General features: G+C 34.5%; 126 protein-coding genes, 4 tRNA genes, 1 other RNA gene and 2 pseudogenes. 85 read left to right on the forward strand and 48 right to left on the reverse strand.

The genetic code is table 11. The annotated features are described in order from the left end of the window. Nucleotides 1–65 precede the first annotated feature (65 nt). From AAGU07_RS10000 to AAGU07_RS10070, 15 genes and pseudogenes are all read left to right on the forward strand, one after another. A pseudogene (locus tag AAGU07_RS10000) lies at nt 66–1,379 on the forward strand (tetrahydromethanopterin S-methyltransferase subunit A). Between the two features lie 20 nt (nt 1,380–1,399). Beyond that, nucleotides 1,400–2,878, forward strand: coding sequence for a condensation domain-containing protein (locus AAGU07_RS10005; RefSeq protein WP_342458948.1), 1,479 nt, complete (start codon nt 1,400–1,402; stop codon nt 2,876–2,878). A 38-nt stretch (nt 2,879–2,916) separates the two neighbouring features. Next, entirely contained in the window at nt 2,917–3,651 is a 735-nt protein-coding gene (locus tag AAGU07_RS10010; protein WP_342458949.1) for an alpha/beta hydrolase, read from the forward strand. 5 nt (nt 3,652–3,656) lie between these two features. Then, entirely contained in the window at nt 3,657–5,123 is a 1,467-nt protein-coding gene (locus tag AAGU07_RS10015; protein ID WP_342458950.1) for a condensation domain-containing protein, read from the forward strand. Nucleotides 5,124–5,157: 34 nt separating this feature from the next. Then, nucleotides 5,158–5,904, forward strand: coding sequence for an alpha/beta hydrolase (locus AAGU07_RS10020; protein WP_342458951.1), 747 nt, complete (start codon nt 5,158–5,160; stop codon nt 5,902–5,904). Nucleotides 5,905–5,922: 18 nt separating this feature from the next. Next, nucleotides 5,923–6,687 carry an alpha/beta hydrolase gene (locus tag AAGU07_RS10025; protein ID WP_342458952.1) on the forward strand — a complete coding sequence of 255 codons (765 nt, stop codon included), beginning with the start codon at nt 5,923–5,925 and terminating at the stop codon, nt 6,685–6,687. Nucleotides 6,688–6,709: 22 nt separating this feature from the next. Then, entirely contained in the window at nt 6,710–7,381 is a 672-nt protein-coding gene (locus tag AAGU07_RS10030) for a DUF2284 domain-containing protein (protein ID WP_342458953.1), read from the forward strand. A gap of 103 nt (nt 7,382–7,484) precedes the next feature. Then, nucleotides 7,485–8,120, forward strand: a complete 636-nt coding sequence (locus AAGU07_RS10035; RefSeq protein WP_342458954.1) for a DUF2284 domain-containing protein — start codon at nt 7,485–7,487, stop codon at nt 8,118–8,120. Between the two features lie 127 nt (nt 8,121–8,247). Beyond that, complete coding sequence (locus tag AAGU07_RS10040; RefSeq protein ID WP_342458955.1) at nt 8,248–9,099, forward strand: MoxR family ATPase; 852 nt, start codon at nt 8,248–8,250, stop codon at nt 9,097–9,099. Nucleotides 9,100–9,124: 25 nt separating this feature from the next. After that, nucleotides 9,125–10,327, forward strand: coding sequence for a VWA domain-containing protein (locus AAGU07_RS10045; RefSeq protein ID WP_342458956.1), 1,203 nt, complete (start codon nt 9,125–9,127; stop codon nt 10,325–10,327). A 38-nt stretch (nt 10,328–10,365) separates the two neighbouring features. Next, entirely contained in the window at nt 10,366–10,557 is a 192-nt protein-coding gene (locus AAGU07_RS10050) for a hypothetical protein (protein ID WP_342458957.1), read from the forward strand. Further along, nucleotides 10,554–10,712 (forward strand): hypothetical protein, encoded by a 159-nt coding sequence (locus AAGU07_RS10055; protein ID WP_342458958.1) that lies wholly within the window; start codon nt 10,554–10,556, stop codon nt 10,710–10,712. The genes AAGU07_RS10050 and AAGU07_RS10055 overlap by 4 nt, the downstream gene beginning before the upstream one ends. A gap of 86 nt (nt 10,713–10,798) precedes the next feature. Continuing rightward, nucleotides 10,799–11,434, forward strand: a complete 636-nt coding sequence (locus AAGU07_RS10060; protein WP_342458959.1) for a DUF2284 domain-containing protein — start codon at nt 10,799–10,801, stop codon at nt 11,432–11,434. 318 nt (nt 11,435–11,752) lie between these two features. Then, nucleotides 11,753–12,013, forward strand: coding sequence for a hypothetical protein (locus AAGU07_RS10065; protein WP_342458960.1), 261 nt, complete (start codon nt 11,753–11,755; stop codon nt 12,011–12,013). Nucleotides 12,014–12,063: 50 nt separating this feature from the next. Then, on the forward strand, nt 12,064–12,561 hold the full coding sequence (locus AAGU07_RS10070) for an N-acetyltransferase family protein (protein WP_342458961.1): 498 nt from the start codon (nt 12,064–12,066) through the stop codon (nt 12,559–12,561). Between the two features lie 47 nt (nt 12,562–12,608). Here the strand turns inward: AAGU07_RS10070 and AAGU07_RS10075 are convergent, their stop codons facing one another. The 5 genes from AAGU07_RS10075 to AAGU07_RS10095 form a co-directional block, all read right to left on the reverse strand. Next, nucleotides 12,609–13,529 carry a M28 family peptidase gene (locus tag AAGU07_RS10075; protein ID WP_342458962.1) on the reverse strand — a complete coding sequence of 307 codons (921 nt, stop codon included), beginning with the start codon at nt 13,527–13,529 and terminating at the stop codon, nt 12,609–12,611. 526 nt (nt 13,530–14,055) lie between these two features. After that, nucleotides 14,056–14,130, reverse strand: a tRNA-Arg gene (locus AAGU07_RS10080). 252 nt (nt 14,131–14,382) lie between these two features. Further along, nucleotides 14,383–14,456: transfer RNA gene (locus tag AAGU07_RS10085), tRNA-Arg, on the reverse strand. A gap of 116 nt (nt 14,457–14,572) precedes the next feature. Further along, nucleotides 14,573–15,298 carry a proteasome assembly chaperone family protein gene (locus tag AAGU07_RS10090; protein WP_342458963.1) on the reverse strand — a complete coding sequence of 242 codons (726 nt, stop codon included), beginning with the start codon at nt 15,296–15,298 and terminating at the stop codon, nt 14,573–14,575. Further along, the gene (locus AAGU07_RS10095) at nt 15,299–15,751 is read right to left on the reverse strand and encodes a PepSY domain-containing protein (RefSeq protein WP_342458964.1); all 453 of its coding nucleotides are present in this window, start codon (nt 15,749–15,751) and stop codon (nt 15,299–15,301) included. Nucleotides 15,752–16,088: 337 nt separating this feature from the next. Between AAGU07_RS10095 and frhA the strand changes: the two genes are divergently transcribed. The 6 genes from frhA (at nt 16,089) to AAGU07_RS10125 (ending at nt 20,821) form a co-directional block, all read left to right on the forward strand. Then, the gene (gene frhA, locus AAGU07_RS10100) at nt 16,089–17,312 is read left to right on the forward strand and encodes a coenzyme F420 hydrogenase subunit alpha (protein ID WP_342458965.1); all 1,224 of its coding nucleotides are present in this window, start codon (nt 16,089–16,091) and stop codon (nt 17,310–17,312) included. A 10-nt stretch (nt 17,313–17,322) separates the two neighbouring features. Continuing rightward, entirely contained in the window at nt 17,323–17,793 is a 471-nt protein-coding gene (frhD, locus tag AAGU07_RS10105; RefSeq protein ID WP_342458966.1) for a coenzyme F420-reducing hydrogenase, FrhD protein, read from the forward strand. A 3-nt stretch (nt 17,794–17,796) separates the two neighbouring features. Beyond that, nucleotides 17,797–18,615: a coenzyme F420 hydrogenase subunit gamma gene (gene frhG / locus AAGU07_RS10110; RefSeq protein WP_342458967.1), complete on the forward strand. Its 819-nt coding sequence runs from the start codon at nt 17,797–17,799 to the stop codon at nt 18,613–18,615. A gap of 12 nt (nt 18,616–18,627) precedes the next feature. Next, nucleotides 18,628–19,512 carry a coenzyme F420 hydrogenase subunit beta gene (frhB, locus tag AAGU07_RS10115; RefSeq protein ID WP_342458968.1) on the forward strand — a complete coding sequence of 295 codons (885 nt, stop codon included), beginning with the start codon at nt 18,628–18,630 and terminating at the stop codon, nt 19,510–19,512. A gap of 91 nt (nt 19,513–19,603) precedes the next feature. Further along, nucleotides 19,604–19,975 carry a tetratricopeptide repeat protein gene (locus AAGU07_RS10120; RefSeq protein WP_342458969.1) on the forward strand — a complete coding sequence of 124 codons (372 nt, stop codon included), beginning with the start codon at nt 19,604–19,606 and terminating at the stop codon, nt 19,973–19,975. A gap of 30 nt (nt 19,976–20,005) precedes the next feature. After that, nucleotides 20,006–20,821 carry a hypothetical protein gene (locus AAGU07_RS10125; protein WP_342458970.1) on the forward strand — a complete coding sequence of 272 codons (816 nt, stop codon included), beginning with the start codon at nt 20,006–20,008 and terminating at the stop codon, nt 20,819–20,821. On the opposite strand, the gene map is transcribed toward AAGU07_RS10125, so the two are convergent. Beyond that, nucleotides 20,811–21,716, reverse strand: a complete 906-nt coding sequence (gene map, locus AAGU07_RS10130) for a type II methionyl aminopeptidase (protein WP_342458971.1) — start codon at nt 21,714–21,716, stop codon at nt 20,811–20,813. The genes AAGU07_RS10125 and map overlap by 11 nt on opposite strands. A 1,027-nt stretch (nt 21,717–22,743) precedes the next feature. Between map and AAGU07_RS10135 the strand changes: the two genes are divergently transcribed. The 6 genes from AAGU07_RS10135 (at nt 22,744) to AAGU07_RS10160 (ending at nt 25,992) form a co-directional block, all read left to right on the forward strand. After that, nucleotides 22,744–23,181, forward strand: coding sequence for a hypothetical protein (locus AAGU07_RS10135; protein ID WP_342458972.1), 438 nt, complete (start codon nt 22,744–22,746; stop codon nt 23,179–23,181). A 3-nt stretch (nt 23,182–23,184) separates the two neighbouring features. Beyond that, the gene (locus AAGU07_RS10140) at nt 23,185–23,700 is read left to right on the forward strand and encodes a hypothetical protein (protein ID WP_342458973.1); all 516 of its coding nucleotides are present in this window, start codon (nt 23,185–23,187) and stop codon (nt 23,698–23,700) included. A gap of 31 nt (nt 23,701–23,731) precedes the next feature. After that, nucleotides 23,732–24,067 carry a DUF1622 domain-containing protein gene (locus AAGU07_RS10145; protein WP_342458974.1) on the forward strand — a complete coding sequence of 112 codons (336 nt, stop codon included), beginning with the start codon at nt 23,732–23,734 and terminating at the stop codon, nt 24,065–24,067. Between the two features lie 269 nt (nt 24,068–24,336). Further along, nucleotides 24,337–24,411 (forward strand) — tRNA-Met (locus AAGU07_RS10150). Between the two features lie 182 nt (nt 24,412–24,593). Beyond that, nucleotides 24,594–24,892, forward strand: an RNA gene (rnpB, locus tag AAGU07_RS10155) — RNase P RNA component. 413 nt (nt 24,893–25,305) lie between these two features. Next, nucleotides 25,306–25,992, forward strand: coding sequence for a GAP family protein (locus AAGU07_RS10160; RefSeq protein WP_342458975.1), 687 nt, complete (start codon nt 25,306–25,308; stop codon nt 25,990–25,992). Here the strand turns inward: AAGU07_RS10160 and AAGU07_RS10165 are convergent. Together AAGU07_RS10165 and AAGU07_RS10170 are read right to left on the reverse strand one after the other, a co-directional pair. Further along, complete coding sequence (locus AAGU07_RS10165) at nt 25,989–26,357, reverse strand: carboxymuconolactone decarboxylase family protein (RefSeq protein WP_342458976.1); 369 nt, start codon at nt 26,355–26,357, stop codon at nt 25,989–25,991. The genes AAGU07_RS10160 and AAGU07_RS10165 overlap by 4 nt on opposite strands. Nucleotides 26,358–26,744: 387 nt before the next feature. Further along, nucleotides 26,745–27,014: a DUF2769 domain-containing protein gene (locus AAGU07_RS10170; protein ID WP_342458977.1), complete on the reverse strand. Its 270-nt coding sequence runs from the start codon at nt 27,012–27,014 to the stop codon at nt 26,745–26,747. Nucleotides 27,015–27,192: 178 nt separating this feature from the next. Between AAGU07_RS10170 and AAGU07_RS10175 the strand changes: the two genes are divergently transcribed. After that, the gene (locus AAGU07_RS10175) at nt 27,193–28,155 is read left to right on the forward strand and encodes a TIGR03557 family F420-dependent LLM class oxidoreductase (protein WP_342458978.1); all 963 of its coding nucleotides are present in this window, start codon (nt 27,193–27,195) and stop codon (nt 28,153–28,155) included. Nucleotides 28,156–28,196: 41 nt separating this feature from the next. On the opposite strand, the gene dnaJ is transcribed toward AAGU07_RS10175, so the two are convergent. From dnaJ to grpE, 3 genes are all read right to left on the reverse strand, one after another. Beyond that, nucleotides 28,197–29,339 (reverse strand): molecular chaperone DnaJ, encoded by a 1,143-nt coding sequence (dnaJ, locus tag AAGU07_RS10180; protein WP_342458979.1) that lies wholly within the window; start codon nt 29,337–29,339, stop codon nt 28,197–28,199. Nucleotides 29,340–29,618: 279 nt separating this feature from the next. Continuing rightward, on the reverse strand, nt 29,619–31,496 hold the full coding sequence (dnaK, locus tag AAGU07_RS10185) for a molecular chaperone DnaK (RefSeq protein WP_342458980.1): 1,878 nt from the start codon (nt 31,494–31,496) through the stop codon (nt 29,619–29,621). A 66-nt stretch (nt 31,497–31,562) separates the two neighbouring features. After that, nucleotides 31,563–32,078, reverse strand: a complete 516-nt coding sequence (grpE, locus tag AAGU07_RS10190) for a nucleotide exchange factor GrpE (protein ID WP_048081734.1) — start codon at nt 32,076–32,078, stop codon at nt 31,563–31,565. Nucleotides 32,079–32,421: 343 nt separating this feature from the next. Between grpE and AAGU07_RS10195 the strand changes: the two genes are divergently transcribed. After that, a complete protein-coding gene (locus tag AAGU07_RS10195; RefSeq protein WP_069584301.1) occupies nt 32,422–32,898 on the forward strand; it encodes an ArsR family transcriptional regulator in 477 nt (158 codons plus the stop codon). 213 nt (nt 32,899–33,111) lie between these two features. Here AAGU07_RS10195 and AAGU07_RS10200 read toward each other — a convergent pair whose 3' ends face one another. Both AAGU07_RS10200 and hypF read right to left on the reverse strand, forming a co-directional pair. Next, nucleotides 33,112–33,960, reverse strand: coding sequence for a peptidoglycan-binding domain-containing protein (locus AAGU07_RS10200; protein WP_342458981.1), 849 nt, complete (start codon nt 33,958–33,960; stop codon nt 33,112–33,114). Nucleotides 33,961–34,814: 854 nt separating this feature from the next. Continuing rightward, entirely contained in the window at nt 34,815–37,124 is a 2,310-nt protein-coding gene (gene hypF / locus AAGU07_RS10205; RefSeq protein ID WP_342458982.1) for a carbamoyltransferase HypF, read from the reverse strand. Nucleotides 37,125–37,260: 136 nt separating this feature from the next. On the opposite strand from hypF, the gene larB reads away from it, so the two are divergent. From larB to AAGU07_RS10220, 3 genes are all read left to right on the forward strand, one after another. Beyond that, nucleotides 37,261–38,019, forward strand: coding sequence for a nickel pincer cofactor biosynthesis protein LarB (gene larB, locus AAGU07_RS10210; RefSeq protein WP_342458983.1), 759 nt, complete (start codon nt 37,261–37,263; stop codon nt 38,017–38,019). A 535-nt stretch (nt 38,020–38,554) separates the two neighbouring features. Continuing rightward, complete coding sequence (locus AAGU07_RS10215; RefSeq protein WP_342458984.1) at nt 38,555–39,073, forward strand: nitroreductase family protein; 519 nt, start codon at nt 38,555–38,557, stop codon at nt 39,071–39,073. Between the two features lie 217 nt (nt 39,074–39,290). Then, nucleotides 39,291–40,835 (forward strand): oligosaccharide flippase family protein, encoded by a 1,545-nt coding sequence (locus AAGU07_RS10220; protein WP_342458985.1) that lies wholly within the window; start codon nt 39,291–39,293, stop codon nt 40,833–40,835. 11 nt (nt 40,836–40,846) lie between these two features. On the opposite strand, the gene AAGU07_RS10225 is transcribed toward AAGU07_RS10220, so the two are convergent. The 7 genes from AAGU07_RS10225 to AAGU07_RS10255 all read right to left on the reverse strand — a co-directional run bounded on the left by AAGU07_RS10225 (nt 40,847) and on the right by AAGU07_RS10255 (nt 47,079). Next, on the reverse strand, nt 40,847–41,548 hold the full coding sequence (locus AAGU07_RS10225; protein WP_342458986.1) for a 4Fe-4S double cluster binding domain-containing protein: 702 nt from the start codon (nt 41,546–41,548) through the stop codon (nt 40,847–40,849). A 12-nt stretch (nt 41,549–41,560) separates the two neighbouring features. Further along, entirely contained in the window at nt 41,561–42,025 is a 465-nt protein-coding gene (locus AAGU07_RS10230; RefSeq protein ID WP_342458987.1) for a GNAT family N-acetyltransferase, read from the reverse strand. A gap of 113 nt (nt 42,026–42,138) precedes the next feature. Further along, nucleotides 42,139–42,861 (reverse strand): epoxyqueuosine reductase, encoded by a 723-nt coding sequence (locus tag AAGU07_RS10235; RefSeq protein WP_342458988.1) that lies wholly within the window; start codon nt 42,859–42,861, stop codon nt 42,139–42,141. Between the two features lie 12 nt (nt 42,862–42,873). Continuing rightward, entirely contained in the window at nt 42,874–44,076 is a 1,203-nt protein-coding gene (locus tag AAGU07_RS10240) for an aspartate aminotransferase family protein (RefSeq protein ID WP_342458989.1), read from the reverse strand. 75 nt (nt 44,077–44,151) lie between these two features. Beyond that, complete coding sequence (locus AAGU07_RS10245) at nt 44,152–45,957, reverse strand: DNA-directed DNA polymerase (protein WP_342458990.1); 1,806 nt, start codon at nt 45,955–45,957, stop codon at nt 44,152–44,154. A gap of 323 nt (nt 45,958–46,280) precedes the next feature. Then, entirely contained in the window at nt 46,281–46,613 is a 333-nt protein-coding gene (locus AAGU07_RS10250; protein ID WP_342458991.1) for a DUF2769 domain-containing protein, read from the reverse strand. Nucleotides 46,614–46,785: 172 nt separating this feature from the next. Continuing rightward, on the reverse strand, nt 46,786–47,079 hold the full coding sequence (locus tag AAGU07_RS10255; RefSeq protein ID WP_069584289.1) for a DUF2769 domain-containing protein: 294 nt from the start codon (nt 47,077–47,079) through the stop codon (nt 46,786–46,788). Nucleotides 47,080–47,298: 219 nt separating this feature from the next. On the opposite strand from AAGU07_RS10255, the gene AAGU07_RS10260 reads away from it, so the two are divergent. From AAGU07_RS10260 to AAGU07_RS10290, 7 genes are all read left to right on the forward strand, one after another. Continuing rightward, the gene (locus tag AAGU07_RS10260) at nt 47,299–47,907 is read left to right on the forward strand and encodes a GNAT family N-acetyltransferase (RefSeq protein ID WP_342458992.1); all 609 of its coding nucleotides are present in this window, start codon (nt 47,299–47,301) and stop codon (nt 47,905–47,907) included. A gap of 180 nt (nt 47,908–48,087) precedes the next feature. Next, nucleotides 48,088–48,393: a PadR family transcriptional regulator gene (locus AAGU07_RS10265; protein ID WP_342458993.1), complete on the forward strand. Its 306-nt coding sequence runs from the start codon at nt 48,088–48,090 to the stop codon at nt 48,391–48,393. A 21-nt stretch (nt 48,394–48,414) separates the two neighbouring features. Further along, complete coding sequence (locus tag AAGU07_RS10270; protein ID WP_342458994.1) at nt 48,415–49,017, forward strand: DUF1700 domain-containing protein; 603 nt, start codon at nt 48,415–48,417, stop codon at nt 49,015–49,017. Nucleotides 49,018–49,031: 14 nt separating this feature from the next. Continuing rightward, the gene (locus AAGU07_RS10275) at nt 49,032–49,346 is read left to right on the forward strand and encodes a winged helix-turn-helix domain-containing protein (protein WP_069584285.1); all 315 of its coding nucleotides are present in this window, start codon (nt 49,032–49,034) and stop codon (nt 49,344–49,346) included. 685 nt (nt 49,347–50,031) lie between these two features. Beyond that, on the forward strand, nt 50,032–50,961 hold the full coding sequence (locus AAGU07_RS10280) for an ABC transporter permease (protein ID WP_342458995.1): 930 nt from the start codon (nt 50,032–50,034) through the stop codon (nt 50,959–50,961). Between the two features lie 114 nt (nt 50,962–51,075). Further along, on the forward strand, nt 51,076–51,747 hold the full coding sequence (locus tag AAGU07_RS10285; RefSeq protein ID WP_342458996.1) for an ABC transporter ATP-binding protein: 672 nt from the start codon (nt 51,076–51,078) through the stop codon (nt 51,745–51,747). Between the two features lie 171 nt (nt 51,748–51,918). Then, nucleotides 51,919–52,782, forward strand: a complete 864-nt coding sequence (locus AAGU07_RS10290; RefSeq protein WP_342458997.1) for an undecaprenyl-diphosphate phosphatase — start codon at nt 51,919–51,921, stop codon at nt 52,780–52,782. Between the two features lie 95 nt (nt 52,783–52,877). On the opposite strand, the gene AAGU07_RS10295 is transcribed toward AAGU07_RS10290, so the two are convergent. From AAGU07_RS10295 to AAGU07_RS10305, 3 genes are all read right to left on the reverse strand, one after another. Further along, nucleotides 52,878–53,342, reverse strand: a complete 465-nt coding sequence (locus AAGU07_RS10295) for a GNAT family N-acetyltransferase (RefSeq protein WP_342458998.1) — start codon at nt 53,340–53,342, stop codon at nt 52,878–52,880. 190 nt (nt 53,343–53,532) lie between these two features. Next, nucleotides 53,533–53,970, reverse strand: coding sequence for a nucleoside deaminase (locus tag AAGU07_RS10300; protein ID WP_342458999.1), 438 nt, complete (start codon nt 53,968–53,970; stop codon nt 53,533–53,535). 251 nt (nt 53,971–54,221) lie between these two features. Then, nucleotides 54,222–54,875 (reverse strand): HD domain-containing protein, encoded by a 654-nt coding sequence (locus AAGU07_RS10305; protein WP_342459000.1) that lies wholly within the window; start codon nt 54,873–54,875, stop codon nt 54,222–54,224. A 329-nt stretch (nt 54,876–55,204) separates the two neighbouring features. On the opposite strand from AAGU07_RS10305, the gene AAGU07_RS10310 reads away from it, so the two are divergent. Continuing rightward, nucleotides 55,205–55,597, forward strand: coding sequence for a hypothetical protein (locus AAGU07_RS10310; RefSeq protein ID WP_342459001.1), 393 nt, complete (start codon nt 55,205–55,207; stop codon nt 55,595–55,597). Nucleotides 55,598–55,898: 301 nt separating this feature from the next. On the opposite strand, the gene AAGU07_RS10315 is transcribed toward AAGU07_RS10310, so the two are convergent. The 4 genes from AAGU07_RS10315 to AAGU07_RS10330 all read right to left on the reverse strand — a co-directional run bounded on the left by AAGU07_RS10315 (nt 55,899) and on the right by AAGU07_RS10330 (nt 58,957). Beyond that, nucleotides 55,899–56,396 (reverse strand): 3-isopropylmalate dehydratase small subunit, encoded by a 498-nt coding sequence (locus AAGU07_RS10315; protein WP_069584278.1) that lies wholly within the window; start codon nt 56,394–56,396, stop codon nt 55,899–55,901. Nucleotides 56,397–56,410: 14 nt separating this feature from the next. After that, on the reverse strand, nt 56,411–57,667 hold the full coding sequence (hacA, locus tag AAGU07_RS10320) for a homoaconitase large subunit (protein WP_342459002.1): 1,257 nt from the start codon (nt 57,665–57,667) through the stop codon (nt 56,411–56,413). 26 nt (nt 57,668–57,693) lie between these two features. Then, a complete protein-coding gene (locus tag AAGU07_RS10325) occupies nt 57,694–58,461 on the reverse strand; it encodes a class I SAM-dependent methyltransferase (RefSeq protein ID WP_342459003.1) in 768 nt (255 codons plus the stop codon). Between the two features lie 70 nt (nt 58,462–58,531). Beyond that, nucleotides 58,532–58,957: a MarR family transcriptional regulator gene (locus AAGU07_RS10330; RefSeq protein ID WP_342459004.1), complete on the reverse strand. Its 426-nt coding sequence runs from the start codon at nt 58,955–58,957 to the stop codon at nt 58,532–58,534. A 493-nt stretch (nt 58,958–59,450) separates the two neighbouring features. Between AAGU07_RS10330 and AAGU07_RS10335 the strand changes: the two genes are divergently transcribed. Then, nucleotides 59,451–60,347 carry a hypothetical protein gene (locus AAGU07_RS10335; protein ID WP_342459005.1) on the forward strand — a complete coding sequence of 299 codons (897 nt, stop codon included), beginning with the start codon at nt 59,451–59,453 and terminating at the stop codon, nt 60,345–60,347. A gap of 39 nt (nt 60,348–60,386) precedes the next feature. Here the strand turns inward: AAGU07_RS10335 and AAGU07_RS10340 are convergent, their stop codons facing one another. The 5 genes from AAGU07_RS10340 to AAGU07_RS10360 all read right to left on the reverse strand — a co-directional run bounded on the left by AAGU07_RS10340 (nt 60,387) and on the right by AAGU07_RS10360 (nt 65,939). After that, nucleotides 60,387–61,067, reverse strand: coding sequence for a DUF4332 domain-containing protein (locus AAGU07_RS10340; protein WP_342459006.1), 681 nt, complete (start codon nt 61,065–61,067; stop codon nt 60,387–60,389). Between the two features lie 47 nt (nt 61,068–61,114). Then, complete coding sequence (locus AAGU07_RS10345; protein ID WP_342459007.1) at nt 61,115–62,272, reverse strand: aldo/keto reductase; 1,158 nt, start codon at nt 62,270–62,272, stop codon at nt 61,115–61,117. A gap of 173 nt (nt 62,273–62,445) precedes the next feature. Then, nucleotides 62,446–63,579: an aldo/keto reductase gene (locus AAGU07_RS10350; RefSeq protein ID WP_342459008.1), complete on the reverse strand. Its 1,134-nt coding sequence runs from the start codon at nt 63,577–63,579 to the stop codon at nt 62,446–62,448. A 126-nt stretch (nt 63,580–63,705) separates the two neighbouring features. After that, on the reverse strand, nt 63,706–64,209 hold the full coding sequence (locus AAGU07_RS10355; protein ID WP_342459009.1) for a phage minor head protein: 504 nt from the start codon (nt 64,207–64,209) through the stop codon (nt 63,706–63,708). A gap of 113 nt (nt 64,210–64,322) precedes the next feature. Continuing rightward, complete coding sequence (locus AAGU07_RS10360; protein WP_342459010.1) at nt 64,323–65,939, reverse strand: ATP-binding protein; 1,617 nt, start codon at nt 65,937–65,939, stop codon at nt 64,323–64,325. A gap of 321 nt (nt 65,940–66,260) precedes the next feature. On the opposite strand from AAGU07_RS10360, the gene AAGU07_RS10365 reads away from it, so the two are divergent. Next, nucleotides 66,261–67,004, forward strand: coding sequence for an alpha/beta fold hydrolase (locus AAGU07_RS10365; protein ID WP_342459011.1), 744 nt, complete (start codon nt 66,261–66,263; stop codon nt 67,002–67,004). A 155-nt stretch (nt 67,005–67,159) separates the two neighbouring features. After that, a complete protein-coding gene (locus AAGU07_RS10370; protein WP_342459012.1) occupies nt 67,160–68,254 on the forward strand; it encodes a hypothetical protein in 1,095 nt (364 codons plus the stop codon). Nucleotides 68,255–68,275: 21 nt separating this feature from the next. Here the strand turns inward: AAGU07_RS10370 and AAGU07_RS10375 are convergent, their stop codons facing one another. Both AAGU07_RS10375 and AAGU07_RS10380 read right to left on the reverse strand, forming a co-directional pair. Further along, nucleotides 68,276–68,890 (reverse strand): LysE family translocator, encoded by a 615-nt coding sequence (locus tag AAGU07_RS10375; RefSeq protein WP_342459013.1) that lies wholly within the window; start codon nt 68,888–68,890, stop codon nt 68,276–68,278. A 46-nt stretch (nt 68,891–68,936) separates the two neighbouring features. Further along, on the reverse strand, nt 68,937–69,317 hold the full coding sequence (locus AAGU07_RS10380; protein WP_342459014.1) for a YkvA family protein: 381 nt from the start codon (nt 69,315–69,317) through the stop codon (nt 68,937–68,939). Between the two features lie 195 nt (nt 69,318–69,512). Between AAGU07_RS10380 and AAGU07_RS10385 the strand changes: the two genes are divergently transcribed. The 3 genes from AAGU07_RS10385 to AAGU07_RS10395 all read left to right on the forward strand — a co-directional run bounded on the left by AAGU07_RS10385 (nt 69,513) and on the right by AAGU07_RS10395 (nt 71,414). After that, nucleotides 69,513–69,728 carry a hypothetical protein gene (locus AAGU07_RS10385; protein WP_342459015.1) on the forward strand — a complete coding sequence of 72 codons (216 nt, stop codon included), beginning with the start codon at nt 69,513–69,515 and terminating at the stop codon, nt 69,726–69,728. 193 nt (nt 69,729–69,921) lie between these two features. Next, complete coding sequence (locus AAGU07_RS10390; RefSeq protein ID WP_342459016.1) at nt 69,922–70,563, forward strand: TetR/AcrR family transcriptional regulator; 642 nt, start codon at nt 69,922–69,924, stop codon at nt 70,561–70,563. A 50-nt stretch (nt 70,564–70,613) separates the two neighbouring features. Continuing rightward, complete coding sequence (locus tag AAGU07_RS10395) at nt 70,614–71,414, forward strand: alpha/beta hydrolase (RefSeq protein WP_342459017.1); 801 nt, start codon at nt 70,614–70,616, stop codon at nt 71,412–71,414. 42 nt (nt 71,415–71,456) lie between these two features. On the opposite strand, the gene AAGU07_RS10400 is transcribed toward AAGU07_RS10395, so the two are convergent. Continuing rightward, the gene (locus AAGU07_RS10400; protein ID WP_342459018.1) at nt 71,457–72,326 is read right to left on the reverse strand and encodes a sulfurtransferase; all 870 of its coding nucleotides are present in this window, start codon (nt 72,324–72,326) and stop codon (nt 71,457–71,459) included. Nucleotides 72,327–72,629: 303 nt separating this feature from the next. Between AAGU07_RS10400 and AAGU07_RS10405 the strand changes: the two genes are divergently transcribed. The 12 genes from AAGU07_RS10405 to AAGU07_RS10460 all read left to right on the forward strand — a co-directional run bounded on the left by AAGU07_RS10405 (nt 72,630) and on the right by AAGU07_RS10460 (nt 80,704). Continuing rightward, the gene (locus AAGU07_RS10405) at nt 72,630–73,409 is read left to right on the forward strand and encodes an alpha/beta hydrolase (protein ID WP_342459019.1); all 780 of its coding nucleotides are present in this window, start codon (nt 72,630–72,632) and stop codon (nt 73,407–73,409) included. Between the two features lie 70 nt (nt 73,410–73,479). Further along, nucleotides 73,480–74,259, forward strand: a complete 780-nt coding sequence (locus AAGU07_RS10410) for an alpha/beta hydrolase (protein WP_342459020.1) — start codon at nt 73,480–73,482, stop codon at nt 74,257–74,259. Between the two features lie 70 nt (nt 74,260–74,329). Beyond that, a complete protein-coding gene (locus AAGU07_RS10415) occupies nt 74,330–75,112 on the forward strand; it encodes an alpha/beta hydrolase (protein WP_342459021.1) in 783 nt (260 codons plus the stop codon). Nucleotides 75,113–75,237: 125 nt separating this feature from the next. Continuing rightward, nucleotides 75,238–75,525, forward strand: a complete 288-nt coding sequence (locus tag AAGU07_RS10420) for a hypothetical protein (protein WP_342459022.1) — start codon at nt 75,238–75,240, stop codon at nt 75,523–75,525. A gap of 236 nt (nt 75,526–75,761) precedes the next feature. Further along, nucleotides 75,762–76,085 (forward strand): PadR family transcriptional regulator, encoded by a 324-nt coding sequence (locus AAGU07_RS10425; RefSeq protein ID WP_342459023.1) that lies wholly within the window; start codon nt 75,762–75,764, stop codon nt 76,083–76,085. Nucleotide 76,086: 1 nt separating this feature from the next. Next, a complete protein-coding gene (locus tag AAGU07_RS10430; protein ID WP_342459024.1) occupies nt 76,087–76,611 on the forward strand; it encodes a DUF2812 domain-containing protein in 525 nt (174 codons plus the stop codon). Between the two features lie 45 nt (nt 76,612–76,656). Beyond that, nucleotides 76,657–77,394 (forward strand): hypothetical protein, encoded by a 738-nt coding sequence (locus AAGU07_RS10435; protein WP_342459025.1) that lies wholly within the window; start codon nt 76,657–76,659, stop codon nt 77,392–77,394. Beyond that, the gene (locus AAGU07_RS10440) at nt 77,391–77,945 is read left to right on the forward strand and encodes a flavodoxin domain-containing protein (RefSeq protein ID WP_342459026.1); all 555 of its coding nucleotides are present in this window, start codon (nt 77,391–77,393) and stop codon (nt 77,943–77,945) included. Before AAGU07_RS10435 ends, AAGU07_RS10440 begins: the two co-directional genes overlap by 4 nt. 48 nt (nt 77,946–77,993) lie before the next feature. After that, nucleotides 77,994–78,812 (forward strand): EFR1 family ferrodoxin, encoded by an 819-nt coding sequence (locus tag AAGU07_RS10445; protein ID WP_342459027.1) that lies wholly within the window; start codon nt 77,994–77,996, stop codon nt 78,810–78,812. Between the two features lie 174 nt (nt 78,813–78,986). After that, nucleotides 78,987–79,499, forward strand: coding sequence for an MBL fold metallo-hydrolase (locus AAGU07_RS10450; RefSeq protein ID WP_342459028.1), 513 nt, complete (start codon nt 78,987–78,989; stop codon nt 79,497–79,499). 87 nt (nt 79,500–79,586) lie between these two features. Beyond that, on the forward strand, nt 79,587–80,108 hold the full coding sequence (locus AAGU07_RS10455) for a DUF2812 domain-containing protein (protein WP_342459029.1): 522 nt from the start codon (nt 79,587–79,589) through the stop codon (nt 80,106–80,108). A 65-nt stretch (nt 80,109–80,173) separates the two neighbouring features. Continuing rightward, the gene (locus AAGU07_RS10460; RefSeq protein ID WP_342459030.1) at nt 80,174–80,704 is read left to right on the forward strand and encodes a DUF2812 domain-containing protein; all 531 of its coding nucleotides are present in this window, start codon (nt 80,174–80,176) and stop codon (nt 80,702–80,704) included. 12 nt (nt 80,705–80,716) lie between these two features. Here AAGU07_RS10460 and AAGU07_RS10465 read toward each other — a convergent pair whose 3' ends face one another. The 5 genes from AAGU07_RS10465 to AAGU07_RS10485 form a co-directional block, all read right to left on the reverse strand. Next, entirely contained in the window at nt 80,717–81,502 is a 786-nt protein-coding gene (locus AAGU07_RS10465) for an ABC transporter permease (RefSeq protein ID WP_342459031.1), read from the reverse strand. Next, on the reverse strand, nt 81,503–82,435 hold the full coding sequence (locus tag AAGU07_RS10470) for an ABC transporter ATP-binding protein (protein ID WP_342459032.1): 933 nt from the start codon (nt 82,433–82,435) through the stop codon (nt 81,503–81,505). It lies immediately after the preceding gene. A gap of 15 nt (nt 82,436–82,450) precedes the next feature. Then, complete coding sequence (locus AAGU07_RS10475) at nt 82,451–83,059, reverse strand: TetR/AcrR family transcriptional regulator (RefSeq protein ID WP_342459033.1); 609 nt, start codon at nt 83,057–83,059, stop codon at nt 82,451–82,453. Between the two features lie 121 nt (nt 83,060–83,180). Further along, a complete protein-coding gene (locus AAGU07_RS10480; RefSeq protein ID WP_342459034.1) occupies nt 83,181–84,158 on the reverse strand; it encodes a hypothetical protein in 978 nt (325 codons plus the stop codon). A 232-nt stretch (nt 84,159–84,390) separates the two neighbouring features. Beyond that, on the reverse strand, nt 84,391–85,773 hold the full coding sequence (locus AAGU07_RS10485; protein WP_342459035.1) for an MFS transporter: 1,383 nt from the start codon (nt 85,771–85,773) through the stop codon (nt 84,391–84,393). Between the two features lie 296 nt (nt 85,774–86,069). On the opposite strand from AAGU07_RS10485, the gene AAGU07_RS10490 reads away from it, so the two are divergent. From AAGU07_RS10490 to AAGU07_RS10585, 20 genes are all read left to right on the forward strand, one after another. After that, nucleotides 86,070–86,546: an NAD(P)H-dependent oxidoreductase gene (locus tag AAGU07_RS10490; protein ID WP_342459036.1), complete on the forward strand. Its 477-nt coding sequence runs from the start codon at nt 86,070–86,072 to the stop codon at nt 86,544–86,546. 15 nt (nt 86,547–86,561) lie between these two features. Further along, nucleotides 86,562–87,032, forward strand: a complete 471-nt coding sequence (locus tag AAGU07_RS10495; protein ID WP_342459037.1) for a flavodoxin domain-containing protein — start codon at nt 86,562–86,564, stop codon at nt 87,030–87,032. 21 nt (nt 87,033–87,053) lie between these two features. Beyond that, entirely contained in the window at nt 87,054–87,908 is an 855-nt protein-coding gene (locus AAGU07_RS10500; protein WP_342459038.1) for an EFR1 family ferrodoxin, read from the forward strand. A 15-nt stretch (nt 87,909–87,923) separates the two neighbouring features. After that, nucleotides 87,924–88,775: an EFR1 family ferrodoxin gene (locus AAGU07_RS10505; RefSeq protein ID WP_342459039.1), complete on the forward strand. Its 852-nt coding sequence runs from the start codon at nt 87,924–87,926 to the stop codon at nt 88,773–88,775. Nucleotides 88,776–88,909: 134 nt separating this feature from the next. Further along, nucleotides 88,910–89,191, forward strand: a complete 282-nt coding sequence (locus AAGU07_RS10510) for a winged helix-turn-helix domain-containing protein (RefSeq protein ID WP_069584245.1) — start codon at nt 88,910–88,912, stop codon at nt 89,189–89,191. 27 nt (nt 89,192–89,218) lie between these two features. Continuing rightward, a complete protein-coding gene (locus AAGU07_RS10515; RefSeq protein ID WP_342459040.1) occupies nt 89,219–89,551 on the forward strand; it encodes a hypothetical protein in 333 nt (110 codons plus the stop codon). A gap of 271 nt (nt 89,552–89,822) precedes the next feature. After that, nucleotides 89,823–90,782: a hypothetical protein gene (locus AAGU07_RS10520; RefSeq protein ID WP_342459041.1), complete on the forward strand. Its 960-nt coding sequence runs from the start codon at nt 89,823–89,825 to the stop codon at nt 90,780–90,782. Between the two features lie 80 nt (nt 90,783–90,862). Beyond that, on the forward strand, nt 90,863–91,375 hold the full coding sequence (locus AAGU07_RS10525) for a flavodoxin family protein (protein WP_342459042.1): 513 nt from the start codon (nt 90,863–90,865) through the stop codon (nt 91,373–91,375). A 603-nt stretch (nt 91,376–91,978) separates the two neighbouring features. Continuing rightward, a complete protein-coding gene (locus AAGU07_RS10530) occupies nt 91,979–92,656 on the forward strand; it encodes an MBL fold metallo-hydrolase (RefSeq protein WP_342459043.1) in 678 nt (225 codons plus the stop codon). 98 nt (nt 92,657–92,754) lie between these two features. Then, nucleotides 92,755–93,402, forward strand: coding sequence for an isochorismatase family cysteine hydrolase (locus AAGU07_RS10535; protein WP_342459044.1), 648 nt, complete (start codon nt 92,755–92,757; stop codon nt 93,400–93,402). 111 nt (nt 93,403–93,513) lie between these two features. Next, nucleotides 93,514–94,134 (forward strand): nucleotidyltransferase domain-containing protein, encoded by a 621-nt coding sequence (locus AAGU07_RS10540; protein ID WP_342459045.1) that lies wholly within the window; start codon nt 93,514–93,516, stop codon nt 94,132–94,134. Next, nucleotides 94,086–94,313: an aminoglycoside adenylyltransferase domain-containing protein gene (locus tag AAGU07_RS10545; protein ID WP_342459046.1), complete on the forward strand. Its 228-nt coding sequence runs from the start codon at nt 94,086–94,088 to the stop codon at nt 94,311–94,313. Before AAGU07_RS10540 ends, AAGU07_RS10545 begins: the two co-directional genes overlap by 49 nt. Nucleotides 94,314–94,665: 352 nt before the next feature. After that, nucleotides 94,666–95,580, forward strand: coding sequence for an ABC transporter ATP-binding protein (locus AAGU07_RS10550; RefSeq protein WP_342459047.1), 915 nt, complete (start codon nt 94,666–94,668; stop codon nt 95,578–95,580). Beyond that, a complete protein-coding gene (locus tag AAGU07_RS10555; RefSeq protein ID WP_342459048.1) occupies nt 95,577–96,317 on the forward strand; it encodes an ABC transporter permease in 741 nt (246 codons plus the stop codon). Before AAGU07_RS10550 ends, AAGU07_RS10555 begins: the two co-directional genes overlap by 4 nt. A 123-nt stretch (nt 96,318–96,440) precedes the next feature. After that, nucleotides 96,441–96,722: a winged helix-turn-helix domain-containing protein gene (locus AAGU07_RS10560; RefSeq protein ID WP_342459049.1), complete on the forward strand. Its 282-nt coding sequence runs from the start codon at nt 96,441–96,443 to the stop codon at nt 96,720–96,722. A gap of 28 nt (nt 96,723–96,750) precedes the next feature. Then, nucleotides 96,751–97,050 (forward strand): hypothetical protein, encoded by a 300-nt coding sequence (locus tag AAGU07_RS10565; protein WP_342459050.1) that lies wholly within the window; start codon nt 96,751–96,753, stop codon nt 97,048–97,050. A gap of 608 nt (nt 97,051–97,658) precedes the next feature. Continuing rightward, entirely contained in the window at nt 97,659–98,831 is a 1,173-nt protein-coding gene (locus AAGU07_RS10570) for an ABC transporter permease (protein ID WP_342459051.1), read from the forward strand. Beyond that, nucleotides 98,824–99,501: an ABC transporter ATP-binding protein gene (locus AAGU07_RS10575; protein ID WP_342459052.1), complete on the forward strand. Its 678-nt coding sequence runs from the start codon at nt 98,824–98,826 to the stop codon at nt 99,499–99,501. Before AAGU07_RS10570 ends, AAGU07_RS10575 begins: the two co-directional genes overlap by 8 nt. A gap of 99 nt (nt 99,502–99,600) precedes the next feature. After that, entirely contained in the window at nt 99,601–99,891 is a 291-nt protein-coding gene (locus AAGU07_RS10580; RefSeq protein WP_342459053.1) for a Dabb family protein, read from the forward strand. A 15-nt stretch (nt 99,892–99,906) separates the two neighbouring features. Next, complete coding sequence (locus AAGU07_RS10585; protein WP_342459054.1) at nt 99,907–100,224, forward strand: TIGR04076 family protein; 318 nt, start codon at nt 99,907–99,909, stop codon at nt 100,222–100,224. A gap of 30 nt (nt 100,225–100,254) precedes the next feature. Here the strand turns inward: AAGU07_RS10585 and AAGU07_RS10590 are convergent, their stop codons facing one another. Then, nucleotides 100,255–100,731 carry a hypothetical protein gene (locus AAGU07_RS10590; protein WP_342459055.1) on the reverse strand — a complete coding sequence of 159 codons (477 nt, stop codon included), beginning with the start codon at nt 100,729–100,731 and terminating at the stop codon, nt 100,255–100,257. A gap of 9 nt (nt 100,732–100,740) precedes the next feature. Next, entirely contained in the window at nt 100,741–101,571 is an 831-nt protein-coding gene (locus AAGU07_RS10595) for a TrmB family transcriptional regulator (protein WP_342459056.1), read from the reverse strand. Between the two features lie 166 nt (nt 101,572–101,737). Between AAGU07_RS10595 and AAGU07_RS10600 the strand changes: the two genes are divergently transcribed. The 5 genes and pseudogenes from AAGU07_RS10600 (at nt 101,738) to AAGU07_RS10620 (ending at nt 107,416) form a co-directional block, all read left to right on the forward strand. Next, complete coding sequence (locus AAGU07_RS10600) at nt 101,738–102,889, forward strand: ABC transporter permease (protein ID WP_342459057.1); 1,152 nt, start codon at nt 101,738–101,740, stop codon at nt 102,887–102,889. Nucleotides 102,890–103,995: 1,106 nt separating this feature from the next. Next, on the forward strand, nt 103,996–105,342 hold the full coding sequence (locus tag AAGU07_RS10605) for a radical SAM protein (protein WP_342459058.1): 1,347 nt from the start codon (nt 103,996–103,998) through the stop codon (nt 105,340–105,342). A gap of 100 nt (nt 105,343–105,442) precedes the next feature. Continuing rightward, on the forward strand, nt 105,443–105,952 hold the full coding sequence (locus tag AAGU07_RS10610; protein WP_342459059.1) for an isoprenylcysteine carboxylmethyltransferase family protein: 510 nt from the start codon (nt 105,443–105,445) through the stop codon (nt 105,950–105,952). 76 nt (nt 105,953–106,028) lie between these two features. Then, nucleotides 106,029–106,585: pseudogene (locus AAGU07_RS10615) on the forward strand (DUF998 domain-containing protein). A gap of 75 nt (nt 106,586–106,660) precedes the next feature. Then, nucleotides 106,661–107,416: a class I SAM-dependent methyltransferase gene (locus AAGU07_RS10620; protein WP_342459060.1), complete on the forward strand. Its 756-nt coding sequence runs from the start codon at nt 106,661–106,663 to the stop codon at nt 107,414–107,416. A gap of 57 nt (nt 107,417–107,473) precedes the next feature. Here the strand turns inward: AAGU07_RS10620 and AAGU07_RS10625 are convergent. From AAGU07_RS10625 to AAGU07_RS10650, 6 genes are all read right to left on the reverse strand, one after another. Then, nucleotides 107,474–107,545: transfer RNA gene (locus tag AAGU07_RS10625), tRNA-Gln, on the reverse strand. A gap of 348 nt (nt 107,546–107,893) precedes the next feature. After that, nucleotides 107,894–108,181 (reverse strand): hypothetical protein, encoded by a 288-nt coding sequence (locus tag AAGU07_RS10630; RefSeq protein ID WP_342459061.1) that lies wholly within the window; start codon nt 108,179–108,181, stop codon nt 107,894–107,896. A 15-nt stretch (nt 108,182–108,196) separates the two neighbouring features. Then, nucleotides 108,197–108,481, reverse strand: coding sequence for a winged helix-turn-helix domain-containing protein (locus AAGU07_RS10635; RefSeq protein WP_048082256.1), 285 nt, complete (start codon nt 108,479–108,481; stop codon nt 108,197–108,199). Nucleotides 108,482–108,515: 34 nt separating this feature from the next. After that, a complete protein-coding gene (locus tag AAGU07_RS10640; RefSeq protein WP_342459062.1) occupies nt 108,516–108,824 on the reverse strand; it encodes a hypothetical protein in 309 nt (102 codons plus the stop codon). A 280-nt stretch (nt 108,825–109,104) separates the two neighbouring features. Then, nucleotides 109,105–109,773, reverse strand: a complete 669-nt coding sequence (locus AAGU07_RS10645) for an ABC transporter ATP-binding protein (RefSeq protein ID WP_342459063.1) — start codon at nt 109,771–109,773, stop codon at nt 109,105–109,107. Beyond that, nucleotides 109,766–110,830: an FtsX-like permease family protein gene (locus tag AAGU07_RS10650; protein WP_342459064.1), complete on the reverse strand. Its 1,065-nt coding sequence runs from the start codon at nt 110,828–110,830 to the stop codon at nt 109,766–109,768. Before AAGU07_RS10650 ends, AAGU07_RS10645 begins: the two co-directional genes overlap by 8 nt. A 491-nt stretch (nt 110,831–111,321) precedes the next feature. On the opposite strand from AAGU07_RS10650, the gene AAGU07_RS10655 reads away from it, so the two are divergent. Together AAGU07_RS10655 and AAGU07_RS10660 are read left to right on the forward strand one after the other, a co-directional pair. Beyond that, nucleotides 111,322–112,002, forward strand: a complete 681-nt coding sequence (locus AAGU07_RS10655; RefSeq protein WP_342459065.1) for a hypothetical protein — start codon at nt 111,322–111,324, stop codon at nt 112,000–112,002. Between the two features lie 156 nt (nt 112,003–112,158). Beyond that, nucleotides 112,159–112,989 (forward strand): isocitrate lyase/PEP mutase family protein, encoded by an 831-nt coding sequence (locus tag AAGU07_RS10660; RefSeq protein WP_342459066.1) that lies wholly within the window; start codon nt 112,159–112,161, stop codon nt 112,987–112,989. Nucleotides 112,990–113,311 lie beyond the last annotated feature (322 nt).

Below are 113,311 nucleotides of genomic sequence, written 5' to 3' on the forward strand. Positions count from 1 at the left end.
AGGTAAAAAAAGTTTAGAAACAGCCGATGGAATTAGTATTTTCCATCTAAAGGAGGTTAAATTGTATGTCAAATAAAAAAGCGCCAGCAGAAAACTGGCCTGTAATGTCTGGTGAATATATAACTGGTGATCCTGAAAGTGCTGTAGCAGTAGTCACTCTAGGATCACACCTGGAAGATATGCCTGTTGCAGCAGGAGCTGCTATATCCGGACCTTTGCACACTGAAAATTTAGGTATTGAAAAGGTCATTGCAAATACTGTTTCCAATCCTAACATAAGGTTCCTTGTGGTTTGCGGTACTGAAGTTCAGGGACATGTCACTGGCCAAACTATCCAAGCTCTACATGAAAATGGTGTAGATAAAGATATGAAAGTAGTTGGATCACAGGGAGCCATACCAATCCTTGATAATATGACTGAAGAAGGGATCCAGAGATTTAGAGATCAGCTGGAAATAGTTAACCTGGTAGATGTGGAGGATCCTGCAACCATTCATTCAAAAATTGAGGGCTGTTTGGTTAACGATGCGGGGGCATATGAAGAAGAAAGTTCAGTTATTCCATTACTCGGAAAACGTAAAGACTCAAATGTAATAATTGAAGATGCACAGGTAGTTGAATGTGCTGAATAGCGGAGAAATTTTATGCCAACAGTAAAAATAAAAGATATAAACATGTATTATGAGATTCAAGGCGAAGGTAAACCGTTAATTTTTATACAGGGTCTTGGAACAGAAATCTCTTCTGCAGGCTTGTTTACAGCAGAACTTGCTAAAAAATACAGGGTAATCACATTTGATAATCGTGGCACTGGAAGGACCGACAAACCTGACGACGATTATTCTATTGAAATGATGGCTGAAGACACAATTGGGCTCATGAATAAACTTGGAATAAAAAGAGCCCATTTTATGGGCGGTTCTATGGGAGCATGTATACTGCAGGTAATCGGTGCAAAACACCCTGAGCGAGTAAAGAGCATGATATTATATTTAGCTACTCCTCGGTTCTCTGACACATTGAAAAACGCAATGGCGCCTTTTTTAAAGCCGCGAAAAGTGGAAGAAGAGGAAAATAATCAAATGCATCCTCTATTTATGCAAAAATATCCTCCAACTAAATGGTCTTTATCAAGACAGCTTGAGGCCAACATGGAATTCGACGGCAGAAATTTACTTGGCCAAATTAAAGCACCTACTCTTATCATTAATGCTACAAAAGACCAGTTTATCCCGATGGAATCTACTGAAGAACTAGCAGAAGGAATACCTCATGCAAAAGTGGTTCTTGTAGATGAAGATCATTTATTTCCCATGACAAAAATGGATTTATTAATTAAACCTGCGGTTGCGTTTTTGGAATTTTTGGAAGCTAATTAAGATTTAAATGAGGAAATATCATGCCAACAATAGGTAACGGTAAAAACAAGGGCGTGAACGTGAATGGGCACAATTATGCTATAGATACTTTTGAATATATACGTAAACTCTCAAATCTAGAACGAATGTATTTATGGAGTCCTTACAGCGATGTATCAATGGTAACAAGGATCAAGGGGAATATTTCAGAAGAAAAACTGCGCAGTGCATTGAATATAGTTTTGCAGATGCATCCACTTGCTGGTGCAAAGATCGTGTTTGATGATGATTATAACGCATGGTTTTCAACTGATAATGTCCTTAAACCATTCTTTAAAACCGTAAAAATGACTTCTGATACACAATGGCTCGAAGAGCTCCAGCGTGAAATTAGAATACCTTTTAATCCAGAAACGGGCCCTATGATCCGGTTTGTATTAATACATTCTGAAACAGTATCAGATCTAGTAGTTATATGCAATCACAGTATCTGCGATGGAATGTCACTTGTATATTTAATTCGTGATCTGCTTGACATTTATACAAATCCAGAACAAGAAATTAAAGTAATCGAGCCGGTAGATATTAAGGATTTCCTTCCAAAAGGAGGGTTTTCGCTGCAGTCGGTCATGATGAAACTTGTTATGGGCAATGCAAACAGAAAGTGGGAGAAAAATCCTTATTATTTTGACCATGAGGATGCGGTCGCTGTACAGGAAGCATATTGGGAAAAATATGTCTTCAATACAGTTCTTCTTGAACTTGAGCCTTCTGAAACGAAATCTCTTTTAAAACAGTGTAGAAATAAAGGTGTTTCAATTGGTTCTGCAGTAATAGCAGCGTTTATAGTAGCCCATGAAGATATTGCCGGCCAATTCGTTAAAAACCAGAAGCAGTTATGGGTCCCCTTTGACATGCGGAGACACGCGACTACCTCAGTCGATGATGTTTTTGGTCTTTGTATTGGGGCGCCTCGGTTTTCATATACTTACAATGCAAAAAAACCGTTCTGGGAGAATGCAGCAGTTTTACATAAAGAAATCCATAAAAAAGTTGCAAAATTAGACTCTCACACCATGGAAACTCCAGATTCTCATCCTACATTTATGGATGCATTGTCTTCGTTTGCACTTCTTAAAGAAGTTGTTCCTGAAGCATATACTAAAACAGAGAATTTGAAGAGGTATTTCCAGGATGAAAATAATATTACTTTCTCCTTTGCAAAAAGGTCCAGAAGCATGGTTCCAGGCACAATTCCTTCAAATTTAGGGCCACTTGACATACCTGAAACCTATGGCGACCTTCAAATTGATGAAATGATATTTTTCCCTGTAATAAGTGATTCTGTCCCTCTAAATCTTGGAGGGGTTAGTATTGGTGATAAAATGGTATTCTCTCTTAGCTATCCTGAGCCAAGGGATAGGGGAAATAACATGACTGGTGAAATGATTCAGATTCGTAATAGGGCTCTGGAATATCTGGGTTTTCCAGATAAAGCAAGCAAAAAAGCTATTGGCTAATTATGTATGAATAAAATGATGAATAAGGGGATTAAATCATGTCAATTGTAAAAGTAAATGATATAGATATGTATTATGAAATTCATGGCGAAGGTGAACCGTTAGTATTAATTGCAGGTTTGGGTATGGATATAAGCATGTGGGGCACTGCACATGAAATATACAAGAAATATAAGGTTATCATGTTTGATAACCGTGGAGTTGGTAGAACTGATAAACCAGAGGAGCCATATTCTATTGAGTTAATGGCTGATGATACAGTTGGCCTTATGAATAAACTTGGAATAAAACGTGCTCATATTATGGGCGTATCTATGGGGGGTTGTATTGCCCAAACAATTGCCATAAAATATCCTGAGCGGGTAAATGGTTTGATGTTACATGTTACTTACCCTAAATCGCCCCATTATGATCCTCAAGTTGCAGTTATGTTTGAGCAACTGCGTGCTATGGTAAAACAACCCGGATTTCTGGATAATTTGGGTAAGTATCCACCGACTGTTGATTCATTTATCCGACAATTCGATGCAATACTTGAATTTGATTGTTTAAAACAATTAAATAAGATTAGAGCGCCTACAATTATAATAAATGGTAAAAATGATGTTTCTAATCCGATTAAAAATGGTGAAGAGCTCGAATCAGGAATAAAAGATTCTAAATTGATCCTAGTTAATGGTGACCATCTGGTTTTGGGTACAAATCCAGAACTAGTGGTTGCTCCTGTTCTTGAATTCCTGAAAGAAGTTGATGCTAAATCTGTAGGGGAGTAAACTTCATGTCAAAAGCAAAATTAGATAACCTGGATAACGGATCAGATGTTACAAATATCTCAAAATACACTCGTAAAATCTCTAATCTTGAAAGGGTCTTTTTATGGCACCCTAACTGCAATGTATCCATGGTTACAAGGATCAAAGGAAATGTTTCGCAGGAAAGGCTTCGCAGTGCACTGAATATGGTTAAACAGATGCATCCGCTTATTGGTGCAAAGATAGTGTTTGACGATGATTATAATGCGTGGTTTTCAACTGATAATGTCCCACAACATAAAGTTAAGGTTGTTACTAGGGTTTCAGATATGCAGTGGTTCAGAGAACTGCAAAAAGAGGTTCAAACACCATTTGATCTGGAGGTTGGTCCGTTAGTCAAATTTATATTAGTGCATTCTGAGGACGTGTCTGATCTTGTAGTAATATGTAATCACAGTATTTGTGATGGAATGGCGCTTGTGTATCTGGTCCGTGACTTGCTTAACTGCTACATGAATCTTGAACATGAAATCAAAACATTATTTCCCCCTTATAATGATGAATTTCTTCCAGATAAAGGGGGCTTTTCATTATCATCAGTTTTAGCAAGACTAATCATGTATCAGGTAAACAGGAAATGGAAAAAGCATCCCTATTATTTTACACACGAGGACTATGTTGAACTTCAAACTGCATACTGGGAAAAGAATCAGTATGGGGCTGTTCTCCTTGAACTTGATTCAGCTGAAACAAAAATACTTTCAAAGCAGTGTAAAAAGAATGGTGTTTCAATTGGATCTGCGGTAACAGCAGCATTCATAGCAGCATATGAAGATGTTTTAGGCCCTTTTACAAGTAACCAAAAGCAGATATCAGTTCCATTTGACCTTCGTAGACATGCAGTTACTCCTATTGGGGATGTATTTTGTTTTTGCGTAGGATCACCTCGATTCTCATATAATTACGAATCAAAGAAGTCATTTTGGGAGAACGTAGTAGTTTTACATAACGAAATCCACGAAAGAGTTAAAAAATTGGACTCTTCTGGCCTTAAAGCTCCGGACTTGCACCCCACACTCATGGATGCATTTTCCTGTTTTGTGCCTTTAAAAAAAGTTGTTCCAGAGGCATATACAAAAACAGAGAATCTTAAACAATTTTCACAGGACACGAAGAATATAGCCTTTGAAGTTGCAGACAAATCGGAGCACATGAATCCTGGCATAATTCCTTCAAATTTAGGACGGCTTGATATACCTGAAACTTACGGCGACCTTCAAATTGACCGCATGGTATTTCTCCCTGCAATAAGTGATATTGTTCCCTTAATTTTGGGAGGGATCAGTATCGGTGGCAGGATGGTCTTTTCCATGACTTATCCTGAGCCGAAGGGTAGAAACCTGAGGATGGCAGATGAAATGATTCAAATTCGTAACAGGGCTTTAAAGTATCTTGGTTTTCTGGATAAGGCAAATGAAAATGCAATTGTATAATGATATGGTATAAATTTAATAGGGGTTTTAAAACATGCCAAATGTAAAAGTGAATGGTATAAATATGTATTATGAGGTACACGGCAATGGAGAACCTTTATTGATAATTTGGGGAATGGGTGGAGAGATCTCTACTTTTGTTGATTACATGGATAATCTGGATGAAGATTATAAATTAATCTTCTTTGACAACAGGGGCACAGGTAGGACAGATAAACCGGATGAACAATATTCTTTTGAAATGATGGCCAAAGACGCTGTTGGTCTTCTAGATAAACTTAATATTGAAAATGCTCACGTTCTGGGGATTTCTATGGGGTCACGTATCGCGCTTGTAATGGCTGCAAAATATCCTGGACGGGTTAAAAGTTTGATATTGAATGTTGCTGCCGCGAGATCCACCTGCGATGATCCTCAAGCAGCGCATTCATATGAACGGCTGTATACTGCAATGACTCAACCGGGATTTTTAGAAATAATGGGAGGGTATCCTCCAACTGTTGAATCATTTATCCGACAGTTTGAGGCTCTTAAGAATTTTGATGGGCGAGAATTATTAGATAAAATCAATGTACCTACTCTCCTAGTAAACAGTACAAAAGACGATTCTACGCCAGTAAAATTCGCTGAAGAACTTTTTGAGGGTATATCAGATTCAAAATTAGTTCTAGTCGAGGAAGACCATTTATTTATACGGACAAAGCCGGATCTACTAATTGAACCAGTTCTTGAATTTCTTGAGGAATTAGGTAATAAAAGCGCTACTCGGGATGTTTCATAAATTATATGGGGGAATATTATGCCAACTGTAAAAGTAAATGATATAAACATGTATTACAAGGTATGCGGCGAGGGAGAGCCACTGGTAATTCTTCAAGAAGCAGGTATTGAAATTAGTTCCATGTACAATGTTTTAGATGCATTTGCTAAAAATTATCAGGTCATAGCTTTGGATAATCGCGGTGTTGGTAGGACAGATATGCCAGACGAGCCTTATTCCATTGAAATGATGGCTGAAGATACAATTGGTCTTATGGATGAAATTGGTATAAAGAGTGCTCATTTTCTTGGAATGTCTATGGGTGCACGCATCGCGCTTGTAATAGCCGCAAAATACCCTGAAAGGGCTAAAAGTTTAATCTTAAATGTGGCAGCTGTAGGTTTCCCTGATACATTTAAGTCTATTTTAGAAGTATCTTTGGAAAACACCGATTTAAGGGAAAAACTGCTTCAAAAAACAGGGATAGTATTTATACAGAAGTATCCTCCCAATCCTGAATCATTTCTCAGACAATTGAAAGCTATGGCTGATTTCGATGGCAAGGTCTATTTGGATCAAATTAACGCGTCTACACTTGTAATAAATGGTACAAAGGATCATCTGGTGCCTATGGCATTAACTGAAGAACTTAAACTGGGAATTAGGGATGTAAAACTTATTCTTGTTGATGAAGGGCATTATTTTGCAGCATTGAAACCAGAATTACTCATTAAATATTCATTAGAGTTCCTGAAAGAAGTTGGAACAAAAACAGTTTTAAAACAGAATATTAAGATTGTGTGAAAACTACGATGGGATGTACTAGATGGAAAAAATTGAAAATTATAAATTTTTAGAAAAAGCAGCTACAGAGAGGGGATTTGCTGATGCAAAAGTTATTTCCATGGATAAAGTGGTAATTGAGGATAGATTACGCCTTCAGTGCATGGTCAGCTGTTTTCAATGCGGAAAAAATTTGAAATGCCCGCCATATGCGCCGAGCATAGGTGAATTCAGAAAAATGCTAAATGAATACTGTTTTGCTATGGTCATTAAATTTAAGCCCCCCGAGATATCAGATGAGATAATAGTGAAATATGGTCTAAAGGACATAGAAAATGATAAAGTTTCATTAATACAGGAATTAGAAACTCAATCAATAAATGCTGTAAGAAATCAGGATATGAATAAAACTGCGATGATGCGTTCTGATTTCTCTGGACCCTATAAAAATGCTTTAATGTCCACGCTGGAGCTTGAAAAAGCTGCATTCAAACAGGGATATACCCTTGCCACAACATTCTTTTATGGAGCTTGTTATCTTTGTGAAACATGCAATGTGAAAAAGGGCATATGCTTAAATCCGGAGATATCACGTTTTTCAGCAGAAGTTGCAGGTATTAACATCGTTAAAACAGCAGCAAATGCTGGAATGGGATTTAAATTTCCGATTAAAGAAGATGAACTGGGGGGACTAGTCATTTTATTTATAGATTAAGCTTCAAGTGTGCAGCCGGATGAAAGCTGAATTAAAAGATGATAATTAAGATGTAAACCGTTTAGATTTCCATGTTTAGATGATTTGGATTGGAGAGGATATTATGCAGAAAATTGACAGTTACAAAACTTTAGAAGAAGCGGCTTTGGAAATGGGGTACCCTGAAGTAAAGGTTATTCCTGCAGATGATATTGTAGTTGAAGATAGGGTACGCTTGAAATGTATAGTTGGTTGTCCTCACTACGGCAAAGGTTTGAGATGCCCACCATACACACCCAGTATAAACGAGTTTAGGAAGATACTAAATGATTACAGTTTTGCCATGCTTATTAAGCTTAAACAGCCTAAAATATCCAATGAACTAAAATCAAAATATAATCTAAATAATCTGGAAGAGCTAGATAGACTGCAGGATCGGTATGATGATGTAAATAAAATATCGGCGAGATTATGGTCAGATTTCGCAGTTCATTATAAAAATGCTTTAATGGACCTGCTGGAACTTGAAAAAGCAGCTTTTAGTATGGGATATACCTTTGCTACCCTATTTTTTGCTGGGAGATGTATGCTCTGTGAAAAATGTGATGTAGAAACTGGTATGTGTCGTAACCCGGTGATAGCGCGTTTTTCTGCTGAAGCTATGGGCATAAATCTACTAAAAACAGCAGAAAATGCTGTAATGGAATTAAATTTTGACTCAAGTGATTCAACTGGAATGGCGTTACTACTAATAGATTGATAATAAAAAAACTTAAGTTGAAATATTTATAACTTCATTGAAACAATTTTAGAAGATATTGATTGAACTTTAATAAGATGAATATAAGTTTAAATGCAAATAAAATAATGAAAAATGTGTGATTATTATGCAGGAAATTAAGTTAGATACAAATTATATAGAAAACGTTTTAGCTCAAAATAACTACATTCCTGATGATAATATAGTTACTGTGGTGTTTTTAGCGCTATCACTTAAAAAACCTATATTAATTGAAGGACCACCAGGCACTGGTAAAACTGAACTTTCTAAAGCGATTTCAAGAGCGTTTGAAAGGGATTTTTTCAGAGTACAGTGTTATGAAGGCATAACTTTTGAACAGATCGTTGGGGAATGGAACTATCAAAAACAGCTTTTACATCTGGAAATGTCCAAGAAAATAGAAACAGAAGGAGATGTATTTAGTGAAGAGTTCTTCATAAAAAGGCCGCTTTTATCTGCTTTTATGAATGAAAAGTCTTCAGTTATACTTATAGATGAAATCGATAAAGCAGATGAAGAAGTAGAAAGTTTCCTGCTTCAAGCACTTGGAGAAAAGCAAATAACTGTTAATGATCTGGGAACTTTTGACCTTAAAAATGACTTACTTGTTATAATGACTTCAAATTCCCAGAGACAACTACTTGACGAGACAAAGGACCGCTGTTTATACTTATATATTGATTACCCCACATTTGAAAGAGAAGTGGAAATAGTTAAGTCACATGTCCCTAATGCTTCTTTAGGTTTAATCAAAAGCGTTGTAAGGGCTATGCAGAAAGTGAGGAAACTTAATCTAATTAAAGCTCCATCAATTAGGGCAACTGTAGACTGGATTAATAGTTTACTTGTATTTGGTAAAGATGATTTAGACGATGATTCGTTTAAAAAAACTATTAATGTTGTCATAAAGAATGAAGATGATAAGAATAAAGTGCTAGAATCGTTTAAATTGGATTAAATTACTTTACTCGTCTGTTGGTAATATGTTAAAAGAAATAGCTAAATTTTCAGGAAAACTCAGGGAAAGCGGGATCCCTGCAAGTATTAGAAGTACAGAAATAGCCTGTCAAGCAGTTCCTTTAATTAAAGAAAATGATGGGGATTTAAAGGAAGCTTTAGCATGTATTTATCTTAAAGACCAGCGGCAGAGAAAAAAATTTAATGAAGTGTATGGTTCTTTTTTTGAAGGAAAGGGAGAAAATACAGAGGATCAGTCTACAAAAAAACAATCTAAGAGTGCAAATCGCATGATAAAACCTTCGGTGAGTACTACCTCTTCGCCAGCAGGTACCAATTCGGTTCCTGGTTTAAATAGTATGTATCAAGCTTGGGATCACAGAATGAATCATATAAATGATTCTATAATGGACAAAATAAAGATAGAATATATCGAAAATACCCTTGGGGGCAGCAGTGACGATGGTTCTATAAATGACAAATCTGGTTTACTTAAAAGTAACATAATGACTTTAAATTCCCTTCAGCCTGAACTGATAGATTTGTGCCAGAAACTTGGTAGAAAAATTGCTACAAAAAGAGCACGAAGATATAAGCAATCTAAGAAGCAAAAACCAGATATTAGAAGGACTATCCGGAAGAATTTAAAGCATGGTGGAACTCTCCTTGAACTTGTAAAAAGTAAACCTAAATTAAAGAAACAGAATCATTATTTTCTAAATGATGTGAGCGTTTCATGCGATTGGATCAGTATCTGGTTTTTTTGCATGGTTTATGCGGCTCAAAATTCATTTACCCGAGCAAGGGCATTTGAATTTGATAACAAAACTGCAGAGGTAACTTCTGCCCTCTACGAACTCAACGTAGTCGATGCATTTGTTAAAGTTTTAAAAATCAGGCATGAAAATGCAATGATTCAGGGTAAATCCAATATGTATACTGCATTTGAAGGTTTCCTTGATCAGGCGAATTTAAATAGTAAATCATACGTCATGATTTTAAGCGACTGCAGGGATTGGGCAGGGCCAAAAGATAATAATAGGCCGTTAAGTGCAGATCTTATCGAACAAATGTCTAGACTTGCTAAAAGAGTTTTAATATTAAACCCTGAACCTAAAAATAAATGGAATGTAGCAGACAGTCGTGTTTCCTATTATGAAAAGGCAGGGGCTGAAGTTTTTGAGGTCAGTGACTTAGAACAGCTTGCTAATTTAATAAGTGAGATTTAATTATATTAATCTTCTAATTTTAAATTTATGGTGAAACAATGAATTCATTAAAAAGCATTTTGGAAAATAAAGAAATTAATGAAAAACGTCTGGAAAAAGAAGCACCTGATCTTTATAATGGTTTTATGGACATGGCAAATCATTATTATAAAGAAGGATCTTTGAATATAAAGTATAAATGGTTAATGAGCGTTACAGCAGCAATAGCTACTAATGTGTGCATTGCATGATTATTTCTGTAAATAATGCTATTTCTGCAGGGGCTACAAGGGAAGAAGTTATAGAAGCAGCAGCTATAGGTGTGAAGTTTGGAGGAGCATCAGCATATACTATTGTTCGAAATAATCTTTTAAATTGTTTAGATGAAATAGAAAAGAGCCAGTAAATAATTAACTAAATTTTCTTAAAAGGGAATGAAATAAATTGGAAAGTAGTAAATTACTAATATTTAATTTTAGTTAGGAGATATTGATGTCATTTGATGAAGAAATAGAAAAATTTGATTTTCTGGAAAAAATGGCTCTAAAAATGGGCGCTATTGATACAAAAGTTATAACTATAGACAACGTTTGTGTAGAAAATAGAGTGACGCTTAAATGCAGGATAGGGTGCATTAGTTATGGACAAAAATTGACCTGCCCTCCATATGTCCCATCGGTAGATGAATTCAGGAAAATTTTAAGTGAATACAGTTATGCACTGCTTATAAAGTTTAAATCCCCAGCAAAAGCTGATGATAATTTAAAATGTTCAATGTATAGAAGCTTGCTTGATCCAGATACTCCCAAAGATATGAAAGAGAAAGCTGATGCATTTTGGAATGACCATGCAGTATACAGTAAAGAAATACATGGGATCATGCTTGAACTTGAAAAAGCAGCATTTAACAGTGGTTACACATTTGCACTTGCATTTACAAATGGTCCATGCAGATTATGCAATACATGCAACACAAAAGAGGGAATATGCACTCATCCAAGCAGAGTCAGAATACCTGAACACGCAGTGGGTATCAATATGAAAAAAACAGCTAAAGATGCAGGTATGGAAATTCAATTCCCGTTTTCAGGGCATCCTGAACTTATGACTATACTATTAATAGACTGAACTTGCTAATTACTTCCATTATTTTTTTGGTTATGGTACTTTAACCAAACTTTTATAAATGTAAAAATCAAATTATACTCAATATTTAGTGAATTTTAAAGCTTAAAAACGATGTAAATCTTGAAATAAGTGTAAAAATGGTTTTTATAATAAGATGTTTATTATGTTTCTATTTATTAAATCAAGCAAAGAATAATGTTTAATTCAATATTTTAAAAATTTTAATTTGATTAGGGGAATATGCAGCGATTTAAATCTTTTTAAGTTTATTTTTCAAATGTTTACAGTTAAAATTATTAGATAACTGCAGGTGATATGATGATAAAATATTTAGCTCAAGAAGAAGGACCTACCACTTACCAATTAATTTTTAAAGATACTGAAATCTCAGGAAAGACATATAAAATACTAGAAAAGCATTTAAAGAAATATGATGAAAACTTAGTATTAACACACGTGCCTGTTGCAGATGAAGTGGTAATTATTGTAAATAAAAAATGCGAAACTGATGAATGCCGTGAGGCGGAAGCAGAACGGTTTATTAAATATTATGCTGGGATTTCAAGAAAACTTAAATAAATAGTCACAAATTACTTGTAATTTAATTAGTGAAGGATTAAGTGTATTCTATGGAATTTCAAATCGAAAAAATGAAACATGAAGACTGGGAACAGGTTTCAAAAATATATGATGAAGGTATTAAAACTGGAAATGCTACCTTTGAAACAGATGTACCTTCATGGGAATCCTGGATTTCAAAGCATTTGCTATGCTGTAATATCGTCGCGCGCAGGGGAAATAAAATTTTAGGTTGGGCAGCGGTATCACCAACTTCAAGCAGAAATATTTATTCTGGAGTAACTGAAGTCAGCATCTATGTAGGTAAAGAATGTAAAAGAACTGGTGTAGGTTTAGCTCTTCTTAAAGAATTAATAGAATTATCTGAGAATAACGGTATTTGGACTTTACAAGCGGGAATATTTCCAGAAAACAAGGCAAGTATAAATCTGCATAAGAAATGTGGATTTAAAATAGTAGGCATCCGTGAAAAGATAGGAAAAATGGATGATATCTGGCGTGATGTTGTTTTGATGGAGAGGCGCAGTAATAAAGTAGGTATAACATAGTTTGATAATTTAGATGATTGGAATTCTTATTTTCACCTGTTTAACGATTATACTGTTAAATTTAGTATAGTCATCGTCACGGTTTGACCTATTTTATTCATATCTTTTGAGTTGAGCTTGTCAAAGGTATTGGCACTGCTCCACGGGGCAACTTCAAATGGCTGGCTCATTACCTGTAAAACAGGTACCTTATCACTGTTATAATAAAAGGGGTAAGTATCGCTGGGGTATGTGGTAGTTCCAGTAACAGCAGAGTATCCTAATTGTTTAGCGTTTTGTTTCATAATGTTTATGAGTTTAGGGTCTCCATTAACAGGCTTCGGCTGGTTGCTGTGTCCAATTAAAGATACTTGTTGGCCGGCACCAACACAGTTAAGGTCGATCATTGCTTCACAGTTTTTAACAATCTCGGGATGAGTTTTTACGAAAGCATCGGATCCCTTAAACCACATTTCTTCCCCTCCAAACCCAACAATGAGAATGGTTTGTTTTGGCCTGTAACCTGTAGATAATGTTCTGGCCATTTCGGTCTGTATTCCCATAGCAGCGGCATCATCTGTGGCCCCTTCACAGAAACCTGGAGAATCGATATGTGAACCTACAATGATGTATTTTTCAGGACTTTCTGACCCTTTAATTTCTCCAATAACATTGTATGTATATTTTCCGTTGCCTAGATCTACTTTCTCTTTATATGCATTGATTCCATTGTTTTTAAATTCAGTTTCCATGTTATCTGCAGCTTTTAGTTCAGCTTCGTTACCTCCATATCGAGGGCCTAAACTGCAGATTGTTTTAGAGAAAGCCAGTGCATTTTGTGAATTAAATTCTTTGGCTTTGGCCAGTGGATCGGTTACAGTTGGTTGAAATTGATCAATGGTACTGGATGAATTAAACATGAATGCACCTGCAAGTACCACTGCGCATAATGCTATTCCTGCAATTAAAAATATGCTTTTATTCTTCATAAAAATTCCCTATCGCATTTGATTAATTATTTAAAATAGTGATAATCATTTGATTATGATTTAAACTAAATTAGGAAGTTTAAAAGAGTTAGAATCACAATATCTTAGATTAGTCATTGATCTGGTACTGTCAACTTTTGAGTTAATTTCCTGCATATAGTTTCTTTATTTAAACTTAATAATAAACTTTATTAGAATAGTAATAATTAGAATGTTATTGGTTGATTAATCTTTATGGGGTAATGGGTGTAAAAGGAGTTATTAATTATTTGGAATGTTTTTAAGGCTTTTTTGGCAATAAAATGAGTAGTTTGTTTTTGGGATTTTAATCTTCCGAGCGATTAGCGAGGCAAACTCGATTGGTTTTGAAATCTTATTGAATTTAATAAAAAGGATTTAAAATAGAATTTATTGGAATTTAAATCAGAATTAAAATAGAATTCGCATTGATTTTGGTTTTCCGGAGCGAAAAACATAGTTTTTCGTGAGGATTTTTTGTTTAAACTTTTTCTAGGAAAAAGTTTAGCGGACCCGCCGGGATTTGAACCCGGGACCCTCAGATTAGGAGTCTGATGCCCTGTCCTGGCTAGGCTACGGGCCCACGTGTATTCAGAATTAGTTTGTTGTATCCGATTTATAAAGTTTATATTTTGAGTTAGTTCGCTTTTGGGATTTCGATCTTCCGAGCGATTAGCGAGGCGATTTCAATTGGTTTTGAAATCTTATTGAATTTGATAAAAAGGATTTTTTAATGCTTTATTTAAAATTGAATTTAATATGATTTTGGTTTTCCGCAGCAAAAAACTTGTTTTTTGCGAGGATTTTAGATTAATCTTTTTTTGAAAAAGATTAGCGGACCCGCCGGGATTTGAACCCGGGACCTTCGGATTAGAAGTCCGACGCCCTATCCAACTAGGCTACGGGCCCTTATGATACTGTTCAAAGTTGGTAATTACTAGATTGTAGGTTCTGCTATATAAAATAAACTGTTACATGTAACTATTTTTATAATAATTACACGCAACCACCAATCCAGCTTAGTTTTACATGTACGCTGGTGATTCTGTTTCGCCTTGCCCTTGTACAGTTTGAGCTAGCTCTTTAAGTCTATTTTCTATTTCTTCTGCTTCTTTTATAAGGGGCTCTGCATTGATGTTCGTGCCTAACATTTTGTTTAAAATGTTTGTAACATCGGCAGCAGCCCTTGGGTCTGGATATGGGCTTGTTATTTCTGCAAATAAACAGGATCCGGGTATGCCTTTCATCATGCTCCTCGTAAGTAAAGTACCTGATAAACCGCTTATATTTCCGAATGGTAAAATAGGCAGGTCTAATTTTCCAAGGCGTTCCAGGGCTTCATCTGAGTTTGCAGCACCTGCAGCTCCCTGGCTTTTTTCCCTTACAACTATGCTGTTAAATGTAATTATTTCCTTACTATTATTTCGTTCCATCCAGTCAACTATGCCGTTTGTCATGTCGAAAGCGACATTTTGAGGGATGATGAAATCTGAAAGGAATAAAACAATTCCTTCTGTAGAGTATATCCTAAATGGATGGATTGCTTTACCTTTATACAGTACTGCAAGAGGAGGGAAATATTTGGAGTCAATATATCCTATTTCCTCCATTTTAAGCTCTTCAACTAAAAGCCATCCTAGTATATTTCCTATAAGGCCTAATTCAGGTGATCCTTCTAAGACTATTGCATCTTCAACATTTTTAGAAATTATTTTACAACATTCATATTCGGTCTCAACCATATCAACCATCTACGGTGCACCTCCTGCACCTCCAACGTTTTTACCTGTTTTAGCGTTTATCCAGATTTCTCCGGCTTGTTTACCGTTGTACATGATTGGAACAATGTAGACTTTTTCACCGTCCATTGTTGTAAGCTTAGGAGTACCTGCGGTTGCTCCATCCTGTTCTATATAATTATTTTGAACAATTGATTTAGCTTCGCTTGCTGATATTTTCACACTACTACCTCCATTTGAACTTGAAGTTTGGGTTCCTGTAGAAGTTGTACCACTCTGGGTTTGAGTTTGGGTTTGACTTCCATCAGACGGGGTAGTTGTGCCCTGATCTGAAGATTGCTGGTTGTCCTGTGAAGTAGTAGGCTGCCATAAGCCTGTAGTAGTTGTAGTAACCTGATAAGTAGCCGCTGCGACACCTATAAGTAATACAATAACAACGGATAAAAGAATCTTTGTGTTAACCATTAGTTCACCTCTTCATAGAATTGCACTGATCTCTAAATTGGAGTTATTACTTAAATAATGTTTACTAATATAAATCTTTGACTTATTATAGTTTTAGTGTTCCCGATTATAGTTAGAAAAAAGCTTATAAGTGCGTTAATGAAGTGTTTTTAAAAAATTAAAGATGTTTTCGTTGTTTTTATATTTTTATAATGTTAAGCTTATTAATCGGAGATTGTTAATTAGTCCTTTATGTTATATATATTTTTCATTTTTTTTTTCAAAGAAAAGCTTATTATTATAGATAATAAATTGAAATAGTGATATTCGTATATTTTAAAAACAAGAGGTGATACATTTGAGCGAAAAGATTGTTATATCGCCAACATCACGACAGGAAGGACATGCCGAACTGGTAATGGAAGTCGATGATGAAGGAATAGTAACTAAGGGGCGATACTTCAGTATTACTCCAGTCAGAGGACTAGAAAAGATAGTAACAGGCAAAGCTCCAGAAACCGCACCAGTAATCGTGCAGAGGATCTGTGGTGTCTGCCCTATACCTCACACTTTAGCATCAGTAGAAGCTATGGATGATTCATTAGGTATAGAACCACCAAAAGCAGGTAAACAGTTAAGAGAATTAACTTTAGCGGCTCATCACATAAACAGTCACGCTATACACCATTTCTTAATAGCACCTGATTTTGTTCCAGAAAATTTAATGGCAGCAGCCATAAACTCAGTTTCTGAAGTAAGGAAAGTTTCACAATATGTAGTTGATATGGTTGCTGGGGAAGGTATACACCCATCAGATATTCGAATTGGTGGAATGGCAAGTAACATTTCTGAAATTGCAAGGAAAAGGTTATACACAAGATTAAAAGCACTCCAGCCAGTACTGGATGAACACGTAGATCTTATTGTAGGTTTAGTAGCGGATAAAGACTTACCAAAAGGATTAGGTGTTCACGACCAGCCAACACTTGCTACCGATGTCCTTTACGGTAACAGAGACAAATTTGATCTTGACAGATTTACCGAAATAATGCCTGAAAGATGGTATAAGGACCCAGAAATAGGTAAAAGAGCTTGTTCAACTGTCCCTCTCTATGACGGTGTAAACATAGAAGTAGGTCCAAGAGCAAGAGCTGTTGAATACGGCGGATTCTCCGGAAAAGGTACCGTAGCTCAACATATAGCTCGAGCAATGGAAATGAAAAGGGCTCTCTCAAAAGCAATAGCCATACTGGACGAATTAGACACATCTGCCCCTGCAAACGTTGGTAACTTCGATGTTAGAGGTACAGGTAAACTCGGAATTGGTGCAATAGAAGGCCCAAGAGGAATGGACGTTCACATGGCTCAAGTAGGCGAAAACGGTAAAACTGAATTCTACAGCGCTTTAGTCCCAACAACATGGAACATTCCAACCATGGGGCCTGCAACCGAAGGATTCCACCATGAATTTGGGCCACATGTAATAAGAGGATACGACCCTTGTCTTTCTTGTGCTACTCACATGATAGTATTAGACGACGAAGATAAGAGCGTCATTAGAAACGAAATGGTCAGATTATAAGGGAATAAAAATGCCATACGATGCGGAGATTTTAGTTGTTGGCTGTGGAAATGTCCTTTTTCAAGATGACGGATTTGGACCTGCAGTAATAGAGGCCTTACAGGAATATTTCAAGGATCATGAGCTTCCAGAGAACACAATGTTAGTAGATGCAGGAACCAGCGCACCACACTACATATTTTCTCTTCCACACAAATCATGGAAGAAACTTATAGTAGTAGATGTGGTAGAATCTAATGCTGAACCTGGATCAGTGCGGAGATTTGAGGTAACAGAACTTCCGAGAGGACGATACGACGATGCCCATTCATGGTCGGTAGAAGAGCCTTTACATGAGTTGAGTAAAAAATGCGAAGTTTTTGTAATTGGATGCCAGCCAGAGTCTATCTCTGCTCCAGATGTTATAATGGGCTTAACTAAAAGTGTGGAGGAAGCTATTCCCAAGGCCATGGAAATCATTTTAAAGGAAATAGGGGTTTAGCATATGTTAGCCCGAATTAAGAGATTTTTAGGAATGGAAGCTAAGCCAAAGGACGAAGAAAAAGCGCCAACGGAAGAAAAAAAAGTAGCTTCAGAAGAGGAGGTTGAAAAAGTGGCTGAAGAGAAACCTAAACCAAGAATTGGATACATCCACTTAAGCGGATGTACCGGAGATGTAATGTCGTTGAGTGAAAACTACGACATTTTAGCACCGTTACTTACTGAAATGGTAGATATAGTATACGGACAAACACTGGTAGACCGATGGGACATACCAGAAATGGACATAGCATTAATAGAAGGATCTGTATGTCTTCAAGATGAACACAGCTTACACGAACTAAAAGAAGTTCGTGAAAAAGCAGGATTAGTAGTAGCTTTTGGTTCATGTGCTGCAACAGGATGTTTCACCAGATATTCAAGGGGTGGACAGCAAGCACAGCCAGCTCACGAATCATTCGTGCCAGTAGCTGATGTTGTAAAAGTTGATTTAGCAATCCCAGGATGCCCACCATCACCAGAAATCATCGCTAAAACAGTTGTTGCTGTAATTAACGGTGATATGGATTACTTACAACCAATGATGGATCTTGTTGGCTACACTGAAGCATGTGGATGCGACTTACAACTTAAAGTGGTAAACCAAGCTTTATGTATAGCATGTGGAACATGTGCAATGTCATGTCCAACTCGTGCAGTAAGTATGACCAATGGAAGACCAGAAGTTAATAGTGACAGATGTGTCAAGTGCGGTGTCTGTTACATCCAGTGCCCAAGAAGCTGGTGGCCAATGGAAAGAATTAAAAAGGATACTGGATTATAGGAGGCTAAAAAAATGGTATTAGGAACATATAAAGAAGCACTCTCTGCAAGATCAACTGATAAACAAATCCAGAAAATTGCACAGGATGGAGGAATTGTATCAGCTCTTTTATCCTTTGCTCTTGATGAAAAAATTATAGATGGTGCAGTTGTAGCCGGGCCTGGAAAAGATATGTGGAAACCAGAACCACAAGTTGCATTAACATCTGATGAATTGTTAGCAGCAGCAGGTACCAAATACACATTCTCTCCAAACGTCTGGATGCTTAAAAAAGCTGTAAGACAATATGGTCTTGAAAAAGTTGGTACTGTAGCAATTCCATGTCAGACCATGGGTATAAGGAAAATGCAGTCATATCCATTTGGTGTAAGATTTGTCGCAGACAAAATTGCATTACTTTTAGGTATATACTGTATGGAAAACTTCCCATTTGCATCTCTCCAGACATTCATCTCAGAGAAAATGGGAGTTAGCCCAGAGCTAGTCGAAAAAATGGACATAGGTAAAGGTAAATTCTGGATATACACAGCAGACGAAGAATTAAGCATCCCACTCAAAGAAACACACGGATACGAACAGAGCGGATGTAAAGTTTGTCTTGACTACGTTGCAGAATTAGCTGACCTTTCAACAGGTTCAGTAGGTTCTCCAGACGGCTGGTCAACAGTACTTACCCGTACTGACGCTGGTGAAAACGTATTTAAACTTGCCGTTGACGCAGGTTTAATCGAAACCAAACCTATGGCTGATGTAAAACCAGGTCTCGGTCTCTTAGAAAAGCTTGCAAAAGACAAAAAAACCAAGAATCAAAAAACAATTGATGAAAGGATCGCAATGGGATTACCTGTCCCATTCAAAGCAAGCACAGAAAAAGAAGACCCACTTGCAAACTACTAAGTTTGAAAATGTAGGAACTAGTTCCTACTAACTTTTTATTTTATTTTTTTAAATTATATTCCAACGATTATAACTATGTTATGTGATTAAAATGGACATAATTACACTTTTAGGGGCAATGTGCCTTGCTTATGGTGGTATGTTAATCCTGTACTACAGGTTACGTACAACCGAAAAACGAAAAAAATTATCTCAGCTTATGTTGAATGGAATAAAAAGCATGCGCCGTGGTAATTTAGATAAAGCGTTAATATATTTTGATAAGGCTTATGAATATACCATTGAAACAAATAACATGGAAGAAATGGCGGATGCACTTTATAATATAGGTATAATATACAAAGAAAAAGGGGAAATGGACAGCGCAGTAGAATACCTGAACAGCGCACAAAGTGTATATGATGAACTACAGGATAAAGATGGTAGTAAAAAAGTAACAGCCGTCACACAATCAATCCGATAAAATGATATTAGTTTTAATGGAGTTCCGATAATGGAATCCTTAAATTTAACTCCTGCTGAATCTCTGATTATTGTATCTCCTAAAGCCAGTGGAGATAAGATGATAAAATTCACATTGATGGATCTACTCTTAAAAAAGAGCCTTAAATTAGATATAATCGAGAAATTCAATTTTTTAAAAGGTTCCTATAGTAGTATAATTATTAGTGAAGGTGAATCCTGCCAGTGGCCTTTTAAACCACATGAAGAGATATTAATAGAGCTGATTTTAGAACATCATGAGTTGAAGCTCGATGAATTTGTAAATACATTACATAAAAAAATTGGTTCACCTATAGAATATAAAAATAGATATGTAAGAGATCCTCTCATTGATAAAGGCTACTTTAAAATGCAAAAGAAGATGTTAATGTCTCTTGCTCCTTATAATATGTATTCCTTAACTGATAATGGACTTAAAGTGAAGTATAAAATAAATAAATTACTTAATGATGCAGAAAATCTTAAAAAATGGATGAAAGAAGATTTAGGGCGGGCAAAAGCTTATCTATCTGTTTTGGGGTCGCATATACTTTTAACAGATGTTGATATAAAAGATATTAAAAAATTCAATAGAATATTGTCTTACATAAATCCTGAACCAAATACCTGTGAATATTACAGTTATTATCTTTATACGGTACCTTTTGACTATTTAGATGATTATGGTAATCTTAAAAGCTTTGATTTTTTAGATATATCTTTACTTGATCATTTCAACTCTTTCAGTGACTTAACTGATAAAGACACATCGGTTAGTGGAAGAAGAATAGAAAGAAGACTGAAAAATAGGGAGGTTATTCCGTAATTACGGTGCAACCATCACTTTCAACAATAACAGTGTGTTCGGACTGTGCAACAACTGCATTGCTTTTTTCTCTAAGTACATGATATGGATAGACTGCTCTTGATGAAATCAGCATTCTCATTGCTGCATTTAAATGATGCTCGCTGAAGTGGCTTGTAAGCCATCTTCCTGAAAATGGTAAACTTCTATATTCTTCTTTTATAATTTTTAAAGCTCTTCTTGCGTGAAGCAGCCTCATGGGTCTGTCTCTTAAGAATTTGAATATGTATGTTTCGTTCATATCTGTAACTCTTCCAATACCGTCGGTTGCAAATGGTTCTATGGCTAGAACATCTCCTTCTTCTAATTTATGAGGATTATTCTCCTTGATGTTTGGCATTGAGAGCCCTGCATGAAGTATCCATTGGTCCATACTATGGCCTGTTAAATTAGATACAACGTTAAATCCTCTATCGTTTATGGCTTTTTCTATGATTTCTCCGACTTTCCCGATTTCTACACCGGCTCTTATGGCGCTTATTCCATTTTCAAGCCCTTCTTGGGATGCGAGTATCATATTTTCATGTTTTTCACGCATTTCTTCAGGCATATCTTCACCGACAAGCACGCTTACTGCAGTGTCTGCGATGTATCCATCTATGTGTGCACCTAAATCAATTTTAACTACGTCTCCAGATTTAATTGTATGTTCGTCGCCAGCAGGAGATGTGTAATGGGCAGTTATCTCATTTACAGAAACATTGCATGGAAATGCAATACCTCCTCCGAGTTCTACAATTTCATTTTCAACGAATTCTACAAGGTCTAAAACTTTCATGTCTTCTTTTACATAGTTTACTGCATCTTTCCTGACTTTCGATGCTATTTTTCCAGATTTTTTGTACATATCAATCATATAATCACGTAAATTCAATTTCATTGATGCTTTAATTAGTTTAGATAAAATTAATGATATAACTACTTAGATTCAGTTTAAATAATAAAGCTTTTATAGTGAATGACGTAACTTTTTAAACGCTTAATTTTAGGTATTGAAAATCTACGATTTTTGCAGGCCCTTAACATAAATAAATTATTTTATTAAATAGTTAATCAAAACTATAGAGTCATTCACTATAATTTAATTATAATCGTTGTTTTCTATTTTTTCATTAATAAGTTTTTAATGATTTGGTTTAATCATATAAAATTAGGAGATGTAACTTGAAAATTTAATAAATTCGATTTATTGCATGTTTCTGCTCTATTAAAATCATAAGATAATTTATTTTTAATTATGTATGACTTTTTAAGCTTAATTTAGTATTGTAGAATAGTTTAATAAAGTAAATGTATAAAAATCAATTAAGAAATGCACTAATCTTTTAAGGATAGATTAGGGGGTTAAAAAAATTCCAAATAATAATAAAAATGAGGTTGGCTATATTACTGGTTCTTTCCCAGCTTTTTTATTTGGTGGAGACATATTTCAAATTTTTATAGCGATTGTAGTAGTTTTAATTTTAATTTCGGGTATTTCTGTTATTTACAGAAGAAGAAAATCATCCAAAAAAACTGATGAAAGGCTTTCAAGCTTAAGAAGAGAATTTAACTATGTAAAAGAAGAAAGTTTTAATGAAATCGAAGATGATTGGTTAGAAAATAGATTAAATGCCGATGATCCTGATCTAGAAGATTTAATTTATGTAAATAAGAAGTAAGTTTGGTATAACTCTATTTAAATTAATTATACTACTTTTCATTTAACTTATTCAATTTAAGATGTTTATAACTATCTGACTTTAATTTTATTTATTTTAAGGGTTAAAATTTCAAATTATTTATATGGAATTACTACATATAAATGTAGAGTTAATTAAAGGCCACCTAAATGACTAAGATTATATATAAACTTGGACAAAAATATTAAAAGGTGAAATCATATGGCTGCATTCGATACAACTGCAATATCACAAAATATCGTATGGATAATTATTGTGGTAATTGTGGCAATTGTTGTTATAATCATATTTAGTGAATGGAGAAAGGTGAGGGAAGCTCAAAATAATGTAGCACTTGTTGAAAAACAGGTTGAGCTTAAAAAAATCTCTTTAGTGGAAAAAGACATTGAAACAAAACGCATGATGGAAAATGTGATTCCATTACCTAAGGATCAGCAGGAACAGCTTGCTAATATAAGACAGGGTACTTCAGATATAATGCACAAGGTAGGGTATCTTCACAGTGAAATAAGTGAAAGAGTGGCACGCCTTGAAGCTAAAGCAGAATATGGAAAACTCCAGAAATTAATGAAAGACCTCGAACAGAAAGAGGCAGAACTTGATAAAAAAATGGAAGATAGTACTAAAGGGAGGAAATAATCAATGGGACCGCTAGAACTATTTGCAATCCTTGTTTTAGCTGGTGCGATAATCGTACTTTTGTATTATTACCTTCAAGAAACAAAGGGAGCTTCTTTGGTAGGTGTACGATCCAGTATTTCTCAAGTGGGTAGTAAAGTGTCTGAAGGGATACATCCAAACAATGATACTACTCAAACCCCTGAAGGAGAAAGGAAAATGTCAGGAGTAAGTGAAAAAGTTTCTGAAATGAGTGAAATGTTAAAAGGAAAAGTCAACGTTCCTATAAGTACAGATAGTTTATCCGGAAGAATTGATGAATTTTTAGATGAACAAAGCGATAGACTAATAAAAGATTGGGAACTTGCCACTAAATCTGATGTAGGTACTCTTGAGAAGAAATATGATAAAGTTTCCAGGGAAATAGATGACCTTGAAAGGAGATTCAATGAATACCGGGGACACGCCAACAAAAAATTTGAACACATCGAAGAGAGGCTTAGTAAATTGGAAGGTAAAGAGCCTGAAGAAACTGAATAATTAAATTTATTTTCCTTTTTAATTGATTACCATGATTGATTATGGGACAATAATAGTAGACATTGCAAGTATTCTTTCTTATTTTGGAGCTGTAGTTATTTTTTATGGGGGTATAAGATCAGCAATTGGAGTGCTCTCCATTGAAATACTCAAAAGAAAAACCAGTTATAATGATGTGAGACTGGATTTTACCCCTAAAATTCTAATTGGCCTGGAGTTTTTTATTGCAGGGGACCTTATAAAATCAATTTTAGAACCAAATTTAAACCAGGTGATTATACTGGCAATAATTGTAGCAATCAGGACAATTGTAGGCTTTTCTTTAGGTAGAGAAATTAGAGAATTGGAAGATAAGAATAAAAAATAACTATTATGGGTTATAATGTTGTAAATTGTGCAATAAATTGGCTAAATTATATATTATACTACCTGAAAATTTTGATTTTATTGATTCATTTGCATAAATGACAGTGCTGTATTTAATTAATATTAAAAATATTGTAGTTTAGCGCAATTAACTTTAAATAGCTTAATTTACTAAATATATTTAAAGTATTAGTTGAAATTAAAATTTAATTTTTATTAATAGACTAAGAGAAACCTTTATATACTCTTAGGTACAAACCATGATAGTACAGCGGGGTGGGGTAGTCTGGTGATCCCGCGGGGCTCATAACCCCGAGAGCCCTAGTTCAAATCTAGGCCCCGCTACTCATTTTTAATTTAACTTTAAAAACTTAAAATTTATATTCAAGTTCAATTTCACTGTTATTTCAAAACTTAGTATATTTTTTTCTAAAGTTTTATAAGTCGTTGTTTATACATAATTATTAAAGAGGGCGAAGCCTGCTTAATTTAGATCAACATTCAAAAATTCTTTGAGTAGGTTTTGGGTAAGCCGAAGAGCAGCTACCGGTTTCTTGCAACCTGCAAGTTAAACTGAGGAAACTCCATCCATCATACAGAACCATGGTGTCGCGAGGCACATGCTGAGAAGCATGACTCTGGAGCAGAAACGAGACGTCTTTTGATAGATGAAGATGATGCCTAAGCTGATGATATCAAAAGGAACGGTGAAACGGCCATTTCGTGGGATGTAAGGGCAAATACTGTCGATGAATCCTGTATGAGGCAGAGGTAGCTCGCATAGATGAATGCTGCTAAAACAGGAGGTGGGTTACTCTCGGCATACCCTCAACCACTCAAAAATAGAAAATTTTTGAGTTCCGGTAGATCGAAAATCAAAACGAATTCTATTTTAATTTCTATTTAAATTCCAATAAATTCTATTTTAAATCCTTTTATTAAATTCTGTTGAGATTTAAAAACTAATAGAAAACCCTCGCTGATCGTTCGGAGATCGAAAATCAAAATCAAATCCTATTTTAATTTCTATTCAAATTCAAAAAAATTTAATTTGAAATCTTTACTAAGATTTTAGAACCATTGGATCTCTTGTTCAGTGTTATAGATCAAAGATCAAAACGAATTCTAATAAATGATACTCTTTTTTAACTGGAATAATAACAAATATATGTCTCAATTAACATAATATTCACATTAAACTGTTATTGGCTCTATAAAAATCTTAAAAAGGAGTTAAATATGTCTGAATTATCAACTTTACTCTTGGATATACTTCCATTAGCATTTGGTGCAGCGGTGAGCCCTACTGTGCTTATAGGAATAATTTTAATTTTATCAATATCAGACCGCCCTAAATTAAGCGGAATTGCATTTTATTTTGGATCTATGATTATCCTGCTCATTGTGGCTGCTGCAGGGATACTTCTGGGAAAAGGAGTAGCAGTTGCATCAAGTAAGCCCCCATCTGTGACGTCAGCTTATCTTGACCTTGCCATTGGAATATTTCTAATTTTACTTGGAATCTGGAGAATCAATAAAAAGGGCAGTGACACGCCGGATAAAGGTAGATTCGGTGGTAAATCAAAATCAAGTATCTCTGATTTTATAAAGTATATGATTTTAGGGTTAGGAATGTTTGCTGTTAATTTTACAACTACTGTACTTGTATTTGCAGCGGGTAAAGATATTGGAATTTCCAGTGCAGGTATCACTGACAAGGTGACTGTGGTGATTGTTCTTACGTTAATTACACTGCTTGTGGTTGAAATTCCGCTTTTAGTATACTTTACAATGCCAGAACGTTCTGAAAAACTTTTAAACGTTCTTAATGTTTGGATGCAGAAAAACAGCCGTTATCTGATGGCGGCAGTTATGTTTGTATTTGGAATTTATTTAATGGTAAAAGGGGTAAGAGTTTTATTTTAAACTTGTTCTTTAAAATTTTCATAAACCCTTAAAGACTTTGAAAGTGCATCTGTCTCTGCTATTAGAGACCCCATTAAAATAGCTAGAAGTAACTGTTCTTGTTTGGCCCCAAATTTCTCTGCAACTTTAAGATGAGTTAGCAAACAATTTTCAGCTCCTATTGCAGAGGCAGCACCTATGGCCACAAATTCTTTGGTTAAGGAAGGTAATGTATCATCATTATTTATTGTTTCTAGTTTTTCATAGTAAGTCTTTAATGTAGCTGGCTTTTCTGCCATTACCTGAAAGATCTTTGGAACGAAACCGAAGTAACTTTCAATTTTTTCAAATATTTTGTCTACATCTATTTCTTTTTCTATGTTCATTGAACCATCTCCCTAATTTAGCTGATCTTATAGCTATTCTATTATTTCTGTATTATGAAATGTTAATTTTTGAATTGGAATGGTTGAAAAAATAAATTCTAAAAAAAAATAGAAATATTATTTTAATAGGGATATTAGTGGAATCGGCACGCTTATAAAAGGTTATACTTATAAAAATGCATAACTTTGACTAATATTTCCTCCGCAGGGGGGTATGGCTTTGTATCAAACTACTCGATATTTAACTTGCTTTAATTAGATATAAAGTATATCTAATAAAAAGCATACATGGGAGGATATGTTTAATTTATTCAAACATTCATTCTATTTAATTGTTTTAAAATAAGTACTGATATTAAAAATATTTTTCAAATTTTTTTATAAATATCAATTTTTGATTAAAGTTTCAGTTGCAACATGTTTACCTGTGGCAGCACCTTTTTCACAGTAGTAAAACCGGTTTAGTTTATATTTTATTTCATTGGGACAGTGCAAACATAGACATCCTCTCTTGTCGATTTCGCATTCTGTACTGCCCCTGGAACAGAAGAAGAATTCCCCTTTATTTTTCATGCATTCATTATATGCAGGACAATCTGGGCAGTGGCATCTTGCAGCGTTTTCTTCTGTATCATGTACAACTCTATCATTATCCATTTTAATTACCTTGTTGTATTTAATTAAGCAATCTCCTTTCCATTTGATGCTGTTTAAATTGACATTTTTTGAAATATTCTTTGGACTATCTAAAGTTGGTATGTTAGTAAAACAGCATTAGTAATAATTTATACTAAATAGTTAATAAATATTATAAAAGTCTAAAAAATGTGGGGGAATGTCATTGGTAGAAATTGGTTTTAAACTTGGAAGTGAAGTATTTGGACCTCAAGAACTTATAAATTATGCTAAACATGCTGAAGAAGCAGGGTTTGATTTTGCAAGCATATCTGACCATTATCACCCCTGGTTAAGTCAGCAAGGTAACAGTCCTTTTGTTTGGAGTACCCTTGGAGGGATATCACAGGTAACTGAAAATTTAGGGCTAATGACTGGAGTTACGTGCCCTACAATTAGACAGCATCCTGCTTTAGTAGCTCAAGCCGTAGCTACAATAGCTACATTAATGCCTGGAAGGTTTATTTTAGGGGTAGGTTCTGGTGAAAATCTAAACGAACATATCTATGGAGATCACTGGCCGCCAGCACCAATAAGGATTGAAATGCTTGCAGAAGCGGTGGACGTAATCAGAACATTATGGCAGGGAGGAATGCAGGACTATGATGGGTGTTACTATCACGTTGAAAATGCGCAAATTTATACATTGCCTGAAGAGCTTCCACTGATATATATGGCTGCAGACGGGCCAATAGCTGCAGCTACTGCCGCGGCTAATGGTGATGGATTAATCGTAAGCGGTGGGAAAAAAGAAATTTTAGACATTTTTAATGAAAAAGGAGGAGAAGGCAGGCCATCTTATTCGGAGTTTTCACTTAGCTGGGCCGAAACCGATGAAAAAGCGGTTGATTTAGTCCATAAATACTGGCCTTTAATGGCGGTTAAAGGAAATTTAAGCTGGGATATTCCTACACAGACACATTTTGAAGAACTAGCAAAGAATGTTAAAAAAGAGGATATATCTGAAAGTATTCCCTGCAGCTCGGACCCGCAGGTGCATATTGACATAATAAAACAAAATATTGACGCTGGCTTTGACCGTATCTGCATCCAGCAAATAGGAAATAACCAGCATGAATGTATTGAATTTTATAAGAATGAAGTTTTACCTGAATTTAAATGAAAAAAGAATGTTTTGGAGATTTAAGGGTTAAAAATGCTGTTTCAATGTTTAATAGCGTCTTTCATCTTGTCAAAGAATCCCTTGTCTTCAGTGTAAATTTCTTTACCGCTTATATCTGCAAATTCCCTTAAAATCTCTTTCTGTTTATTGCTTAATTTTTTAGGCACAATAACTTTTGCTTTAACGTAAAGATTTCCTTTACCGTTCCAGCGTAAATGGGGCATTCCTTTACCTTTAATACGGAACGAAGTGCCTGACTGTGTACCTGCAGGGATTTTTAAGCTTACTATCTCTTCTCCTATAGTTGGAATGTCTACTTCATCACCAAGGGAGGCCTGTACAAAACTTATAGGCTGTTCATAAATCAGGTCTGAGCCGTGTCTTTCAAATAGTTGGTGTGGCTTAACAGAAATCATAACGTAAAGATCTCCTGAAGGACCGCCTTTTATTCCTACATCCCCTTCTCCAGGAACTCTGAGGCGTGATCCATCTTCAACACCTGCTGGGACTTTTATATGAATTGTATTGGTTTCTCTTACAATTCCTTTCCCCCGGCATTCGTGGCAGGGAGTGTCAACAATTACTCCTTCACCTCTACAGTCCCTACAGGGTGCTACATTAACAAATTGACCAAAAGGGGTCCTGTTTATATGCTGTACCTGTCCGGTACCTCCACAGGTTGCACATTGCCTTGTTTCAGTTCCAGGTTCTGCCCTTGTACCTCCACAGGTTGCACATACTTTTTTATGTGGTACTTCTATGTCTTTTTCAAGTCCAAATGCAGCATCTTCAAGCGTAATGTCAAGTTCATAAATGACGTCATTTCCTCGCTGTGCCTGGCTTCGTCTTCGACCTCCTCCAAAACCGAAAATATCAAATATGTCTCCGAAATCGAATCCAAAACCTTTAAAAATATCTTCAAAGTTTATATCTCTGAATGCATCCTCTGTGGAGTATCCGTCCATTCCAGCATGTCCAAACTGGTCATAAGTGTGTCTTTTATCTTCATCTGAAAGAACAGCATAAGCTTCACTTATTTCTTTGAATTTTTCTGCACATTCTGGGTCATCACTTACATCTGGGTGATATTTCATTGCTAATTTACGATATGCCTTTTTAATATCTTTTTTATCTGATCCTTTCTCTACTCCGAGGATATCGTAATAATCACGCTTTTCTGCCATATCAATCTTACCTTCACCTTTTAATCAATTCATGATAAAAATTAACTTTATTTATTAAAAATCCTCAATTTTTGAGGAATTAAGTCTTGAAAACCTATTTTTCCAAGTTGAGGAAATTCTATGAATTTCCGAACCACAAAAAAACTTTGTTTTTTTGAGGCTTTAAAAATAGAAGAAGGATTTTCCTCCAACTTTTTATCTTATCTATCTATAAAATTTTTCCTATTTATATTTATAAAAAGGGAGGAATGAAACTCCTCCCTATTTTAAAGATGAAGTTTATTTTTTAACTTCATAGTCTGCATCAATGGTGTCGTCATCTCCACCCTGCTGGTTTCCTTGAGCACCCTGTGCATCCTGTTGTGCCTGCTGCTGGGCTTGTTGAGCCTGTTGTGCTTCCTGGTAGATTTTAGCACCTACTTCCTGGACCACTTTAGTTAGCTCTTCAGTTTTACTTTTAATTGCAGCGATATCGTCTCCTCCAGTTAAATCCCTGAGTTCTTTAACTAAAGCTTCTATTTTTTCTTTCTGGTTTTTATCTACTTTGTCGCCTAGTTCTTCAAGGGTTTTCTCTGAAGTGTAGATCATTGAATCAGCGTCATTTCTGACCTGAATTTCTTCCTGCCTTTTTTTGTCTTCTTCAGCGTGCATTTCAGCGTCTTTAATTTTCTGGTCAATTTCGTCCTGCGATAATTTAGTTGAAGCAGTTATTGTAATTGCCTGCTCTTTACCAGTTCCCATATCTTTAGCTGAAACATTCATGATACCGTTTGCGTCTATGTCAAATGTTACTTCGATTTGAGGCATTCCTCTTGGTGCTGGTGGTATTCCTACTAACTGGAACCTTCCAAGGGTTGTGTTATCGTATGCCATTGGCCTTTCACCCTGCAGGACGTGGATATCTACAGATGTCTGGTTGTCTGCTGCAGTTGAGAATATCTGGCTCTTTTTGGTCGGAATAGTAGTGTTTCTTTCTATTAATTTGGTAGATACATTACCAAGAGTTTCTATTCCGAGAGATAATGGTGTAACGTCAAGTAATACGAGGTCTTTGATTTCTCCTGCTAAAACTCCACCCTGAATTGCAGCACCCATAGCTACACATTCCATTGGGTCTATTCCTCGCTCAATTGGTTTGCCTATGAATTTTTCAACAAAACTTTGTACAGCTGGCATCCTTGTTGGTCCGCCCACTAATATAATTTTGTCTACGTCAGATTTGGACATTTTAGCATCGGATAATGCCTGTTCCATTGGTCCACCACATCTTTTAATTATTGGGTCAACTAATTCTTCGAGTTTAGCCCTTGTTAATGTAGTTGTCAGGTGTTTTGGACCTTCTGCAGTTGCAGTTATGAATGGGAGGTTTATGTCAGATGTTAAGGTTGTTGAAAGCTCGATTTTTGCCTTTTCAGCTGCTTCTCTTAATCTCTGGACAGCCTGGTCATCACTCATGATGTCTATCCCAGTTTCTTTTTTGAACTCTTCTGCGAGGTAGTTCATGATGGTGTTGTCCATATCGGTTCCACCGAGTTTGGTGTCTCCGCTTGTGGATCTAACTTCAAATACTCCTCCCCCGAATTCCATAACGGTTACGTCGAGTGTTCCACCACCGAAGTCGAAAACCATAATTTCAAGTTCTTCTTCCTGTTCTTTATCGATACCGTATGCTAAACTTGCTGCTGTAGGTTCGTTTACGAGCCTTACAACTTCAAGACCTGCAATTGTACCTGCGTCTTTAGTAGCGGTTCTCTGGTTGTCGTTAAAGTATGCTGGGACTGTAATAACAGCTTTCTGCACTTCTTCACCAAGGAAAGCTTCTGCATCTTTTTTAATCTTTTGTAATATGAAAGCAGAAATTTCTTGAGGGGTGTACTGTTTCCCGAGGACATTCACTTTATAATCTGTACCCATGCTTCTTTTTATGGCACTTATGGTGTTTTCAGGGTTTGTTACAGCCTGTCTTCTTGCAGGTTCTCCAACTAACCTCTGTCCGTCGGGAGTAAATGCAACGTAACTTGGGAAAGCTTTTCCGTACTGGGTTGCCCCTTCTGCACTTGGTATGATGGTTGGTTTTCCACCGACTAAAACTGCTGCTGCGGAATTACTTGTTCCAAGGTCTATACCTATGATTTTTTCTTTCTTATTATTAGCCATTATATCACCTTATTTTACTAACATTTCATAATTTTTGTAAATATTTTTTAATTTAACATAAATTGGTTATTTTTTGCAAACTTTAACCATTGCACATTTGATTACTTTTGATTTGAGGGAGTATCCCTTTGCAAGTTCTTCGGTTACGACCCCACTTTCGTAGTCTTCATGGTTTTCTGTCATTAATGCTTCATGTTTAAATGGGTCGAATTTTTCACCGGTAGTTGGAATTTCTTCAAGTCCTTCTTTTTCAAGTACATTTTTAAGGTTTTTATATATTAATTCGACACCTTCTTTGAGGTTTTCACCTTTTTCACTTGATTTTAGGGCTCTTTCTAGGTCTTCATAAGTGTCTATCAATTTGATAATCAGGCCTTCATTGGCATACTTTCTGAAGCTGTCAATATCTTTTTCTGATCGTCTCTTGTAGTTTTCAAAATCAGCCTGAAGACGCTGCAGTTGTGAGAAATAATCATCGATTTTCTGATCCTTTTCTTCAATCTGCTTGTTTAGATCTTCAATTTCTGATTCTTTCTCTTTCAGATCATTTTTTAGCGTTTTTAACTCATCTTTATCAGTCATTAATTCACCTTTTGTAGTGATAAAAATAATAGTAATCTTTAATAGGTTATAGTTACAAAAGGTTATATAAATCTTTCTACCAATATAATTAATTGTATAAAAAAGCAGAGTGTTTGTATTAAATTTCTTTATACATTCATGTTAATAAATTACTGCAAGATAATTATATTATAAATTGGAACGTTGTTTAAAATTTTTAAAGTGTATAAATTTGAATGCAGATAACACTTGCATAACATTCAGGTCATGAATGTATGAATACTAATATCTAATTAATGGAACTTCATATATAAATTTTAAATGGGATATTTAAACTTAAATAACTTTTAATCAGGGATGAAAAATGGATCTTGAAGCAATACTTGACGTCATGGGATGTAAGACAAGAAGGGATATACTGATTTTATTAACAGGGGAGCCCCGTTTTGTAAGTGAAATATCAAAGGAACTTGAAATAGGGCAAAAAGCCATTATTGAACATTTAAAGGCAATGGAAGAGTTAGGACTTTTAAAATCTTCTTTTCAAAAGATAGAACGAGGCCGCCCTAGAAAATATTATGATATATCTCAAAAAGTCGAAATTCAAATATGTATAGATAGGGATACTGTCAAAATGGACGTTAAAGGGGATGATTTTTCAAAATTACAGGAGATAGAGGCCCGATTCAGTTTGGGGCACGAAGATGTAATTGAAGATCTGGAAGAACTAATAGACAGATATGACAAAGCAAAAAAATATGCTGAAATACTGTTAATGGAAGCAAAGAGAAGAAGAAATATAATCAAATTATTAGAAGGGAATATTGAACGTCCATATTAACTTTAATTTTGTATTATTATAAAATCTAAGTTAAAATTTAGATTTAAAATTAGTTTAAACAGTATTTAATAAAATTAATTTTTTTATTTATTAAAATACCAAGTTATTTTAAATTTTATATTAAAATATAATGTTTTATTTTAAAAAATAGGAATTTAAAGATAATCAAAAGCTATAAAAGCTTTTGATCATCTAATTGAGTAACTCATTAATTTAGCAAGAAGCTAAAACAGTCATTCCAGGCTTACTTGAAGTAGCCTTGAACATGGTACTGTAGCCGTAGCTTGAGTATGGAACATCTACCCATGCGCCGTTTTGATACAGTTGAACTGATCTGTGACGTGCTGAGTATGCTGTACTGTACTGAACTATTCTTGAATGGATACCTGCTGCAGAGAGTTTTCCGTATAGGTAGTCACTCATTGCCCAGCAGTCTCCGCTTCCTATTGCTACCATTCCTGAAGCTGTACTAGCTGAATGACTGTAGCCGTATTTAGCACCGCTTGCAAGGATCGCTGATAAGGATGCAGATGATGTTGATGCTGTACTAGTTTTTTTAGTTGTGCTTGTGCTCTGTTTTTTACTTGTACTTGTAGCTGTGCTTGCTGTCTCTTTTTTAGTTACACTTGTAGTTGTTGAGCTTGTTTTGTTAACATTAGATTTAGTGGTAGTTGTTGAGCTTTTGGTTACGTTTGTTTCATCTGTTGATTTGACGTTACTGGAACTTGTAGAAGTACTGAATACTTCTTCAAATATGTTTACACCGTTTAGGTCTTCCATTGCACATGTTGTTTGAGTTGCGACCCATCCATCTACGACTATACTTGAGTCGTTCTGGAAGTATTTAACAGCTAGTTCTGTGTATGGACCAAATGATCCATCAACGTCTCCAGTGTAATATCCCTGTTCTTTGAGCCATTTCTGTAATTCAACAACGTATGTTCCGTTTGCTCCTATTTTTAAGCCTTTTTCCGTAACCGCATTTACGGATGAGCTTTGTGTTACATTAAAAGTTGTATTTTGGATTTCAGTAGCTGCTGCAAATGGCAACGTACTGAACATCACACATACTGCAACCATTGTTGCATATGTGAGTTTCCGCTTAATTGTACCGCCTCCGATTCTATGACAATGTCATAGGAAAATTTCTTGACCCAGTAGCCCACCTACTATGGTATCACTTATTTCATAATACAATTTCAGTGCAATATTATGAGTTTTTAGTTTTAATACATAATTCAAGTAATGTATTATGAAAGTTTTTAACCATTTAAGCTATTCTGGGACAGCATTAGTTCACATCAGGATCACATATAAATGTTTTGGTTTTTTTTTAAAAAATCGGCACGTTGATAGCGTATTTTTAAATTTAAGGCGCGTTGATAGCGTATTTAATAATTGTTTCTCGGGCGAACTCACTGCATTGTTATTTTTAAGAAAATAGCCCAATTTATACCTTATTTCCATAAAATAACTTTATTTAGAGCTTTTGTATCAGCGCCTCGGCAGTCCGAAGAGGGTCTTAAATGGCATGAAACATACGCTTAAGTAATAGCGAATATAAATGACTTAACAGCCAAATGGGACAAGTAATATGGCTATTGATCCAATTTGAAAGTTTTTAAAGATTTTTCTAAAATAAGTCATTTTCTTGCTATTTTGCCCTATTTTTGCCCTTAAAATTAGTTAATACAAAATTCTCTTTATAAATAACTTAATATAATTTAATCTAAAATTAATACTTAAAATTTAGTTATAATACTAAAATTCAGAGAGGATTATATTAGGTAAGCCATTACTTCGTCTAAATCTAAAAATAAAAATATTTTTTTAAACATGGAGATTGGTGATTTATTTAATATTTCGGTGTGTAATGTAAAAAAGAGTTAATTTGGAATAGATATTAACAATTAGGATTATTTATTCTTATAATGCAGTGCAGCAATAGCAGCCTGCCCTAAAGATACAGAACCATCTCCGGCACATGTATTTTTATGTTGGATAAAATTATATCCATTTTCTGTAACAACATCTTTTATGGTTTTGCTTATGGTCTCATTGTAAAATACACCACCAGTTCCACCAATTATGTTTACACCCGTTTTATCTGCTACTTTTATGCCTAATTTTGCAAGGCCTTCAGCAACAGCCCTTTGTGCAGAACATGCAATATTTTTTACAGGTATTCCGTTCTCTTTATTTTCTAAAACTGAAAGAAGTATTTTAGATGTGTTAAGTACATACATTCCGTTATGTTTTTTAATTTCAACAGGAATTTCACAGGTATCTGCACCATAATAAGCTACAGATTCAAGTTTCATAGCACATTCTCCTTCATATGTTCTTTCACCACAAATTCCCAGTGCAGAAGAGAGTGCATCAAGAATACGCCCTGTGCTTGTTGTTTTCTGGATATTGAAGCCGCGTTCAAGCTGCTTTAATATGAGGTCTATTTCCTTTTCGCCGTGCTTGAAGTAAGTAACATACTCGTTTTTCATGAGCTTTTTAAGTTCTTCATCATCATAAAACTCACGTAACATGGATATAACCATTCTTATAGGATATTTGGTAGTTAAATCTCCACCTGCCATGTTTTGAGGCATTAAACTTCCTAAACGATTGTAATTTTCGCCTGTAACATGCAGTATCTCACCACCCCATGCAGATCCGTCATCTCCATAACCTACACCGTCTGCAGCGATACATATCAGTTCATCAATTCCATGGTCTACAAACAACGCCCCTGCATGCGCATGGTGGTGCTGGACGCCGAAAACATCACATTCAAACTTTTCACTCAGTTCATGTGCAAGTTTGGTTGTAAAAAACATTGGATGAAGGTCACATGCTACAGCATCTATTTTTTCAGCCCTTGTTATGTCTATCATGTAATCTATAGCTTCCTGAAGATATTTGTAAGTTTCATACTTGGTTGTATTGCCGATATGCTGTGATACGTAGCATTTTTTATCTTTAAGAAGAGCAAAAGTTACATCTAGTTCAGGTCCAAGTGCAAGAATGTTTATATCCTTAGCTATATTCGAGAAATCGTATGGTTCGGGCACATATCCTCTAGAACGCCTTATAAAAGCTAAATCTCCAGCTCTAAATCTAATAACCGAATCATCACACCTGTTAATTATTTTTCTATCATGGAGGAGGCAGTAATCTGCAATTTCTCCTATTTTATTTACAATTTCCTCATTATCTATGAGCATTGGTTCTCCAGGTATATTGGCCGATGTCATAATATAAGCTGGTTCACTGGTTTCCTGAAAGAGTAAATGTTGTAGTCCAGAATAAGGAAGCATTACTCCAAGATTATGGAGTTGGGGAGCGACAGAAGGAGCTAAATAATAGTCATTGTTCTTGTTAAGCACAACTATGGGTCTCCTTCTTGATATAATGGCTTTTTCTTCAAAATCTCTTACCTCTGCAAATGTCTTTATGGTTTCAATATCTGGTGACATGCATGCAAATGGTTGATTCATCCTTCCAAGCCGTTTTCTTAAAGTGACAACAGGATCATCATCGGTTGTCTTTGCAACAAGATGAGTTCCACCTATTCCTTTTATAGCGAGTATATTCCCTTCATCTATGAGTTTTGCAGCTTCTTTTATTGGATCTTCTATGTCTAAAATTTCATCTTTGTAGAGGAAAACAGAAGGCCCGCATGTGGGACAGCAGGTTGCCTCAGCGTGGTAACGGCGGTCCAGCGGATCTCTATATTCAACCATGCACTCATTACACAGGGGAAACTCATCCATGGATGTCCGCACGCGGTCATAAGGAATTGATTTTATAACTGTAAAGCGAGGTCCACAATCAGTACATGCGGTAAATGGATATTTATACCTGCTATTTCCTTGAGTAAGTGTTTCTTCCAGGCATTTATCACATATTGCAACATCTGGAGGAATTACAGAAGACCCTGAAAAGTTGGCAGAACTTTCAAGGATCATAAAATTATCAAATTCTGGCCTTTCATAAGAACTTAACCATTCTATTTCTAAATAAGTTATTTTAGATATTGGAGGTTTATTCTGCTTTAAATTCTTTGCGAAATTTTTTATTTCTTCTTTTTTTCCTTCTAGGATAATTTCTACACTGTTTCCAAGATTTCTAACATATCCATTAAGTTTCATTTTATCTGCTATTCTGTAAACTGTTGGCCTAAATCCAACGCCCTGAACGATCCCCTGAACTAAAATCCTGGCTTTTTCCATTTTGTATTCCTCTAGAATATGTTTAACTGCATGAGCTACTATTTTAATCAGATTAAATAAAATAAGTTATACGTTTAATAAGATTAATTTATACTTCGATCTTTATATAGTGAAGTGGACAATATTTAGTGATACCATGAAAGAAATACTTCAAAAACTCATAGATGGAAAAATTTCACTTCAGGAAGCGGAAAAACAGCTTAAAACAATGCAAATCGAAGAAATAGGAGATTTTGCGAAGTTGGATACTGGTAGAGAGGCAAGAACGGGGATTCCTGAGGCAATTTTTGCAGAAAGTAAAGAAGATGAAGATCTTATAAAAATCATACTTAAAGGTGCAGATAACGGCAGGTTAATGGTAACGAAGCTTGAAATGGAAAGATATGATTTAATAAAGCCTCAAATTAGCGTCCTTGAGGATAAAGGCTTTAAATTTGAATACAACAAACGGGCCAAGATTTTACTCATTAAAAACCATGAAATCGAAAAAGAGGGCAAGATTGGAGTTATCACCGCTGGAACGTCTGATATTCCAGTTGCAGAGGAAGCGAGGATAACTGCTGAAGAAGTGGGTTGTGAAGTTTTAACGTCCTATGATGTGGGTGTTGCAGGAATTCACAGGCTTTTTGCACATATTAATGAAATGATTGGGGCAGAGGTCAAAGCACTCGTAGTGGTTGCAGGAATGGAAGGAGCATTGCCGTCTGTTGTTGCTGGACTAGTTGATGTGCCTGTTATCGGTGTTCCGACATCAGTGGGTTATGGTGTTGGTGAAGGAGGATTTACGGCTCTTTTTGCAATGCTCCAGTCATGTGCTCCTGGAATTGCAGTTGTAAATATTGATAATGGATTTGGCGCAGGGGTAGTCGCTGCTAAAATTGCAAAGCAGTCTTAAAATTCTTTTATGAAGGTAGATATTTTACCATTTTTTGAAATTATACCATTAGAGTAGTTAGTATACAAAAGTACAGTATGTATCTTTTTTGGCCGTACTTAATTTAAATATAAGTTAGTCTAAGTAGTACAGTATAATCAATTGAGTTCGAGGTTGAAGGAAAAACAAGTTTTTCCTGAACCCCAAAAAATAGAAAATTTTTTGGAGGTGAAAACCATGCTAGTAGAATTTGATTTACCACACTGGTGCTGCGGCCCTAAAGGATGCCAGCTAGAAATAGAATACGGCGAAATGATAGACGCAGAAGATGCACACTAGATAGGACAGAATAATAAATTTAGAATAATTTAAATTTAATCAACTCATTTTTCATTTTTATCTTTTATACTCGAAAATTCATGTTCGAGTTTGGCTGCTGTTTTAATAGATGAAAACTTGACAAAATTTAAGAAATAAAAACAATAAAATAATACTGAAAATGAATTTTTAATGTTTATCCTACTAAATTGTTTTAATATTAGCTAAAGGTGATTTTATGGATGTTTTTGAAGCTGTAAGTAAAAGGCGTAGTATTAGAAAGTATAAAGACACTGAAGTTGAAGACGAAAAACTTCAGGATATTCTTGAAGTAGCTAGAATTTCTCCATCCGCTTCTAACCGCCAGGAATGGAAATTTATAGTTGTTAAAAATCAAGAAACAAGAGAAAAACTTGTAGAAGCCGCACACGGCCAGCAGTTTGTTGCTGAAGCTCCAGTTACAATTGTAGCATGTTCAACAGAATCAGAAAGGGTAATGCCCTGTGGACAGCATGCTTATACTGTAGACCTTTCAATTGCAGTATCATTTATGATTCTGGAAGCTACCGAACTTGGTCTTGGAACATGCTGGCTTGGAGCATTTGATGAAGAAAAAGTCAGGAATATTTTAGAGATCCCTGAAAGAATAAGGGTTCCTGCAATGTTTACTATAGGGTATGCAGATGAAAGTCCTCATTCAAGGCCGAGAAAACATCTGGATGAGATTGTAAGCAGTGAAAAATACGTCACTCCTTAAAATCTTTCATTTTTAAATTTATTTTTTGTATTTAAAAATTATATATGGAACTATTTTTGAAAATTCGCTATTTGTGATGTTAATCCACATAAAAAATTGTTTTTCTTAATTATAAATTAATTCCATTAAAATACCTTAACCTTTTATTCCCGAAGAGATAATAATTTTATTGCAGTAATATATTATTTGTAAATATTATGTTTAGTAGGGGAATGGCATGCGAAAGGTAGTAAAAGGTAGTTTTCTTAATTTATTTGGCAATGTTCTATTTAGAATAGGTGGCTATCTTTATAGGGTATTAATACAGTATTTATTAGGCGTTACAGGCTATGGTATTGTAAGTCTTGTCCTTCCTCTGCAAAATGTTTTGATATTAGTTGCTGCTGCAGGTATTCCTCCTGCTGTGGCAAAATACGTGGCTGAATATCACGCTAAAAATGATACTTATATGGTTAAACAGGTTATCAAAACTTCTGCAAAAATCATGGTTGTAATGAGCATTACTGCTACTTTACTTATTTTTTTCCTTGCAGAGCCATTAGCTCCATTTTTGCACTGGCAACCTAGTATTATAATTCTTTTCCAGATAATCGGATTTATAACACCTTTCAGCATAATTTTGGGATTGGTAAGGGGTGTATTTCAGGGTTATCAGGATATGGCTAATCTTCTTTTAACCAGGGCGTTTGAACAGATTTTCACGATAATATTGACTGTAAGTTTAATCTTGTTGGGTTTTTATGTGTTAGGGGCTGTTATTGGTACTATAATAGGATTTGCTATAGCTGCGGTTCTTTCGCTGCTACTTTTTAGGCAAAAAATATGGAAAAACCTCAAGGATGCAAAAAAAAGTTTAGGGCATATTAATGAATATGGGCTGGCTAAAAAGCTTTTGATATTTTCATTACCTGTTACTGTAGTTGGATTGGCTGAACTGGCATTATTTGATACTGGGACTTATATTATCAACATATTTTTGAATGAAACCTATGTTGGTTATTACAATATTGTCAGCCCTGTTTCGAGAATTCCACTTATAATTTCTTCATCCATTGCAGTGGCTATACTTCCTGCAGCTTCAGAAGCTTTAAGCCTTAAAAATAACCATATAATTCAAAAATACGTAATATATTCTTACAGGTACCTGATTCTGGTTCTTCTTCCTCTCTGTGCACTTGTTATGCTTTTTTCTCAGCCGATACTTGCAATTATATTTCCAAGGGCTCCGCTCGCTTATCTTGTTGCAGGAAATGCACTCACTATTTTAATAGCTGCAATGGCATTTTTTTCTATTTATATAGTGTCATCAAGTATTTCCCAGGGATTGGGAAAACCCTATCTGCCGATGTATTTTTTAATTTTTGGAAGTATTGTAAACCTGATTTTAACATGGCTGCTTGTCCCTTTATATGATTTAACTGGTGCAGCAGCAGCTACAGCAGTAGCCACATTTATAATCATGATGTTTTCAGTATGGAAAGTTCTTGAGATAAGTAATACTCAACTGCCCTACATCAATCTGGTTAAAATAGTATTTGCATCAGTTTTAATGGGTATAATAATTGGATTAATTCCTAAAACAGTTATAGGGCTATTAGTGGCGCTTTTAGTCTTTTCATTTATCTACTTATCTATTCTGGCATTTATAGGCGCTTTAGAAAAAAGAGATTTAAACCTTTTAAATAAAATTGGGCGCAGGCTAGGCCCATTATCTGGAACAGTTATGAAAATGAATAGATTTCTGGAAAGATTTGTTAAATAGGACTGAATTTTTTATTTTTTCCCATATGGACAAACATAAATGCATAATCCGCAGACAGCCCAATTAGCATCTTCATCTGCGTTATAAAGATATTCCTCACATTTTCTGGCATCATACCTTTCTTCTCGAGGCTCATTTTCTCTAAATGCTTCTCCTGTAAAAGCAGACACTGGACATATCTCCACGCATTCGTTGCATTCCCCACATTTTACTTCCATGGGTTCTCCAGTTATAGTAAGGGGCGCATCTGTGAGCACAGTTGCCCAGCGGACTCTGGGACCTGCTTCTGGAGTTACGAGCAAACAACTTTTGCCAATCCAGCCGAGCCCTGCTAGATTTGCAGCTAATTTATGTGAAAAGACAGCACATATTCTTTTATCGTCAAAGCGTTCTGATGCAGGTACTGGAAGTGCTTTGTGTCCTTCCTGCTGTATAATACTCCCTAATTTTGATGTTAAAAGGTCAAGACGCAGATTTGTGATGTCATAAGCGTGGCGGTAATTAACTGCCACAGCACGGTTATCTCGATTAGGTAGTTCATCAACAATGGTTTGAGGCAGTCTAATACCTATAGAAATTGCTTTAGGATATTGGGCGCATATTTCGCCGCCTTGATCTGCAACTGCTTCTTTTGCACGTGACAGGTCTGCAACACCAAAGAAATCAGCACCTTCATGTTCTGCTGTAATTCTAATTTTATAATCAAGCTGCATAGTTTTCCCTCGTTATTTATTGGACTGCTCCAAAATTATATGTTTTGGAAAGAATTTGTAGCGGCTGTAAAATACAAGCGTATTTTCATTACCTGCTGCAACCATGATTCTTTTAGTTTCTACGCCGTTTTGATCCATCCAGTCAAGCGAACGTTTCATAAGAGCATCTCCAATACCTGAAGATCTGTATTTTTTGTCTAAATATAGTGAATCAACTTCCCCTATTTTTTCATCTGAAATGGAACTTATACAGTATCCAATATACTGTTCAGTCGCTTCATTGTAGGCAGCATCTATTCTTAAAATCCCTTTTTCAGATTTCTCTAGTAAATCTTCTCTTCTTTCTTGAAATGTAAACTCAGCGTACCTTTCTGGAAAATAGGGGGATAGATCTCTGTGATGATCCCTTAATTTTTCCCATAAAGCTTTGATCAAATCTATGCGGTCTTCGTCGAGTTCCATATAACTTATATCCATATTATACCTCTTACAAGTTTAATGTAGAAAATGTATAATTTGTAGTATTAATCCAGATAGTTAGTGTATTGTGCACTAATTTAAGTTACGTTCACTTATTTAATTTTAGAAACTTAAATTCCTAAATAATGGGGACATACAGTCCTGCAAAGGTTGCATTTCTTTAAATTAAATCCCCGTTCTGTTATGAAATTTGACAGTTCTCTGCACAACTTTTGATCTACAGTTGTTCTGTCCAGCGCTTTTTGAGGACATGAATCTATACAAAGGCTACATTTCTCTCGACAACCTTCATAATTAGCAATAGGATCACTTTCAAGCTGAATATCTACTAAAATTGCTCCAATTTGTATCATATTGCCGTATTTTTCATTTATAAGCAGGGTATTTTTACCCATGACTCCTAACCCTGCAAAATATCCTGCATGTCGCAGTGATAAAATACCCCTTGCATATTGTTTATCAGCTTCCCAGTATTCGGAAGGATCATCAGAAGGGATATGGACAGCATTTATCCCTAAATCTTCTAAAACCAGACAAAATCCTAAGCCTAAATTATCAACAAGTTGAATAATTACATTATTGGCATGTGTATATGGGATGCAGTTTTCAGCATATATAGATCCATGGGGGACCCTTTTTGCAAAGACTATCACTGATTTACAATCAGGATATATGTCTAAAGGGTGGTGACCTTTAGGGGCATTATTAAACTTATCGGGGCTTGTTATTCCGCAAAGATCTGCCCCAATATCCTTTGCTATCTCTTTAATTTTCATTGATTTATCTGAAATTTCCATGTTTTTGTCAAATTTTCCTTTTACTGTATTTGACATTTTTGCACCAATTCAATTAAATTGTTTATATTCATTTAAAGAGTTTTCAAATATTTTTAGCCCTTCTTCCACCTCTTCTTTTGTTATAGTTAAAGCTGGAAATATTCGGACTATGTTTCCATGTGTGACATTTAATATAAGTCCTTTATCAAGACATTTTGAATTTAGGGAAGATGTAACATTCTCATCTAATATTTCTATGGCAATTAATAATCCTTTCCCTCGCACATCTTTTATTATATCTGGATGTTCTTTTTGCATTTCATTCAGTTTTTTAAATGTGAATTTACTTATGTCATCAACGTTTTCCCAGATTTTGTTGTCAAGCATGTACTTGATGACGGAATATGCAACTGCACAGCCAAGCGGGTTTCCGCAGTATGTTCCACCATGGTCCCCTATGTTAAGTTTATCGTGTACTTCTTCTGTAACTGCAAATGCTCCAAAAGGGAACCCTCCAGCGATACCTTTTGCCATGGTCAGGATATCAATCTTAACATCATCTGAGGCAAACAAAGATCCTGTCCTGTAAAATCCTGTCTGAATTTCATCTGCTATTAAAAGGACATTATTTCTTGTGCATAAATCCGATAATTTTTTAAGATAGTCTGGATCTGGAACATTAACCCCACCTTCACCCTGTATAGGTTCAACTATTACTGCAGCGACATCATTGTCTATAACTTTTTCAATAGCAGGGATATCGTTGTACGGGACAAAAATGTGGTTTGGAATCAGCGGATTAAACCTTCCCCTGTGGCTGTCCTGTCCTGTTGCGGATACTGTACTTATGGTCCGCCCGTGAAAGCTGTTTACTGTAGATATAATATTTAATTTTCCAGTTGCTTTCCTTGCAAGCTTAATTGCAGCATCATTTGCTTCTGCTCCGCTGTTTGCAAAAAATATGCGGGTCAAATTTCCAGGTAAGATCTCATGCATTAATGATACAAGTTTAGACCTTGCTGGTGAGTATGTTGCTCCTGAATTTGGGTTTTGTATAATTTTCTGCCCCTGCTCTAGAAGGGTGTCTATAATAACAGGATTTGCATGCCCTATACTTGTTACTCCCCATCCTGCAGTGAGATCTATATATTTTTTACCTTCTTCATCGTAAGCGTACACTCCTTTACCATTTTCTATTGATATTTTTGTTTTATTTGCAAAAGAAGCGTAATGAGTGTCTTCAATTTGAAATGTATCTAAAATTTTATCCATAATAAGTCCTCAAGGCTTTTTTTAATCAATATGTATTTATAAAAAAGTTATGTTATTGATTTGGTTTGTCAGCTTTTAAGCATCATCTTCTACATTTCCAGTATATGTAGCATAAAAACCATCAGTATCTGCATAAATAGCTTTAAAACCAAATTTTTCTGCTTTTTTCATGGTTTTTTTAATATAATCCCTTCCCCAAGCTGTTACAGCGTCGGCACATTCTCCACTGTACCATCTGAACCTTGCAAAACCGTAAAGGCCGTACATGGAATTTGCAAGGGTTTTAAGCGCCTGCTGCTGAACATTCAATATCTTTTTCTCCATGGGGTCATCTGTTTTTTTCATAAGGTCCTTTATCTTTGCCCTTTCTTTCAGTAAATTCCCAATTACAGATGGTACAAAACCAATAGGTTCTTTCCTGAATTTATGAGGTACTTCCGGTGCGGTATGAAATTCTTCAGCCTCTTCATTTTTTACCAGAGTATCTGGAGAGATGTTTTTAGAAATGATTATGCTTGGATACAGACTCTTGAAATCAAATGAAAGGATATTTTCATGAAGGCCTTTTACAGGTTCTTTAACGTAACCTCCTACGTATTTAAAACCTCTTCGTCTTGAATATTCCGATTGAGATGGTTTATTGGGTATAACTTCGCCATATTCGTATGCTTTTCGTGTAAGAAGCCATTCTACCATTTGTCCAGATGCCATCCTTGTTATATCAAAAAAGGGCTGCCCTACAATTCTAGTAAGCTCTCTATTTATGGGCAGCATTTTATCTCCTACTTTATAGGCCGCTATAGCGTCATCCATGGAATATGCAAACAGTTCTTCCAGTTTTTCACCATTTGAATCCCAGTATTTCCAGATTTCATCTCCTTCCACATCTTCCTTGTCTTCCCCAAAGAGTTCTTTATACACCCTTTCTAAGGTATAACGGTCAAGTGTCAGGTGGCGCCTCATAATTGGGTAAAGGTCAATATGCAGTCTGCCGCGGACTACGGCTGCTGATGTAAACCCACGCCTTAAAAATTTAATTCCAGAACCGTCCATTCCTATAGTCATGGGAACGCCTAATTTTTTTGCCCTATCATTGATATATGGAAAATCAAAGTTATCCGAGTTGTATCCTAAAATTAGGTCTGGACACTCTGTATTTACAATCTCAACGAAACGTTTTATCATCTCTTTTTCACTTTCAAGGGTTTCAACATAATCAAAGGAGGAACTTTTAGTTGAAAGCACGCTTTCAAGCCCAAAGTTGCTTGCAAGACTTATCATGATTATTTCGTCTTTATCTGCACTGGGCATCCCTTTTGGATTTCTAACTTCAATATCAAAACTCATGACTTTTAAATCAGGGATTCCACCATCTACTGGTTCAGGTTTTCCTTCCATGTTAAAGATACATAAATTCTCATCAGTTGATGATATTCCTGGTCCAGATTTCTGTGTTTTGGTTTTCCCGCTTACAACAATCTCTCCCATTGGGAAGAGGGCATTGTCAATTAGATATCTTCTGTAAAAAGGAATATCGTGTTCCCTGATCTCTTTCACTTCACTTAGATTCCATATTTTATCCCTAAGCTTGGGAACATCTTGAGGATGGAACAGAATAACTTCCAGCATTTCTTTTTCTTGAGTAATGTCTTTTTTTTGAACAATCCTGATTTCATCCACGTCAAGTGTGTTAATCTGTTTGATACAGTCTTCAATATTGCCCATGGGGATTACATAGATGTAAGGCCTGAAATGTCTGTCCAGGGCAATTATAGATCTTTCTTTATTATCCCCACGTTCTTTTCCGAAGAGTCTGACCACCGGGCGGCTGTTTTCTGTTACATAATCGATGTCTAAGAGGATGAATCGTTTAGTTTCCATAATTTTGTATATATACTATAAATATTATTAAAGTTATGCAGAAAAATCTAAGGTTTATTTTATTAAACGTTCACTGACATGTTATGAATTATACTATCATGTTAACTTGTAAAACAGGAATTATCTTAAAAACATGTATTTTCAAAAACACATGAAATTACATTATCTACACAACTCCAGAATGTTAAATAAGTAAGATGTCAGCTGTATTTAATACAATAATTATTAGTTAAGGTGCAGTATGACGTTTTAAAGGCTATTTTATAAAAATAAGTAAATTTAATAATTTAAAAAATGAAAAAGAGTTGATTTGCAGCGTTTAATTAGGGTGCTTTACCTTTTGAACAGAAGTATCCTCCGGGTTCGCCTTCATTTAATCTGTTTTCTTTCCAGACATCGCAGGTACCGCATTGACACATGTTTTTTGGATCAAGATCTGGGCATGTTGCTGTACCTGTTGCGCAGTAAGCTTCAGGTACATGCTCTGGATGAGATGTTATCTCTTTTTCTTTGGCTACTGTTGTTTCTGGTGGATAATCCATGGTTTTCTCTAAATTATCTAATTTGTCCATTGCACAACTGCTTTGAGCTTGTACTGGACATTCTGGACACTTACATTTTCCAATTGTAGCCATATTAAACTCTATATTGGTCATATTTCAACCCCCATTTTTATTAATAGGATCAGATAATAAACATGGGATTATTAAACGTATTTGATGTTAAAATTGAGTTAGTTTATAGAAGGGTGCCATTTTAATAATTTAAAATTACTTGAGTTAAGTGTTCCTAATCTATGGAAATTTTAAGACTGCATAGTCCAATTAATTATTTAGCTTTTCCATTTTGACAGAAATAACCTGCAGGCTCTCCTTCATCTAATTTGTATTCTTTCCATACCTCACATTTAGGGCACTGACATGCTCCTTCCGGATTAAAATCATCACATTCAGTTTTTCCAGACACACAATACATTCCTGGAACATCTTCTGGATTGGGACTGCCACTTATGCTCTGTAATTTATCCAGCTTTTCATATGCACATTTACTTACAGCCTGCACGGAACAGCAGGGGCACTGGCACTTTTCTATATTTTCATTATTAAATTCAATATTGGCCATAATTTCAACTCCTGATTTACCGTGTATTATATAAGGTGTTCATACGTAATAAATTACAAGTATTAACCCATATTCCTAATTGAAAAAATATCAGACGTAAAATATTTCAAATAGCCCTGAAAGATTAAATGGGTATTGATAATTAAGTTTAAGTATTAAAAGATTATAATAGTGTCACTTAGATTCATTTAAATCTGAATGTATTAAAAGGAGCATAAAATGAAGTTTGTAAAACTTGATACTAACAAACATGATTTGAATAAAGTTTCTGAGCTAATTTACGAGACCGAATTGACAATATTTAAGCAGTTACTTGGGAAAGATGAAAAGGATGCCACCGAGAATATAAAAAATCTTGTAGAATTGGGGAATAACTATTTTGGCCATGAGAATATCCATGTGGTTATTGATGGGAATGAAGACATGATGGGAATACTGGTTTCATTTAGTGGTAAAGAAACAAGCTTTTGGAATGACTTTAAGGTATATTTTAAAGTGTTAACATTTTATAACTTTTTGAAGTGTGCAGTAAAGGGAACTTTAATAAATAAGTCCCTTACAGCAAGTCTTGGTAAAGATGATTATTATTTAAGCAACATTGCAGTCGATCCTCAGTATAGGGGTCAGGGAATTGGAACGTATATCTTGAAAAATGCAGTTAAAACTGCAGAAGAGAATGGCTGCAGGCGTGTACTTCTTGACGTGACATTTAAGAATAAAGGCGCAAAGAGATTGTATGAACGATTTGGATTTAAAGTTTACAGTAAAAATACTCCTAAACTGTTTAAAGGCCATGGAACTTTAAGTATGGAATATTTACTCCATTAATATTTATTTTATTATTTTTTTGATTTTTAAAGGCAGTATCCCTTATTTTAGACGTGCAGATACTTCAAATTATGGGCTAATTTTTAATACATTTTTTAATTTAAGTAATAGATATTCTGTATCCCTAAACTATATATAGTACCTTGCAATATACAGTACCTTGTGAAATACAGTGGTACTATGAATGCTCAATTTAAAAAAGGGGTACTGGAACTTTGCGTGTTAGTGCTTCTTGACAGAAAGGACTGTTATGGTTACGAAATGGTTGATGAAATATCTAAAAATATTTCAATTTCGGAAGGCACTATCTATCCTCTTTTAAGACGGCTAAAAAAGGAAGGTTTAGTAAGCTCTTATTTAAAAGAGTCCCAGGATGGCCCTCCTCGAAAATATTACCAAATAACAGAGCTGGGAAAAGAAAAAAAGGAAAATTTAGTTGCAGAATGGAATGAATTTTCTGCAGCTGTTACTAATTTACTTAATTAAAACGGAGACTAGGGTGGTTAAATGGATAAGGAGGAATATCTCAAAAAACTCGATAAATTGCTGAAAAAATTACCAGAAGATGACAGAGAAGATCTGATTTTAGACTATGAGGAACACTTTAGAATAGGTGTGGAAAACGGCAGGACTGAAAAAGAAATTTCAGAGGCATTGGGGGATCCTGAAAATGTTGCTAAACAAATTAAAGCAGATTATATGGTCAAAAAAGCCGAAGATAAGCCGTCTCCAGGTAGTATAATTGAAGCAGTGCTGGCAGTGGCAGGACTTGGTCTTTTTAATATAATATTTGTAGCTGGACCTTCTTTGCTGCTTGCAGTGGTTATTATCAGTTTAGTTGTGGCAGGATTTGCAATAATTGTTATAGGAATTTTAACTATGTTATCACCTTTATTACAGGTATTTTTCCCAAAGTACATTCATTTGCCTGTACAGGGAGGAATACTGGGAACTTTAATAATGGTGGTAGGTGGTATTGGCGTAACAGTAATGGGTACATTTTTTGTAATAGTTATGGCATACGCGGCCAACAGGTTCTACAAAGTAGTAATTAAACTATTAAAATCCAATTTGGATGATATAAAAAAACGAACTGAGGTATTTAAATAACTTGGAGGATTTCTATGGATAAATTTATGTGGGGGATACTTGCAGGTACTAAAGGAGCAACAAATCGTGCTAGAATTATAGATGAGCTGAAAAATAGGCCTTATAATGTTAATCAACTTGCTGAAAAGCTTGAACTTGATTATAAAACTGTAAAACATCATATTCGAGTTTTAGAAAGAAATAACATGGTCACATCAACCGGAAAGAAGTACGGTGCTTTGTACTTCCTTTCAGATAAAATGGAACAAAACTACGATAGTTTTCAGGAGATATGGGAAGAATTCAGAAAATCTAATGAAGCATGTGCCATTTATGATCACGCCTCCTGATCATGAATACAACTAAATCTGAGATTAAATTTGAATAATATTTGAAGAATATATATTCTATTCTCCTTTATCTGCTACTTTTAGATTAATATATTGTCACTTAACGATTATTTTATACTAATTTTAAAAAATTGAACTTTTATCAATTAAATCATACATTTAAATAATTTTTTAAGTAATATTCATTCTGTAACTTTGTTGCTTAAAAATGATATCTTGAAGTGAATCTATTACGCATAGCTCTAAATTTGTTTTATTATAAGTCTAATTTTTATATCTGGTGATTTACCAGGATTTATCATGAAAATAACTGATTTATTTTTTCTATTTTTTAAACATATCCTGCTGAATTTTGAGATTTGGGTGTAATCTGGATGGAATTTTGGGGCAAATTAGTGGAAAACAAGACTTAATGCTGGTTTAATATTGGAAAAAGTATTTTTAAATGTTCTAATAAGTATAATATTAGGCAGTGTTTTACTAAACAGAATTTTAAGCTTTAATTGTACCGTAAAAAATTAAAATTATTGGTTTGCAGTAAAATACTCTGTCAATTTTAAACAGTGTAATGAGGTTGAGGAAAATTCAGGATGAATTTTCCGAACATTCGAAAGCAAAACTTTCGATGCCCCGAAATCAGAGATTTCGAGGGCCCAAAAAATAAAATTTTTTTGAGGCGAAAAAAATGAATCTTTATAAATTAGCGTTTAATAACATTCGCAGAAAAAAACTCAGGAGTGCATTAACGGCTCTAGGGATAATTATTGGAGCTGCAACAATTGTTGTACTCCTTGGAATAACTGCAGGAGCAACTTCAGCAGTCCAGGAGCAGACAGACCAATATATGTATGATGTAGTAATAGCACCTGCATCAAGTAGTGGAACTTATTTAATGGACTCTCAAACGGTTTCGAAGGTAGAGAAAATGTCTAACCTCTATGGTTTGCGGGAAGTAACCATCTTTTCGGAAAATATCAATGGAACTAGAGTAAACTTCGAAGGGGTAAATGACTGGAGACAGGTTAAACTAATAAATGGAACGCAGGGAGTGGTAATTAATAAAGCTACTGCAGATAAATTTGGCCTTGGTATTGGAGATAAAATAAAAGCCAAAGATCAGCAGCTAACCATCACTGGAATATCTAAAGAAGAACAGGCGATTTATGTCTACTTAAACCAGGATATAGCACAAAATGTCACTGGTAATAAAGTAAGCGCTATATACGCTAGATCACATGTAAGCCCAAATGCCACCGCTGATGAAATAGAAAACCAGGTAGATGGTGTCTCTGTTTTAACTAAATCAGAAAAAGTTGCTGAAATTCAGAAGCAAACCAGCCAGGCACTTCTATTTATAGGAATTATTGCATGTATAGCTCTGGTTGTGGGAATTATAAGTGTAGTAAATACCATGATGATGAGTGTTATGGAAAGGACAAGAGAATTAGGTGTTTTAAAAGCAATTGGATTTACAAACTGGGAACTGAAAGGAAGCATACTCTTTGAATCCGGTCTTTTAGGGTTCTTAGGGGCAATTTTAGGAGTCATTCTCGGTATTATAGGTATCGTAGTATTTGCAAACATGCTGGACTTTACAGATTACATACTCAAATGATGCCTGTATGGTTAATTGGAGGCGTAATTGTAGGATCTACTATCTTATGTATCCTGGCTGGTTTGTATCCGGCAATGCGTGCTTCAAAATTAAACGTTGTGGAGGCCCTTAGACATGAATAATGCAGTACTTGAATTTAAAAATGTTTGGAAAACTTATACAATGGGGGATGAATTGATAAATGCCCTTGCAGGTTTAAACATGTCCCTGGAGAAAGGTTCTTTTACAGCAGTCATGGGACCGTCTGGATCAGGTAAATCAACATTCCTGCACGTAGCTGGAATATTAGACATGCCTTCAAGTGGTATAATTAAAATTAATGGGAAAGATGCCAAGAAGTTATCGGTTAAAGAGCAGGCAAGGCTTAGAAGGAATGAAATTGGCTTTATATTCCAGCGTTTTAACCTGATGTCTCAGCTTACAGTACTGGAAAACGTAATGCTTCCTATGATAAAAGAAGATACAAAGAAAGCCATAGACCTTTTAAACAGAATGGGATTGGGCTCAAAATCTAATAAATACCCCGGACAGCTTTCAGGTGGAGAACAACAGCGTGTAGCAATAGCCAGGGCACTTATAAATGATCCGTCTATTATTCTGGCGGATGAACCAACAGGAGAACTCGATACCAAAAATGCAGACGCTATAATGCAGGTCCTCAAAGATCTAAATCAAAATGACGGAGTAAGCATTGTTGTTGTTACCCATAATCAGGCGTCAGCAGATTTTGCAGACGAAATTCTCCACATGAGTGACGGCAATTTCGTTAATAATGGGAGTAAATAGATGATATTATAAAATTAACTGGCTTCAGATTATGCTTGTGGGAGGGTGGGTAATCACTACTTATTTTTTTATGAGAATCAAAATCCGTCTCCGTGGGTTATAGACCTCCTTATCTATGATTCTCAAGGTATACGAGCATAATCTAACTTATTTACTATTTTTGGTGGGATAATGGACATAATAAATATTTTAATAGGAATTAGTATAGGTGTTGTTCAAGGATTAACCGAGTTTTTACCGGTGAGCAGTTCTGCACACCTTGTATTTATGCATGAACTTACAGGATTTGCTCCAAATCTGGCATTTGATATATTGCTTCATGTGGGAACCCTGATAGCAGTAGTAGCTTATTTTTGGAAGGACATAGCTCAGATGATAAGGGCTTTTGTATCCAGTATTATGGATATACCTCGGCACAGGTTTATAAAAGGTATTCAAGAAGATCAGTTTAAAAAAATGGCGTGGTTTATAATAATTGGTTCTATACCTGCAGGATTAGCAGCGTTCCTGTTTAAAGACTTGTTTGAAAGTTTGTTCAGTAACGCAACAGCCGTAGGATTCTTTTTACTTATTACTGGGTTCTTGCTTTGGGGATCTGAGAGGGTATCGCGAAGATCCAGTAAAACAAGTTTGAATAATGACAATAAAATAACTCTGGAGAAAATGAACGCTAAAGATGCTTTAGTAATTGGAACTGCTCAAGCGTTTTCTATAGCTCCAGGTATATCTCGTTCTGGATCTACTATTTCTACAGGACTGTTTTTAGGCCTTGAAAGAGAGCTTGCAGCTCGTTTTAGTTTCTTACTTTCAATACCTGCCATATTGGGGGCGGCAATAGTACAGATAAATGATATAACCTTAGGTTTTGATACCAACACCGGGGCTTTTATTGCAGGGCTCATTGCAGCAGCTGTATCTGGTTACCTGGCTATTAAGTTAATGTTGAAGCTAATAAAAGAGAGAAGCTTAATGATATTTGCTTATTACTGCTGGATCGTTGGACTGGCAGCTATAGTAATTAGTTTACTATTTTAATTTTCTTTTTTAGACTATGAATTAAAAAAAGAATTACGCCTTGTTTTAAAGAAAAAAAATCTAATTTGCTATTTAAATGTTTTAATTTAAATATATCAATTTAATCTCTTGAAACATACTAAGTTATAGGGTTTGTACTTATTTTTAAACCAGAAACCTTTTGATATTTCATTAAAATCTGAAATTACGCATTCAATTGTATTAATATCTTTAGACATAAACCATTTTTCAGTTTTCTCCAGTAATTTTTCTCCAATTCCTTTATTTCGATATTTTTCTGTTATGCATATTTCTACTACTGTCCCTACATTTTCTTCTTTATAAACAGGGGGAAGCGATGATTTTTCGGCAATTATGTAGCCTACAATTTTATTTTCAATTTCGCAGACTAAGACTATGTTCTCATGGCTTTTGATGACTTTTTCAAGATAAAATGTATAGATTTCCCTTGCATCAGCTTTAGTCTCATATATATTGTTTTTTTGGATATGAAAATCCATCATTTCTTCCCATAAATCTACAATTGATTTTGTGTCATCAACATTTGCTTCTCTTATCATGTTATCCCTGGAAATCTATTAAAAATTCTACAGTTTGGCGAAGTAAGCCATAAAATGACTTTAAAAGTCCCTTTTTAGACGGTTGTAAATTTTGGAGTAGGATATATTTCATAATCAGCCGATTGATGAGTTGTAATCCATTTAAAACATCAAAATCTTCTTTAAAAGTCATATTTGGAAATATGAGTGGTTATAATCCTATATCTTCATCCCATAATTCGGGGTGCATTTTAATGAAGCCCGACATCATTTCAATACAAGATGGATCTTGAATAACTTCTACTTTAACTCCTCTAGATCTAAGTAGTTCTTCTTCACCCACGAAACTATTATTCTCTCCTATTATCACCTTGGGAATGCCGTAAAGTAAAATGGCTCCAGAACACATGGGGCATGGTGATAATGTGGTATAAAGAACACATTCGTGGTAAAAAACCCCACTATGGCGCCCAGCATTCTCCAGCGCGTCCATCTCACCGTGAAGGATCGTGCTTCCATTCTGCACGCGCTTGTTATGACCTCGACCTATGATTTTGTCTTTATGGACAAGGACAGATCCAATTGGAATGCCTCCTTCATATAATCCTTTTTTTGCTTCTTCAATCGCCGCTTGCATGAATTTGTCCATTTAAGATTCTCCTGAGAACTAATATTTTTTTTAGAGTTAGTGTGATGGCATTTGTCTTGCAGTTCTATTAAATATTGTAATATTGAATTCTGGACTTTTTATACTAAATATGACATTAATTAATTATTTTCATGTTTCAAGTAATCTCTAAAATTTTCTTTTATTTATTAGACATTATAGCCGCTTTTTTTAGGGATTGTAAATGTCCCGTTCATTTAATCTTTTAGAATTTTTCCATAATTCTAGTTATATCAACCATATCCTTCCCATTCTTTAAAGAACATATCTAGAAACTGTTCCATAAATTTATGTCGGTTTTCTGCAATTTCTTTAGCAGTTTCGGTGTTCATTAAATCCTTTAAAAGAAGTAACTTTTCATAAAAATGATTTACAGTTGGTCCATTATTGTTTTTGTACTGCTTGAATGATTCATGCATTACAGGTTTAATATTTGGGTTATACATTTCACGCCCTTTATATCCTCCGTAAGCGAATGCCCGACCTATACCAATGGCACCAATAGCATCTAATCTATCTGCATCCTGGACAACCATGCCTTCGATGGTTTTCATAGGTGTCTTAACCCAAGCGCCCTTAAAAGATATATCTTTAATAATCTCAATTATATGTGAAATTATATCCTCTTCAACATTCAACTTTTCAAGCCATTTTCGTGCAACTTCCGGGCCAATATTTTCATTTCCGCCGTGGAACTTCCAGTCTGCTATATCATGCAGTAAAGCTGCAAGCTGGGTTACAAATAGATCAGTATTTTCCCTTCTGCCAATATAGACCGAACTTTTCCAAACTCGGTAAACATGCCACCAGTCATGTCCAGAACTTTCTCCCCTTAATTTGCTCTGTACAAATTTCTCGGTTTGTCTGATAATTTTTTCCCTGTCCATATTAATTATGGGATGTACTAGAAAATAAAAAGTTTTTGAAAAAAAGTAGCCACAAAGCCTTACATTATCTAAGATTTGAACTTTTATTTGCAGGATATGTAATTCATGAAAATTTATTCACATGGTACATAAATGGAATTAGGGTTAATATGTTTGGATAAAGTTTATTTTCTTAAACAAGAGTTATATTCGCCAGTCTTTTTGCCATATTAGCTAATATAGTGTAAGGGAGTAATAAAAAAGCCGCATTAAAATGTTTAAAATGTAGTACTTTATATTTTCACACAATAACCAAAAAATTTATATTATTATGTATTTTATCGATTATTATGAGAGATATACATGTAACAAAGGTTGTAATCAAAAAACCATATGAAATAGTTTGGAAATGGCTTTCAGATCCATTAACCTATCCAAATATTTATCCATTTTGGCTTTCAGAGATTAAAGAAGTTGGAGATAATTTATATGAAGGAACAGGGCCTTATGGGGAGTATAAATTTACACTGGAGATTAACCAGAAATTGGGGAGTATCAATTTAAAAATAGGCAATGAGTCCTCAAGAACTCGTTTATTTCAGTTAGATGATGAAAACACCGTTGTAATCCATCTTGCTGTAAGATGGAAAGATATGAAAAACCATCTTTCATGGTTTTTTTATAAAAGAGGAGTTAATAAAGATTTTAAGAATGCCAAAAAAATAATTGAGAAATGTAAATAGTCGTGGTTCTCTATTATTGTAAAAAAATAGGGCTAGATATGTTTGAAAATATTGAACATGTCAAAAATGTAACAGATATCTATTAAAATCTAAAAAATAAAAGGAATTAATCGCTTATGAAAGATATAGCAACTGTTTTATTGATTTCAGTTAAAACTATGCGTTAATTCCTAATAAAAACAAATTTTTATTAGTTGTGCAGTAATTACTATAATTCTCCTTTAGCAATTTCTTCTTAAGTAGGGGATAGGCCCTCATTAATTTTTGAAAAAAATAAGAAATTTAAAGATAGTCTGATTTACTATAATTCGCCTTTAGCAATTTCTTCTTTTAAGTAAGGGATAAGCCCTCCTTTATCCAGTATATTCCGCATGAATCCGGGTAATCCTTTGATGGTGAATTCTTCTCCAGTGGTTAAATTCTTTAGAATTCCTTTCTCCATATCTATTTCAAGTTCATCTCCTTGCGAAACATGTTTGGAGATATCTTTTATTTCTATAAGAGGTATACCAAGGTTTATGGCGTTTCGATAGAATATTCTTGCGAATGATTCTGCGACTACTGCAGAGATACCTGCGCCTTTCATTGCGATAGGTGCATGCTCTCTTGATGAGCCGCAGCCGAAATTTTTACCTCCAACAATTATATCTCCTTTTTTTACTTTTTTGGGGAATTCTGGGTCTGCTCCTTCCATTAAATGCTGTGCAAGGTCGGATTCACATCTTAAAACAAGATATCTTCCGGGGAGAATCAGATCTGTATCTATATCATTTCCAAATTTCCATGCTCTTCCTTTCATAATAACCACCCTTTTTATAGATTCCTCGGATCTTCGATTTTTCCGGTGATTGCAGATGCTGCTGCAACTGCTGCAGAACTCAGGTAAACTTCACCTTCGCTGCTGCCCTGTCTTCCTTTAAAGTTTCTGTTTGATGTTGAGAGGCTGACTTCTCCGGGTCCGATGAGCCCTACGTGTCCGCCGAGGCATGGTCCGCAGCATGGGTTACAAACAAGTGCTCCAGAATCTACGAAAATATTCATTAACCCTTCGTTAAGTGCTTTGGTGTAAACTTCACGTGAAGCTGGGATCACAAGCATCCTGATGCTGTCTGAAACTTTGTTTCCTTTAAGAATTTTTGCAGCATCTCTAAGATCCTGAATTCGCCCATTAGTACATGAGCCGAGGAAAACCTGGTCTATAGATGTCCCTTCAACTTCAGAGATACCGTGAACATTATCCACATTGTGTGGGCATGCAATCTGTGGTTCAAGTTCGCTGACATCTATGTCCATAATCTCAAGGGATGCAGCGTCATCATCTCCTTTGATTATATCGTAAGATTTGTTAGTACGGTTTTTAAGGTAGTTTACTGTTTTTTGATCTGGTTCAACGAGCCCTGTTTTACCGCCCATCTCAATAGCCATGTTACACATAACCATCCTATCTGAAACTGACATGTTGCTTGTTGTTTCACCTGCAAACTGACATGCTTTATATGTTGCACCATCAGCACCAATCTGACCTATTATGTTGAGTACCACATCTTTTGCATAGGTGTGTTCTGGGAGTGTTCCTTCTATGTTGAATTTGATTGTTTCTGGCACTTTAAACCATAGTTTTCCTGTTGCAAAAACCATTGACATGTCGGTTGAACCTATACCTGTTGCAAAAGCTCCTAAGGCTCCGTGTGTACAGGTGTGGGAATCAGTTCCAACTACAATCTCTCCAGGAACTACATGTCCTTTTTCTGGGAGAACCTGATGACACACACCTTCTCTGACATCATAAAAATTGGTTATTTCCTGTTCTTTTACGAATTTTCTCATTATCATATGGTTTGTGACTGCATCAAGCGAGTCTGCGGGTACTTGATGGTCAAAAAGAATTACAATTTTCTCAGGATCCCATACTTTAGGAACTCCTATCTTCTCAAAAGCTTCCACAGATAGGGGGCCTGTAAGGTCGTGGGTCATTGCAACATCGATGTTGGCCATTACCACATCTCCAGCTTCGACTTCTTTCTTACCGGAAGCCTTTGCAAATATTTTTTCTGCTATTGTCATAGACATAACTATTCCTCCTGTTATTGACAACTTTAAAATGATTTTTTACCGCCTATTAAACTCCATAACATGTGTTTAGAGAATATATCGGTTTGGGTAAAACCTATCTCTTTTAGGCAGTTTAATTGAGCTAAAAAAGGCTCATGAATATCATCTCCTTCCTGTTTAGGAAGATGAGCATTATCTAAATTTCTTTTTTTCCAGTTGCTGAATTTTTCCATCCATGCTTCATAAGAGCCGGATAAATCCTCGGAAATTTTATATTTCTGTTCTTTAGCATGGTTAACCCAATAGTAAAGGTTTTTTAAGTATGCATCTTCAGTTACGGTTTTCATTTCATCGATATTAAAAAACCAGCCGCCTTCTTCCAGCGTATCATAACATTTCTGGTACAATTTCTTTTTATTTTCAGTTTGAAGGTGATGGATTGCAGACATGGATGTAATTACGGTAGGTTTTACGGTAATTTCTGATTCCCAGTTCCTGCAAAAATCAGACTTGATATAATTCACTCTGTCTCCGTATTTCTGTAACTTTTCCTTTGCAACAGACATGAACTCATCAGAAGAATCTAGATAGTAGCAGGTTGAATCTGGAAACTCTTTCAGTACTTTTTCAATTAAAATACCGCTTCCAGCTCCTAAATCTAAAAGGACAATTTTTTCCATATTTTCAAATTTTAAAATATCTATTACTGCGTTCTGCAGGAAATCATATCCTGGTACCATTAGCTGGCACATTTTATCATAGTTAACTGCCATTTTCTGCAGGTGAAAACGGTTTTTATCTAGTTGTTCCATAATAACCTCCTTTACTATTTCGTTTGTATTTCTAATTAGTTTTGCGAAACTAACTATATCTTAAAAAAAATTACAGTCCAGATGCAGTAATTTTATCGACGATTTTAATGAAGTTCTCAACTTCATCTTCATTTAAAACATCCAAAATCTTTTTAATTGCATTTTTGTGAACTTGCATGTGTATTTTAATTATATTTTCGCCTTTTGGCGTTAACTTGAGGAAATAAAATCGTTTATCTTCATTTGATTGAATTTTAGTCACGATACCTCGATCTATTAACTGGTTAATAGCTATAGAAACTGTAGATTTCTTGACGTCCAGCATCTTTGCTATCTCAGACACGCTTATATTTTCATGCTTGTTGATTAATTCAATGTAATACAATTGGCGCAGGGTGAAGCTTTTTAAATCACCGCTTAAGATCTGATTCTGGAAGTTTCCCATCAGTTCAGTTAATCTATCAACTGCCTCTACCAGTTCAAGTTCATAAGTCATATATTTCATCCTCTTGAGTAAATAGTTTTATCTAACTAACTATTATATAAAACTATTGGAAAGTTTTCATGTAATTAGATGGAATGTACTACTTTGAAATAGTTATAAACGTCTATTTTTACTTTTAAATCCATTTAATGGCTTAAAATAAGAAAATATATTAAACAAGATAAATATAATTATTATAGTGAATGACGTAACTTCTTAAACTTTTGAGGTATTCGAAAATCAAAGATTTTGATGGTTTTTGACAGTAATTGATTAAATGCTTTAAATTGAGGAAAATATCTAATTTTCCGAACATTCGAAAAAATAGAAAATTTTTTCAGAGGTTAAAGCACATAAACAAATTATCTTATTAAATAGCGTCAAAAATATTTGGTGATGAGCTTAAAAAGGTTGAGAAAACTTTATAGCTTGAAACAAAAATTGAGGTGAAAAAATAGCAAATATTAAAGAAATTAAATCTATTGAATTAACTTCTTTTACATTGATGGCATCTTCAACAGCTGCAATTCTGGTATTTATTTACTCCGTAATAATTTTAATTATTTCTAGAGTTTTAACGACTTTTGTACCTCAATTAGGTACATTCAGCGAGATTATAAATGGGATGGGTGTAGCATCAGTTGTTATTCTTCCCATAACGTCGTATTTCTTGATTATGGCAGTGAGTTTTTTTAGCGGGCTGCTTTATAACAGGATAACTTCCAGGTTATGTGGTATAAAATTAGGATTGGATAACAATGAAATAACACAAATACCAGTAAAGCCATTTACTCTAGTTATAGCAAGTATTGAAGCAATATGGACACTTATAATCGGCTTATTTCTGGCAGCAGCAATTATACCTTTTACAGACCTTATAATTAGGCTAATTAACTTTACAGCCAACGCTATTGAAAGGAGCATAGATATTAGTGGGGCAACTCTTTTAATCAACACTGTTTTAGGAACAAATGGCGTTACGTTGGCTTTAATTTTAATAATTGGATTACCACTTGTAGCCTTTGTATATGGGCTTGTTAGCAATGGGTTATTTGCAATATTTTACAATTACATAGCCACAAAATTTATCAAAATGCAGCTGGATATTGAAGTAATTTCAGGAAACCTGCACGAAATAAAGTCTTTACCTGTTGTAGCTGCTGCAGCACCGCTTTCAGGAGCTGTATTCGGTGCATTCGGTGTTATTATGGGAATTATAACTTTGTTATCGCTTGCTGTAACTGGAAATCCAAGTGTTGGAAATATAATAAATGACATTACAATCATTGTGTTAAATGGGCTAAGTTATTTTTTAGGTTATTTCCTGATTTTTGCTTTAATTGCAGTGATTTACAACTTCTTAGCTCCACGAATTGGGGGAATTATGCTTAAGTTTGAATAATCAGTTATTATTCCATTTTAAGAGTAATAATAGATTGTTTTAGTAGTATATTGCCCTTGGAACCATTTTAGAAACTTTAATACAGAGTTCAACGTCGCTTTCGATAAATCTGCCTTTTGTATATCTTTTTTCCTCATTAATTTCAATAAGTTTTCTATAAAGAGTTTTTGCATCTGCATTTGATAGTTTTTCTACAGTATCCGTTCCAGAATCTAAAAATATACGTGCAAAAACTGGACCAATCCATTTAACCCTTGACAAATCAGTTAATTTGGTTAATTTTACTATTTCTTCTGGATTTATCTTAGTTTCGGCAGCTAATTTGACTCTCTCATCATGAGTTTTAATTATTTTAAATAAGTGGGCAGTATTTTTAATGCCCATATCGTTTAATTTGCTTAAAGTATCTTTTTCAATGCCTGGAAACTTTTCAAGATTCACGGGTTTTGGCAGATAACTGTTTACTTCTCTTCTTAAAATTAAAATATAATCTTGAGGTAACCCTGATTTATCAGCAAATTCTTTGGCTTTTTTGGGAGTTTTCAGTGAGATTAATAGATCATTAAGATTTTTAATTCCTTTACTTTCTAAAATTTTAAATCTATCATCAATTTGATCTTTCAATATTTTCCTGCTTGGAAGAAGGTCTGATTCTATTAGTTCCTGCTTAAATTTATTTAATGGATACTTTTCAAGGTCAATATAATAGCTGTCAGTCATATTAATCCCCAAATTTATTTTATGTCACTAATATCTGCTTTAATATTTTATCCTTTCTCAAATGTCTCAACCACTTCTTTAAGGTACTTCCTTATTGGAATATCCTGCGTGCATTTTTTCTCACATTCGCCGCAGTCATCACAAGCAGATGCATCTACCTCTTTGGCCTTCAAGAATCTGTAACTTCCAGAAGGTTTTTCCATGTTCTGATAGATGTACAGATCGTTTAGAAGGTTCAGGTTTGCCGGAATATCGACTCCATTAGGGCAGGGCATACAGTAGTTGCAACGGGTGCAGCTTACATGAATTCGTTCAATGTAAGTATCTTTAGCTTCTTGAATTAGATTTATCTCTTCACTGGTGAGACTATTGGCTTTACCCTCATCTGCAATCTTTATGTTTTCTACAACCTGTTCCATGGTGCTCATGCCACTTAAAACCACATTCACTTCTTTTTGATCCCATAAAAAGCGCAGAGCCCATTCTGTGGGGCTTCTTTTAACAGTGGCCTTATCCCATATTGCCTGTACATCTGGAGGAATGTTGTTTGTAAGGCAGCCTCCCCTGAGCGGTTCCATGATTGCAGTACCGATATCTCTGGCAGCTATATATTCAAGTCCTTCTTTTCCAGCCTGGAAATTCTCGTCCATGTAGTTGTACTGAATCAGGGTGAAACTCCAGTTGTAAGAGTCTATAATTTCCTTAAAAAGTCCAACTTCATCATGGTATGAAAAACCAGCGTACTTTATCCTGCCTTCTTCAAGTGCAGAGTCCAGAAATTCAAGGACATCAAGTTCTTTTAAGTTTGACCATGTATTCTTACCAAGACCGTGTAAAAGATAAAAATCTATGCTGTCAGTTTGCAGCCTTTTAAGCTGCATATCCAGATAATAATTGAGATCTTCTTTTTTCTCGATATTCCAACTGGGTAATTTAGTGGAAAGATACACCTGATCCCTGTAACCTTCTTTTAGAACATTTCCAACAAATATTTCACTCCTGCCTCCTTGAGTTGCATCGAGGCCGTGATAAGGGTAAGCAGTGTCAATATAATTCACGCCGTGATCTATGGCGTAATGGAGCATTTCTGTTGCCAGAGGTTCATTTATTCTTTCAGGGTTGTTGTCGATTATTGGAAGCCTCATACATCCAAAACCGAGTATTGAAACTTTTTCTCCTGTTTTTCCAAAAGTTCTGTATAACAAAAAGAGTCCCCCTAAAAACGAATTAATGTTAATTATTTGGAATTTGTTTTTATTATAATTTTATAGTACCGTGCCAAAGTTAAAAGGTAGAGAGATAACGGATATTTCTTAATCATTTCTCAAAGGTTATCGAAGTTAAAATTAAAAGATAGGGGGATAAGGATATCTTTTAATCATTTCTCGAAAGTTTCAACTGCTTCTTTAAGGTATTCCCTTATCGGAAGGTTTTGTGTACATGCTTCTTCACATGCACCACACTGATTACAAAATGAAGCACTCATTCCTTTAGCTATTAAGAATGAATAGTTTCCAGACGGTTTTTGCATGTTCTTATAGATGTAAGTGTCGTTTAATAGATTCAAGTTCAATGGAATATCCACTCCTTGAGGACAGGGCATGCAGTAATTACAGCTTGTGCAGCCAGCATGCATTCTTGCACTGTAAGCTTCTTTAACTTCTTCAATTAGATTTCTTTCATCATCTGTAAGAATATTGGCATGGCCATTTTCTGCAATATTTATATTATCTACAACATGTTCCATTTTACTCATGCCGCTTAAAACTACATCAACTTCTGGCTGGTCCCATAAAAAGAGTAGGGCCCATTCTGCAAGGCTTCTTTTAACTGGGGATTTATCCCATATTGCCTGAATGTCTAAGGGGATGTTGTCTGTAAGGCAGCTTCCTCTAAGTGGTTCCATGATTACAGTCCCCATTTTACCTGCTGAGTAGTTAAGTCCTGCCCTTCCTGCCTGGAGCTCCTGATCGATGTAGTTGTACTGGATCTGGGAAAAATCCCATTTGTAAGAGTCCACAACTTCCTTAAAAAATTCAAGTTCATCATGGAATGAAAAGCCGACATGGCCTATTCTACCGTCTTCAACTGCAGAGTCCAGGAATTCGAAAACATCTAAATTCAGCAGCTTTTCCCAAAAATTCCTGTGTAGACCGTGCAGGAGATAGAAATCTATTCTATCGGTCTGTAGTTTTTTGAGCTGTTCATCCAGAAAGCTGTCAAAGTCTTCCTTCTTTTGAACAAGCCAGCTGGGTAATTTGGTGGAAAGATACACCTGATCCCTGTAACCGTCTTTCAGGGCATTTCCAACTGCTATTTCGCTCATGCCTTTGTGGTAAGGATAAGCTGTATCAATATAATTCACGCCGTGATCTATGGCGTAATGGAGCATTTCTGTTGCCAGTGGTTCATTTATTTTTTCTGGTTTATCATTAAGTATTGGAAGTCTCATGCATCCAAAACCAAGTATTGAAACTTTTTTCCCTGTTTTCCCGAAATTTCTGTATAACAAGTGATAATCCTCCGATAAACTGATTTAAATTAATGAAAATTCATTTCCAATTTACATGTGATAGATTAAATAAAATAGAATGAATTAATTAAAGTAATTTACCAATCCAATTTAAAAGATATTAACTTATTTTCTGTGAAACATTAAATCACATCTGCATTCGCCGTGTAAGGGTGGCAGCATATTTAACTGTTCCATAGGATATTTTGCATTGTTTTCATAGGCATTTTTACATATTTCGCATGCATCATCTTCAGATATCGCGCTGAAGAATTTGTATCCTGCGCTGTAATACTCGTACCAGTCAGCAAGGTTTTCAATTCTCTGTTTTTCGCTCACAGCTACTTTATATGCATCCCCGTCTGTTAACCCCTTAGTTTTGAGTATTTGGGCTATTTGTTCTACCGATTGGCCTTCCAGCATGGCACTTATCATTATATGCATGATCCCTGTTCTTTTAGCTTCTGCCTCTGGAGCGTAGCTTAAATCATAAAGTTCTTCGATGGATGCTGCAGCGGCAAGCAGTTCTACATGCCCTCCAAAGTGAACTCCGCCTGTTTCCTGGCTTATAATGTCATTTATTTTTTTATTCATTGCTGTGATGACTCTGTGCAGTTGTTCCGCTTTCATGGATATACATTAATTGAACTTATTAAAATCATTTTTTCAGTTTGAAAAGGGAATGCATACATGTTTGTAAAAAAATAAATCAAAGTAAAGTTCCTAATTTTTAAGATTGCTCATTACTGAACGCTTTTTGGTTCAGTAACTAGCGGAATAGTAAAATAAAATGTAGAACCTTTTTCTGGAGAAGATTTAAGCCAAATGTGGCCGCCATGTCGGTCTATAATTCTTTTTGCAATTGCAAGGCCGATTCCTGCACCTTCATACTCTCCAATGGCATGCAACCTTTTAAACACTTCAAAAACTGTATCAAAATACTGATCTTCAATTCCTATGCCGTTATCCTTTACAGAAAAAACCCATTCGTTGTCATCTTTTTTTGCTGAAATATGGATTTTTGGTGTTTCATCCGTTTTTCGGAATTTTAAAGCATTATCAATTAGATTCTGGAATACACTCACTATTTGATTTTCATCTGCAAAAACAGGTGGAAGGGGATCATGGGTTACTTCAGCATGGCACTGTTCTATTGAATGCTGTAAATTGGATAAAGCAATATCAAGTGCTTTTTCAGTGTTAACTTCTTTAAATTCATCACCTTTAGCTTCAACATGAGAGTAGTCCAGTAAACCTTGAATCATGCTTTTCATTCTCTTTGCATCACTGACCATGTATTCAAGGAATTCATCAGCATCAGGATCTAACTGTCTTTTATAACGCCTTTCTATAAGCTGGGAATAACTGGTTATTGTCCTGAGGGGCTCCTGCAAATCATGACTTGTAATGTGGGCAAAACTCTTTAATTCTTTGTTAGAGCGTTCTAATTCTTCTAAACTTTTCTTTAATTCATTATTTACTTCTTTACGTTCTCTATCAGTTTTGTTAAGGGATAGAATACTGTTCCACACAAAAATACTCAAAATAATAAGTACTGAAAGGGTATATAACACTGTCCCGAAAGCTGTATCATAATAACCTAAATCCTGCCCTAATATCCGTAACCACCCAAAAACTATGGAAATAATTGCCAGCACAAATAGAATTCTGAGTCCAAATATGCTCCAATATTCTCCACTGGTTAATACTTTCATAAAGCCAGTTTCAGGACGTGCAATAAGGACAGCAAAAGATATCAACATAAATCCTATTCCTGCATAAATGGAAGTTGCAGTATAATAGGATATCTGGTAAAATTCTGATGCATCATATAAATAGCCTAAAAGAACCATTAAAGAGATAATACTCCCTAAAATCATTAAATACTGTGTAGGAACGCGATTATGTACTTTTTTATCAATAATTAAAAGTGCAGAACCGATTATTATGTATTCAATTGCTCCAATAAACGCTATTCGATTTGGTGAGGAAGTTTCAAGTGTTCCAAATGGTTCTGTAAATAATATTTGATCTATGCCTAAATTAAAGTTGAATAAATGTTCAATGAGGGCAATCAACCCAATTGATAATACTATAATTGATAATACCTGTGCAACATGTCTATTTCTTTTGTTAATCCTTTTTGTCTGTTGCAGCCATAAAGAAGCTCCTATTAAAATAAAACATAATGCAGAATTGAATTTAATGGTGGGGAAATCAGGACCGGGGCTTTTGAGGAGAGGAATATTAAAAGCCCACCCAATGAATATAATAACTCCAATTATAATTATTACAATGCTTAAAATTTCAGAAAACCTTTTTAAATTAGCTCTAAAAGTAATGGAGTTGCTTAAATCCATCTAATTCCTCATAATACTAAAATTAACAGTTTCCATTGAATTAATATTACTTATTATATTTTGAGTATTACTTACATTTTATTATTTTTTTAATGGTCCGGTCTTTGTTAACTCAATAAGAGGTAACTATTACAAATAACATCATCTGAATATTTTAAGTGGCTAAAAAAAACGCAATTTTGATAATTGGGAGTATGGGAATTAATTAAAATGTTAGATTTATTTAAACAGCAGTGTTTTAATTTACATCTTAAATCTGGGAAATGGTTTTCTAATTTAAGGATCAAATATAATTTATTTATGTATTAAATGGGGACTAATATGAAATATATAGGATCTAAAAAGAAATTATTCTTATTAATTATATTAGTAGTATTTGCAGTAACAGCAGCTTCTTTTGCTTATTATGTTTCTGACTATTACCATGCAGATAGTAAAGCTGCAGCTGCACTTAAATCAACTGAATCTTACAACGTTACAGATACAGATAACTCCATTACATTTATTCCTACTCAAAACAGGAGCACTACAGGAATAATATTTTATCCGGGAGGCAAGGTCCAGCCTGAAGCTTATTCTGTTATTGCTTCTAAACTTGTTGTGAAGGGATACACCACAATAATTGTGAAAATGCCTTTTAATCTGGCATTTTTCGGTGTTAACAGTGCGGACGATGTTGTAGCTGAACACCCTGAGATCACTTCATGGGTAATTATGGGCCATTCACTGGGCGGCGTTTTTGCGTCGGAATATGCTGTAAATCATCAGGATAAAATTAAGGGAGTTGTATATTTAGCGGCATACCCTTCAACAAATGCTTCAAATGCAACTTTTAAAGCGTTATCAATAAGAGGTTCTCTGGATAATCTTACGACAGCTCAGGATATTTCTAACAACAAAAATAAGTTCCCGGCTAACACGACATTTATCACCATACCTGGCGGTAACCACTACAATAATGGTAACTACGGTCCTCAAGCAGGGGACAATAACAGTACAATAACAAGGGAAGAGCAGCAGAACAAAACTGTGAGTTATATACTTGAATTTATTAAAGGTCTTTGAGTAACAAGTAATTATCATTATTTGAGTAAATAAGGAGTAGTATTCAAGTGAAACACAAAATAACGCAATTATTTAATTTTATTCAAATAAAGGTTGATAAATTATATTAAGTATTACTTATATACAACTTTAATAATACAATGTGTGGGGGTAATATGAATTCTGATCAAACTCCTTCAGATAATACTGCTCCAGATGATATTAATTTAGATAAATCTCTTGAATTTAGAAGATGTTGGGCATTAGGTGAAGCGTATTATTTTTTAGAAAATAATTATGGGGATTGTTTTAAATGTAAGGTTAGCGAAAATCCATTTTCTAAAGATATAAGAGATTATAAAAGTAATTTAATGTCAGTAAGGCATATTTGCGATGAATTAAATATTAATAATCAAGATATGGATATATTTATTGATAATCTTCATAAAGAGCTGAATAATATTTCAAAATACAGTATAGATGTACCTAAAGGGTATAAAAGTTCTAAATATGGTGAAAATAAATTTAGAGATTTTAGCAGTTATTTTGAAATAGAATTAGAAGGTTATATTATAGGTAGCTTGAAAGGGAAAGATCCTAGATATAATCATATTTTTAGAATAGCTAAACATTCACTTGAATTATATAAAAATCCTGAAGATAATGAAGATCCTGAAGATAAATTTAATAACTTTCTAACAGATCTGGAGAATATTAAGAATTTTGTATCTAGAGATAAAATAGCTTTAATTCGTGAAACAATTTTAAAGTGGCCAAAAGTAAGTAAAAATTATATGGATGAAGAATACGATAATGATTTAAAATATGGAAACATAAAAAGACCGGATCTAATAGAAATCGTTAATAAGATTGGTGGTTTGATCACGGGATCTGTAGAAGTGCATGATATTCTAAATAGACGTGATCGCACTGTTTGGGCAGTTGTAAGTTATGGATCTTTCATTTTTCCTGCAGTTTTAATTGGAATTATAATTTGGTCCCTTAATCTTAATTTTTCTTTTTTATATCCATATATAGGGATAGGACAATTAAATAATTATTTGATAATTGTAAGTGCTCTTGCAGGAGCATTTTTATCAGTTATTAGAGCTTCTATTCCTCTTTGGAGAAAATTTGCAGATTGGTTTGGGCTTAAATTAGCTATAAAACGCTTAAAAGATCCTCATAAATATTTAATAATATCTCCATGGTCTCCATTTGAAAAACATGAGCATGCATCTGATAAAACACAATCAAATGAGATACCTTAATAATTTATTTGTTACTTTAAATTATTTTATTAACAAGTGCACGCCCTGATTGAAGAAATAAAGCGCAAATATTACGAGTGCTGCTCCTAGAATTCTCATTATGTAAAGATACGGTTTCCCTGTAATGAATTCACGGGATTTTCCCGCAGCGAAGGCCAGAACTATTTTTGAACCCACTAAAAGAACATAAAACCCTACAATGAACATTAATGGGGCTAAAATACTGCCTGTATAAGCGTTTATGATTAGGGGTCCGCCGACGGTTATCCAGAACAGGTATGGGGCCGGATTTAAAAAGTTGACGGTTGCTCCTTTTTTAAGTGATTTTGGCTCTTCTGCTTTGATATCTTCAGTTAGTTCTCTTGTTTTAAAGCTTTCATAGGCCATATAAAGCAGGAATAAACCTCCAAGAATGGATATGATGCCTAAAATTGAGCTGTAACCTGCAACAAATGATAAGAAGAGCAGAGATACTGCTATGATTGGTAAGTCTGTGATCAGCGGGGAAAATGCGACTTTTATGCCTTCTCTGTAGCCGTGTTTTAGGGTTTGAGATATTAGTAGGATGAGCAGGGGGCCTGGTGAGAGGCCTGAGTAGAGACCGAGGGTGATTCCTGCGATGAGTAGGTTGAACATTTTTTTGGTGTCTCCTTGATATTTAAGTAATGTATTCTAATTCATTTCAAATAAACTTTATAACAAAATTTAATAGTATAACAGCAGCCAGAACCCAAATCAGCACAATAATTAAAGCCGCAAATCCACTTTTAGGCATTCCTTCGCGGAATTTCGTTTTTGCACTTTCTCTATGTTCATCCATTATCTCTTTGGGGACCATTTTAAGTAAAATTGGAATTCCTACAGTTATCAACAGAAAATCATCGAGATAACCTATTACTGGTATAAAATCTGGAATTAAGTCAATTGGGCTTAAAAGATAGGCCATAACCAAAAGAATGACAACTTTAATGCGCAATGGAACTCTTGGATCTTTATAGGTTAAATGGAGTGCATAAGTTTCTATTTCAAATTTTTCTGCCATAGCTTTCCAGTTTTTGAACATAAAGACATCCAGATGAAAAATTTGTTAATTCAAATTCGTTTAATAAGATTTGGTGTTTATAGCCCCATATTGTTTTTAGAGTTTTATGAATTTTATTAATATAAACGAAAAGTTTTTTATTACATAATTCACATAAATAACCTCCTGCGCATACCTAAAATAATTGCGCAGAGATACATGTGGAGGTGCGGTTGCATGAAAATAAAGTTAGGAATCATCCTACTTGCATTTTTAGCCGCTGTAGGATTTTCTGGAGCAATAGCAGCTCAACATGTTGAGGAAGGACATAACAACAGACATGCCCACGGACCCCCTAGAAGTAATATCTCAATGGCCAGTACAAACAGATGTCACGATTCAAGTAAATGCCGTTTAAAATTGTTCCAGAAGAATAATAAACTGTTAAAATAAGGTATGGTTTTTGAAAGTACTTGTTTAAGGGGATTTATCCTCATTTCTATTTTTTAGCAGTAATTTACTTGAAATAAATCTAATTTTTAAAACAAAACTTTTATATACTATTTCAAACTAGGGTTAAATATTCAACCGATGGTTGAAAGTTAAAATTATGGTTAAATGTAGAATCAGGAAGTGGTGGTAATAAGTGACCCTTAAAGAATTAAAGAAAAAAGAGAAGGAAACAAAGCGTAATTATATTATAGAATCAGCTCAGAAGCTATTTTTAAGTAAAGACTACGATGAAGTTTCAATGAACAGCATAGCCAAAGAAGTAGGGGTAAATAAGGCCACACTTTATTATTATTTTAAGAACAAAGAAGCTTTGTATTTTGCTATAGTTTTACAGGGTGTCAAGGTTTTAGTTAAAATGGCTAAAGAAGAAATAAGAAATGGAAAAACTGGTTATGAAAAGATTTCATTGTATGGAAATGCAATGAATAAATTTTCAGCTGAATATCCTGGCTGTTTAAAGCTTTTATATGCTCCACAATCTTCTAAATTTGATATAAATAATATGGCCAGTAGTGAAGAGTATAAAAAGGTAATGGGAATTCTTAAAGATTTAATGTTTATCATGAGGGATTTGATACAGTCTGGAATTGATGATGGTACAATTCGAGAAGATGTTAACCCAATGGAAGCAGCAGTTTTGATGTCGCTAATCTCTCAGAGTATGTCGAATATGAGCTGTCTATATAAAGACATGCTGAAAAGTGAGGGAGTCAGTGAACAGAAGTTTGCAATGGACGTAAAGGGTTTCATGCAGTATATGCTCAAAAAAAGTTAGTTCAATTTCTTAAGAGATTTGGAGATTATAACTGAAAGGAGGAATGAAAAATGTCAATGACAAAAGTAAATGATATAAACATGTATTATGAAATACACGGTGAAGGAGAAGCTTTGATATTGATATCAGGTAATGGTGCGGAGTCATCACAGTGGAAAGATATGATCCCTACTTTTTCTAAGGATTACAAAGTGATTCCATTTGATAACCGAGGTGCAGGGCGTACTGATAGGCCAGATATAGAATATTCTATGGATATGATGACTGAAGATGTCATTGGTTTGATGGATGTGCTTGGAATTGAAAGGGCACATATACTTGGGGCATCTATGGGGGGAATGATTGCTCAAAATATTGCTTATTTATATCCTGATAGAGTAAAAAGCCTGATACTTGTTGTAACAAGTATGAAAAATTCTCACCGCGTTAATTATGCTTGTAAACAGGCAATAAAACGTGTTATGGATGGAAGCGATCCTGATGCACTGGCTGAATATTCTGCAGTATGGTCATTTCCTGAGGAAGTATTAGCAAATCATGGAGCTGTTGATAGAATTAAAAGTGCTATGGCACATGTATTAAATCCTCAGACAGTGAATACATTCAAAAGGCAAAATGATGCACTTGCTACATTTGATTCAAGTGGATGGATCAGTGAACTTACAGCTCCAACATTGGTTATAGCTGGAGATGGAGATATAATCTGGCCTCAAAAATATTCTGGACAGGAATTAGCTAAAGCCCTCTCTGGCTCTAAGTTTGTCTCAATTCCCGGAGCGCACATGGCATATCTATTAAGTGCTGAAGCATTTCAAAATCATGTGGTGGAGTTTCTTACATCAGTTGAATAGAAATTATAACATAATATTGTTATTTTTTTAATGATTACTCCATCAATAAGGACTGGGGCCAGTAACAGTTGGATTATCATCTCTTTGAACCCATTCTGTAATAGAACCTTCATATAACCTCACATCAGGATAATCTAAATACCATTTAAAAACTAAAAACAGGTTGGTTGCTTCTCTGCCGGTCCCGCAGTAGCATATAACTGTTTTATCGGGAGTTACTTCTCTTTCTTCAACTAAAGATTTTATTTCGTCAAGGGGTTTGAGGAGCTGCCGGTTCTTGGGGTTCATGAGCGCGGCAGCCTGTAAATTCTTTGCTCCAGGTATGTGCCCTTCTTTGCTCCACAGGCTGGGGCCGGCATAATATTTAAATGGCCTGGCATCAAGCACTACCACATCATCATTGTCCTTAATATTTTTAAATTCTCCGTATTCAATCTGATATTCATCGTGGACCTCTGCTTCAAATTCAGATTCTTCTACAGTGGGAAATACCTTTGTTAATCCTCTTTCTTCTTTTTTCCATTTGTCTATGCCTCCATCTAAGATATGGACATTTTCATGGCCAAATCTAACCAGTGAATAAGCAGCCATGGTCTGTCCCCAACCGTCCCCTTTTTTTGAATAGGATCCCTTGCCAGTATAAAAAAGAATAGGTTTATCATTTCTGATGCCTAATTTCCCGAATATTGTTGAAATTGCATCATGAGGAATATATCTAGCGGGGTTATTGCCCTGCATTTCTCTAAGAAACCATTCATTAAAATAAAATGCATTGTGGATGTGTTCTTTTATATAATCATGTATATCTGGCTGAACATCGAATATAGTGAGATTATTATCCAGATTATCTTCTAACCATTCTGTATCCACCCATTTTACTTTTGTATTTCCCAATAAATGAGGATAGTTCATATAAATGACTCCATTAGTATGACTTTGAATTAAATATGTATATTATAATAGTTGTATGTTGCTGTCAACTGATGGCATATTTTAAAAAAATATTCCATGAGTTAAAATGATAAAACTCTCTTAAATAGACGTTATTTTTAAAAAAATAGTTTATATGCATTTATATATGTATTAAATTTAAATATTGTCTTTATATTTAAATTAGGCGGAAATTATATTAATCTATTTTGGGGCAAGAGTATAAACTTAAATAATATGTTATTACAATTGTATTATAACTTTTATTATGGCGAGGACATTATAATGAGCTTATACTTTAGAGAAACAGGCAAAAACAATAGTGAAACCATAGTGTTCCTCCATGCAGGCATGTCTTCAGGTTGGATGTGGGATAAACATGTAGAATCATTAAAAGATTATCATTGTCTGGTCCCAGACCTCCCTGAACATGGAAAAAGCATGGAAATAAAACCTTTTACAATGGAAAGTGCTGCAAATGAAATCATTGAAATTATCAAAGAGAGGGCACATGGGGGAAAAGCGCATATTGTTGGATTATCTCTTGGTGCACAAGTAGCTGTTCAAATATTAAGTATGGCTCCGGAAGTTGTGGATCATGCTGTAATTACTGGAACATTGACGCGTGAAGTCGGATCTAACCTGTCAGTAATGATGAATATTTTTTATAAGTTTTACATGCGCCTCAAGGATGTTGATTTTTTCATAAAAATGGGCATGAAAGCACAATCTATACCTCTAGAATATTTTGAAGACGTTAAAAAAGACACGAAAGCACTAACTTGGAATTCTTTAAACAATATTACTAAAGAGAATAGGTCATTTAAAATAGCTGAAAATTTATGCAGATCAAAAAACAGGGTGCTGGTACTGATGGGAGAAAAAGAGGTTAAAGTTGTGTATGAATCAGCTTTAGACTTAAATAAATGCCTTTCAAATTCTAAAGCGTATAAAGTGGATAATTTTGGCCATACCTGGCCTTTAGAATCACCAAAACTTTTCAGCAGTATTGTAAGAGCCTGGATAAATGATGATCAATTACCTGATACTTTATTGAAGCTGTGATTTGAATAAATTTATTAAAATAAAAAACGAATATAAAATTAAATTAATTATTTTTATTAAGTGAGAAATTATGAGTTTATATATCAAAGAAACAGGTAAAAACAACGATGAAACTATAGTATTCCTTCATGCAGGCATGCCTTCCGGTTGGATGTGGGATAAACATGTAGAATCATTAAAAGATTATCATTGTCTGGTCCCAGACCTTCCTGAACATGGAAAAAGTATAGAAATAAAGCCTTTTACCATGGAAAGTGCTGCAAATGAAGTCATTGATATTATTAAAGAAAGGGCGCATGGGGGAAAAGCGCATATTGTTGGATTATCTCTTGGTGCACAGGTAGCTGTTCAAATATTAAGTATGGCTCCGGAGGTTGTAGATCATGCAGTGATTACAGGGGCACTGATCCGCGAAGTCGGGTCCAGCCTTTCAATATTTATGGATATTTTTCATAAAATTTTCATGCGCATTAAGGATATTGATTTTTTCATAAAAATGGGCATGAAGATGCAGTCTATATCTTTAGAATATTTTGAAGACGTTAAAAAAGATACAAAAGCATTGACATGGAGTTCTTTAAATAATATTACTCGTGAAAACGGTTCATTTCGAATACCTGAAAATTTATGCAGATCAAAGAACAGGGTGCTGGTACTGACGGGAGAAAAAGAATTTAAAGTTTTCTATGAATCCGCTTTAGACTTAAATAAATGCCTCTCAAACTCTAAATCTTACAAAGTGGCTAATTTAGGCCATGCTTGGCCTTTAGAATCGCCAAAACTTTTCAGCAGTATTGTAAGAGCCTGGATAAATGATGATCAATTACCTGATACTTTATTGAAGCTGTGATTTGAATAAATTTATTAAAATAAAAAACGAATATAAAATTAAGTCAATTATTTTTTCTAAGTGAGAAATTATGAGTTTATATATCAAAGAAACAGGTAAAAACAACGATGAAACTATAGTATTTCTCCACGGCGATGGAATAGCCGGCTGGATGTGGGATGAACAATTAAAGGCATTCGGTGATTATCACTGTATTATTCCAGATCTACCTGGACACGGAAAAAGTGCTGAAGTAAAATCATTTAGCGTACAAAGTGCTGCAGATATGGTTATAGATATAATAAAAAATAAGGCCAAAAATGGAAGGGCTCATCTTGTGGGACTGTCGCTGGGTGCTCAAATTGTAGTTCAAATTTTAAACACTGCTCCTGAAGTCGTAAATCATGCTTTAATCAGCGGAGCTATCGTACGTAACTCGCGACCGACTGAATCATTTTTAGAGCTCCTGGACAATCTTATTGCACTTTATTTACCTGATAAAAACAAAACTATTCGTATAATGAGTTATGTGAGGTCTTACAACATACCAAAAAATCTCCGCAGTAAGTTTAAGGAATCCACCTATGTTATTGAACCGTATTCTTTAGATAAAATTCTCAGGGAAACTATACTTTTTAAAATGCCGGATAATCTTGAACATGCAGACGTGCCGGTGCTGGTGATGACTGGTGAAAAAGATTATAGAATTGTTAATGAATCTGCATTAAATCTCTTAAATGTGCTTCCAAATTCTAAAGGGGCAATGGCTTTGAAGGTAGGGCATTTATGGAATATTGAAAACCCTAAATTGTTTAACAATGTTTTGAGAAGTTGGTTAAAAGATACTAATCTTTCGGGCGTGTTAATCAGCTGAGTTTAACATATACTAACTGTTTTTGGGGTGGTAGTATAAACGAGAAACTTAGAAAAGAATGGGATGCCGAAAGGAAAATTGAGCATAAATTCAACAGGATTATAAACATTTCCACCAGTAAAGTCATGGATATGGTAAAAGATAGAAAACCTATGATTTTCAGTAATTTTCATTATGGTTCAATAGGTATTAACCCCAAATATCTTGTAATATGGTATTTATTTGAAAAAGACAGTGAATTGAAAGAAGCAGAAAATAATGGTTTGCTAAATGAACTAAAAGAGATTACTATTTCTGAATTAAAGGCCAATGGATATCCTGAAGATGTTTTAGATGAAATACAAATTGCTTTCACATCTGATGAGGATATACAAAAAGAAACGGGTGGTAATTACTGGTATTATTTTAAATAAGGTTAATCCTGTCTTTTTAGGTGTTTATTTTAAAAATAAGGTTTTTCAGTTAGATATTATAGCTGATATTTTTTTATTAAAAATAAGGTTTTCCAGTTTATAGATGATTTTTTTGATAATTAAATATCGTGAAAATTATTTCACTTTTTTGTAGTGTTTTAGATAGTTTTATATATAGCGTCATGTGATATACCGTAGTGTGATATAACGCGTCACGATATACATCAGGGATTAATATGGATACAAAAAAATTGCAAAATAAATACTTACCATTGACTGAAGCAGCTTATTATGTTCTCATATCTTTAAATGAGCCAAGACATGGGTATGGAATAATGCAGCATGTTGAAAAGCTCACAAATGGTCGTATTAAGATCGGTGCAGGAACCATGTATGGAAACCTTTCCCGAATGGAAAAAGAGGGATTGATAACACCAGTTGCAGAAGAAGATCGTAAAAAAATCTATGAACTCAGCGAAAAAGGGAAAATTGTACTGAAATTAGAACTTGAACGTTTAGAAGAACTTCTTGAGCATGGTAAAAATGAAATGAGGAGTTAAGATGAAAGAAGTTAAAACTGTTTGGCACTGGTGGACAGGGTGGGAAATAGAAAAATTTGAAAATTGGCTTGAGGAAATGGAATGGGGTGGATGGAATCTATCTAAAGTTGATTATATTTTAAGGTTCAAATTTGCAAAAGGAAAAAGTAGAAAAATGAGATACTGTGTTGATCATCAAAATAATGTTGAAAATAATTATTTTGAGCTTTTTAAAGAAGATGGTTGGGTATTAGTGGATGAAAATATCGCTCCATGGTATATATGGCGTAAATCCTATGAATATGAGAGGCCTGATATTTATACTGATACTAAATCATTAATTGAAAGAAATAACCGCCAGATTAGGAATGTCTTTATTGGGGTGTTTATAAGTCTATTTTTATTATATTTAGTGTTCATTGGCAATTTTGACAGTACTAAATTAATATCCGCACTGTTAATCTTATCACTTGCCTTTTACGGATACTTAATAGCACAATACTATCGATACAGTAAAAATCTGAAACAAAATGAAATTAAATGTTAATTAGGGGTTGTATAAACAAAATTGAATAATAATGGGGATAAAGTAATGGTTCAATTAAAATTAAATCAGGAGAAATATATAGAAGCTAGAAAAAATCTTAGTAAAATGGTTAATCGACTTGGATTCTGGGCAGCGATTCTTACAGCACTATTAGCCGCGGTATTTATTATAATGGGCATGTTCGGTTCCAGTTCATGGGATTATTACCCTGGAATGGTTAATTATATTTGGACTTACTATAAAGCCATAGATTACGTACTTTTTATTCCTGCATTTCTGCTAGCACCAGTATTTGTAATTTTAATGGCTTGTATCCACTATTACACTTCCCTTGAAAAGAAAATATTCAGTTTGATTGGTTTAGCATTTGCACTGATCTATGCAACCGTGATTACTACCGATTACTTCATATTATGGACAGTAACTCTACCAAGCGTAATGCATGGGGAAACAGCAGGTTTATCTCTTTTTTCAATGTATAATCCTCACGGAATCTTCGTAGCTCTTGAATCTGTAGCATACTTAATGATGAGTGTAGCTTTAATTTCCATTACTCCTGTTTTTGAAGGGAGGAAAATTGAGAGAGCATTACGGTGGATTTTCATTATAGGGTTTATTTTATCCCTTGGATCTTTGTTTGGAGTATATTTAATGAATTATGACATTGTAATGTATGAAATAGTTGTAATCGCTATTTATTGTCCAGTACTAATAATTTCGGGAATTTTACTGGGTATTATTTTTAGGAGAGCTGGAAAATCATTAGGGGGTGGAATATCATGAAAACTTTGATGATTATCGGAATAGGAATAATATTAGTTGTAGTAATAGCTTTAGGGGCAATTTCATACATTTCCTATGATATGAGTAACCGTGCAACTGTTTCAGAAACATTGAATCCAAATGGGGCAATTGTAGGGAATGCACTGGTCGTTTATGACCCGAGCATTACTGGAAATACCAAAAATGTGGCAGGCAGAATTGCAAGCGATCTAAAAGCCGAGGGATACAAAGTCGATTTAGCAGGCATTAAGAGTGCAACAGCATCTAATACTTCAAAATATGATGTTATAGTTGTAGGTGGGCCTATATATGCAGGAAATATTAGTGCTGCGGTTAATGCATATTTAAAAATACTGAAACCTGTAGAAAGCACTAAATTAGGGGTTTTTGCTACAGGCGACCCACACACGACTGATAATGTGCTGATTAAAAAACAAATCGCCCCTATCTCTGAAAACAGCACTTTCCAGATAAAGGCAGTAATGAACGTTATTTCTGGAGATGACATTAATAAAAAGTGCGATGGATTTGTAAATGATCTTCTACAATAGGGAAAATAAGATGATTAGATCTTTAAATATAAAAAGGTGGATTTTTCTATGGGTACAGAAATATATTATTTTTCAGGATCTGGTAATTCGCTGCATGTAGCCAGAGAGTTGCAAAAAAGAATTCCAAAAGCAAAACTTATTCCAATTGTAAGCCTTTTAAACAATGAAAATATTAAAACTAGTGCAAATACAGTGGGATTTGTTTTTCCAATTCATCTTGCAATGATTCCAAGGCCAGTAATGGAATTTCTCCCCAAACTTAACTTAAATTCAGCAGAATACATTTTTGCAGCAGTTACAAGGATTGGTACCAGGCACAGGGCATTTAAAGACCTTGAAAAAATCTTAAAGAAAAAAGGCAAGGGTTTAGATGCATTTTTTAATTTAAATATGGCCTCAAATGATCCAAAATCTAAAGAATTTAAGGCAGCAACAGCAGATCAAATAGCAGAAATAGAACTAGAAGTCCAAAATAAACTTGATTACATCCAGGATATCGTTATAAATAAAAAAATTGTCCTTCAAAAGGATACTAAATTTACAGTCGCTATCCCTGGTTTTTCTGTTCTCTCTCCCTTCTTGCCATTTTTTAATAAGATGTTCAATTATGATTTTTACGCTGATTCAAAATGTACTGGCTGCAGGACATGTGAAAAAGTTTGTTTATCTGGAAAAATAAAAATGATTGATGCAAAACCAGTATGGCAGAAGGATGTGAAGTGCTTTTTTTGTTATGCATGTTTAAATTACTGCCCAGAAAAAGCGGTTCAAATTAAATCTTCACGTTTTTTTAAAGTATACACTGAAGAGAATGAGAGGTATTCTCATCCATATGCAAATGCAGATGATATTACAGGACAAAAATGATTAATTACATTTAAAGGGGGAAAACATGTCGCAAGTGATTAAAATCACTACGCTCAATATGGGTTTGAAATGGGGCACTGTGAATTGTTACCTTGTTAAATTGGATAATGATTATCTTTAATCGATACAGGGCCTTCAAATAAGCGCGATGAACTTGAAAAAGAAATTAAAAATGTGGGCTGTAAACTTGGAGACATTAAACTTATCTTGATAACCCACGGGGATTCTGATCATACTGGAAATGCTGCATATCTTCGTAAAAAGCACACTGCCAAAATATCTATGCATAAAAATGATTTAGAAATGGTAGAAAAAGGTGATATGTCCTATAACAGAAAAGTCAATTTTATTACCCGAATAGTATTTTCATTACCTTTCATTAAGTTAAGTAAGTCGGATAGATTTATACCAGACAGTTATGTGGAAGATGGTCAGGATCTTTCTGATTACGGTTTCGATGCTGAAGTTATTCATATTCTTGGACATTCAGAGGGTTCTATTGGGATTTTAACAGAAGATGGAAATCTATTTTGTGGTGATCTACTTGAAAATACAAAAAAACCAGTTATTAATTCCATTATGGGTGATATGGTGGCAGTAAATGATAGTTTTGAAAAATTAAGAAAATTAAACATAAATACTGTTTATCCATGTCATGGTAAGACATTCAAGATGGATTATTTATAAAAAAATTAGGGGAAAATTATACAAAAACTTGAACTGGCACGTTTAGAAGAAATTCTAAGTCTCGGTAAAATGAAATGAGGAATTAGCATGAATGAAATTAAAACTGTTTGGCACTGGTGGTGGGGCTGGAGCCCTGAAAAAATAGAAGACTGGCTTGAGGAGATGGAACTTGAGGGATGGAACTTATTTCAAGTAGATTTTAATCATATCCGCTTTAAATTTGAAAAGGGAGAAAGCAGGAAGATGAGGTACTGCGTCGACTATCAAGAAAATGTTGATGAAAACTATTTTGAGATTTTTAAAGAGTATGGCTGGGAACTAGCTGATGATGGGATTCTTCCATGGTATATTTGGCGTAAACCCTACGAAAATGAAAGGCCCAGTATTTATACTGATACAATATCTTTAATTGAGAGAAACAACCGCCAGCTTTGGATCGTTGGGGTTTTGATGGTCATGGATATAATTGTATTTTATTCTACACTTGAAGGTGGTTACATTGGAATAGGGTTAGGGCTGCTTTTTTTAATGATTTTAGTCATGGGGTACATTATAATGCAGCTTTACCTGTATAATAAAAAACTGGAAAAAAACGAAATGAAGCTTTGATATTTAAAATTTTGTTATTAAATATCTGATGCATATAAAATAGTTTTTAAGGATTGGGGATTAAAATGAGAGAAACTAAAACTGCTTGCCACTGGTGGTGGGGCTGGAACCCAGAAAAAATAGAAAACTGGCTTGAAGAGATGGAACTGGACGGTTGGAATCTGGTCAGCGTAGGTTTTGCTTATATAGTCTTTAAATTTGAAAAGGGAGAAAGCAGGAAGATAAGATACTGTGTTGATTATCAGATTAACGTGGGAAATAATTATTTTGAGCTCTTTAAAGAAGATGGCTGGGAATTAGCAGATGATAAAATCATTCCATGGTATATCTGGCGTAAATCCTATGAAAATGAAAGGCCCAGTATTTATACTGATACGAAATCATTAATTGAGAGAAATAATCGATTGATCAAGACTGTTGGTATTCTGGTGCCTTTAGAAATAGTTGTACTTTATCGAGTTTTTGAAAGCGGTTCTGATGAAATTAAATCAGCATTGATGCTGTTTATTATCCTAATTTTTGTATTCTTAGGATATGTGACAGCACAGCTTTACCGATGCAATAAAAAGCTTGAGGAAAATGAAATTAGTTTATAAAACATCTAAATTCTAGTTTTGGTCAGCAAAACGCCACCATAGAAATGTGCCAGCTAATCCAAAAATGCAGGTGGAAACTAATACGATTAGGCTGGGAATGCCTGGATTTGGAAGATTTGGCCCTACAAGCCCACTAATAAGTGCAGGAATAGCCCAGGGGATATATGGTGCAATTGCAGGTGTTCCTATTACAACTAAATTGGTTAGGATTAGTGTAAAAATCACATAGGCTAAAGGGGCTAAATATCCTCGGCTGAAACTTGCAATGAATGCAACAGGGGTACAGAGTAGTGTTGTAAGAAATGCAGTTTTCATAAAGGTAATAAAGTAGTTACAGGCTATTTCAGTTGACCAATGGGGAATATCTACTATAAATCCTGCTATAACTCCGGATACAAATAGGGTTAATGAGAGCAGCAAACTCCAGAGAATGATTATAATGAATTTCGATGAAACTATGGTTAAACGGTTAACAGGCAGAGATAATATGTCTTTTACTGCATGATCCGTATATTCTCTCCCAAAAATCCAGCTTGAAACAAATCCAAATCCTATGGTTCCAAGGGATAAAATAATTTGAATTAACAGTTGAAAATAGGATGGCCATTCAGCTTTAAACATGGATGCCTTAGCACTTGCGGCTGCAGAGTTAGCAGCGAGTTCTGGATGTTTTGAAATGAAAACCATAATGCCTATCATGAGTGCAATACCTGAAAAGCCAATTAAAGTTAATATAAGCATTCTTGACTTTTTTACTTTGAGTAATTCAGTCCAGGTGGCTTCATATAATCTGTTCATTTAAACCACTCCTTTACCAATAATTCTTAAGAAATAAGACTCAAGTTCTTCTTCTTCAACTTTCAACATATTTGGTGAAAATCCAGCATTAACCAGACTTGAATTGATATTTTCGGGATGGAGAAGTGCATTTTCTGCCTTAATTTCTATTAGGCCGTCGTCAGTTAGGGTTGAATTAATTCCTTCCTTAGCCAGGGCTGAAATTGCCCCAGTTTTATTTTTTACGTTAATAAAGAGACTTCTATTTCTAAGTTGATGCAGTTCATCAGCTTCTATCTCTTGAATTAGTTTTCCTTCATTGATTATACCAATACGGGTTGCAATTTTAGAGATTTCACCCAGAATATGACTTGAGATAAATACGGTAACTCCCTTATTAAATGCAAGATCTCGCAGTAATTCTCTTATTTCAACAATACCTGCTGGATCAAGCCCATTTGCTGGTTCATCAAGAATTAAAATTTCAGGATTGTGTATTAATGCCTTTGCAAGTCCCAGTCTTTGAGCATTTCCTAAGGAAAGATTTTTTGCTTTTCTATTTTTATAAGGGCCAAGTTGAAGTTTCTCTACCACTGAATCAACTGCATTTGAATCTGGAAGTAAACGCAACCTGCGTATAATTTCAAGGTTTTCCTTAACAGTTAGTTGTGGATATGAATAAGGTACTTCAACAAGATAACCTACTTTATTCCAGATTTTATGTTGGCCTGCGTGAATTTTTTCACTATTTAAGTAAGATTCACCTGCAGTAGGTCTTATCATTCCAAGTAACATTCGAATTGTAGTGGTTTTTCCTGCACCATTTAGACCTAAAAATCCATATATTTCTCCTTTACGGACATTCAGTGATATACCATCCACAGCTTTAATTTTACCATAGTGTTTGGATAAGTTATGGGTTCTGATAACTTCGTCTTCAATTATTTTCTCCACTTGAACCCCTTCTTTTCATTTATTTTCCTTAGTTATTAAGTAAGAGGCCAGGGCATCAATCCATAACTCTTTGGTTGCCTCAAAATTTGTTCCCTCAAAATCATCTCGATGTATAACAAGGTAAATTAAGGATAATAATAGACCATTTAAGGCTTCCATGTCTACTTTCCTCATCCAGCCCTGTTCCATCCAGTAACGGAAGTATTTAGAAATATCCTCCTGATCGCTTTCAATGTGCTTCTTTAATGTTTCCTCTGGAAGTTTTTGCAGCAGTAATTCATAATTGGTTGAATTAATTTCTCTGTATAATGGCATGGTGATTAATAGTTCAATCATTTGGTTGAGAAACGCTTTGAAACTTTTCCGTTTATTTTTTTCAGTTTTAAAAGCGTTTTCAAACATTTTTTCTCTAAATTCACCTTCTACAGTTTCTAAAACATCAAAATATAATTCTTCCTTCGACCCGTAAAAGAGGTAGAAAGAACCCTTTGAAATTCCTGCTGCACGCACAATTTCATCTACAGTGGTTTTTTGAAGCCCATATTTCTCAAAAAGTTTCATGGATTTGTTTATAAGGTTTTTTCTGATGATTTCTTTTTCCTGTTTACTCCAAGCTTTAGGCATATAAATCTCCTTTTTACTCTATGACTGTTCATGTAAATATAGTCATATAGTATATATAATTTTCGTGTTTTAATATTATCCCGATCTGGCCTGCGTGCATTGATTTAGAAAAATGCTAATTTTAGTTTTCAAATGAAAGGGCATCTTCACTTTTTTCAGGCGTATTTTGGAAATATTTCTTAGAATAAACGATTAAGCACAGTATAATGACTAAAAAAGAGCCTAAAAGCGCTGTTAAATTGAAATTTAAGAAAACGGATAAAACGGGTATCATCTGGCTCTGCTCGTAGGAAGGGAGATTCAGTAAATTTATAATGTCTGTGAGTGAGTATTTGCTGAAGGTCATAGTTATTGAAACGAGCATCAGCCCATAGTATATAATAAGTCCCCAGAAAGCCAGCAAATATCTTTTCCAGAACCCATAGGTTAAAATTGCTAAAATAAATACTGCACTGCTAATATAATGAACACCTTCTCTGTGAAGAATGATTTTTCCAAAAAAGGGGAAAATGTACTGGAGTAAAGCACCGGCATGGAGAAGCAGTATAAAGATGATATTCAAGCTGCATATCAGCAATACGGCTTGAGGGATTTCATAAATAAAGTTATTGCTTTTGTTTTTAAATATATTCCTTAATCTTTCGCTTTCGTACGTTTTGATGAAAATAAATGGGATGATAATTCCAATTAAAGCCATAACTACTAAAATCAAACTAATTGTAGATAAATTAATACTTTTAATGAATTCAGGTATGGAAACAATGAAACTGCTAGTTATATTAATTCCTAATATGAGCCATATGTAAATGAGATTTAAGAAAAGCTTTCGTCCCCAATAATGTAGTTTAAATGTTCCAATACCTATGGGGATCAGTAAAAATGCCACGATGTAATATCCTGCATTTTGAATCACTAAATAGGCAAACCATAAGGATCCGATCTGGAAACCTTCATAATAGAATTGGCCGCCCTTAGAAAAGAAATAAAAGCAGATTATCTCTAATGGGCCGTAATAAATTCCTATTAATCCTATTATAAGTAAAAATACTCCTGAAATTTTCATGAACGTTTTTAAATAAGGTTTGGAACTTATTTTCATTATAACACTCCTTATTAACTTTTTGGAGAGTTTTTAGATCTAACTATTTTAAAATTAATATTTATTACCTAACAAATCATTTGATATGATATAATAAATGTTTTTATCAAAATTAAAACGCCGATTTAAAGCATTAACTGCCTAAAAGTTTTTAATCATTTAAATTTAAAAAAATAGGTTAGGGGATATGATATTCACGGGAATTTAGACGCGGATAGTGGTTTGGTATTCATTAACTTGGCCCTGTTTTCCTTCTTATAATGAAATAGCCGTATATTGAGATGTAACATAAAATAGCAAATATTAAAAATGGTATTTTGCTGGCTTCAATAAAAGAAGCGTAATTACTGGGCGTAAGAGGAGATTGTCCCATAAAAATGTTTAGAACGGCTAGGGTTATTCCCATTCCCATCATCTGGCCCACTACCCTCATGGTGTTCAACGTCGCGGTGGAAACTCCATAAAACTTATTTTCAAAGTACCCTACTGAAATTTGAGTACTGGAAGAAGCAGAAAGCCCATATCCTGACCCAATAACTGCAAGGGCAACCACTATAAGCCATAAACTTGTGTTCTCTCCTAAAAACACAAGTAGAGTTAACCCTACTGCAGTCAGCGCCATTCCTATAGCTGCTATAAAACGGGGCCACAGGAACTTCAATAATTTACTCTCTGAAATCGAGAATATGGCTATAAAAACAGATTGAACACTCAGTAACAGTCCTGCCTGGTCAGGACTTAATCCTTTTATGTTCTGGAGATACAGAGTTAAAAGAAAAATAGTGAATATGCCTGGGGCGTAGTTTACAAGGGATGTTAAATTGTTAATGATATAAACCCTGTCAAATAACAATTTGGGGTGTATAAGGGGATTTTTAACTATTTTTTGAAGCCATATGAATATCAAAACTCCTAAAGAACCTAATATTAATGCTAAAATTCCGAAGTAAGTGGTAATTTCTGAAAAACCCACCATTATCCCAATTAGTGATAATGCAAAAACTGAAGTGCTGGTTATGCTGATTTTTTCATTCTCATCTTCTTCCACTTTTTCTTCTAATTTAAGAAGGATAAACAGTGCAGCTATGCCGAATGGTACTGCAAATGCAAAAATAGATCTCCAGCCTAAAAACTGGGTTAAAAATCCACCTAAAATAGGTCCAGCGGAAAGCCCGATATAACTTACACCCACACTTATAGAAAGTGCCCTGCTTTTATCTTTTTTCTTGAAAACATATGCAATCAGGGAGTACACGTTTCCAAAGATCATGGCCCCTCCAATGGCCTGTAAAATCCTGGATAATAATAGTACAGTTCCAGAAGGGGCTGCAGCAGATAAAATGCTTGCAAGTGTGAATATTATTATTCCATAGGTGATAATTTTCTTTTTACCATAGTTATCTGCTATTTTACCAAATGGAATTAAGAAGATACCTGTAAAAAGTAGATATGATGTTGGAATCCACCCCAGAAATATGGAATTAAGCGTAAATGTCGCTCCGATTTCAGGTAAAGCAATATTTACAGAAGAACTTATATATGCGACCATAAAACTGACAAGAATACTTACCCAAAGTGCATATCTTGCAGTGGTTTTTGATCCGCCAGAGTCCATAGTATTATTTAGTTGTAAAATGGTATAAACATTGATATAAACAGAAGAATTGGATTGTTTTAAAATAATTCATGTCAAGCCTATGCAAGGTTTATATGTCACGTTAAACTGTCCTGCTTAATTTAAGTTGAACTGTTAAAAAATTCTAGTTTATTTAAATTAACGATTTAAATTATAGCACTACATTCCAGACATGAATGTTAAAAAATTATTAGGTTTATTTTAAATAATTTAATAATAGAATAATGATTATTAATGAAAAAGATAAAAAAATCTTTAATAAATGGGGATATTCTATGAAAATAGGGATCATTGTTCATTCCAGAACCGGCCATACACATTTTGTTGCCCAGAGGCTCGAGGAAAAGCTTTCTGCAGAGGGGCATGAGGTAGATATTCAACAGCTGAGACTAGCGGGAGGGCAGGATGTTCCTGGCAAAGATAGCATAATCCAAAATCCACCTGATTTAAATGGGTATGATAAAGTTATATTCGGAGCTCCAGTACATGCATTTTCCCTTTCAAAAGTAATGGAAGCTTATTTAACACAGGTTTCATCTCTTACAGGTAAAACTGTGGTATGTTTTGTTACAAAGGGTTTACCATTTGGCTGGACCGGTGGAAATCGTGCAATTAGTGAAATGAAGGAAATTTGCGAATCTAAATGGGCTACTGTTTCTGGAACTGGGATTATAATCTGGAACAAAAACCGCCAAAAACAGATTGATGATCTGGTGGAAAAATTCAGTGGATTAATTGATTTAGATGGATAAAATGGGGAGTATACTATGAAAATAGGTATTGTTGTTCATTCACAAACAGGTAACACCTGCAAAGTCGCTCAAAAACTTCAAGAGAAGCTTTCAGCATCTGGAAATGAGGTAGAAATCCAGAGGGTGAGAATGGTGGGAGGAGATAAACCGCAGGGTAAAGATATAAAGATTGAAAACCCTCCGGATGTAGGTAAGTATGATGCATTGATTTTTGGAGCTCCTGTACATGCCTTTTCCCTTGCACCTGCTATGAAAGTATATATGGAACAGATTGCATCACTTCAGGATAAAAAAGTGGCATGTTTTGTTACAAAAGCCCTGCGTTTTAACTGGACCGGCGGAACCCGTGCAACTGGCCAAATGAAACGAATTTGTCAGGATAAAGGCGCAGTATTATCTGGAACAGGGATTGTGGTATGGAACAAACAATGCAATGAAAAAATTTCCGAGCTGGTTGAAGAATTCAGCGGGTTATTTGACTTATAAACGAATAAAAAGGTTTTGGTCATGAACTTGGAAATTTACTATTTCTCAGGGACTGGAAATTCATTAACTGTAGCAAGGGATATTGCAGAGAAAATGGACGGTAATTTGATATCAATACCGTCTGTAATGGATAAAAAAAGCATAACAACTGATGCAGACGTGATAGGCATTGTTTTTCCGGTATATTATTTGGGAACTGTCAATATTCCCCTTGTTGTGCAGCGATTTGTCGGGAAACTGGATGATATAAGTACAAAATATATATTTGCAGTGTGTACGTTTGGTGGAGGGGCTGGTTCCACACTGGCTATGCTGGATGAAATGATCAGGGCACGCGGCGGCAGACTTTCATCTGGATTCGGTGTTCAAATGCCACAGAACGCTTTTAGAAAGCCTTTTGAAAATAAAATAAAGCTTTACAGTAATTGGAAAGAGAAAAAACTTGATTTTATTTGTGAACATGTCAAAGCAAAGGACGGCTGGTTTGATACAGATGGGTTATTCATTGGTCTGGTCGTGGCTATTATAGAAAGGATGATGAAAGTTGGTTTTTTAAATAGATCTTCCCTAAGATCAATGAAAAAAACAGCACGTCTTCATGAAGATTCGGATTTAAAATTAGATGAAGTCATTCATTTTATGGATAGGAGTTATAGCACTGATGAGAATTGTACAGGCTGTGGTACATGTTCAAAGGTTTGTCAGGTGCGTAATATTGAAATAGTTGATAATAAACCGGCATGGAAGCACCACTGTGAGAACTGCCTGGCGTGCATCAAATGGTGCCCGCAAAGTGCAATTCACGGCTATGGGGAACTACCTGGGGGCTACCATCATCCGGATGTGAATATTTTGGATATGTTAAGGGAAAGTTGATTAACGGGGGATTTTATGGGCATGGAAATTTACTATTTCTCAGGAACTGGAAACTCATTATATATAACCTGGGAATTACAAAAAAGGATCCCAGAAACGGAATTAATGCCCATAGTGAGCCTCTTAGATATGGATATTGTAAAAACCAGTGCAGAAACAGTGGGGATTATATTTCCTATTCATCTTGCAATGGCCCCTCAAATTGTAATTGAATTTTTGAAAAAGATGGACTTAAAATCAGCCGAATATATATTTGCAGTCGCAACACGTGAAGGCAGTCAGCACAGGGCCTTTGCTGATTTTAAAAAGGTACTGGGCAAGAAGGGTAAAGATCTAAATGCCTATTTTACTTTGAATATGGCAAGCAACGACCCCAAGTTTAAAAACTGGCACCCGGAAACAGCAGAAGAACTGGCAGATATAGAATCTGGAATTCAAAATAATCTGGAATACATCCAGGATATTATTTTAAACAAAGATGAAAGCCATGAAAAAGACACTCATTTCACTGTTCATATGCCTCTTTTTTCGATTTTCTCACTGGTCCTTCCAGTTCTTAATAAATTTTATAATGTTGAGTTTTATGCTAATTCAAAATGTACAGGTTGTGGGACCTGCAAAAAGGTTTGTTTATCTGGCAAGATAAAGATGGTCAATGGAAAGCCGGTATGGCAGAAAAAGGTAGATAGTTTCTTCTGCCACGCATGTTTAAATTACTGCCCAGAACAAGCGGTTCAAATTAAATCTAACCTCTTTTTAAAGTCTTACACTGAAGAAAATGATAGGTATTCTCATCCTTATGCAACAGCAGATGATATTGCAGGACAGAAAAATAATTTAAAGTATTTTCAATCAACTCGGAAATAATCCACAGATTTTTCCCTGTATCAGGTCAGTTTGCCACAGGAAGATTGGGTATGAATAAATTTATAAGGAAGTTAATTTGAAAAAATATAGATAAAGCTCATGTGATACTTTGAGTCTGATTTGCAGGAGTTCCTATGAAGAAAGTGTTTTTGTGGTGGTTAATAGCAGGTAGTAAAGGCGGAGAAAACCGTGCCAGGATAATACTTGAATTAAATAGAAGACCATATAATGCTAATAAACTTGCTCAAAAGCTTTCACTTGATTATAAAACAATAAGGCACCATATAGATGTTTTAGAGGAAAATAACCTGGTAAAATCCACTGGAGAAACGTATGGTGCATTATATTTCCTCTCTGATGAAATGGAAAAGGGATTCGATATATTCCTGGAAATTTGGGAAGAATTTAAGGAATGATAAAATTGGAAAGAAAAGGTAAAAAACATGTTAATGGAAATTAATTTATTTGGACGGCCGGATATAATACCTACTTTGTTAATACTGGTTAAATACTCTGCTTTAATAACAAGTGTTGCAAATATCTGCCTTTTAGCAGGTATGCTCTATGTATACCTGGAAAGATACCTGAAAGTTAAGTCTAAATTCACCACAACTCTGGTTTTATTCGCATCACTTTTCCTGATTCAAAACCTTTTATTTTCGATTTATTTCTTATTCAGCATCCCTGAAACTCTTTTCAATGCTGTTCTTCCTTTTATATTTTTGGGCCTTGAATTTGCAGCATTAGTCTTGCTTTTAATGGTAACAAGGGAATAATTATTAATATTTTTTTAGTATACTCTTTAATAATTTGAATTTTTTTAATTGAAGGATTTAAATTCATTTTTTTAATATAAATTCATCGATTTTTTGGGAGGGAATTTGGAGGGAAATCCCACAATAATGTGAGGAAAATTTGGAAAAATTACTTTTAAGAGTTTAAACAACATTTAATTAGTCAATAAATTATAAAAAATGAAACGCATTGATCAAATTGTAAATTAAATAAAAAAACATCATTTGGGTTTTAGAGATAGGGGCAATTAGAATGATTAACACTAAAGAAATTAAATCGGTCAAACTGGCATCGTTTACAAAGATGACGGCTTCAATTTATGGAGTTTTGGGCTTTATTGCAGCTTTAGTGATGTTAATAACGTTAATAATCATGCAGGCTGTGGGAGTTATTCCTCAATTGGCACCTCAATTGGGGCAGTTTAATTTTGTAACTGGATTAGGAATACCTTTACTTGTACTCCTTCCAATAGGCGCGTTTTTCATTACAATAGTGGTAAGTCTTTTCTCAGTAATGCTTTACAACGCATTAGTACCAAGATTGGGAGGTATAAGATTAGAGTTAGAAGGTGAAGATGTAGTAAAAATTCCGGTAATTTCTTTTTCCTTGATTTTATCAGCAATAGGAGCTATATGGGCATTTATAGTGGGATTATTAATGGCGGCATTAGTTGCACCACTGTTTTCAGTAATAAGTACTCCTTCTATAGCATCTAATATCACAGATAATTTAACTAACACTACTGGAGCAACAGTAATAAGTATTTCTTCTATAACAACTAATATCACAACTAATTTAACTAATACTACTGGAACAAATATACCTGACGGTACATTTGGAACAGCAGGAATAATATTGGCCTTGTTGTTAGTAATAGGACTGCCTATACTGGCATTCGTATTTGGATTTATATGGAACGCATTATTTGCATTATTTTATAATTATTTAGTTACCAGAGTAGCTAAAATTAAGTTAAAATTCGCTAATATGGCTGGAAGCTTATATGAACTTAAACACATACCTGTAATACCAACAGCCCTGGCTGTGGCCCTGATTTTCACATTATTAGGAATAATATCTGGTATCTTAGATGGAAATTATGGCGAGTTTATAACCAATTTTGTGTTCTACTTCATAGAAACAGCGTTATTCGCGTTTTTATATAATTACCTGGCACCTAAAATTGGTTCAATTGAAATTAATATGATATAATGAATTTGATTCAAGTTCACAACACCTCCGTGAAAAATGGTAACTGGTCCATGGAATTATAAACCTCTTGGGTTCATATCATGGACCAGGACTTCCAAAAACCAAAAGAAATGGAAAGGAGTTTTGGAAAAATGAAATCAATACTAATTTTATATTCTTACCACCACCATAATACTGAAAAGATCGCTAAGGCAATTGCCCAAGTTTTAAGTGCAGATATTATACTGCCGAAGGATGTAAATCCAGAATCAATTCAAGATTATGATCTCATTGGTTTTGGTTCTGGAATATATAGTGCAAAACATGATGAATCTCTGCTTAAGCTTGCAGATAGGTTACCTGAAGTTAATAATAAGGATGCATTCATTTTTTCAACTGCAGGAATAACTGGGAAATCCAAATCTGCCAAAGATCATTCTACACTCAAATATAAACTGGAATCTAAAGGTTATACCATCATTGCCGAATTCCAATGTAAAGGTTTTAACACCAACAGTTTTCTTAGACTATTTGGGGGAATGAATAAGGGTAGGCCTAACATTGAAGACTTAAAACATGCGGAAGAATTTGCTGAGAGCATGATTTCAGAATAGATAGGTTAAACTATAAAAAAGATAAATGTCATCATAACTGAGCATAAAGTAATCTAAATTGGGATAAATACTTATGAAAGCAATTATATGCAAAAAATAAGGATCGCCTGAAGTTCTTCAACAGAAGTAGAAAAACCTGTTCTAAAGGATAGTGAGATCTGATAAAAAGACATGCAACAGTATCAACAGGTGATGTTGAAATTCGAAAATTTAAAATTCTCCTGTGGTTATGGCGCCCTGCAAATAGGATTTGGCATCAGAGGACCAGGACAAAAAATATTAGGTCATTAATTAACCTAAAATATGAGGTAAGCAACTTACTCAAATGCAACGGTGAAATGGCAATATTAATGTTAATTTCTATTTTTATGGTTATCATGTCTCTGTTATTGTTTTATTTAATAAATCGTTGGTTAAACATCATCCATATTCTTGTTTTTAATCCCTTGGATTGTATATATATCATGACAAATTTTTGATAGTTATCTGATTTAGGGTAGTAGTGTTTAGTGTGCATGGAATTGGATTTAAAATGAATATATTATTATTCATATTGACAGATTATATTCATGGCAATTGATAGTCAAAATTGGAGAGAAAAATATGCCTCAGGAAATCAAAACAATTGAATTGCCCATTAAGTTAGGTGTAATTAAATTAGGCAGTGTAAACTGTTACATTGTAAAAAACGGTAATGATTATGTATTAATTGATACAGGGCCTTCAAATAAACGTTTTGACCTTGAAAAAGAACTGGAAGATGCAGGTTGCACACCAGAAAATCTTAATCTTATAATTTTAACCCATGGAGACTTTGACCATACTGGTAACGCTGATTATCTACGTGAAAAATTTGATGCAAAGATAGCCATGCACTATGGAGATTTAGAAATAGTCAAGCATGGAGATATGTTCTCCAACAGAAAAGGTAATTTTCTAATTAAAATGTTAGCTCCTATCCTCTTTAGCTTCGGTAAATCAGAAAGATTTAGGCCGGATATGCATATAGATGATGAACACAGCTTCTTAGAATATGGTTTTGACGCTAAAGTTATCTATCTTCCTGGGCACTCTAAGGGTTCTATAGGGGTCCTTACAGATGATGGCAATCTATTTTGCGGCGATCTGCTTACAAATAATAAAAATCCCGCTTTAAACTCTATTATTGATGATGATGGAGAAGCTAATGCAAGTGTTGAAAAATTAAAAGGTATGGAATTAAAAACAGTTTATCCTGGACATGGAAAACTGTTTTTATGGGTTGAATTTTTAGAAAAGTAAGTGTTAGAACTGTGAAAATGTTTTTAATTCGTTTATTTTTATCAATGTGAAATTAAATGGGCTTTTGATGGCTTGAATGATATAAAAAAGGAGTTAGTATGGATAAATACGTTAACCTGAATTTTAAAAATTCTGCACTCATAACAGTCGATGTACAAAAAGATACACTGGATGGCCAACCATTTGAAATCCAGGGTATTTCTAACGCTTTGCCGCATATGAAGCAGTTATTGGATACATATCGTGCGTACAAGCTTCCAGTAATACATATTGTAAGGATCTATAAGGCAGACAGGTCAAATGTTGATTTGTGCAGAATGAAATTGATTGAAGAAGGCAATCCAATACTGGAAGAGAATAGTCCTGGTGCAGAATTAGCAGAAGAACTTTTTGATGATGATTCTATACGAATTAATTCAAAACTCTTACTTTCAGGCGGAATTCAAAAAATAACTGAAAATGAAGTGATAATTTACAAACCGAGATGGGGTGCATTTTACAACACTCCTCTTCAAGAATATTTGCAGAGATTAAAAGTGGGCGCGCTTGTTTTTACAGGATGTAACTACCCAAACTGCCCAAGAACATCCATATATGAAGCAAGTGAAAGGGATTATAGGGTTGTCGTTGCTGAAGATGCTCTTTCAGGATGTTATGCACGAGGAATAAAAGAAATGGAAAATATAGGAGTTCTTGTTGATACAACTGAAAATATAGTACATATGGTCCGCGACCAGATGGATTAAAGGTAGATTATAAAAATTTTTATACTACTGTCTGGATTATTTAAAGAACTGTCTTAAGGACATTTGAAAACATAGTTTGAAATGTCTAGCCAAACAGATGAAGGGAGAAAAATGACTAATTTGCCAAAAGATGTCAAAATAGTTATAAATGATTATCTCGATATTTTTAATACAAAATTGCCGGATTTAATGAAATTATTCTATCTTGTCGGTTCTGTGGCATTAAATGATTATCATAAAGGTAAAAGTGATATTGATTTTATTTCTATAATTAAAAAGGAAATAAACGCTTCTGAATTTGAAAAAATTAAAGAAATACACAAAAAAATTGAGTTTAAATACCCTAAAAGCAAGTTAGAAGGTTCCTATGTTACACCAAAGCAGGTTAAAGTGATGGATAAAAATGAAACATCTGTTGCGTATTTTGATGGGAAAAATATGAGGTATGGTGGTAAATTTGGAAATACTGGTATTGTAGCATGGTTCATATTGAAAAATTATGGTATAACAGTGACAGGCAAGCCTCCAGAACACTATGTTCCACATATAGATGTTGATGATTTAGTCAGCTATGTTAAATTAAATGTAAATACATACTGGACTAACTGGACTGAAAAGGCATCAAAAAGACTTTCGGTGGGGATAGCACATTGGCGCTCTTTGAGCAAAAAGTGGAGTGGGGAGTGCTGGGCATATCTAGACTTTATTATACCATGTATGAAGGAGACATAGTATCCAAATATGAAGCGGGAAAGTATATATTGAACAGGGTTCCTCCAGATTTTGAAAAGATATTAAATGAAGCTTTAAGAATTAGAAAAGGTGAATCGAAAAGTTATTATAGTTCTCTTTTTAAGCGCAGGAAAGATACATTATCGTTTATGAGGTATATGATTGGTTTAATAGATTAAAATTTAAATAAGTATTAAGATTTATTTTATTAAATAAGCTGTTTTTAATTAATTTGAAATTTTTAACTCTTTAAAAGCATTATTTTATCCAATAAATCTAATTTTTGTAATTAATTCTATTTTTAAATATTGTGGCCAATTGATTATTTTTCAGGTAATTGTATATCAAATTCGTATTGATCTGGAAGAGATCTGGAAGAAAACTAGAACTGATCTTGAAAAGAACTGGAAAAATCTTTTTATTGCTCCATGAATTAATTTTAAACTGTAAATCAATAAAAAAGTCAAATTTGATATTTTTATTCTAATTGGAGAATTTTGACTTGTAAATAAGTAAAGATGGAGGTTTAAAATGGAATATGCTATTTGGACCCATGGCCTTACCAAGAGCTATGGGGATTTTACTGCAGTGGAAAATTTAGAACTTAAAGTGCCTGCAGGTAAGGTCTATGGGTTTTTAGGAAGGAACGGGTCAGGAAAGACAACCACAATAAGAATGATTATGGGTCTTATTAAGCCAAATGGAGGTCATATTAAAATATTCGGTAATGAAATCGGGAGAAATCGCGCTGAATATCTCGCAGATATTGGTGCAATAATAGAAACACCGGGTTTTTATGGGAACCTTTCTGCCTATGAAAACCTTGAAATAACAGCTAATATGTTTAAAGTTGAAAAAAACAGAATTAATGAGGCTCTTGAAACTGTGGGCTTGTCAAATATTGGAGATAAGGATGTTAGTAAGTTTTCTTTGGGTATGAAGCAGAGGCTGGGGATAGCAAATGCGCTTGTCCATTCTCCCAGAATTCTTATTCTTGATGAACCTACTAACGGTCTAGATCCGGCAGGGATAATTGAAATGAGGAAGTTAATCCGCCAGCTCTCTGGATCAATGGGAATAACAGTTTTTGTTTCAAGCCACTTGCTCAGTGAAGTACAGCAAATCGCAGATTATATAGGAATCATTGACAGCGGGCATCTTTTAAAACAGGGTGGAATGGAACTAATCAACTGTAATGAACAGAGTTTCCTGGTGGTTGAAACAGATCAGTTAAAAAGGACAGCCGAGATAATTGAATCTCTTGACTTTGACTTTGAAAAAGCTAATAATGGATTTAAAGTATTCTGCGCGCGTGAAGATAATGTTTCAATCAATGAAAAATTAGTTGGAAATCAAATAAATGTTTACAACCTTGAATCTGTTTCTAAAACATTAGAAGAGCGATTTTTAGGGATTACAAACGAGAATCATCAGGTGGTATCATGATTAATTTAATGCGATCTGAATATAAGAAGTACAAAGGCACTTATATCTACAGTCTAGGACTCTTAGGGATGATATCTCCAGTAATCCTCATTACCATAGGTACCTTCATGACTCGGGAAGACCTGATTACCCAGGGAATTTATAACTGGCACTCATTTTATGGAAGGCTGGTTGCATTTTTCGTGTATTTAATTGGACCTCTTCTCACGTCATTTATTGCAATAAGTGCAGTTTCTCATGAATATCAGTCTCATACCATGGGAAATATATTAACCACAAAATATTCGAGATCAAAAATTATTCTGGGGAAATTAGGTTACATATCCATCCTGATACTTGCCCTGTATGCATGTGTAGCTTTAACTAACATTCTATGTGCATTTATTCTGGGTTTTACCATAACTGGCACAGAATTAATAGATTACACCAGTTATTTATTGCTTGCGGGAGTAACTACCCTGGTCATCGTGCCCCTGGCCCTGCTATTAACCCTTATATTTAAGAGCTTTATTCCAGCCATGATAATTTCAGTGGCAGGAACTATACCTAATTTTGCGGTTTATCACTGGGATAAGTGTTACTTATCTCCATGGGGTGTTCCAGAAGTGATCGTGCTAAAAGCAGCGGGATTTTTAAATAATATAGATGTTATTTATCCATGGACGTCTATTTTAGTGTATGCGGGGGTTTTTATCAGCGCTCTTTTAATTTACTTCTATTATTCCGACCAGTATTAAATAATAGAGGCTTAAAAATAAGCCTCTTAAATATTTAATAAAAATAGAGAAACATAAATCTGATGACCTTAATATAATTTTAGTAGAATATAATTAAATTTAGGGTTTTTTAGAGAGGTTAACATGAGAAGGTTGCTATGGTATTTGATTGCAGGGACCAGGGGAGGCGTGAACAGGGCCAAAATAATAAAACTCTTAAATGAGAGGCCTTACAATGTTAATCAACTTGCTGAAATTATCAAGGTGGATTATAGGACTATACGATATCATATAGATGTTTTAGAAGAAAATGAGATAGTTACCTCTGCTGGAGAAAAATATGGGATGTTATATTTCTTATCCCCCAAAATGGAAGAAAATTATGAGACTTTCCTCACGATCTGGGAAGAGGTCGTGAAAAAATAATCAATAAATTCATTAAAGGAGTTAAAAAATGGCAGTTAGCAATACAATTGATTTATGGACGCTATATATTGCAGCTATTATAGGAATCGGTAACGTCAGCTTGTTACTGGTATTATTTAAAATTTACTGGCAGAATTACAGGGAAATAAAATCTAAATTTAATCTGGGGCTGTTGTTCTTTGCAGCTTTCCTGATACTTCAAAGTGTCTTTTTAGCAGTCAGCATACTTTTCCACGGTGGTTTTAACCGAGGAACAGGTGTTATTCTAATTATAAATAATGCAATACTATTTGCCGCCCTTTCTATACTCTTGAAGATTACCTGGTAATCTAAAAAGAGTATATTTTAACTTATTTTTTAGGCCATGAACATTCATAGATTTTTCAAGGGCTGTATGAAATTGTAAAGTTCATGGCCGCCGAAAAATTTCCAGTTTTTCAGACCGCAAAAATACAGTTTTTGCAAACACCGAAAATCGAAGCCAACAAACACGTTAGTGTTTGTGGCGTCAAAACTGTAGTTTTGACAGCTTGCAAAAAACTTCGGTTTTTGCGCATTCAAAAGACTGAAAATCTTTTGATGCCCTGAAAACAAGTTTTAGAGGGTTCCAAAAATTCTTTGAATTTTTCTATACGTCAAAAATCGTCGATTTTTGACAGATTTTTGAGGATTTTGAGAGATTTATGGAGGGTTTTCTACAGAGCTTTTTTTTAATGTATTTTAAAATTCAAAAAATCTTGAATAGATCTGGAATAAAACTGGAACTGATCTTGAATTAACCCGGTTTAAATCTGAAATAAACTTGAAAAAACTATTTTTAAAACTTATTAGACAAAAATAACTACGAAATAGCAAAAATGAACATAATATAAATTATTTCGTAGTATTGGGCTGATCTTGGGGCCAATATTTAAAAATTAAATATGGGGGAAATTAATGTCTAACTTGTTAATGAGTTTTAGAAATTTAAAAAGGCGCCGCTTACGTACTGTTTTCACGATATCAGGCATACTGGTTGGCATAGCTTTAATGGTAGTTTTACTCGCCATGCTTAATGGTATGGACACTAGGTTAAATGAACAGGTCCGGGGATTAACTGGGGCCGATCTTACAGTTTATAATTCAACCACTCAAAGTGGAGGGGGACAGGGATCTCAATCATTCATAATTCAACCCTATGATAATATAAATGAAACAAATGCGGAGGTTATTAAAAATATTTCAGGTGTTGGTGCAGTATCTTCAACATTAACCTTTAACGGATTTGCAAAGAGTTCAAATAATGACACTCAGCTGAGGATAAATGGAATAGAACCTGATTCGTATAATTACGTGGCTGGAGGTATAAATGTTGTAAACGGTTCTTCATTAAAACAGGGAGATGATAACTCTATTGTAATTGGAAAGTCAGTAAGCACTGCCCTTGGAATTGGAATAGGTGATAAAATTTCTATTGGCCGTAATGAGAAATATAATAAAGAATTCACGGTAGTGGGAATATATGAAACAGGTATGGGGATAATGGATGCTGCAGGATATATATCTTTAGATGCAGCTCAAAATTTAGAGGGTAAAGAAGGACAGGTATCTAATATTCAGGTTAAAATAAAGGATTCAAATGAAGTAGATGAAATTACAAATTTAATACCTCAAAAAGTTCATGGAGTTAAAGTTATCACTCAAAAATCAATAATTCAGAAAATGACGGATATGTTAAACACTATTCAGATATTTGTCAGTTCTCTTGGACTTATTGCCCTTCTTGCAGGAAGTTTTGGCGTAATAAACACTATGCTGATGTCAGTTTATGAAAGAACCCGTGAAATAGGTATATTAAAGGCTATAGGCTCTAGAAACATAGTGATAATGAAAATGTTCCTCATTGAAGCAGTACTAATCGGAGTAATAAGCTCAACTCTGGGATGTGTCTTAGGAACTATAATAATATACGCACTGCCTTTAACAAACGATATCATGGCGCCTATAATCAGTCCATCAATTATAGCGATTGCGATGGTGCTTGGGATTGCAGTAAGTACCATTGCAGGGATTTATCCTGCATGGAGAGCTTCTAAAATGAACATTGTGGAGGCAATAAAAAATGTCTGAAACTATTTTAAAGACAGTTGATCTATCCAAAACATACCGAAGAGGAAAGGTAGATGTCCCTGCATTAAAAAAAGCTAGTATAGAAATAGCTGATGGTGAAATAATTTGTCTGGCTGGGCCTTCTGGATCAGGAAAGAGTACTCTCCTAAATCTTCTTGGAGGGGTTGATAAACCTACTTCAGGTAAAATACTAATTAATGGTAATGACCTTACAAAAATGAGCGAGAATAAACTTTCAGACTTTAGGTTAAGAAATGTTGGACTGATTTTTCAGTTTTTTAACCTTATCCCCACATTAACTGCAAAGGAAAATGTTGAATTCCCACTGGTGCTTGATAATGTTCCAAAAACTGAAAAGGAGTCCAGAGCAGTTGAATTACTGGAGCTTGTGGGTCTAGGGCATCGTGTAGATCATAAGCCTGAAGAATTAAGCGGGGGAGAACAGCAAAGAGTGGCTATTGCAAGATCATTGGCAAATAATCCTTCAATTATAATTGCTGACGAGCCTACTGGTGATTTAGATTCAGATACATCCAGTAAATTTATGGATCTTGTTGAAGATTTAAATAAAAAACGAGGCCAGACATTTATAATTTCTTCACATGATTCTATGATTATTGAAAGAGTTCCACGAGTCTATAGGATTAGAGATGGAAGAATCAGTAATTAATTTCTTTTTTTTTATTTTTGGATTTTGGATTTTATCAAAAAATTGATTAGGTTTAAATCTAAATATTGGAATGATCCTAACTTTTTAAGGAGATTTAAAATGATCAAACACATAGTTTTATTTAAATTAGAAGATGAAAGCGTTGAAAGCATTGAAAAAGCTAAAAATATCCTTATGGATATGGCTGGTAAAATTCCAGAATTGAAAGGTATTGAAGTAGGTGTAGATGTCACTCACTCGGATAGGTCTTATAATCTGGCTCTTATAACAAAATTTGATAGTTTAGAAAGTCTGGAAGCTTATCAAATCAATCCACTACATGTTGGTGTATCAAAATACATGGTTTCTGTTAGCACATCCATAGTAGCTGTAGATTTTAAATCTATTTAAAATAGGAGGTATTTTATGACACCAAAATGTAAAATAACGGTTTTAAAGAAAAATCTTTATGAAAACCTGGCAAAAGAATATTGTCAAAGCGAAGTTACTGCATGTCCTGCATTTTCAGAGGGGCAGGAATTCATTACGGGATTTGAAAAACCTGAAGGTTTCTGTGATTGGGCGTGGAATGATATCCATAAATTTGTGACAGTTTTGCTCTCTGGAGGTAACTTTTCGAAGGATATATTTCAGGGATGGATGAAAGACGGTAAAACTATGATCGCTTGCTGCACTGATGCTATCCGGCCTGTGACTTTTAAAATAGAAAGAATTGATGAATAAAATCAATTATTTATTTTTATTATACTACATTCAAGAAAGCTTCAATGATTCCATATATTCTTCCATGGATGTATTTGGAATAATTTCATAAGAAATAGAGCCAGGAACAGATCGGGATGTCATGAAGTTTAAAGCAAATGAATTTGCGTAATTTTGGGCATCTTCTAAGCGATCCCACTGGTAAATGCCCTGAAAATCTCCATTTTTTTCATTAAGCGTCCATAATTTAGCTCTAAATCCTGGAAGTCCAAGTATAAAAAGCATGGGTATAACCGAAAATGGTTTATTTTTCTCAGTGGACATGCCGGCTAAATGAAACCTAACTTTGAAAATAGCGGCATTTTGTCCATTTAATTTTGTGCTCATTACAGCATGCCTGAAAACTTTAAACTGCTGCTTGTCTTCCATAGTAATTGTTTTATGCAGACAACTTTTTGGAAAATGTATTTTTCGTGTTATAAAATATTTAACTGTCTTTAAGAATGCACTGAATGGATTTAAGCTCATAAGTATGCCTCAAGGTTTTGGTGGTATATTTTCATATTTACTTTGCTTTTTAAGAGCTGTTGGGTTACTGAATGGTTCAGCTGTCCATATGAAGTTGTAAACTCCACTTATGGTTTCAACAAACTCGTTATGTTGATTCCATATCCCTATTGCTGTTTGGGATATTAAATTAGTTTCTATACGCTTACAGAAGGTTATAATCATCTCTTTTTCATCTCTAATTACTATTTTAATGTGGGGCACCTGAAATATTTTCATTTCACAGTCCAGTTCACCTATTTCTTTTACTATGTCAATTTTATCATTATCAATAGTGCATGAAGGAGCTAATACAATTTTTGTAGTTACTCCTCTTTTAATAACTTTATTTAATCTTTCTTTAAGTTCTGGAATTTCATTTTGAAACATAAAACCCCCTAAAATAAAAAGCGAGTTTTTAGCACGTGAGATGATTTCAAGTTCTTTGTTTACATTTTTTTCAGGACCATTTACCAGCCATATAGGTGCTGGAACCTTAGGAATCTGGTTTTCATAGATAAAATTCAGTTCAGTCTCTGCACCATCGAGCCGTTCTTTAATTTCTCTCCTTGATTTTTCAAAAATTTCGTGGGGCGGTACAACGTTGAACTTTAAGGGTTTACCTTTCTCTATTTCGACAAAACCTTTTTTTGCAAGGCTTTTAAGAACTTCATATATTTTGGAACGCGGTACATTTGATTCAAGACTAATTTCAGTAGCTGTAGCACTGATAAGAGATATATTGGCTATATATGCTTTTGTTTCATAATCGGAAAGCCCTAAATTTTTCAGGGCTTCTATTGTATTTCTATTTACAGTCAATTTATATCACTTCCATCTAATGTTGTTTCACTTTATACTATCTTAGTGACAATAAATATATAAATTTATTTTGTTTTATTTATTTTAGGTAATCTATTGAGTTGAAAATTCCGGGATTTGAAAATACTGAACTAGATTCTTTACATCTCAAAGATATGGGGGAAATATGATGGAAAATGAAGGCTTTGGCACTATGCTTGCCAATGTCATTAAAAATGGATTTAAAAGGAAGGTTCCAATAGGGGCGGCAGTACTGGGTCCAGTTATTATCATGATAGTGTTGGGATATATGGTAACAATAGCTGGCACTGCAGATACCGTAAATATTGGAGTTGTAAATCATGATCAGGGCTTGGGAAATGTAAATGCTGCCTCAAATATAATTGAAGAGCTTAAGGGGCAGGAAAATGTCAATGTGACTTCCATTAATCAAAATGAGATAAGCAGTGGTTTTAAAGATAGGTCTATTGATGCATCTATAGTTTTCCCTGAAAATTTCACCAGGGATTTAGCTATGAAAAAGACTCCTGAGGTGTTGCTACAGGTTGAAGGCACTGATCAGGTAAAAAGTGCACTTGTAAACCGCGTTTTCCTTAATTCTACAATGGCAGTGGCTGCAAAGAGCGGCAATGTACTAATGCCCTTAAAAATTAGCAGTGAAAGTTTCTATGGGGAAGGTTTGAGCTTTACCAATCTTTTCATATACCACATAATGGCCCTTGTTACTTTGCTGATTTCAGCAATCATCGGATTATTTGCAGTATTAGGGGATAAAAATAGTATTAAATCTAATAAAATGTTTTTATATCCAGTTAAGGCTGTTGCAGCTTACATAATAGGGCTCAGCATATTTGCATTTATCGCGGCTTTAATGGTGTTAGCTTACGTTATTTATGTTATGGGCATCACTATTGTAGGGGATATAGGCAGCACTGTACTTGTAATGCTGTTGATTGCTCTGGCAGGAGTTTCTTTAGGTATTCTTGCAGCTGCAGTTACACGAACTGAAAAACAAGCTCTTGGTTTATTTGGTTTAATCATTATTCTGCAGGTGTTATTTGGAGGTTTATTCATAGCAGTTGCTAGATTCGACTATTATATCCAGCTGCTGTCATACTGTCTTCCATTAACCTATGGTCTGGATGCTATGCAAAGTATTGTAATTAAGGGCTTTGGTCTGGGTGATGTAGGAACAGATCTGCTCGCTATATCTACTATACTTGTCGTTGCTTTAGTTTTATCAGTAATTGGTTTAAAAATAGGACAAAATAGGAGCACAATTAGAGATACTGAAAATAAGAAAAAACAAATCATTTAATGGTTAAGAAATTTAATTATATTTACTATTTTTATTTATTATTTTCTTATTTTAAATGAAAAACTTAAGCAATATGAATGTGGGTACATGTTGTTATGATTAAATTGGGTATATAACTGCTTAAATTTTAATATTTAGATTAAAACATGTTATTATTGCAGATAAACATGTTAAATAATTATAATAATACATTTATTTTATAATAATTAATATTTGGAGTATAACATTGAGTATAGCGAATATTAGTGACATAAATTTTTAAGGGTTATTATGCTTTTTTTGAATAAATAGTTGGTATTAACTAGTTTTATAGAATATTAAATGAGTTTAGTTTATGTAATTACATTTTTAATCATTATAAATTCTTTTTACTTCTCTTTAATAGAAAAATTTATATATTATAACTTTTAATGTAAAAGTGTCAGTTTGTAGGGAATAACAAAAATTCTTACCAACTGATTAACACTTTGGGAGGTGAGAAATATGCAACCTGCAACAATTGTAAAAACTTCATTATGCTGGGCAAATTTCATGTTTTAAAACATGAAGCATGTCGATATGAACTATAACAAATTTAAGAATGTAATTTAATATTTAAATCAATTATATGAAGTTATGAGTCAAATTAAGCTCTTAATAGGTGATAAATGTGAAACCTACAACAATGGTGGAAGTTAACTGGTGCACTGCTGTATGGCTGATCTTTTAATTCAGGTTATGGACTTTACAGGATCAAATTTAAAGTTATAAAACCAAACGAGTGACATGAAATCAGAAACAGCAGTAGTAATTCCAATATTTTACTCTATATTCCTGTTTAAATGGTAAATTCTGTTTTACAGAATAAGAAATAAGAATTAAAGCAGCATAAATAAAGTTATGGACCGAAATAGAGATGCAAGAGGTGAAAAGTATGCAACCTGCAACAATTGTAAAAACTTCAATATGTTACACTTTATTAATGTTTTAAAAGTGTCCAATTATGAATATAACAAATTAGATAAATTCTAATATCACATGGAGTTAGGGTCTGGCCAGACCATTTTGAATTAATAAAAAGTATTGAGAGGATTTAACTTCTCTATTTAATTTTTAGAGGTGAATCAATGTCATCCAGTAAAATATTTCCCCTTCTAATTGAGGGGTATGTTCTTCACAAAGGCCCTGAATATGGATTTATTTATTCATCTGCAAATAAAGGTAAATGTTACGTAATTAATGAAGATGCAGCAAGAATAATTGATAAATGCAGTGGTAAACACAGTTTAGAAGAAATTTCTGTAGAACTTGCTCTTTACTGCCATGAAGATCCAGGTTCATTATTTGAAACTGTTAAATATTACTTAGAGGGTTCAAAGTTATTTGTAGATATGTTAAGCCAGCCCAAAGATATAGATTTTAATTCCACTGGAAACTGGGAGGTCCCTGCCCCCATAAATGTTTCTGTTGAACTTACCTACAACTGCAGCTTCTCATGTAGGCACTGTTATATTAACAGCAGCCCTAAAAGAGATGAACTCTGGAAAACAAATGAACTAATAACAGTTTTAGACGAGTTAAATCATTTGGGAACATCTAAAATTGAGTTAACTGGGGGAGATCCTTTAACCCACCCTGATTTTGTTTATATAGTAAAACACTGTGCATGTAATTTTAATTCAGTCAACGTCATTACAAATGGTTATTTATTAAATGAAGAGCATTTAATGTGTTTAAGCGAATATAAAGATAAATTAGCTTTCCAAGTTGATTTGCACGGTGACAACTCTAAATATGTGGACTGGTTTTGTGGTAGGGAGGGAGCATTTGAAAATGCAAAAAAAGCCATTAAACTGTTGAGTGATAATGGATTTAAGATTCAGGTGGCCATGAATATAACTCCTCTAAACATGGACCAGATTTCAGATACAGCTGCCTTGGCCATAGAATTAGGGGCCAGTTCTATGATGACATCTACTGTACTCCCTGTGGGCAGAGGTAATGATCCTGAAATTACATTTCCTCCAGAAAATATTGAATTGAGGAAACATTTAGAAAAACAATTAAAATCTGCTAAAGATGAGTTTAATGAATTTCTATTTGAAAATTATGATGAAATTATGCCAGTGCTCAACAAAAAAAGTGAAAATAGACTGAACTGCGGCGCATTCAGCGAGTTTTTATGTTTAACTCCTGGTGGAAACATGAAAATGTGCCCTTTATCTAATCCAAAGGATATTTCACTGGGATGCTTATGTACTCATGATATGGAGCATTTATTTTCAAAAAATATTTTCAAAAAGTTGGTTGAACTGGAAGATCCAAGAGTAGAAATATGTGGAGAATGCAAACATTTATGGTTCTGCCGGAACTGTCTGGCACGAGGGTTCCTGAAGTACAGCGAAATAGGAGATAAATGCCGTTGGGGAAATACTCCTGAAGTAAAATCAATTTTAGAAGATATAAATGAATAATTGTAACTTATTTTTTTATTTTTTGAGTTTTATTTCATCCTTTGGATCATTTGAATGGAATTTATTAAGCTTTATGGATATATTATATTATGGGAAAACAATGCGTTTATTTATAAGGGCTTTATTTTCGCTGGTTTTACCGGTTACTATTGCAATCATAATACCGGTACTTGTTATTTTAGGCTTCAACAATCATCTACTGGCCTTTGATTCAGCATTATCTGGAGCTGTGCTGGCAATAGGTACTTTCTTAATAGTTTTAGGGTTGGGATTCGTGATCTATACAAACCATGCATTTTTTAGAATAGGTAAAGGTACACTGGCGCCGTGGGATCCTCCAAAGAAGCTGGTGGTTGCAGGTGCATATGGGTATGTCAGAAATCCAATGATAAGCGGCGTTTTAATGATAGTTCTTGGTGAAACGTTAATTTTTGCTTCAATTGAACTGTTTATACTATTTTTCCTGTTTTTTATTGTAAATCATGTCTATTTTGTGTATTCAGAGGAACCAGGACTAGAAAAACGGTTTGGTAATGATTATATTGTGTATAAGAAAAATGTTCCAAGGTGGATCCCTCGTTTAAAACCATGGAAAATGGGAGAGTGGTGACTAAAGAATGAATGAGAAAAAAGGGATATCAATACAAAAACAACGATTCTTTGCTCTCTGCGGTATCATTGCACCGATGCTATTTACAATTTTAGTAATTATAGAAAGTCTTTTAAGGCCAGGTTATAGTCAAATTTACAATTTTGTTAGTGATCTTGGCGTTGGCCCTAATGCAGTGCTTCAGAATATTAATTTTGCTATCTTTGGTATTTTATCCATCTTTTTGCTCTTGGGCTTCGCAGTGGATTGCCATCTATACCAAGGAAGGCTTTGAAAGCTGGTGTATGGCTTGTTGTAATATTTGGATTGTGTATACTGCTGGCAGGAGTATTTCCTGAGGATTATCTGTCTCAGGTTCCTCATAATCTGGTAAGTGCCACTGCATTTGTCACAATTATAGCAGCCCAACTGCTGATCTGGAAAGGATTAAAAAATGCTGATGATTCAGTTTGGGGTAAATATAGAACTTATTCACTGATTAGCGGATTGTTGTCTCTTATTTTGGTTTTAATACTTAAGGTTGCAATGTCTGACTTTATGGACTATCAGGGAATTGTTCAAAGAGCTTTTCTTGCAGTGCCCGGGATTTGGGTTGAGATAACCGCACTGAAACTCTATTTTTTAATCAAATAATCTTTATTTGATCTTAGAAAGTATTAAATGGGATTATTTTTAGATCATATTAGTATTAACTTAGGAATGATTAAAATGAAACAATGGTACGAAGAACTATTTACAAACTATGCTAATAAATATGAGAATGAGATTTACACCCAGGGAACCCTTGGAGAAGTGGATTTTATAGAAAAAGAGATTAATCGTGATAAAAACTGTAAAATTCTTGATATTGGCTGTGGAACCGGCAGGCATGACATAGAGCTTGCAAAAAGGGGCTACAACGTCACAGGAATCGATCTTTCAGAATCCATGCTGGCCAAAGCAAGGGAAAAAGCCCAGAAAGCTGCTGTAAATTTGAATTTTCAGCAGGCAGATGCTAGAAAATTGAATTTTGAAGATGAGTTTGATCTGGTAATTATGTTATGTGAAGGAGGATTTTCTTTAATGGAAACTGACGAAATGAACTTTGAAATCTTAAAGAATGCTGCTAAAGCATTAAAAAAGAATGGAAAGCTGATATTTACTACATTAAATGGTCTTTATCCTCTTTACCACTCTGTTAAAGATTTCATAAATTCCAACGCGGTGGAAGGCGTGAGTGAAGGGAATTCATTTGACCTCATGACTTTCCGTGATATATCTACCATGGAAATGGAAGATGACGATGGAAATCCTATGGTTTTAAATTGCAATGAACGATATTATGTACCTTCTGAAATTACATGGCTCCTTAAATCACTGAATTTCAGTAAAATTGATATATTTGGCTCTAAAATTGGAAATTACAGTAGAGAAGACGCATTAACCACAGAAGACTATGAAATGCTTGTTGTAGCTGAACTATAAAAAAAACTTTTATTTTCTTTTTTTCTAAATTAAGCAAATTAAACCATTAAAAAAGAGTAGTCCCTGGCGGAGTCGAACCGCCGTCGAAAGGTCCAGAGCCTCACAGGATTACCACTACCCCAAGGGACTGTAAAAAAAATTATATTTCTGATTTGGTATAAATATTTTTTGGATATATTGAACTTAATGGTTTTTAATCATACATTAATTTTAGTGCACATGTCTTGGAGTTGTGCAAAATAATGTAATTGTGGGTATCCTGAAGTAAATTGTAGGAATATAATTCATTATCAAATTACAATTTAACATAAACCATAAATTCATTCGCTCATGACCTGATGTTGTGTGAATATGACTATTTAAATTTATGTAAATTCTTGATTAAATAAATTAAACTTGTCTGAACAATTTCAATTTAACGTACAGTACTATTTCTGCACATGATCATAGGCATGAGCGAATCATGTTAATAATAAATCACCGCTCCCAGCTTATTTTCAGGAGTATTGAAAGTGCAATGAATTCCAGCAACACGATGAAAAACTCAGTTACAAACCACCTTACAAAAAAGAGTGCTACTGCTAATGCTATAGTTTGAAACAGGAAAAATGATGCAAAGAAAAGCAATCCTGAAGTATATTTGGATTTCATTTCTTTATAACTTCTCCAGTAAATATACAGCAGTCCTGTTAACAGGAATATGTTTCCAATTCCAAGTATCTTACTGAAGATTATTATAACATTTAAAAATTCGGGCGATATCATTTTTAACCTCTTAATCTATTTTTTCTGAAATTGGGACCATATTTCATGGAACGTGTCGTAATTCTCTTCCATTTTATCTGAAAGGAAGTATAATCTGCCGTATTTTTCTCCACTTGATGTAACAACGCCTGATTCTTCTAAAACTCCCATGTGATGTTGAACTGTTTTATAATCAAGTTCAAGCTTTTCTGCAAGCTGGTGAATATTATAAGGCCTCTCTTTAAGTTCATTAATTATTCTGGCGCGGTTTTTACCTCCTTTAGTACCTACAATTAACCACCACAGAAACTTTTTTTTCATGAAAGACCCCTAACTTTGTAATTGTTATTAATATTTATTCCCAGCTTATTTTAAAGAGTATTGAAAGCGCTATAAATTCAAAAAGGATAAGTGCAAACATTACAATTCCTTCATACCAGTGATCAAGTATGCTGATAAAGTAAGTTGCAGTTAACAGGATATTTTGGAGCAGTAAAGCTGATGCAAATAATAAAAGGCCTACTGCATAACCTGATTTTGTTTCCCTGTAATTTCCCCAGTAAATATAGAGCAGTCCGCATAACAGGAAAATAGTTCCAAGTCCCAGTATAACGGTTATAATTACAATTGCACTTGTTAATAAGTCTGGTGCTCCAAATAACATTTTTTTAAACCTCATGGCTATTATAAAGATTTTATAACGTGCATAATAGCCATTAATATAGAATTATTCAGCTTTTTATCATATGAATTGTATTAATAGATCAATTCGATAACACTAAAAAAGTTTTTCCGAAATTTACTCCATCTTTTTACATTTTATTCCCAAATTTGATTACTAATTAAATAAATTTTAATAATTAGTTGATTCTGTTGGGTTCTATTGGTTATGGGGATATTTATCTTCATTTCTAAGTATTAAAAATTAAAGAGAATTTAATAGTTTATTTGCTATTATTAATGAAATTACCGTCGCTCATGTGGCGAATTTCATCTGCAAATTCTGCTGATGCGGGATTGTGGGTAACCATAACAATGCTTACTCTTTCATCCCTGTTTAAATCTTGAAGTATCTGCATTATGGAGTCTGCATTTTTGGTGTCAAGTTCTCCTGTTGGCTCATCAGCTAAAATAATGGATGGATCATTTATAAGTGCTCTGGCTATTGCGACACGCTGCTGCTCCCCGCCTGAAAGCTGTCCTGGACGTTTATTATGTTTTTCCGCCAATCCCATTCTGTTTAGGAGGTCTACAGCTTTTTTTGTATCCTCTTTTATCATAGGGAGCATGACATTCTCCAGTACTGTAAGCTGCGACATCAGGTTAAACCGCTGAAATATAAAACCTATTTCATCTCTTCTAAGCCTTGCCTGCTCTTTAACTGATAATTTATGAGTTTCCTTTCCATTAATTTGAAATGTACCTCTGGTGGGCATGTCCAGTATTCCAGCCACGTGCAGGAATGTTGATTTACCTGATCCAGACGGTCCCATGACGGCTGTAAATGAACCTTTCTCTAGGGCTAGATCTAGGCCCGCAAGGGCGTTCACGGTTTCATCTCCCATTGTATAAGTTTTCCAAACATTTTTAAATTCAAGTACTGCATTATTCATGTCTAAGGGCCTCCACAACGTTTAATTTTGAAGCACGCATTGCCGGATATAATCCTGCCAGAATACTTAAAAGGGTGGATCCTATAATCACACTTCCAATTAACCACAGCGGCATCATTTCCGGAATATATGTTGTAAAATTCAACATCTTTGCCACTAATATAATGCCTGCAATTCCAATCATAATTCCTATAACTGATCCTGAAAATCCCAGGAGGCCGGATTCAAAGAGTATGCTCCCTTTTAAGTCCCAGTTTGTAAATCCAATTGCTTTTAAAACTCCTAATTCTTTTGTTCTTTCCATAACACTCATCATCATGGTATTTACTACACTTATAATTCCTACAACCAGGGCTATACCTGCAATCATTCCCATAAAGAGCAGTGCTTTATTACTCCATTCCTGAACTTTAGCGACTTTTTCTGATTTGGTTTCCACGTTAACTCCTTTTACCTGTTTTTCTACATCATTTGCAACGGTTTTTGGATCTCCATTGGTTCTGGCGTAGATGGCTCTTATTTTGTTATTTACCATTTGTTCTGCAAGGCTCTGGTTAATGTAAATGCCCATTACATCTTCATCTACCTGTTCTTCGTTAGATATTCCTGTGATGGTTAATTCCTGATTTTTAACTTTTATTTTATCTCCAATAGCCAGGCCGAGTTTATCTGCAACTGCATGGTTAATTACCACACCGGGGGTTCCACTTTTTATTTTAACTTTCTTCCAGTCATTTGTACCACCGATAGTAACTGTTTTTCCATTTATCTCATCTGAAAATACGGTTACTTCCTGTAAATCATAGATGTTAGATAATTTTTCTACCTTCGAAACCGTTTGAGGAGTCATCAGGTAAGATCCACTGCTGGATGCTGGTGCGATTATCACATCGTACATATACTCACTGGTTTGGTCTTTAACTGCTGAAGCTAGTCCTGCAGTGGTACCCATGAGTATTAGGATAGTTGCAGCACCGATTATTATCCCCAACATAGTTAATGAGCTTCTAAGCTTTTTCCTGCAGATATTATTAAATGCTAATTTATAAAGATTCATTTTTTCACCTTAAACCTACAAATTTTAATTCTACATAATTTTGATTTAAATTGACTATTTTTGATATTTAACAAATATGGGTGATGATTTTAGCAATATAAAATAAATTATGGCATTTAAATTACCTCCTTCTTTTTAGTGTTAGTATTAAGGTTATAAAAACCTTTAAAAATAGTTTTTCCGAGATTCACCCGATTTTAACCGGATTTTAAACCCACATTTTTCCATTTTATTCCCAAATCTAAGGGTATAAAATTTTTAAAAAAACAGAATTAAATTTGTAGATTTATTCATTAAATTATATTATTGCCTTAAATTGAGATTAAACTAAAATTTAGTATAATTAAAGGTATTAACACGTAAAATATCAATGTGTGTTGGTTTATACGCTCTTAAAAATAGTATGGACTATTCTGGTAATAGTTCAGTTACCAAAAAGCTAAATTGGTTTATAGATTATAGTAATACAATTCTTTACGAGGGGAGTTTATATGAAAGTTTTTGAAAGACCAGGTCCGGTAAATACTGATGAAGTGATAGACATATTGCAAGATGCCTCTTTGGAAGTGAATTATATCGTAGTAGCATCCATTACCGGCGATAGCGCTCTTAAAATAGCTGAAAGAATAAAAAATAAGAAAATAATTTGTGTTACATGTCCTCAGGGTATGTACTGGGAAGTAAATGAGATGGATAAAGATCTATTTGATGAAATACCTGAACTCAAGGAAAAACGGGATGAATGGATTAAAAAAGGATTAAAAAGAGTTCCAATGAATATCACTGATGAAAACAAGATTAAACTGGATGAATTAAATGTTGAAATCGTCCGAGGAACTATTCCCCTCTTTGGACCTAGTTTTTCAATGAGGTTGCACCTTCAGAAGATCACTTCTCTTGATGTCATGGCAAAAACACTTGAATTAATTTCGCCTGGAACGCTAGTATCTATGGAATCTGTTTTAATGGCCACTGATGCAGGCATCATTCCAGAAGATGAATTTGTACTTGCATGTGCCGGTACCGAAATGGGCCTTGATACAGCGTGGGTTTTAAAAAGTTGCGTATCTGCAAATCTTTTCCATCCATCAAAAGGTTTCAGGTTTGTTGAATTATTGGGAAAACCCGGAATCGCTTTGAATCCAGATATAAATATCGAATATTTGAGGTAAATGGATATTATGTTGTTAAGTGTTATTTTATACAATCAGAACTGAAAGATGATGTAATCTGGATTGAATAGATGCTGTTTAATAAGAATTACGCGGGGCTTAATTCCAATAATATATTAATCTAAATAACATAGTGGATGTTTTAGAAGGGATTTTATGAAAAGCAAAAAACTCAAAGAACTTTTAAATTCAGGTGAAACACTGGTTGTACCTGATGCATATGATCCAATAAGCGCTAAACTAATTGAAAATGCAGGATTTAAAGCTGTTCAATGCTCAGGATACAGTTTTTCAATTTCTGCAGGTTATACGCGGGAAATTGACGTTACTCTTGATGAAAACATAGAATTAACGCGCAGAATTGTGGAGGCAGTGGATGTTCCAGTTATGGCTGATGCTGAAGATGGTTACGGCGGGCCTGAAGAGGTAATTGACACAGTTGCAAGGTTTATAGAAACGGGTGTTGCGGGTATTAACATTGAAGATCAAATTCCTGATGGAAAAAGTAAACTGTCTATAATAGATGCTGATTTAATGGCCCAAAAAATTATGGTGGCCAGACAAACGGCAGAAATAGAAGGTTACTCTGATTTTGTAATAAATGGGAGAACAGACGCTTTAAAATCAACTGATGATCGGTATGATGGGTTGGAAATTGCAATAGATCGTGCTAATCAATATCTTGACGCAGGTGCCGATCTTGCATTTGTAACATATGCCGCAACACTGGATGAGGTTAAACAGATTAAAAAAGAAGTTAAAGGGCCAGTTAGTATTGCAGCAGGTCAGCCATATAACATTAATAATTTCACAATCAATGATTTAAAGAAATTAGGAGTAGCAAGGGTTAGTTTGCCTACATTGTTGATATATTCCAGCCTTCAGGCAATTAATAACTCACTCCAGTATCTTAAAGAGGATAATCTTTCAGATGCTTTAGAATGTTTATATGGGCCTGGGCAATTGAATGAATTATTAAATAAATAATATGTTTTATTTTTTCATTTATAGGCGTATATGACGTTTAAACGTAATATGCTCAATAATAAGCAGTTATTAAAGTAATTGGGAATTTTAAGTCACAGCGTTTTAAGCAGACAGTTTCTTTTATTTTTTGTTAAATGAACATATATGTGCTGTAAAGCTTTAAATAGCACTATCAGGTATAAAACTTATTCAAAGTGTTTATTTGTATATATTTTGATCTTATGACTCTTCAAATAAAAGTTATGGCGTTAAAAGTCTAGATGAGAGGTAAAGATCAAAAATGAAAATATAAATTAGTTTAATGGGCTAATAAATTTAAATA

It is taken from the genome of Methanobacterium sp., from assembly GCF_038562635.1.
Classification (GTDB): domain Archaea; phylum Methanobacteriota; class Methanobacteria; order Methanobacteriales; family Methanobacteriaceae; genus Methanobacterium_D.

What these genes read in the sequence shown, in the direction of transcription:
- AAGU07_RS10250 (WP_342458991.1), bottom strand. Translation starts at nt 46,613, where the DNA reads ATGACCAATATAGAGTTTAATATGGCTACAATTGGAAAATGTAAGTGT.
- AAGU07_RS10465 (WP_342459031.1), bottom strand. Translation starts at nt 81,502, where the DNA reads ATGAACAGATTATATGAAGCCACCTGGACTGAATTACTCAAAGTAAAA.
- AAGU07_RS10515 (WP_342459040.1), top strand. Translation starts at nt 89,219, where the DNA reads ATGTTAATGGAAATTAATTTATTTGGACGGCCGGATATAATACCTACT.
- AAGU07_RS10355 (WP_342459009.1), bottom strand. Translation starts at nt 64,209, where the DNA reads ATGAAAGCGGAACAACTGCACAGAGTCATCACAGCAATGAATAAAAAA.
- AAGU07_RS10550 (WP_342459047.1), top strand. Translation starts at nt 94,666, where the DNA reads ATGGAATATGCTATTTGGACCCATGGCCTTACCAAGAGCTATGGGGAT.
- AAGU07_RS10145 (WP_342458974.1), top strand. Translation starts at nt 23,732, where the DNA reads ATGATTGATTATGGGACAATAATAGTAGACATTGCAAGTATTCTTTCT.
- AAGU07_RS10095 (WP_342458964.1), bottom strand. Translation starts at nt 15,751, where the DNA reads ATGGTTAACACAAAGATTCTTTTATCCGTTGTTATTGTATTACTTATA.
- AAGU07_RS10555 (WP_342459048.1), top strand. Translation starts at nt 95,577, where the DNA reads ATGATTAATTTAATGCGATCTGAATATAAGAAGTACAAAGGCACTTAT.
- AAGU07_RS10065 (WP_342458960.1), top strand. Translation starts at nt 11,753, where the DNA reads ATGATAAAATATTTAGCTCAAGAAGAAGGACCTACCACTTACCAATTA.
- AAGU07_RS10220 (WP_342458985.1), top strand. Translation starts at nt 39,291, where the DNA reads ATGCGAAAGGTAGTAAAAGGTAGTTTTCTTAATTTATTTGGCAATGTT.
- AAGU07_RS10315 (WP_069584278.1), bottom strand. Translation starts at nt 56,396, where the DNA reads ATGAAAGGAAGAGCATGGAAATTTGGAAATGATATAGATACAGATCTG.
- AAGU07_RS10430 (WP_342459024.1), top strand. Translation starts at nt 76,087, where the DNA reads ATGAAAGAAGTTAAAACTGTTTGGCACTGGTGGACAGGGTGGGAAATA.
- AAGU07_RS10435 (WP_342459025.1), top strand. Translation starts at nt 76,657, where the DNA reads ATGGTTCAATTAAAATTAAATCAGGAGAAATATATAGAAGCTAGAAAA.
- AAGU07_RS10015 (WP_342458950.1), top strand. Translation starts at nt 3,657, where the DNA reads ATGTCAAAAGCAAAATTAGATAACCTGGATAACGGATCAGATGTTACA.
- AAGU07_RS10375 (WP_342459013.1), bottom strand. Translation starts at nt 68,890, where the DNA reads ATGTTCAACCTACTCATCGCAGGAATCACCCTCGGTCTCTACTCAGGC.
- hacA (WP_342459002.1), bottom strand. Translation starts at nt 57,667, where the DNA reads ATGTCTATGACAATAGCAGAAAAAATATTTGCAAAGGCTTCCGGTAAG.
- AAGU07_RS10370 (WP_342459012.1), top strand. Translation starts at nt 67,160, where the DNA reads ATGAATTCTGATCAAACTCCTTCAGATAATACTGCTCCAGATGATATT.
- AAGU07_RS10325 (WP_342459003.1), bottom strand. Translation starts at nt 58,461, where the DNA reads ATGGAACAACTAGATAAAAACCGTTTTCACCTGCAGAAAATGGCAGTT.
- AAGU07_RS10565 (WP_342459050.1), top strand. Translation starts at nt 96,751, where the DNA reads ATGGCAGTTAGCAATACAATTGATTTATGGACGCTATATATTGCAGCT.
- AAGU07_RS10525 (WP_342459042.1), top strand. Translation starts at nt 90,863, where the DNA reads ATGGACCAGGACTTCCAAAAACCAAAAGAAATGGAAAGGAGTTTTGGA.
- frhB (WP_342458968.1), top strand. Translation starts at nt 18,628, where the DNA reads ATGGTATTAGGAACATATAAAGAAGCACTCTCTGCAAGATCAACTGAT.
- AAGU07_RS10560 (WP_342459049.1), top strand. Translation starts at nt 96,441, where the DNA reads ATGAGAAGGTTGCTATGGTATTTGATTGCAGGGACCAGGGGAGGCGTG.
- AAGU07_RS10335 (WP_342459005.1), top strand. Translation starts at nt 59,451, where the DNA reads ATGGCATCTTCAACAGCTGCAATTCTGGTATTTATTTACTCCGTAATA.
- AAGU07_RS10405 (WP_342459019.1), top strand. Translation starts at nt 72,630, where the DNA reads ATGAGCTTATACTTTAGAGAAACAGGCAAAAACAATAGTGAAACCATA.
- AAGU07_RS10280 (WP_342458995.1), top strand. Translation starts at nt 50,032, where the DNA reads ATGAATCTTTATAAATTAGCGTTTAATAACATTCGCAGAAAAAAACTC.
- AAGU07_RS10060 (WP_342458959.1), top strand. Translation starts at nt 10,799, where the DNA reads ATGTCATTTGATGAAGAAATAGAAAAATTTGATTTTCTGGAAAAAATG.
- AAGU07_RS10650 (WP_342459064.1), bottom strand. Translation starts at nt 110,830, where the DNA reads ATGAATCTTTATAAATTAGCATTTAATAATATCTGCAGGAAAAAGCTT.
- AAGU07_RS10160 (WP_342458975.1), top strand. Translation starts at nt 25,306, where the DNA reads ATGTCTGAATTATCAACTTTACTCTTGGATATACTTCCATTAGCATTT.
- dnaJ (WP_342458979.1), bottom strand. Translation starts at nt 29,339, where the DNA reads ATGGCAGAAAAGCGTGATTATTACGATATCCTCGGAGTAGAGAAAGGA.
- AAGU07_RS10225 (WP_342458986.1), bottom strand. Translation starts at nt 41,548, where the DNA reads ATGCAGCTTGATTATAAAATTAGAATTACAGCAGAACATGAAGGTGCT.
- grpE (WP_048081734.1), bottom strand. Translation starts at nt 32,078, where the DNA reads ATGACTGATAAAGATGAGTTAAAAACGCTAAAAAATGATCTGAAAGAG.
- AAGU07_RS10530 (WP_342459043.1), top strand. Translation starts at nt 91,979, where the DNA reads ATGCCTCAGGAAATCAAAACAATTGAATTGCCCATTAAGTTAGGTGTA.
- AAGU07_RS10045 (WP_342458956.1), top strand. Translation starts at nt 9,125, where the DNA reads ATGTTAAAAGAAATAGCTAAATTTTCAGGAAAACTCAGGGAAAGCGGG.
- AAGU07_RS10540 (WP_342459045.1), top strand. Translation starts at nt 93,514, where the DNA reads ATGACTAATTTGCCAAAAGATGTCAAAATAGTTATAAATGATTATCTC.
- AAGU07_RS10005 (WP_342458948.1), top strand. Translation starts at nt 1,400, where the DNA reads ATGCCAACAATAGGTAACGGTAAAAACAAGGGCGTGAACGTGAATGGG.
- AAGU07_RS10635 (WP_048082256.1), bottom strand. Translation starts at nt 108,481, where the DNA reads ATGAAAAAAAAGTTTCTGTGGTGGTTAATTGTAGGTACTAAAGGAGGT.
- hypF (WP_342458982.1), bottom strand. Translation starts at nt 37,124, where the DNA reads ATGGAAAAAGCCAGGATTTTAGTTCAGGGGATCGTTCAGGGCGTTGGA.
- map (WP_342458971.1), bottom strand. Translation starts at nt 21,716, where the DNA reads ATGATTGATATGTACAAAAAATCTGGAAAAATAGCATCGAAAGTCAGG.
- AAGU07_RS10200 (WP_342458981.1), bottom strand. Translation starts at nt 33,960, where the DNA reads ATGTTCAGTACGTTGCCATTTGCAGCAGCTACTGAAATCCAAAATACA.
- AAGU07_RS10310 (WP_342459001.1), top strand. Translation starts at nt 55,205, where the DNA reads ATGAGAGATATACATGTAACAAAGGTTGTAATCAAAAAACCATATGAA.
- AAGU07_RS10255 (WP_069584289.1), bottom strand. Translation starts at nt 47,079, where the DNA reads ATGGCCAATATTGAATTTAATAATGAAAATATAGAAAAGTGCCAGTGC.
- AAGU07_RS10385 (WP_342459015.1), top strand. Translation starts at nt 69,513, where the DNA reads ATGAAAATAAAGTTAGGAATCATCCTACTTGCATTTTTAGCCGCTGTA.
- AAGU07_RS10020 (WP_342458951.1), top strand. Translation starts at nt 5,158, where the DNA reads ATGCCAAATGTAAAAGTGAATGGTATAAATATGTATTATGAGGTACAC.
- AAGU07_RS10290 (WP_342458997.1), top strand. Translation starts at nt 51,919, where the DNA reads ATGGACATAATAAATATTTTAATAGGAATTAGTATAGGTGTTGTTCAA.
- AAGU07_RS10125 (WP_342458970.1), top strand. Translation starts at nt 20,006, where the DNA reads ATGGAATCCTTAAATTTAACTCCTGCTGAATCTCTGATTATTGTATCT.
- AAGU07_RS10270 (WP_342458994.1), top strand. Translation starts at nt 48,415, where the DNA reads ATGGATAAGGAGGAATATCTCAAAAAACTCGATAAATTGCTGAAAAAA.
- AAGU07_RS10415 (WP_342459021.1), top strand. Translation starts at nt 74,330, where the DNA reads ATGAGTTTATATATCAAAGAAACAGGTAAAAACAACGATGAAACTATA.
- AAGU07_RS10170 (WP_342458977.1), bottom strand. Translation starts at nt 27,014, where the DNA reads ATGGATAATGATAGAGTTGTACATGATACAGAAGAAAACGCTGCAAGA.
- AAGU07_RS10265 (WP_342458993.1), top strand. Translation starts at nt 48,088, where the DNA reads ATGAATGCTCAATTTAAAAAAGGGGTACTGGAACTTTGCGTGTTAGTG.
- AAGU07_RS10580 (WP_342459053.1), top strand. Translation starts at nt 99,601, where the DNA reads ATGATCAAACACATAGTTTTATTTAAATTAGAAGATGAAAGCGTTGAA.
- AAGU07_RS10475 (WP_342459033.1), bottom strand. Translation starts at nt 83,059, where the DNA reads ATGCCTAAAGCTTGGAGTAAACAGGAAAAAGAAATCATCAGAAAAAAC.
- frhG (WP_342458967.1), top strand. Translation starts at nt 17,797, where the DNA reads ATGTTAGCCCGAATTAAGAGATTTTTAGGAATGGAAGCTAAGCCAAAG.
- AAGU07_RS10585 (WP_342459054.1), top strand. Translation starts at nt 99,907, where the DNA reads ATGACACCAAAATGTAAAATAACGGTTTTAAAGAAAAATCTTTATGAA.
- AAGU07_RS10395 (WP_342459017.1), top strand. Translation starts at nt 70,614, where the DNA reads ATGTCAATGACAAAAGTAAATGATATAAACATGTATTATGAAATACAC.
- AAGU07_RS10035 (WP_342458954.1), top strand. Translation starts at nt 7,485, where the DNA reads ATGCAGAAAATTGACAGTTACAAAACTTTAGAAGAAGCGGCTTTGGAA.
- AAGU07_RS10445 (WP_342459027.1), top strand. Translation starts at nt 77,994, where the DNA reads ATGGGTACAGAAATATATTATTTTTCAGGATCTGGTAATTCGCTGCAT.
- AAGU07_RS10460 (WP_342459030.1), top strand. Translation starts at nt 80,174, where the DNA reads ATGAGAGAAACTAAAACTGCTTGCCACTGGTGGTGGGGCTGGAACCCA.
- AAGU07_RS10440 (WP_342459026.1), top strand. Translation starts at nt 77,391, where the DNA reads ATGAAAACTTTGATGATTATCGGAATAGGAATAATATTAGTTGTAGTA.
- AAGU07_RS10165 (WP_342458976.1), bottom strand. Translation starts at nt 26,357, where the DNA reads ATGAACATAGAAAAAGAAATAGATGTAGACAAAATATTTGAAAAAATT.
- frhD (WP_342458966.1), top strand. Translation starts at nt 17,323, where the DNA reads ATGCCATACGATGCGGAGATTTTAGTTGTTGGCTGTGGAAATGTCCTT.
- AAGU07_RS10055 (WP_342458958.1), top strand. Translation starts at nt 10,554, where the DNA reads ATGATTATTTCTGTAAATAATGCTATTTCTGCAGGGGCTACAAGGGAA.
- AAGU07_RS10605 (WP_342459058.1), top strand. Translation starts at nt 103,996, where the DNA reads ATGTCATCCAGTAAAATATTTCCCCTTCTAATTGAGGGGTATGTTCTT.
- AAGU07_RS10600 (WP_342459057.1), top strand. Translation starts at nt 101,738, where the DNA reads ATGATGGAAAATGAAGGCTTTGGCACTATGCTTGCCAATGTCATTAAA.
- AAGU07_RS10640 (WP_342459062.1), bottom strand. Translation starts at nt 108,824, where the DNA reads ATGTTATTTGGAGCACCAGACTTATTAACAAGTGCAATTGTAATTATA.
- AAGU07_RS10330 (WP_342459004.1), bottom strand. Translation starts at nt 58,957, where the DNA reads ATGACTTATGAACTTGAACTGGTAGAGGCAGTTGATAGATTAACTGAA.
- AAGU07_RS10400 (WP_342459018.1), bottom strand. Translation starts at nt 72,326, where the DNA reads ATGAACTATCCTCATTTATTGGGAAATACAAAAGTAAAATGGGTGGAT.
- AAGU07_RS10420 (WP_342459022.1), top strand. Translation starts at nt 75,238, where the DNA reads ATGGATATGGTAAAAGATAGAAAACCTATGATTTTCAGTAATTTTCAT.
- AAGU07_RS10120 (WP_342458969.1), top strand. Translation starts at nt 19,604, where the DNA reads ATGGACATAATTACACTTTTAGGGGCAATGTGCCTTGCTTATGGTGGT.
- AAGU07_RS10575 (WP_342459052.1), top strand. Translation starts at nt 98,824, where the DNA reads ATGTCTGAAACTATTTTAAAGACAGTTGATCTATCCAAAACATACCGA.
- AAGU07_RS10425 (WP_342459023.1), top strand. Translation starts at nt 75,762, where the DNA reads ATGGATACAAAAAAATTGCAAAATAAATACTTACCATTGACTGAAGCA.
- AAGU07_RS10240 (WP_342458989.1), bottom strand. Translation starts at nt 44,076, where the DNA reads ATGGATAAAATTTTAGATACATTTCAAATTGAAGACACTCATTACGCT.
- AAGU07_RS10610 (WP_342459059.1), top strand. Translation starts at nt 105,443, where the DNA reads ATGCGTTTATTTATAAGGGCTTTATTTTCGCTGGTTTTACCGGTTACT.
- AAGU07_RS10505 (WP_342459039.1), top strand. Translation starts at nt 87,924, where the DNA reads ATGGGCATGGAAATTTACTATTTCTCAGGAACTGGAAACTCATTATAT.
- AAGU07_RS10230 (WP_342458987.1), bottom strand. Translation starts at nt 42,025, where the DNA reads ATGGATATAAGTTATATGGAACTCGACGAAGACCGCATAGATTTGATC.
- AAGU07_RS10480 (WP_342459034.1), bottom strand. Translation starts at nt 84,158, where the DNA reads ATGAAAATAAGTTCCAAACCTTATTTAAAAACGTTCATGAAAATTTCA.
- AAGU07_RS10245 (WP_342458990.1), bottom strand. Translation starts at nt 45,957, where the DNA reads ATGGAAACTAAACGATTCATCCTCTTAGACATCGATTATGTAACAGAA.
- AAGU07_RS10655 (WP_342459065.1), top strand. Translation starts at nt 111,322, where the DNA reads ATGAAAGTTTTTGAAAGACCAGGTCCGGTAAATACTGATGAAGTGATA.
- AAGU07_RS10025 (WP_342458952.1), top strand. Translation starts at nt 5,923, where the DNA reads ATGCCAACTGTAAAAGTAAATGATATAAACATGTATTACAAGGTATGC.
- AAGU07_RS10010 (WP_342458949.1), top strand. Translation starts at nt 2,917, where the DNA reads ATGTCAATTGTAAAAGTAAATGATATAGATATGTATTATGAAATTCAT.
- AAGU07_RS10305 (WP_342459000.1), bottom strand. Translation starts at nt 54,875, where the DNA reads ATGGACAGGGAAAAAATTATCAGACAAACCGAGAAATTTGTACAGAGC.
- AAGU07_RS10380 (WP_342459014.1), bottom strand. Translation starts at nt 69,317, where the DNA reads ATGTTCAAAAACTGGAAAGCTATGGCAGAAAAATTTGAAATAGAAACT.
- larB (WP_342458983.1), top strand. Translation starts at nt 37,261, where the DNA reads ATGAAAGAAATACTTCAAAAACTCATAGATGGAAAAATTTCACTTCAG.
- AAGU07_RS10620 (WP_342459060.1), top strand. Translation starts at nt 106,661, where the DNA reads ATGAAACAATGGTACGAAGAACTATTTACAAACTATGCTAATAAATAT.
- AAGU07_RS10455 (WP_342459029.1), top strand. Translation starts at nt 79,587, where the DNA reads ATGAATGAAATTAAAACTGTTTGGCACTGGTGGTGGGGCTGGAGCCCT.
- AAGU07_RS10485 (WP_342459035.1), bottom strand. Translation starts at nt 85,773, where the DNA reads ATGGACTCTGGCGGATCAAAAACCACTGCAAGATATGCACTTTGGGTA.
- AAGU07_RS10135 (WP_342458972.1), top strand. Translation starts at nt 22,744, where the DNA reads ATGGCTGCATTCGATACAACTGCAATATCACAAAATATCGTATGGATA.
- AAGU07_RS10500 (WP_342459038.1), top strand. Translation starts at nt 87,054, where the DNA reads ATGAACTTGGAAATTTACTATTTCTCAGGGACTGGAAATTCATTAACT.
- AAGU07_RS10090 (WP_342458963.1), bottom strand. Translation starts at nt 15,298, where the DNA reads ATGGTTGATATGGTTGAGACCGAATATGAATGTTGTAAAATAATTTCT.
- AAGU07_RS10495 (WP_342459037.1), top strand. Translation starts at nt 86,562, where the DNA reads ATGAAAATAGGTATTGTTGTTCATTCACAAACAGGTAACACCTGCAAA.
- AAGU07_RS10340 (WP_342459006.1), bottom strand. Translation starts at nt 61,067, where the DNA reads ATGACTGACAGCTATTATATTGACCTTGAAAAGTATCCATTAAATAAA.
- AAGU07_RS10570 (WP_342459051.1), top strand. Translation starts at nt 97,659, where the DNA reads ATGTCTAACTTGTTAATGAGTTTTAGAAATTTAAAAAGGCGCCGCTTA.
- AAGU07_RS10360 (WP_342459010.1), bottom strand. Translation starts at nt 65,939, where the DNA reads ATGGATTTAAGCAACTCCATTACTTTTAGAGCTAATTTAAAAAGGTTT.
- AAGU07_RS10215 (WP_342458984.1), top strand. Translation starts at nt 38,555, where the DNA reads ATGGATGTTTTTGAAGCTGTAAGTAAAAGGCGTAGTATTAGAAAGTAT.
- AAGU07_RS10295 (WP_342458998.1), bottom strand. Translation starts at nt 53,342, where the DNA reads ATGATAAGAGAAGCAAATGTTGATGACACAAAATCAATTGTAGATTTA.
- AAGU07_RS10140 (WP_342458973.1), top strand. Translation starts at nt 23,185, where the DNA reads ATGGGACCGCTAGAACTATTTGCAATCCTTGTTTTAGCTGGTGCGATA.
- AAGU07_RS10260 (WP_342458992.1), top strand. Translation starts at nt 47,299, where the DNA reads ATGAAGTTTGTAAAACTTGATACTAACAAACATGATTTGAATAAAGTT.
- AAGU07_RS10365 (WP_342459011.1), top strand. Translation starts at nt 66,261, where the DNA reads ATGAAATATATAGGATCTAAAAAGAAATTATTCTTATTAATTATATTA.
- AAGU07_RS10030 (WP_342458953.1), top strand. Translation starts at nt 6,710, where the DNA reads ATGGAAAAAATTGAAAATTATAAATTTTTAGAAAAAGCAGCTACAGAG.
- AAGU07_RS10195 (WP_069584301.1), top strand. Translation starts at nt 32,422, where the DNA reads ATGGATCTTGAAGCAATACTTGACGTCATGGGATGTAAGACAAGAAGG.
- AAGU07_RS10275 (WP_069584285.1), top strand. Translation starts at nt 49,032, where the DNA reads ATGGATAAATTTATGTGGGGGATACTTGCAGGTACTAAAGGAGCAACA.
- AAGU07_RS10645 (WP_342459063.1), bottom strand. Translation starts at nt 109,773, where the DNA reads ATGAATAATGCAGTACTTGAATTTAAAAATGTTTGGAAAACTTATACA.
- AAGU07_RS10050 (WP_342458957.1), top strand. Translation starts at nt 10,366, where the DNA reads ATGAATTCATTAAAAAGCATTTTGGAAAATAAAGAAATTAATGAAAAA.
- AAGU07_RS10510 (WP_069584245.1), top strand. Translation starts at nt 88,910, where the DNA reads ATGAAGAAAGTGTTTTTGTGGTGGTTAATAGCAGGTAGTAAAGGCGGA.
- AAGU07_RS10070 (WP_342458961.1), top strand. Translation starts at nt 12,064, where the DNA reads ATGGAATTTCAAATCGAAAAAATGAAACATGAAGACTGGGAACAGGTT.
- AAGU07_RS10630 (WP_342459061.1), bottom strand. Translation starts at nt 108,181, where the DNA reads ATGATATCGCCCGAATTTTTAAATGTTATAATAATCTTCAGTAAGATA.
- AAGU07_RS10520 (WP_342459041.1), top strand. Translation starts at nt 89,823, where the DNA reads ATGATTAACACTAAAGAAATTAAATCGGTCAAACTGGCATCGTTTACA.
- AAGU07_RS10300 (WP_342458999.1), bottom strand. Translation starts at nt 53,970, where the DNA reads ATGGACAAATTCATGCAAGCGGCGATTGAAGAAGCAAAAAAAGGATTA.
- AAGU07_RS10490 (WP_342459036.1), top strand. Translation starts at nt 86,070, where the DNA reads ATGAAAATAGGGATCATTGTTCATTCCAGAACCGGCCATACACATTTT.
- AAGU07_RS10040 (WP_342458955.1), top strand. Translation starts at nt 8,248, where the DNA reads ATGCAGGAAATTAAGTTAGATACAAATTATATAGAAAACGTTTTAGCT.
- AAGU07_RS10535 (WP_342459044.1), top strand. Translation starts at nt 92,755, where the DNA reads ATGGATAAATACGTTAACCTGAATTTTAAAAATTCTGCACTCATAACA.
- AAGU07_RS10175 (WP_342458978.1), top strand. Translation starts at nt 27,193, where the DNA reads ATGTCATTGGTAGAAATTGGTTTTAAACTTGGAAGTGAAGTATTTGGA.
- AAGU07_RS10285 (WP_342458996.1), top strand. Translation starts at nt 51,076, where the DNA reads ATGAATAATGCAGTACTTGAATTTAAAAATGTTTGGAAAACTTATACA.
- dnaK (WP_342458980.1), bottom strand. Translation starts at nt 31,496, where the DNA reads ATGGCTAATAATAAGAAAGAAAAAATCATAGGTATAGACCTTGGAACA.
- AAGU07_RS10660 (WP_342459066.1), top strand. Translation starts at nt 112,159, where the DNA reads ATGAAAAGCAAAAAACTCAAAGAACTTTTAAATTCAGGTGAAACACTG.
- AAGU07_RS10075 (WP_342458962.1), bottom strand. Translation starts at nt 13,529, where the DNA reads ATGAAGAATAAAAGCATATTTTTAATTGCAGGAATAGCATTATGCGCA.
- AAGU07_RS10590 (WP_342459055.1), bottom strand. Translation starts at nt 100,731, where the DNA reads ATGAGCTTAAATCCATTCAGTGCATTCTTAAAGACAGTTAAATATTTT.
- AAGU07_RS10235 (WP_342458988.1), bottom strand. Translation starts at nt 42,861, where the DNA reads ATGTCAAATACAGTAAAAGGAAAATTTGACAAAAACATGGAAATTTCA.
- AAGU07_RS10410 (WP_342459020.1), top strand. Translation starts at nt 73,480, where the DNA reads ATGAGTTTATATATCAAAGAAACAGGTAAAAACAACGATGAAACTATA.